101 protein-coding genes and 1 pseudogene are annotated in these 114,023 nt (G+C 73.1%); 63 read left to right on the top strand and 39 right to left on the bottom strand.

All coding sequences use genetic code 11. The features are described from left to right. Positions 1-38 precede the first annotated feature (38 nt). On the bottom strand, positions 39-668 hold the full coding sequence (locus ACLQ20_RS14800) for a GyrI-like domain-containing protein (RefSeq protein WP_327029075.1): 630 nt from the start codon (positions 666-668) through the stop codon (positions 39-41). Further along, positions 661-1,185 (bottom strand): PadR family transcriptional regulator, encoded by a 525-nt coding sequence (locus ACLQ20_RS14795; RefSeq protein ID WP_425856018.1) that lies wholly within the window; start codon positions 1,183-1,185, stop codon positions 661-663. Before ACLQ20_RS14795 ends, ACLQ20_RS14800 begins: the two co-directional genes overlap by 8 nt. 94 nt (positions 1,186-1,279) lie before the next feature. Here ACLQ20_RS14795 and coaE point away from each other — a divergent pair, with 94 nt between their 5' ends. Then, on the top strand, positions 1,280-2,461 hold the full coding sequence (coaE, locus tag ACLQ20_RS14790; protein WP_425856412.1) for a dephospho-CoA kinase: 1,182 nt from the start codon (positions 1,280-1,282) through the stop codon (positions 2,459-2,461). 4 nt (positions 2,462-2,465) lie between these two features. On the opposite strand, the gene ACLQ20_RS14785 is transcribed toward coaE, so the two are convergent. After that, positions 2,466-3,917 carry a hypothetical protein gene (locus ACLQ20_RS14785; protein ID WP_425856017.1) on the bottom strand — a complete coding sequence of 484 codons (1,452 nt, stop codon included), beginning with the start codon at positions 3,915-3,917 and terminating at the stop codon, positions 2,466-2,468. A 299-nt stretch (positions 3,918-4,216) separates the two neighbouring features. On the opposite strand from ACLQ20_RS14785, the gene uvrB reads away from it, so the two are divergent. Together uvrB and ACLQ20_RS14775 are read left to right on the top strand one after the other, a co-directional pair. Beyond that, positions 4,217-6,325, top strand: a complete 2,109-nt coding sequence (uvrB, locus tag ACLQ20_RS14780; RefSeq protein ID WP_425856015.1) for an excinuclease ABC subunit UvrB — start codon at positions 4,217-4,219, stop codon at positions 6,323-6,325. A gap of 136 nt (positions 6,326-6,461) precedes the next feature. Then, positions 6,462-7,322, top strand: coding sequence for a helix-turn-helix domain-containing protein (locus ACLQ20_RS14775; RefSeq protein ID WP_151457368.1), 861 nt, complete (start codon positions 6,462-6,464; stop codon positions 7,320-7,322). Between the two features lie 7 nt (positions 7,323-7,329). Here ACLQ20_RS14775 and ACLQ20_RS14770 read toward each other — a convergent pair whose 3' ends face one another. After that, on the bottom strand, positions 7,330-8,088 hold the full coding sequence (locus ACLQ20_RS14770) for an SDR family oxidoreductase (RefSeq protein ID WP_327029071.1): 759 nt from the start codon (positions 8,086-8,088) through the stop codon (positions 7,330-7,332). A gap of 135 nt (positions 8,089-8,223) precedes the next feature. After that, on the bottom strand, positions 8,224-8,517 hold the full coding sequence (locus ACLQ20_RS14765) for an antibiotic biosynthesis monooxygenase family protein (protein WP_151457366.1): 294 nt from the start codon (positions 8,515-8,517) through the stop codon (positions 8,224-8,226). A 99-nt stretch (positions 8,518-8,616) separates the two neighbouring features. Between ACLQ20_RS14765 and pnuC the strand changes: the two genes are divergently transcribed. The 3 genes from pnuC to ACLQ20_RS14750 all read left to right on the top strand — a co-directional run bounded on the left by pnuC (position 8,617) and on the right by ACLQ20_RS14750 (position 11,736). Beyond that, entirely contained in the window at positions 8,617-9,270 is a 654-nt protein-coding gene (pnuC, locus tag ACLQ20_RS14760) for a nicotinamide riboside transporter PnuC (RefSeq protein WP_327029070.1), read from the top strand. Then, positions 9,267-10,391 carry an AAA family ATPase gene (locus ACLQ20_RS14755; protein WP_425856013.1) on the top strand — a complete coding sequence of 375 codons (1,125 nt, stop codon included), beginning with the start codon at positions 9,267-9,269 and terminating at the stop codon, positions 10,389-10,391. The genes pnuC and ACLQ20_RS14755 overlap by 4 nt, the downstream gene beginning before the upstream one ends. 343 nt (positions 10,392-10,734) lie before the next feature. Next, entirely contained in the window at positions 10,735-11,736 is a 1,002-nt protein-coding gene (locus ACLQ20_RS14750; protein ID WP_151455646.1) for a TerC family protein, read from the top strand. 62 nt (positions 11,737-11,798) lie between these two features. Here the strand turns inward: ACLQ20_RS14750 and ACLQ20_RS14745 are convergent, their stop codons facing one another. Together ACLQ20_RS14745 and ACLQ20_RS14740 are read right to left on the bottom strand one after the other, a co-directional pair. After that, positions 11,799-12,716: an NlpC/P60 family protein gene (locus tag ACLQ20_RS14745; protein WP_151455647.1), complete on the bottom strand. Its 918-nt coding sequence runs from the start codon at positions 12,714-12,716 to the stop codon at positions 11,799-11,801. Positions 12,717-12,774: 58 nt separating this feature from the next. Further along, positions 12,775-13,872 carry a mandelate racemase/muconate lactonizing enzyme family protein gene (locus ACLQ20_RS14740; protein WP_425856010.1) on the bottom strand — a complete coding sequence of 366 codons (1,098 nt, stop codon included), beginning with the start codon at positions 13,870-13,872 and terminating at the stop codon, positions 12,775-12,777. Between the two features lie 125 nt (positions 13,873-13,997). Between ACLQ20_RS14740 and ACLQ20_RS14735 the strand changes: the two genes are divergently transcribed. Continuing rightward, on the top strand, positions 13,998-14,795 hold the full coding sequence (locus tag ACLQ20_RS14735; RefSeq protein ID WP_425856009.1) for a tyrosine-protein phosphatase: 798 nt from the start codon (positions 13,998-14,000) through the stop codon (positions 14,793-14,795). Positions 14,796-14,799: 4 nt separating this feature from the next. On the opposite strand, the gene ACLQ20_RS14730 is transcribed toward ACLQ20_RS14735, so the two are convergent. Beyond that, positions 14,800-15,660 carry a serine hydrolase gene (locus ACLQ20_RS14730; protein WP_425856007.1) on the bottom strand — a complete coding sequence of 287 codons (861 nt, stop codon included), beginning with the start codon at positions 15,658-15,660 and terminating at the stop codon, positions 14,800-14,802. Positions 15,661-15,725: 65 nt separating this feature from the next. Between ACLQ20_RS14730 and ACLQ20_RS14725 the strand changes: the two genes are divergently transcribed. Then, positions 15,726-16,391, top strand: coding sequence for a class I SAM-dependent methyltransferase (locus tag ACLQ20_RS14725; protein WP_425856005.1), 666 nt, complete (start codon positions 15,726-15,728; stop codon positions 16,389-16,391). Positions 16,392-16,637: 246 nt separating this feature from the next. Here the strand turns inward: ACLQ20_RS14725 and typA are convergent, their stop codons facing one another. Continuing rightward, positions 16,638-18,506: a translational GTPase TypA gene (gene typA, locus ACLQ20_RS14720; RefSeq protein ID WP_151455652.1), complete on the bottom strand. Its 1,869-nt coding sequence runs from the start codon at positions 18,504-18,506 to the stop codon at positions 16,638-16,640. Between the two features lie 137 nt (positions 18,507-18,643). Here typA and ACLQ20_RS14715 point away from each other — a divergent pair, with 137 nt between their 5' ends. Next, positions 18,644-20,041 (top strand): DedA family protein, encoded by a 1,398-nt coding sequence (locus ACLQ20_RS14715; protein WP_151455653.1) that lies wholly within the window; start codon positions 18,644-18,646, stop codon positions 20,039-20,041. 128 nt (positions 20,042-20,169) lie between these two features. Here ACLQ20_RS14715 and ACLQ20_RS14710 read toward each other — a convergent pair whose 3' ends face one another. Next, positions 20,170-22,305 carry an MMPL family transporter gene (locus tag ACLQ20_RS14710; RefSeq protein WP_151455654.1) on the bottom strand — a complete coding sequence of 712 codons (2,136 nt, stop codon included), beginning with the start codon at positions 22,303-22,305 and terminating at the stop codon, positions 20,170-20,172. A 170-nt stretch (positions 22,306-22,475) separates the two neighbouring features. On the opposite strand from ACLQ20_RS14710, the gene ACLQ20_RS14705 reads away from it, so the two are divergent. The 5 genes from ACLQ20_RS14705 (at position 22,476) to ACLQ20_RS14685 (ending at position 27,826) form a co-directional block, all read left to right on the top strand. Next, positions 22,476-22,991, top strand: a complete 516-nt coding sequence (locus ACLQ20_RS14705; RefSeq protein WP_151455655.1) for a MarR family winged helix-turn-helix transcriptional regulator — start codon at positions 22,476-22,478, stop codon at positions 22,989-22,991. Positions 22,992-22,995: 4 nt separating this feature from the next. Continuing rightward, on the top strand, positions 22,996-24,678 hold the full coding sequence (locus ACLQ20_RS14700) for a CocE/NonD family hydrolase (protein ID WP_425856001.1): 1,683 nt from the start codon (positions 22,996-22,998) through the stop codon (positions 24,676-24,678). Between the two features lie 148 nt (positions 24,679-24,826). Then, positions 24,827-25,735, top strand: a complete 909-nt coding sequence (locus tag ACLQ20_RS14695) for a hypothetical protein (protein WP_358122409.1) — start codon at positions 24,827-24,829, stop codon at positions 25,733-25,735. A 145-nt stretch (positions 25,736-25,880) separates the two neighbouring features. Continuing rightward, complete coding sequence (locus tag ACLQ20_RS14690; protein ID WP_151455658.1) at positions 25,881-26,453, top strand: ArsR/SmtB family transcription factor; 573 nt, start codon at positions 25,881-25,883, stop codon at positions 26,451-26,453. Beyond that, positions 26,450-27,826 (top strand): MFS transporter, encoded by a 1,377-nt coding sequence (locus ACLQ20_RS14685; RefSeq protein ID WP_425855998.1) that lies wholly within the window; start codon positions 26,450-26,452, stop codon positions 27,824-27,826. The genes ACLQ20_RS14690 and ACLQ20_RS14685 overlap by 4 nt, the downstream gene beginning before the upstream one ends. Positions 27,827-27,877: 51 nt before the next feature. On the opposite strand, the gene ACLQ20_RS14680 is transcribed toward ACLQ20_RS14685, so the two are convergent. Beyond that, positions 27,878-28,081, bottom strand: a complete 204-nt coding sequence (locus tag ACLQ20_RS14680) for a cold-shock protein (protein ID WP_088961229.1) — start codon at positions 28,079-28,081, stop codon at positions 27,878-27,880. A 163-nt stretch (positions 28,082-28,244) separates the two neighbouring features. Here ACLQ20_RS14680 and ACLQ20_RS14675 point away from each other — a divergent pair, with 163 nt between their 5' ends. Together ACLQ20_RS14675 and ACLQ20_RS14670 are read left to right on the top strand one after the other, a co-directional pair. Beyond that, positions 28,245-28,928: a class I SAM-dependent methyltransferase gene (locus ACLQ20_RS14675; protein WP_370519022.1), complete on the top strand. Its 684-nt coding sequence runs from the start codon at positions 28,245-28,247 to the stop codon at positions 28,926-28,928. Between the two features lie 97 nt (positions 28,929-29,025). Beyond that, a complete protein-coding gene (locus tag ACLQ20_RS14670; RefSeq protein ID WP_151457700.1) occupies positions 29,026-29,637 on the top strand; it encodes a DedA family protein in 612 nt (203 codons plus the stop codon). A 128-nt stretch (positions 29,638-29,765) separates the two neighbouring features. Here the strand turns inward: ACLQ20_RS14670 and ACLQ20_RS14665 are convergent, their stop codons facing one another. Together ACLQ20_RS14665 and ACLQ20_RS14660 are read right to left on the bottom strand one after the other, a co-directional pair. After that, positions 29,766-30,419 carry an MBL fold metallo-hydrolase gene (locus ACLQ20_RS14665; RefSeq protein WP_327029063.1) on the bottom strand — a complete coding sequence of 218 codons (654 nt, stop codon included), beginning with the start codon at positions 30,417-30,419 and terminating at the stop codon, positions 29,766-29,768. An 8-nt stretch (positions 30,420-30,427) separates the two neighbouring features. Then, a complete protein-coding gene (locus tag ACLQ20_RS14660; RefSeq protein WP_151456974.1) occupies positions 30,428-31,144 on the bottom strand; it encodes a maleylpyruvate isomerase family mycothiol-dependent enzyme in 717 nt (238 codons plus the stop codon). 169 nt (positions 31,145-31,313) lie between these two features. On the opposite strand from ACLQ20_RS14660, the gene rsgA reads away from it, so the two are divergent. The 3 genes from rsgA to ACLQ20_RS14645 all read left to right on the top strand — a co-directional run bounded on the left by rsgA (position 31,314) and on the right by ACLQ20_RS14645 (position 36,396). Then, positions 31,314-32,366 carry a ribosome small subunit-dependent GTPase A gene (gene rsgA, locus ACLQ20_RS14655; protein ID WP_151456975.1) on the top strand — a complete coding sequence of 351 codons (1,053 nt, stop codon included), beginning with the start codon at positions 31,314-31,316 and terminating at the stop codon, positions 32,364-32,366. Between the two features lie 334 nt (positions 32,367-32,700). Continuing rightward, positions 32,701-35,643, top strand: a complete 2,943-nt coding sequence (gene uvrA / locus ACLQ20_RS14650; protein ID WP_425855995.1) for an excinuclease ABC subunit UvrA — start codon at positions 32,701-32,703, stop codon at positions 35,641-35,643. Positions 35,644-35,913: 270 nt separating this feature from the next. Next, positions 35,914-36,396: a Rieske (2Fe-2S) protein gene (locus ACLQ20_RS14645; RefSeq protein ID WP_327029059.1), complete on the top strand. Its 483-nt coding sequence runs from the start codon at positions 35,914-35,916 to the stop codon at positions 36,394-36,396. 45 nt (positions 36,397-36,441) lie between these two features. On the opposite strand, the gene ACLQ20_RS14640 is transcribed toward ACLQ20_RS14645, so the two are convergent. Beyond that, positions 36,442-37,794, bottom strand: coding sequence for an MFS transporter (locus ACLQ20_RS14640; RefSeq protein ID WP_425855993.1), 1,353 nt, complete (start codon positions 37,792-37,794; stop codon positions 36,442-36,444). Between the two features lie 207 nt (positions 37,795-38,001). Here ACLQ20_RS14640 and uvrC point away from each other — a divergent pair, with 207 nt between their 5' ends. Next, a complete protein-coding gene (gene uvrC / locus ACLQ20_RS14635) occupies positions 38,002-40,035 on the top strand; it encodes an excinuclease ABC subunit UvrC (protein WP_425855991.1) in 2,034 nt (677 codons plus the stop codon). A 39-nt stretch (positions 40,036-40,074) separates the two neighbouring features. On the opposite strand, the gene recQ is transcribed toward uvrC, so the two are convergent. Beyond that, positions 40,075-41,913: a DNA helicase RecQ gene (gene recQ, locus ACLQ20_RS14630; RefSeq protein WP_425855989.1), complete on the bottom strand. Its 1,839-nt coding sequence runs from the start codon at positions 41,911-41,913 to the stop codon at positions 40,075-40,077. 111 nt (positions 41,914-42,024) lie between these two features. After that, a complete protein-coding gene (locus ACLQ20_RS14625; RefSeq protein WP_151453341.1) occupies positions 42,025-42,369 on the bottom strand; it encodes a hypothetical protein in 345 nt (114 codons plus the stop codon). A 292-nt stretch (positions 42,370-42,661) separates the two neighbouring features. Between ACLQ20_RS14625 and rapZ the strand changes: the two genes are divergently transcribed. The 8 genes from rapZ (at position 42,662) to ACLQ20_RS14585 (ending at position 49,814) form a co-directional block, all read left to right on the top strand. Beyond that, entirely contained in the window at positions 42,662-43,549 is an 888-nt protein-coding gene (rapZ, locus tag ACLQ20_RS14620; RefSeq protein ID WP_151453375.1) for an RNase adapter RapZ, read from the top strand. Next, complete coding sequence (locus ACLQ20_RS14615; RefSeq protein ID WP_425855987.1) at positions 43,546-44,655, top strand: gluconeogenesis factor YvcK family protein; 1,110 nt, start codon at positions 43,546-43,548, stop codon at positions 44,653-44,655. Before rapZ ends, ACLQ20_RS14615 begins: the two co-directional genes overlap by 4 nt. Positions 44,656-44,709: 54 nt before the next feature. Continuing rightward, the gene (gene whiA / locus ACLQ20_RS14610) at positions 44,710-45,690 is read left to right on the top strand and encodes a DNA-binding protein WhiA (RefSeq protein WP_088999356.1); all 981 of its coding nucleotides are present in this window, start codon (positions 44,710-44,712) and stop codon (positions 45,688-45,690) included. 264 nt (positions 45,691-45,954) lie between these two features. Then, the gene (gap, locus tag ACLQ20_RS14605) at positions 45,955-46,959 is read left to right on the top strand and encodes a type I glyceraldehyde-3-phosphate dehydrogenase (protein ID WP_151453343.1); all 1,005 of its coding nucleotides are present in this window, start codon (positions 45,955-45,957) and stop codon (positions 46,957-46,959) included. A 35-nt stretch (positions 46,960-46,994) separates the two neighbouring features. Then, positions 46,995-48,194 carry a phosphoglycerate kinase gene (locus tag ACLQ20_RS14600; protein ID WP_425855985.1) on the top strand — a complete coding sequence of 400 codons (1,200 nt, stop codon included), beginning with the start codon at positions 46,995-46,997 and terminating at the stop codon, positions 48,192-48,194. Further along, entirely contained in the window at positions 48,194-48,985 is a 792-nt protein-coding gene (tpiA, locus tag ACLQ20_RS14595) for a triose-phosphate isomerase (RefSeq protein WP_151453345.1), read from the top strand. Before ACLQ20_RS14600 ends, tpiA begins: the two co-directional genes overlap by 1 nt. A 95-nt stretch (positions 48,986-49,080) precedes the next feature. Continuing rightward, the gene (gene secG, locus ACLQ20_RS14590) at positions 49,081-49,344 is read left to right on the top strand and encodes a preprotein translocase subunit SecG (protein ID WP_088999360.1); all 264 of its coding nucleotides are present in this window, start codon (positions 49,081-49,083) and stop codon (positions 49,342-49,344) included. A 131-nt stretch (positions 49,345-49,475) separates the two neighbouring features. Continuing rightward, complete coding sequence (locus ACLQ20_RS14585; protein ID WP_151453346.1) at positions 49,476-49,814, top strand: RNA polymerase-binding protein RbpA; 339 nt, start codon at positions 49,476-49,478, stop codon at positions 49,812-49,814. A 75-nt stretch (positions 49,815-49,889) separates the two neighbouring features. Here the strand turns inward: ACLQ20_RS14585 and pgl are convergent, their stop codons facing one another. The 6 genes from pgl to tkt form a co-directional block, all read right to left on the bottom strand. After that, positions 49,890-50,660, bottom strand: a complete 771-nt coding sequence (pgl, locus tag ACLQ20_RS14580) for a 6-phosphogluconolactonase (protein ID WP_425855982.1) — start codon at positions 50,658-50,660, stop codon at positions 49,890-49,892. A 67-nt stretch (positions 50,661-50,727) separates the two neighbouring features. After that, positions 50,728-51,744, bottom strand: a complete 1,017-nt coding sequence (locus ACLQ20_RS14575) for a glucose-6-phosphate dehydrogenase assembly protein OpcA (protein WP_151453348.1) — start codon at positions 51,742-51,744, stop codon at positions 50,728-50,730. Positions 51,745-51,835: 91 nt separating this feature from the next. Beyond that, a complete protein-coding gene (gene zwf / locus ACLQ20_RS14570) occupies positions 51,836-53,386 on the bottom strand; it encodes a glucose-6-phosphate dehydrogenase (RefSeq protein WP_151453349.1) in 1,551 nt (516 codons plus the stop codon). A 2-nt stretch (positions 53,387-53,388) separates the two neighbouring features. Next, positions 53,389-55,038 carry a glucose-6-phosphate isomerase gene (locus ACLQ20_RS14565; RefSeq protein WP_425855979.1) on the bottom strand — a complete coding sequence of 550 codons (1,650 nt, stop codon included), beginning with the start codon at positions 55,036-55,038 and terminating at the stop codon, positions 53,389-53,391. Between the two features lie 76 nt (positions 55,039-55,114). After that, a complete protein-coding gene (gene tal, locus ACLQ20_RS14560) occupies positions 55,115-56,293 on the bottom strand; it encodes a transaldolase (RefSeq protein ID WP_425855978.1) in 1,179 nt (392 codons plus the stop codon). Between the two features lie 16 nt (positions 56,294-56,309). Beyond that, positions 56,310-58,448: a transketolase gene (gene tkt / locus ACLQ20_RS14555; RefSeq protein WP_425855976.1), complete on the bottom strand. Its 2,139-nt coding sequence runs from the start codon at positions 58,446-58,448 to the stop codon at positions 56,310-56,312. A 265-nt stretch (positions 58,449-58,713) separates the two neighbouring features. On the opposite strand from tkt, the gene ACLQ20_RS14550 reads away from it, so the two are divergent. The 3 genes from ACLQ20_RS14550 to ACLQ20_RS14540 all read left to right on the top strand — a co-directional run bounded on the left by ACLQ20_RS14550 (position 58,714) and on the right by ACLQ20_RS14540 (position 61,304). Then, entirely contained in the window at positions 58,714-59,673 is a 960-nt protein-coding gene (locus ACLQ20_RS14550; RefSeq protein WP_151453353.1) for a heme o synthase, read from the top strand. A 364-nt stretch (positions 59,674-60,037) separates the two neighbouring features. Then, entirely contained in the window at positions 60,038-60,370 is a 333-nt protein-coding gene (locus ACLQ20_RS14545) for a hypothetical protein (RefSeq protein WP_132240329.1), read from the top strand. A gap of 10 nt (positions 60,371-60,380) precedes the next feature. Then, positions 60,381-61,304 (top strand): ATP-grasp domain-containing protein, encoded by a 924-nt coding sequence (locus tag ACLQ20_RS14540; RefSeq protein WP_425855973.1) that lies wholly within the window; start codon positions 60,381-60,383, stop codon positions 61,302-61,304. Positions 61,305-61,359: 55 nt separating this feature from the next. Here the strand turns inward: ACLQ20_RS14540 and ACLQ20_RS14535 are convergent, their stop codons facing one another. After that, the gene (locus tag ACLQ20_RS14535) at positions 61,360-62,322 is read right to left on the bottom strand and encodes a COX15/CtaA family protein (RefSeq protein WP_192581298.1); all 963 of its coding nucleotides are present in this window, start codon (positions 62,320-62,322) and stop codon (positions 61,360-61,362) included. Positions 62,323-62,420: 98 nt separating this feature from the next. Between ACLQ20_RS14535 and ACLQ20_RS14530 the strand changes: the two genes are divergently transcribed. The 8 genes from ACLQ20_RS14530 (at position 62,421) to ACLQ20_RS14495 (ending at position 69,288) form a co-directional block, all read left to right on the top strand. Next, positions 62,421-63,179 (top strand): helix-turn-helix transcriptional regulator, encoded by a 759-nt coding sequence (locus tag ACLQ20_RS14530; RefSeq protein ID WP_151453356.1) that lies wholly within the window; start codon positions 62,421-62,423, stop codon positions 63,177-63,179. Beyond that, positions 63,176-64,606, top strand: coding sequence for a Fe-S cluster assembly protein SufB (sufB, locus tag ACLQ20_RS14525; RefSeq protein ID WP_151453357.1), 1,431 nt, complete (start codon positions 63,176-63,178; stop codon positions 64,604-64,606). The genes ACLQ20_RS14530 and sufB overlap by 4 nt, the downstream gene beginning before the upstream one ends. A gap of 141 nt (positions 64,607-64,747) precedes the next feature. Continuing rightward, positions 64,748-65,890, top strand: a complete 1,143-nt coding sequence (sufD, locus tag ACLQ20_RS14520; RefSeq protein ID WP_151453358.1) for a Fe-S cluster assembly protein SufD — start codon at positions 64,748-64,750, stop codon at positions 65,888-65,890. Beyond that, positions 65,890-66,216 carry a non-heme iron oxygenase ferredoxin subunit gene (locus tag ACLQ20_RS14515; protein WP_151453359.1) on the top strand — a complete coding sequence of 109 codons (327 nt, stop codon included), beginning with the start codon at positions 65,890-65,892 and terminating at the stop codon, positions 66,214-66,216. Before sufD ends, ACLQ20_RS14515 begins: the two co-directional genes overlap by 1 nt. Then, positions 66,216-66,989 (top strand): Fe-S cluster assembly ATPase SufC, encoded by a 774-nt coding sequence (sufC, locus tag ACLQ20_RS14510; protein WP_151453360.1) that lies wholly within the window; start codon positions 66,216-66,218, stop codon positions 66,987-66,989. The genes ACLQ20_RS14515 and sufC overlap by 1 nt, the downstream gene beginning before the upstream one ends. 32 nt (positions 66,990-67,021) lie before the next feature. Continuing rightward, positions 67,022-68,326, top strand: coding sequence for a cysteine desulfurase (locus ACLQ20_RS14505; protein WP_425855969.1), 1,305 nt, complete (start codon positions 67,022-67,024; stop codon positions 68,324-68,326). Positions 68,327-68,368: 42 nt separating this feature from the next. Continuing rightward, on the top strand, positions 68,369-68,845 hold the full coding sequence (gene sufU, locus ACLQ20_RS14500) for a Fe-S cluster assembly sulfur transfer protein SufU (RefSeq protein ID WP_151453362.1): 477 nt from the start codon (positions 68,369-68,371) through the stop codon (positions 68,843-68,845). Continuing rightward, entirely contained in the window at positions 68,842-69,288 is a 447-nt protein-coding gene (locus ACLQ20_RS14495) for a metal-sulfur cluster assembly factor (protein WP_425855967.1), read from the top strand. Before sufU ends, ACLQ20_RS14495 begins: the two co-directional genes overlap by 4 nt. Before the next feature lie 169 nt (positions 69,289-69,457). Here the strand turns inward: ACLQ20_RS14495 and ACLQ20_RS14490 are convergent, their stop codons facing one another. The 3 genes from ACLQ20_RS14490 to ACLQ20_RS14480 form a co-directional block, all read right to left on the bottom strand. After that, complete coding sequence (locus ACLQ20_RS14490) at positions 69,458-71,551, bottom strand: sulfatase-like hydrolase/transferase (RefSeq protein ID WP_425856410.1); 2,094 nt, start codon at positions 71,549-71,551, stop codon at positions 69,458-69,460. A 248-nt stretch (positions 71,552-71,799) separates the two neighbouring features. Beyond that, entirely contained in the window at positions 71,800-72,822 is a 1,023-nt protein-coding gene (locus ACLQ20_RS14485; protein WP_151453365.1) for a formylglycine-generating enzyme family protein, read from the bottom strand. Beyond that, a complete protein-coding gene (locus tag ACLQ20_RS14480; protein ID WP_425855965.1) occupies positions 72,819-74,540 on the bottom strand; it encodes a sulfatase in 1,722 nt (573 codons plus the stop codon). The genes ACLQ20_RS14485 and ACLQ20_RS14480 overlap by 4 nt, the downstream gene beginning before the upstream one ends. A gap of 461 nt (positions 74,541-75,001) precedes the next feature. On the opposite strand from ACLQ20_RS14480, the gene ACLQ20_RS14475 reads away from it, so the two are divergent. Next, entirely contained in the window at positions 75,002-75,565 is a 564-nt protein-coding gene (locus ACLQ20_RS14475) for a hypothetical protein (RefSeq protein WP_425855963.1), read from the top strand. A gap of 155 nt (positions 75,566-75,720) precedes the next feature. On the opposite strand, the gene ACLQ20_RS14470 is transcribed toward ACLQ20_RS14475, so the two are convergent. Together ACLQ20_RS14470 and ACLQ20_RS14465 are read right to left on the bottom strand one after the other, a co-directional pair. Further along, on the bottom strand, positions 75,721-76,686 hold the full coding sequence (locus tag ACLQ20_RS14470; RefSeq protein WP_425855961.1) for a CU044_5270 family protein: 966 nt from the start codon (positions 76,684-76,686) through the stop codon (positions 75,721-75,723). An 18-nt stretch (positions 76,687-76,704) separates the two neighbouring features. Further along, positions 76,705-77,274 (bottom strand): RNA polymerase sigma factor, encoded by a 570-nt coding sequence (locus ACLQ20_RS14465; RefSeq protein WP_358121953.1) that lies wholly within the window; start codon positions 77,272-77,274, stop codon positions 76,705-76,707. 369 nt (positions 77,275-77,643) lie between these two features. Here ACLQ20_RS14465 and ACLQ20_RS14460 point away from each other — a divergent pair. Continuing rightward, a pseudogene (locus ACLQ20_RS14460) lies at positions 77,644-78,376 on the top strand (tyrosine-type recombinase/integrase). Positions 78,377-78,448: 72 nt separating this feature from the next. On the opposite strand, the gene ACLQ20_RS14455 reads toward ACLQ20_RS14460, so the two are convergent. After that, positions 78,449-79,003, bottom strand: coding sequence for a nucleotidyltransferase family protein (locus ACLQ20_RS14455; protein WP_425855960.1), 555 nt, complete (start codon positions 79,001-79,003; stop codon positions 78,449-78,451). Between the two features lie 187 nt (positions 79,004-79,190). On the opposite strand from ACLQ20_RS14455, the gene ACLQ20_RS14450 reads away from it, so the two are divergent. The 5 genes from ACLQ20_RS14450 (at position 79,191) to ACLQ20_RS14430 (ending at position 83,143) form a co-directional block, all read left to right on the top strand. Continuing rightward, a complete protein-coding gene (locus ACLQ20_RS14450) occupies positions 79,191-79,562 on the top strand; it encodes a VOC family protein (RefSeq protein ID WP_358121947.1) in 372 nt (123 codons plus the stop codon). Between the two features lie 538 nt (positions 79,563-80,100). Then, positions 80,101-80,433 carry a PadR family transcriptional regulator gene (locus tag ACLQ20_RS14445; RefSeq protein ID WP_358121945.1) on the top strand — a complete coding sequence of 111 codons (333 nt, stop codon included), beginning with the start codon at positions 80,101-80,103 and terminating at the stop codon, positions 80,431-80,433. Then, positions 80,430-81,488 (top strand): hypothetical protein, encoded by a 1,059-nt coding sequence (locus ACLQ20_RS14440; RefSeq protein WP_151453371.1) that lies wholly within the window; start codon positions 80,430-80,432, stop codon positions 81,486-81,488. The genes ACLQ20_RS14445 and ACLQ20_RS14440 overlap by 4 nt, the downstream gene beginning before the upstream one ends. A 243-nt stretch (positions 81,489-81,731) precedes the next feature. Further along, the gene (locus ACLQ20_RS14435; protein ID WP_358121942.1) at positions 81,732-82,358 is read left to right on the top strand and encodes a LysE family transporter; all 627 of its coding nucleotides are present in this window, start codon (positions 81,732-81,734) and stop codon (positions 82,356-82,358) included. A gap of 131 nt (positions 82,359-82,489) precedes the next feature. Continuing rightward, on the top strand, positions 82,490-83,143 hold the full coding sequence (locus ACLQ20_RS14430) for an acVLRF1 family peptidyl-tRNA hydrolase (protein ID WP_327029041.1): 654 nt from the start codon (positions 82,490-82,492) through the stop codon (positions 83,141-83,143). Positions 83,144-83,300: 157 nt separating this feature from the next. Here ACLQ20_RS14430 and ypfJ read toward each other — a convergent pair whose 3' ends face one another. Continuing rightward, the gene (gene ypfJ / locus ACLQ20_RS14425; protein ID WP_151453376.1) at positions 83,301-84,218 is read right to left on the bottom strand and encodes a KPN_02809 family neutral zinc metallopeptidase; all 918 of its coding nucleotides are present in this window, start codon (positions 84,216-84,218) and stop codon (positions 83,301-83,303) included. A gap of 245 nt (positions 84,219-84,463) precedes the next feature. Between ypfJ and ACLQ20_RS14420 the strand changes: the two genes are divergently transcribed. Further along, complete coding sequence (locus ACLQ20_RS14420) at positions 84,464-86,068, top strand: ABC-F family ATP-binding cassette domain-containing protein (RefSeq protein ID WP_425855956.1); 1,605 nt, start codon at positions 84,464-84,466, stop codon at positions 86,066-86,068. 270 nt (positions 86,069-86,338) lie between these two features. On the opposite strand, the gene ACLQ20_RS14415 is transcribed toward ACLQ20_RS14420, so the two are convergent. After that, entirely contained in the window at positions 86,339-86,938 is a 600-nt protein-coding gene (locus tag ACLQ20_RS14415; protein WP_358121940.1) for a cadmium resistance transporter, read from the bottom strand. 210 nt (positions 86,939-87,148) lie between these two features. Between ACLQ20_RS14415 and ACLQ20_RS14410 the strand changes: the two genes are divergently transcribed. From ACLQ20_RS14410 to ACLQ20_RS14400, 3 genes are all read left to right on the top strand, one after another. Continuing rightward, positions 87,149-87,376, top strand: coding sequence for a helix-turn-helix domain-containing protein (locus ACLQ20_RS14410; RefSeq protein WP_007462679.1), 228 nt, complete (start codon positions 87,149-87,151; stop codon positions 87,374-87,376). Positions 87,377-87,422: 46 nt separating this feature from the next. Continuing rightward, on the top strand, positions 87,423-88,190 hold the full coding sequence (locus ACLQ20_RS14405) for an enoyl-CoA hydratase/isomerase family protein (protein ID WP_425855954.1): 768 nt from the start codon (positions 87,423-87,425) through the stop codon (positions 88,188-88,190). A 116-nt stretch (positions 88,191-88,306) separates the two neighbouring features. Then, on the top strand, positions 88,307-90,286 hold the full coding sequence (locus tag ACLQ20_RS14400; RefSeq protein ID WP_425856407.1) for an ABC transporter ATP-binding protein: 1,980 nt from the start codon (positions 88,307-88,309) through the stop codon (positions 90,284-90,286). Between the two features lie 73 nt (positions 90,287-90,359). Here ACLQ20_RS14400 and mug read toward each other — a convergent pair whose 3' ends face one another. The 6 genes from mug to ACLQ20_RS14370 all read right to left on the bottom strand — a co-directional run bounded on the left by mug (position 90,360) and on the right by ACLQ20_RS14370 (position 94,765). After that, positions 90,360-91,040, bottom strand: coding sequence for a G/U mismatch-specific DNA glycosylase (gene mug, locus ACLQ20_RS14395; RefSeq protein WP_425855952.1), 681 nt, complete (start codon positions 91,038-91,040; stop codon positions 90,360-90,362). Continuing rightward, positions 91,040-91,807, bottom strand: a complete 768-nt coding sequence (locus tag ACLQ20_RS14390) for an SDR family oxidoreductase (RefSeq protein WP_425855951.1) — start codon at positions 91,805-91,807, stop codon at positions 91,040-91,042. The genes mug and ACLQ20_RS14390 overlap by 1 nt, the downstream gene beginning before the upstream one ends. A gap of 97 nt (positions 91,808-91,904) precedes the next feature. Further along, on the bottom strand, positions 91,905-92,351 hold the full coding sequence (locus ACLQ20_RS14385) for a hypothetical protein (RefSeq protein WP_151457342.1): 447 nt from the start codon (positions 92,349-92,351) through the stop codon (positions 91,905-91,907). Then, a complete protein-coding gene (locus ACLQ20_RS14380; RefSeq protein WP_151457343.1) occupies positions 92,348-93,166 on the bottom strand; it encodes a DUF692 domain-containing protein in 819 nt (272 codons plus the stop codon). Before ACLQ20_RS14380 ends, ACLQ20_RS14385 begins: the two co-directional genes overlap by 4 nt. Beyond that, on the bottom strand, positions 93,163-94,074 hold the full coding sequence (locus ACLQ20_RS14375; protein WP_425855949.1) for a TIGR04222 domain-containing membrane protein: 912 nt from the start codon (positions 94,072-94,074) through the stop codon (positions 93,163-93,165). The genes ACLQ20_RS14380 and ACLQ20_RS14375 overlap by 4 nt, the downstream gene beginning before the upstream one ends. Before the next feature lie 118 nt (positions 94,075-94,192). Continuing rightward, positions 94,193-94,765, bottom strand: coding sequence for a TetR/AcrR family transcriptional regulator (locus ACLQ20_RS14370; RefSeq protein ID WP_151457345.1), 573 nt, complete (start codon positions 94,763-94,765; stop codon positions 94,193-94,195). 109 nt (positions 94,766-94,874) lie between these two features. Between ACLQ20_RS14370 and ACLQ20_RS14365 the strand changes: the two genes are divergently transcribed. The 3 genes from ACLQ20_RS14365 (at position 94,875) to ACLQ20_RS14355 (ending at position 97,632) form a co-directional block, all read left to right on the top strand. Then, positions 94,875-95,741, top strand: a complete 867-nt coding sequence (locus ACLQ20_RS14365; protein WP_425856404.1) for a carbon-nitrogen hydrolase family protein — start codon at positions 94,875-94,877, stop codon at positions 95,739-95,741. 59 nt (positions 95,742-95,800) lie between these two features. Beyond that, positions 95,801-96,445, top strand: coding sequence for an HAD family hydrolase (locus tag ACLQ20_RS14360; RefSeq protein ID WP_425855947.1), 645 nt, complete (start codon positions 95,801-95,803; stop codon positions 96,443-96,445). A gap of 251 nt (positions 96,446-96,696) precedes the next feature. Continuing rightward, a complete protein-coding gene (locus tag ACLQ20_RS14355; protein WP_327029037.1) occupies positions 96,697-97,632 on the top strand; it encodes an RIO1 family regulatory kinase/ATPase in 936 nt (311 codons plus the stop codon). Positions 97,633-97,677: 45 nt separating this feature from the next. Here ACLQ20_RS14355 and ACLQ20_RS14350 read toward each other — a convergent pair whose 3' ends face one another. Next, positions 97,678-97,926, bottom strand: a complete 249-nt coding sequence (locus tag ACLQ20_RS14350; RefSeq protein ID WP_132240301.1) for a DUF2630 family protein — start codon at positions 97,924-97,926, stop codon at positions 97,678-97,680. A gap of 82 nt (positions 97,927-98,008) precedes the next feature. On the opposite strand from ACLQ20_RS14350, the gene ACLQ20_RS14345 reads away from it, so the two are divergent. The 9 genes from ACLQ20_RS14345 to ACLQ20_RS14305 all read left to right on the top strand — a co-directional run bounded on the left by ACLQ20_RS14345 (position 98,009) and on the right by ACLQ20_RS14305 (position 110,031). Next, complete coding sequence (locus tag ACLQ20_RS14345) at positions 98,009-98,923, top strand: GNAT family N-acetyltransferase (RefSeq protein WP_425855945.1); 915 nt, start codon at positions 98,009-98,011, stop codon at positions 98,921-98,923. Between the two features lie 243 nt (positions 98,924-99,166). After that, positions 99,167-100,492 (top strand): cytochrome P450, encoded by a 1,326-nt coding sequence (locus ACLQ20_RS14340; RefSeq protein WP_151457156.1) that lies wholly within the window; start codon positions 99,167-99,169, stop codon positions 100,490-100,492. Positions 100,493-100,545: 53 nt separating this feature from the next. Next, the gene (locus tag ACLQ20_RS14335; protein ID WP_425856402.1) at positions 100,546-101,421 is read left to right on the top strand and encodes a terpene synthase family protein; all 876 of its coding nucleotides are present in this window, start codon (positions 100,546-100,548) and stop codon (positions 101,419-101,421) included. Further along, the gene (locus ACLQ20_RS14330) at positions 101,418-102,992 is read left to right on the top strand and encodes a prenyltransferase (RefSeq protein ID WP_425855943.1); all 1,575 of its coding nucleotides are present in this window, start codon (positions 101,418-101,420) and stop codon (positions 102,990-102,992) included. The genes ACLQ20_RS14335 and ACLQ20_RS14330 overlap by 4 nt, the downstream gene beginning before the upstream one ends. A 154-nt stretch (positions 102,993-103,146) precedes the next feature. Beyond that, entirely contained in the window at positions 103,147-105,738 is a 2,592-nt protein-coding gene (locus ACLQ20_RS14325; protein ID WP_425855941.1) for a sensor histidine kinase, read from the top strand. 91 nt (positions 105,739-105,829) lie between these two features. Then, positions 105,830-106,252: a roadblock/LC7 domain-containing protein gene (locus tag ACLQ20_RS14320; protein ID WP_091629996.1), complete on the top strand. Its 423-nt coding sequence runs from the start codon at positions 105,830-105,832 to the stop codon at positions 106,250-106,252. 5 nt (positions 106,253-106,257) lie between these two features. Continuing rightward, positions 106,258-106,644, top strand: coding sequence for a DUF742 domain-containing protein (locus tag ACLQ20_RS14315; RefSeq protein ID WP_358121927.1), 387 nt, complete (start codon positions 106,258-106,260; stop codon positions 106,642-106,644). Beyond that, positions 106,625-107,236, top strand: a complete 612-nt coding sequence (locus ACLQ20_RS14310; protein ID WP_132240296.1) for a GTP-binding protein — start codon at positions 106,625-106,627, stop codon at positions 107,234-107,236. Before ACLQ20_RS14315 ends, ACLQ20_RS14310 begins: the two co-directional genes overlap by 20 nt. Positions 107,237-107,943: 707 nt before the next feature. Then, positions 107,944-110,031 (top strand): pectate lyase family protein, encoded by a 2,088-nt coding sequence (locus ACLQ20_RS14305; protein WP_425855939.1) that lies wholly within the window; start codon positions 107,944-107,946, stop codon positions 110,029-110,031. 55 nt (positions 110,032-110,086) lie between these two features. Here ACLQ20_RS14305 and ACLQ20_RS14300 read toward each other — a convergent pair whose 3' ends face one another. Beyond that, entirely contained in the window at positions 110,087-112,942 is a 2,856-nt protein-coding gene (locus ACLQ20_RS14300) for an aconitate hydratase (RefSeq protein ID WP_358121923.1), read from the bottom strand. A gap of 159 nt (positions 112,943-113,101) precedes the next feature. On the opposite strand from ACLQ20_RS14300, the gene ACLQ20_RS14295 reads away from it, so the two are divergent. Next, positions 113,102-113,458 carry a VOC family protein gene (locus ACLQ20_RS14295; protein WP_393168227.1) on the top strand — a complete coding sequence of 119 codons (357 nt, stop codon included), beginning with the start codon at positions 113,102-113,104 and terminating at the stop codon, positions 113,456-113,458. The last annotated feature ends 565 nt before the right edge of the window (positions 113,459-114,023 follow it).

Raw genomic sequence — 114,023 nt, 5'->3', positions numbered from 1 at the left:
CGCTCGCCGTCGCCCGCCACCGCCGCGCCCTCGCCGCCCTACGCACCCGATGCGGCGGCGACCGGTTGCCTCAGGATGGTGCGTTGCCGCTCGGGCGCGACCCGGCGGAAGTCGCTGAGGTAGATCTCGTGGTGTCTGCCCACCATCCGCAGCCCGTTGCCCGGGACGAACTCACCGTGCAGCCGCGCCAGCACCTCGGCCTCGTCGTCGAAGGAACCGACGTGCAGCGTCTGCACGCACCGCCCCTCGGACAGCGTCGCCAGGCGGACGTCGTCGAGACGTGACGGGCGGTTCCTGGCCCCGGCCTGCTCGACGGCGGCGGTGAACAGGTCCTGGCCGATCCAGTCCGGCACCATGATCATCAGCGTCCAGTCCCACCGTGCCTTGTCGCGCCGGGCGGTGAACGAGTCCATGTCCTCGGCCCACCACAGGCCCTCCAGGGGCGGGACGACGTAGTCCCGGCCGAGGTCTCGCCTGCTGGCGAACTTCAGCTTGTAGGCCACCGGGTAGAGGGCCTCGATGGCACCGGTGAACGCCGGTGCGCCGTTCGGGTCGCCGTGGCCGTCGACCATGAGGTACCGCGTGTCGGGCACGTCCACGATTCGGAACTGGCCGCGCCCGGCCTGATAGGCGTCGAGCGTCTTCTTGAAGTCGGTCTTGTCAGTCATCAGGCACCTGGGCTCGGGCGGCGAGCCACTGCCTTTCCGCCTCCAGGAGGCTCAGCGAGTACGAGAAGACCTCCCGCGCCGGGTGCGGGAGGGGGGCCTGCGCCTGCTGCGCCGACCGGAGCGACTCGATGCGGGCCTCGACCCCCGCCAGCCGGGTGCACAGCGCCTGCGCGTACTCCCGGTCGGAGAGCAGGGGCAGGTTGGCGATGCCGACGAGAAGCGGGTGCCGGACCGGCTGCGGTTGCTCGATGAGCGCCAGCGCGGTGCGCGCCGCGGCCGCCCGGCCCTCGGCGGTGGCGTGGAACACGTGGCGGGACTTCGGGGCGGCGGGAGCCTCGGGAACGTGGACCAGGCCGCGCTTGTCCAGCTTGGCGAGCAGGTAGTAGATCGAGGAGAACCCGACGTCGGACCACTGACGGATGCCGCGTCGCGCGATCACCTGCTCCAGGTCGTAGCCGTGCCGGGGTCGTTCGATGAGCAGGCCTAGCACGGTCAGCTCGGCGGTGGTCAACTCCACGCGCCTATCCTAGTACTAGGATACGGCTCCAGAGGGACCGGTCCGGGGTGCCCCCGGTGCCGGCAGCGCGGTGGTGATCCGGTTGACTGACGTCGTGCTGAAGGTGGGACTGACCGGAGGAATCGGGTCCGGCAAGAGCGCCGTGGCGAGGCGACTGACCGAGTGCGGCGCGGTGCTGATCGACTCCGACCGGGTGGCCCGGGAGGTGGTCGCGCCGGGCACGGAAGGGCTGGCCGAGATCGTCGCGGCCTTCTCCGAGCGGATCCTCGACGCCGAGGGCGCCCTCGACCGGGCGGCGCTGGGCGCGCTGGTGTTCGCCGACGAGACGGCGCGCCGCCGGCTGGAGGCGATCACCCATCCCCGCGTACGGGCCCGGGCCGCCGAACTGGCCGCCGCGGCGGCACCCGACGCGATCGTGATCAACGACGTGCCGCTGCTGGTGGAGGTGGGGCTCGCGCCCACGTACCACCTGGTGGTCGTGGTGCAGACGGAGGTGGCCACCCGGTTGGCGCGCCTGGCCCGCGACCGGGGGATGGACCGGGCGGAGGCCGAGCGGCGGATCGCCGCGCAGGCCGACGACGCCCGGCGGCGGGGCGCGGCGGACGTGCTGCTGACCAACGACGGCAGCCTCGACGACCTGCACGCGGCCGTCGACGCGCTGTGGCGCGAGCGGCTGCGGCCCTACGAGGCGAACCTGCGCGAGCGGCGGGCGGCCCCCTCGGAGCACGTCGTCCTGACGGAGGCCGACCCGACCTGGCCGCAGCAGTACGCGCGGCTGGCCGCCCGGATCCGGCACGCGCTCGCCCCCGCCGACCTGCGTATCGACCACATCGGCTCGACCGCGGTCCCGGGGCTCGCCGCCAGGGACGTGATCGACATCCAGCTCACCGTCCCGACCCTCGCCGACGCGGACGGACCGCTGGCCGAACGGCTCGCGGAGGCGGGCTTCCCGCGCCTGCCCGGCGAGTGGTGGGACGACCCCCGCCCGCCCGGCAGCGGCCGGTGGGAGAAGCGGCTGCACGGCAGCGCCGACCCGGGCCGCCCCGTGCACCTGCACGTCCGCCCGGCCAACGCGCCCGGCTGGCGGTACGCGCTGCTGATGCGCGACCACCTGCGTGCCGACCCGGACCAGCGGTCGGCCTATCTGGCGCTGAAGCGGGAGCTGGCGGCCTCCGCCCCGGACAGCGCCGCCTGGACCACCGCGAAGGACCCGTGGTTCGACGAGGAGCACCTGCGCGCCGAGCAGTGGGCGGCGCAGACCGGCTGGCGTCCCTGACCGGTCAGCGGCCCCCGGCCGGGGGCCGGGGCGGTGGGACGAGCCGGGGCACCGTGGTGGGGGTCAGGTCGAGCTGGGCCCAGGCGCCGGTGCGGGTGCGCAGCTCCAGGCGGCGCAGCGCGCCGGACCGGTCGATCCAGTAGCGCAGCAGCCCTCGGGACGTGCGCAGCTCGACCACGTCGACGGTCTTCCCGGCGACGGTGTCGCCGCGCACCCGCAGGGCGGCGCCCCGCCCGCCGGGCGACCGGGCGGCCCGCAGCGCGGCGTCGAGCAGTAGGCCCAGGTCGCCCGCGCGCCGCGGGTCGGCCCCCCAGCCCCGGGCGGGCGGCGGCAGCGGCGGTCGGCCGGGCGATTCCATGGTGCCCGGGACCGTCGCGGCCGGCACCTCCGCCCGGCGCACGCCGGCGCCGTCGACGCGCAGCAGCGTCCGGCGCTCCGGCACGCCGAGGTCGGCGACGGTGAGGTACGCAACCCGCCCGCTCCAGCTCACCCAGCCGGCTCCGCGCAGGTTCGTGGCGGCGGCGACGGGCGCGGTCAGGGTCACGGCGGCGCCGCCACGGGCGCGCAGCCGGGCGGGCAACCGGTCCAGCCGGCCCCGCTCGACGGCGGTGAGGGCGCGGGGCTGCCCGGGACGGCCGCCGAGGGCGTCGACCGGCCGCAGCGTGGGCCGGTCGGTCCGGTTCAGCTGCACGGTCACCGGGCCGACGCCGGCCAGTCCGGTCTCCAGCCGGTGCAGCCGCGCGTCGTGGTCGAGCCAGTAGCGGGGGAGCCCGTCCGGGGGCGGGACGCCGGGGCCGGGCGGCGGTGCCTGGAGGATGTCGACCGGGGTGGCCCCGACCGTGGCCCCACCGATCCGGCGCGTGGCGTCGGCCGGCGGCTCCGGGCGGTCGGAGGCGAGGCGGAAGAGCAGGTCGAGCACGGCGGCCAGCCCCTGCCCGGCGGGCGGGTCGTGCAGCCGCCAGCGGTCCGCCGGCGGCACCAGCGGGGGCGGCGCGGGGGTCGGCACCGCCGTCGGGTCGGGGCGCAGCAGGACCACCGTCGGGGTGGCCTGGAGCAGCCCGCGCTCGGCGCCCGCGCCGGGCCCGCCGACGTCGAGGTAGACCAGCGGCCGGGACCAGTCGACCCAGCCGACCAGTTCGGTACGCGCCGCGCCGGTGCCCGCGGTCACGCGTACCCCGGCCCGCAGGTCCCGGTAGTTGGTGACCCGCATCGCGGCCAGTCGCTCGCGCTCGTCGCCCGTCAGCGCCCTCGGCTGCTCCGGCTCCTCTGGCGCCCAGCTCGCCAGCCCCACGACCAGCGCGGCGGCGGAGAGCACGGCCACGGCCGCGAGCACCAGCAGGACGGTGCGCCGGCGGCCGGTCACCACCCGTGGGATGCCGCCGGTGTGCGCGTCGTCGTGCGTCGGCGGGCCCTGCGGCGGGTCAGGCGGGCCGGAACGGGCGGCGGAGGTCTCCACGGGAGGTTGAACGGGATTCACCCCCGTGGGGTGACGAGCAGGGGCGCTCGCGGCGGCCGGTCAGCGCCTCACGCGCGACCACGTCGGGTGCGCACGCCGGGAGTGCCGGGTGCTGCGACCCCTGTGCCGGGGGCGGGCCGGCCGTGACGGCCTGGCCACCTGCCCGGACGGCCGCCGCGAGCGGCCTACGTGGAGAGCGTAGTCCGGTGAGATGCGCCACACAATGCGAATATCGAAGCCGATCACGGACCGGGCGTAGTCGCGCCGCGGTGTCGGACCCCCGGCGTACCGTTGGGGTCATGGCGCTCGACATTCCCCGGCTCGACGGCCGCTTCCAGGTCATCAGCGAGTTCCAGCCGGCCGGCGACCAGCCGGCGGCCATCGACGACCTGGAGCGTCGGGTCCGACGCGGCGACCGCAACACCGTGCTGCTCGGCGCGACCGGCACCGGCAAGAGCGCCACCACCGCGTGGCTGATCGAGCGGGTGCAGCGGCCCACGCTGGTGCTGGCGCCCAACAAGACGCTCTGCGCGCAGCTGGCCAAGGAGTTCAGCGAGCTGCTGCCGCACAACGCGGTCGAATACTTCGTCTCCTACTACGACTACTACCAGCCCGAGGCCTACATCCCGCAGACCGACACCTACATCGAGAAGGACTCCTCGATCAACGAGGAGGTCGAGCGGCTGCGGCACTCGGCGACCATGTCGCTGCTCACCCGCCGCGACGTGATCGTGGTGGCCACCGTCTCGGCGATCTACGGGCTGGGCACCCCGGAGGAATACCTCGACCGCGCGGTGCGGGTCGCGGTCGGGCAGGAGCTGGACCGTGACCAGTTGCTGCGCCGGCTGGTCGACATCCAGTACACGCGCAACGACATGGCCTTCAACCGGGGCACCTTCCGGGTCCGCGGCGACACGCTGGAGATCATCCCGGCCTACGAGGAGCTGGCCGTGCGGATCGAGCTCTTCGGCGACGAGGTGGAGAAGCTCTACTACCTCAACCCGCTCACCGGCGACGTGGTCAAGGAGGTCGACGGGCTGGTGATCTTCCCGGCCACCCACTACGCGGCCGGGCCGGAGCGGATGGAGCGGGCGATCCGCGACATCGAGGCCGAGCTGGCCGATCGGCTGGCCGAGCTGGAGCGGCAGGGCAAGCTGCTGGAGGCGCAGCGGCTGCGGATGCGCACCACCTACGACATCGAGATGATGCGCCAGGTCGGGTTCTGCTCCGGCATCGAGAACTACTCGATGCACATGGACGGCCGGCTGCCGGGCAGTCCGCCGCACTGCCTGCTCGACTACTTCCCCGACGACTTCCTGACGGTCGTCGACGAGTCGCACGTGACCATCCCGCAGATCGGCGGCATGTACGAGGGCGACGCGTCCCGCAAGCGGATGCTGATCGACCACGGCTTCCGGCTGCCCAGCGCCGCCGACAACCGGCCGCTGCGCTTCGACGAGTTCCTGGAGCGGGTGGGCCAGATGGTCTTCCTCTCGGCGACGCCGGGCCCGTGGGAGCTGGAGCAGGCGCAGGGCGAGTTCGTCGAGCAGGTGATCCGGCCCACCGGTCTGATCGACCCGGAGGTAGCGGTCAAGCCCACCAAGGGCCAGATCGACGACCTCATGCACGAGATCAAGCTGCGCACCGAGCGCGACGAGCGGGTGCTGGTCACCACGCTGACCAAGAAGATGGCCGAGGACCTGTCCGACTACCTCCTGGAGAACGGCATCCGGGTGCGCTACCTGCACTCCGAGGTCGACACGCTGCGCCGCGTGGAGCTGCTGCGGGAGCTGCGCAAGGGCGACTACGACGTGCTGGTCGGCATCAACCTGCTCCGGGAGGGTCTCGACCTGCCGGAGGTGTCGCTGGTCGCCATCCTCGACGCCGACAAGGAGGGCTTCCTGCGCAGCGGCCGGTCGTTGATCCAGACCATCGGCCGGGCGGCGCGCAACGTCTCCGGTCAGGTGCACATGTACGCCGACAAGATCACTCCGTCGATGGCCGAGGCGATCGGGGAGACCAACCGGCGGCGGGACAAGCAGATCGCGCACAACGAGGCGCACGGCATCAGTCCCGAGCCGCTGCGCAAGAAGATCCACGACATTCTCGACGACATCTACCGCGAGGCGGAGGACACCGAGAACAGCCGCGTCGGCGGAGCCGTACGGCAGCTCTCCCGGGGCAAGGCGCCGGTCAAGGAGACCCGCAGCCGCGCCCGTACCGGCGGCGCCGGGCCCGCGCGGGAGGGGATGGCCCGGGCCGAGCTGGCCCAGCTCATCCAGGAGCTCAACGACCAGATGCTGGCCGCGGCCCGGGAGCTCCAGTTCGAGCTGGCCGCCCGGATCCGCGACGAGGTCGCCGACCTCAAGAAGGAGCTGCGCGGCATGGACGCCGCCGGGGTGAAGTGAGCGGCCCGGGCCCCGCCTGACCCGGACGGCGGGGCGGGCCGACCCACGACGACCTGGCCTCTGATTGCGGTACGCGAGCAAGCTATTGCGCTGAGTGATCGTCCTGCCCTACTCTCCCTCGGTGGGGAGGCTGGGGATGCCGTTGCCAACGAGTCCGGTCATTCGTCGCGCCCGGCTGGGCGCCGAGTTGCGTCAGCTGCGCCGGCGGGAGGCGCTGACCCTGGAACAGGTCTGCGACCGGCTGGGTTGGGCCTCCACCTCGAAGCTGTCCCGCATCGAGCTGGGGCAGAGCCGGCCGGACCTGGCCGACGTGCTCGACCTGCTCGACGTCTACGAGGTGCCGCCGCCGCAGCGCGACGCGCTCATCGTCATCGCCCGCGACGCCGCGACCAGCCGGGGCTGGTGGAAGGCGCTGGGGGAGATGGGCGAGCGGCAGCGCACCTACGCCGAACTGGAGGCGGGCGCGGCGAGCATCGTGGACTGGCAGCCCGCCGTCGTGCCGGGGCTGCTCCAGACCCCGGCGTACGCCCGGCTGCGGATCGCCGCCGGCCGGCTGCTCGACCCGGCCCTCGACGTGGAGGCCGACGTGCGCGCCCGGGGGCTGCGCCACGAGGTGCTGCGGCGGACGGACCCGCCCCGTTACACGGCGCTGCTCGCCGAGGCGGCCTGCGACGCCGGCGACACCCCGCCACAGGTGTGGCGGGAGCAGGTGGGGCACCTGGTCGAGCTGGCCACCCTGCCGCACGTGACGATCCGGCTGCTGCCCCGGGGCGTCGCCGCGCGGGGCGGGGCGCAGCCGCTCACGCCGTACTCCTGCTACTCGTTCCCCGACCCGGCCGACCCGCGCACCGTGATGCTGGAGGCGCTGACCACCGACGTGCGGCTGGTGACGGCCGCCGACGTGGACCGCTACGAGCAGCTCACCGGCTGGCTGCTGGACGCGGCCCTCGGCCCGGAGGAGACGCTCGTGGCGCTGGACCGGCTCGCCGCCGGCTGAGCCAGGCTCACAGGTGGCGGCGGAAGCCGCCCTCCGAGTCGATCACCTGGCCGGTGATCCAGTCGGCGTCGGACGAGCAGAGGAACCGCACCAGCCGGGCGGCGTCCTGCGGCGTGCCCCAGCGTCCGCTCGGAAAGAGCTTGGCGACCTCGGCGTGCGCCTCCGGCGAGGCGTATCCGGTGTCGGTCGGGCCCGGGTGGACGCAGTTGACGGTGATGCCCCGTGGCATCAGCAGCGGCGAGAGCTGGAAGGTCGCGTTCTCCACCGCCGCCTTGCTGACCGCGTAGGCGAGGGTCTGCGGCATCGGGCCGAGGCGTTGGCCGGTGGAGAAGAGCACCAGCCGGCCACCCGATCCGGCGGTGAACGCCCCGGCGAACGCTTCGGCGAGCAGCAGCGTGGCCCGCACGTTGACCAGCAGGTGCCGGTCGATCTCGGCCGGATCCAGTGCGCCGAACGGCGTGTCGGTGCAGTAGGCGTGGACGGCGACCACCGCGTCGAGCCGGCCGTACCGGCGTAGCGCCTCGGCGACCAGGCCGGCGGGCGCGGCCGGGTCGAGCAGGTCGGCTCGGACGTGCCCGGCGTCGCCCAGCTCGCCCAGCAGGGCCGGCACGCCCTCGGGATCGCCGCCGTAGGGCTGGGCGTCGTCGAACTCCGGCAGGCCGGTGAGCAGCAGCCGCCAGCCGTCCGCGGCGAGTGTGCGGGCGACCGCCGCGCCGATGCCGATCCGACGACTCACGCCCGTCACGAGGGCCACCCGTTGCGTCATGGTGGGCAGTCAACCGGCATCGGCGACCGGGCGCCAGCGATATCTCCGCGCGGCAACCGGGCCCGGCGCCCCCGAGCCCGTCGGGACCGGCGGCCGACGCGTGCACGGCGCACCCTAGGGCAGGGGTACGACAGCTCAGGCCGGCACGTCCACGAAGTGCTCGACCAGCGGCGGGTTGGCGAAGTACGGGCCGATGAGCGCCCGCCACTGCGCGAAGCGCTCGGTGGCGCGGAAGTTGTCGTTGTGCGCCTCGACGGAGTCCCACTCGACCAGCAGCACGAACCGGCTCGGGGACTCGACGCCCCGGGTCATCCGCACCGACCGGCAGCCGGGCGCGCCGGCGAGCACCGGATGCCCCTTGGCGTACGCGGCGGCGAACTCGTCCTCGTGTCCCGGCAGTACGTCGATGAGCGCGACCTCAAGCACCATGCCCGGAGCCTTTCACGCCGCCGTGCGGGCCGGACGCCGCGGGGGCCTGTTCCCGCTGGCCGGGCGGATCTAGGGTGGGCGCGCGGAAAGGGGAGGCGAATGATCGACTGGCTGACCGGTACGGCGTTCACCGTGGCCGGCACCGGCACCACCTGGGCGGAGCTGCTGGGCTTCGCCACCGGGGTGCTCAACGTCTGGCTGGTGGCCCGGCAGCGGATCGCCAACTGGCCGGTCGGCATCGCCAACGTGCTGCTGCTGATGCTGCTGTTCTGGACGGCGGGCCTCTACGCCGACGCCGGCCTCCAGGTCGTCTACGTCGGCCTGGGCCTGTACGGCTGGTGGGCGTGGCTGTACGGCGGCGAACGGCGCACCCGGCTGACGGTCGGCCGGACGGGCCGCCGGGAGTGGTGGGCGCTGGCGGCGGCGGGCGTGGTGCTGACCGGCGGGCTGTGGGCGCTGCTGGACCGGGCCACCGACTCCACCGTGCCGCTGCCGGACGCGCTGACCACCGCGCTGTCGCTGCTGGCGACGTACGGGCAGACCCGCAAGCGGGTGGAGAGCTGGTGGCTGTGGATCGCCGCCGACCTGATCTACATCCCGCTCTACGCCTACAAGGGCCTGTACCTCACCGCGGCCCTCTACGTGATCTTCCTCGGGCTCTGCGTGCTCGGGCTGCGCGAGTGGCGGGCGGACCTGCGGCGCGGCGCCGCCCCGACCCCGGTGCCCCCGGGCCCGGCCCCGGCGACGGCGTGAGCGGGATAGGCCCCGCAGACGGCGCGACGGGGGCGGGCGCCGGGCCGGCGGCGCCGGAGTTCCGGCACGCGATGGTGGTGGGCAAGTTCTATCCACCGCACGCGGGCCACCACGCGCTGATCGAGGCCGCCGCCGCCCGCTGCGCGGCCGTCACCGTGGTGGTGGCACCGTCCCGCCGGGAGTCGATCCCGCTCGCGCTGCGGCTGGACTGGCTGCGCGAGGTGCACGCGGCCACCCCGTGGGTCCGCTTCGTGGGCCGGTACGACGACCATCCGGTGGACTACGCCGACCCGGCGGTCTGGGACCTGCACTGCGCGGTGTTCCGCGAGGCGCTGGGCGGGGCGCCGGTGGACGCCGTCTTCTCCTCCGAGGCGTACGGCGAGGAACTGGCCCGGCGGTTCGACGCGGTGTCGGTCTGCGTGGATCCGAGGCGGCGCGGCGTGCCCGTGTCGGGGACGGCGGTGCGCGCGGACCCGGCGGGCCACTGGGACCGGCTCAGCGCGCCGGTGCGGGCGTGGTTCGTCCGGCGGGTGGTGGTCGTCGGCGCGGAGTCGACCGGCACCACCACGATGGCCGCCGCCCTCGCCGCGCACTACGGCACCCGCTGGGTCCCGGAGTACGGCCGGGAGCTGACCGCGCGGAAGCTGGCCCGGCTGCGCGGGCGGGATCCGGCGGCCACGGTCTTCGACGTGGCCTGGGACCGCGACGACTTCGCCGAGGTGGTCCGGGAGCAGCAGGCGGCGGAGGACGCCGCGGCGCGCTCGTGCGGCCCGCTGCTGTTCTGCGACACGGACGCGCGGGCCACCGCCGTCTGGGAGGAGCGGTACCTGGGGTCGACGTCGGCGCGGGTACGCGCGGCGGCCCGGCGTCCCGCGCTGTACCTGCTGACCGACCACGTCGGGGTGCCCTTCGACGACGACGGGCTGCGCGACGGCGAGCACCTGCGGACGTGGATGACGGGGCGGTTCCGGGCGGAACTGGCCGGCTGCGGGGTGCCGGTGGTCGAGCTGTCCGGCCCGCACCGGCGGCGACTGGCCCGGGCGGTGGCCGCCTGCGACGCGGTGCTGGCGGAGGGCTGGTCGCTCGCCGATCCGCTGGTCGCGCCCAATCCGGAGCACTAGCCTCCTAGGACGCTCTACGGGTGGTGCGGCCGGCCTCGATGCCCGCCGCCCACCGGCATCGATGCGCCGGGGTGGGAAAGGACACTCACGACCCGGGATGCGGCCACTGGCGGCGGTGGGCCAGAATGGCGGGCGAGGAGGGGAGTATTCCCCCGCGACGGAGTCGTCAGCACGGTCGAGCGCCGATCCCTGGACGCACGACCCGGCCCGTCGGTCGCCGCCCCCTCGGGGACGGCGACGGAAGAGACCTCCGACAGTCACCAGAGTCAGCGTCGCCGGCACACCGCGTCCACGAAGGGCGTACGGTGTGCCCGTCGTTGCGTGTCTGCCGGAGGAATGAACCTTGGACGTGTCCGGACTGGTCTGGGCGGGGACGCTCGTCGCCCTGACCGGGATCCTGCTCGTGGATCTGCTGATCGTCGGTCGGCGGCCGCACGAGCCCAGCGTGCGTGAGTCGAGCCTCTGGGTCGGCTTCTACGTCGCCCTGGCACTGATCTTCGGCGGTGGCGTCTGGCTGGCCTCCGGGGCCAGCGCGGCCGGGCAGTTCTACACCGGCTGGCTGACCGAGTACAGCCTCTCGGTCGACAACCTGTTCGTCTTCGTGATCATCATGGCGCGGTTCGGGGTGCCCCGGCAGTACCAGCAGAAGGTGCTGCTCATCGGCATCGTGCTGGCGCTGGTCATGCGGGGCGGCTTCATCGCGGCCGGCGCGGCGCTGATCTCCCAGTTCTCCTTCGTGTTCTACATCTTCGGCGCGTTCCTGATCTACACCGCGATCAACCTCGCCCGGCAGGGCGAGCCAGACGAGGACGAGTTCTCCGAGAACCTGCTGATCCGGTGGAGCCGCAAGGCGTTGCCGATCTCCCGGGACTACGACGGCGCCAAATTGACCACCCACACGGCGAAGGGCAAGCGGATCTTCACCCCGATGCTGATCGTCATGATCGCCATCGGCACCACCGACCTGATCTTCGCGCTCGACTCGATTCCGGCGATCTTCGGCATCACCCAGGAGCCGTATCTGGTCTTCACCGCCAACGTCTTCGCGCTGATGGGCCTGCGGCAGCTCTACTTCCTGCTCGGTGGCCTGCTCAGCCGCCTGATCTACCTCAGCTACGGCCTGGCCGTGGTGCTCGGCTTCATCGGCGTCAAGCTGGTGCTGGAGGCCCTCGCGGACAACAAGCTGCCGTTCATCAACGGCGGCGAGCACGTCTCCTGGGCCCCGCACATCCCGATCTGGCTCTCACTGACGATCATCCTCGGCACCCTCGCGGTGGCCACCGTGGCCAGCCTGGTCAAGTCCTCCCGCGACCGGCGGCGGGTGCTGACCGACGCCCGCCACTGAGGCGTACGCGACGCGACGAGAGGGGCGCCCCGGTGGGGCGCCCCTCTCGTGTCGTACGCGGGTCAGACGCGGTGCACGCCGACCAGGGTGGCGGTGCGCTCGTCGGGCAGCCGCTCCTCCAGCACCCGGCGTTGCAGGTAGCAGGCGTGCAGCATCCGCCGGTCGTCGCCGGGACGCGGGTCGGCGGTGACGATCCCGATGTGGTGGATCCGCCGCCCGGGGCGGGCGAAGAAGTAGAGGTCGCCGGGGCGTTCCGCGCCCAGCGGCACCGGCGTGGTCACCGTCGCCTGGTCGCTGGCGTCGCGCGGCAGCAGCACGCCGAGCCGCCGCCAGGCCAGGTGGACCAGGCCGGAGCAGTCGATGCCGTACGCCGACACCCCGCCCCAGATGTAGACGACGTCGACCAGGCGCTGCGCGACGGCCAGCACCTCCTCGGCCGACGGGGGCGTGGTGGGCACCGGCACCGCGTCGCCGGCGGGCAGCCAGAGCGGCGCGGAGTGGCCCGGCGCGTGCACCGGCTGCCAGCCGTCGACCGCCGGCCCGGCCGGGATCAGCCGGGTGCCCAGGATCACCCCGGAGAGCAACTCGGCGCCCCCCGGCGCGTCACGCAGCGCGGTGACGGTGGCGTCGACCACGAGCGGGTCCGCCTCGGGGTCGCCGGCCACGGGGGCGAGCTGCTCGGTGGGCAGCCAGCCGGGGTAGCCGCGCGGGTGCAGCCGGGGGGCCGGCTGCTCGACCGCCACCACGTGGGCCCAGCCGTCCGGGCGCAGTTCGGTGACCAGCACCCGCTCGCCGAGCAGCAGTTGGCTCAGTACGCAGTCGCCGACCTGCTGGTCGGTGTCCATGCCGGAGATCCAGGCGGCGATGTCCGTACGCGCGGCCAGGGCGGGGCCGTCGACGGGGCGTACCGCCTCGGGGCAGCTCCAGAGGGTCGCGACCGCGACCCGGACCACGGCCTCCCGGCCCGGTTGCAGCTCCACGTCCACCCCCAGCTCGCGCCCAATGTCCCCGCGACCATATGAAAGTTTTCGACGAGCATCAACCAGCAGTCTGCATCTTTACTTCAGTCACGGAGCTGATGCCCAGCCCCGGCGCGTCCGGCAGCACGACGGACGCGCCGTCGTACCGCAGGCCGCCGCGCACCGGCGACCAGGCCAGCCACCAGGCGGCGTCCAGGTCGGCCACCGCGGTGGTGCCGTAGGCGCCCACCAGGCTCGCAGCGGCGCCGATGCCCACCTGGCTCTCCATCATCGAACCGACGACGGTGCCGAGGCCGTGCGCGGCGGCGAGGTCGAGCAGGGTCCGGGCCGGATGCAGGCCACCGCACTTGGCGAGCTTGACGTTGACCATGTCGGCGGCCCGGCGGCGGATCACCTCGACCAGGTCGCGGACGCCGAAGACCGACTCGTCGGCGAGGATCGGCACGTCCACCCGGTCGCTGACCCAGGCCAGCCCGTCCAGGTCCCAGCGGGCGACCGGCTGCTCGACCAGTTCCACGTCCAGCCCGGCTTCCTCGACGCCCCGGATCACCCGGACCGCCTCGCGCGGGGTCCAGCCCTGGTTGGCGTCCAGCCGGATGCGGACCCCGTCGCCGACGGCGGCACGCACCGCGCGGACCCGCTCCAGGTCGCCGGCCGCGTCGGTGCCCACCTTCAGCTTCAGCACGCCGAAGCCCTCCGCCCGCCGCTGCCGGGCCGCCGCCGCCAGGTCCACCGCGTCGCCCGCGGCGAGCGTGACGTCCGTGGGCACCCGCAGGGCGGTGCCCCCGAGCAGCCGCACCAGCGGTACGCCGAGCCGCCGCGCGGCCAGGTCGTGCAGCGCGACGTCGACGGCCGCCTTGGCCGCCTCGTTGCCGACGACCGCCCGTTGCACCTCGGTGCAGCGGGCCACCAGGTCGTCGGCGTCGCGGCCGGTGAGCGCCGGGCCGAGCAGCTCGCGGACGCACGCCTCGGAACCGGCGACCGACGCCCCGGTGACCTGCCACACCTGCGGCGCCTCGCCGAAGCCGGACCGGCCGTCGGCATCGACCACCTCCACCACCAGGGTCTCCACGGTGGTGGTGCGGCGCAGCGCGGTCACGAACGGCGTGTGCAGGGGCGCAGAGAGCCGGTGGGTGCGTACCGCGGCGATCGTCATGTGCGGCACCCTATACGGGCACGGGCAGGCGAAGGGGAGGCCGGCATGAGCGAGCGGAGTGAGCGGATCAACGGGCGCGGGGCGGTGGCGCCTCGTGGCGGCACGCGGCGCGGCGGAGCGCCGGCATGAGCGGGCGGGAATGGGAACTGGTGGGCGCGCCGAACGCGCGGGACCTCGGCGGCCTGGTCGGCGCCGACGGCCGGAGGGTGCGCCCGGGGGCGCTGATCCGGACGCCGGCGCTGGGTCGGCTGACCGATGAGGACCTGCCGGTGCTGGCCAAGCTCGGCCCGGCCTGTGTGGTCGACCTGCGGGACCACTCGGAGACGGCGGTCGCCCCGCCGGACCGGCTGACCGGCCAGCCGCGGGTGGTGCACCTGCCGGTGCACGACGCCGAGCACCCCGTCTTCACGTACGTCTCGGCGGTGCTGCTCGGGCACGACCTGGGCGCGTACACGGGCCTGGCAGAGCAGGGCACGCCGGCGGCGATGGCGGCGATCTACCGCTGGTTCGTCAGCGGGGAGTCGGCACGGGCGAACTTCGGCACGGCGGTGCGGCTGGCCGCCCAGGCGGAGAACCTGCCGCTGGTCTACCACTGCTCGGCGGGCAAGGACCGCACCGGCTGGTTGACGGTGCTGCTGCTCAGCGCGCTCGGCGTGGACGAGGCGGCGATCCGGGCGGACTACCTGGCGAACAACCGGCTGACCGAGAGCCTGCGGGAGGTCCTGCTGGAGGCGATGCGGCGGCGGATGCCGGAACTGGACGTCGAGGCGGTGCGCCCGGTGCTGGAGGTGCGCGAGGAGTACCTGGACGCCGCGTACGCGGAGGTGCGCCGGGTGCACGGGTCGTTCGGGGCGTACCTGCGCGACGGCCTCGGCGTGACCGACGACGTGGTGACGGCGCTGCGGGCACACCTGCTGGAGTGAGGCCTCAGGTCAGGTCGCGCCGGGCGGCCCAGGCGGCGGCGGACACCCGCGCGATCAGCCGGCAGGCGTCGTCGTCCTCCTCGCCGCTGGGGCCGCCGTCGGCGAGGTCGGTGGTGGTGCAGACGACGACGGCGTACGGCGGCGCGTCGTCGGGGAAGACCACCCCGGCGCCGTGCCGCACGCCGCGCACCCAGCCGTTCTTGTGCGCGATGCGGGTGCCCTCGGGCAGCCCGGCGGCCAGGTCCTCGCGGTGCTCCTGAGCGAACAGCACGTCCAGCATGGCGGCGCAGCCGGCCGGCGAGGCCAGCGGACCCGGGGTGTCCGCGCCGGCCGCCAGCGCACCGAGCAACGCGGCGAGGTCGGCGGCGGTGACGAGGTTGGTGACGCCCGCCTCGCGGGCCGCGAAGTCCTCGATGCCCCGGCCGGTGACGCTGTGCCGGGCCCCGGCGAGATCCCACACCCGTGCCACCGCCGGCAGTCCGACGTGGCCGATGACCAGGTTGGTGGCGAGGTTGCTGGAGCGGACGATCATGCGGTGGGCGAGCCAGCGCAGTGTCGCCTCGGCGCCGACGCGCTCCCAGACCGCCTCGTCGTTGTCGTAGTGCCGGGCGCAGGAGAACCGGGGCGCGCCGGGCAGCGCCGAGTCGAACTCGTTGCGCACCGGCACCGGGGCGTCCAGGCCGAGGGCGCCGGCCTCGGCGGCGCGGTGCAGCGCGACGAGCACCGCCGCCTTCATGGTGCTGGCCGCGTAGTGGGTCGCGTCGGCGTGCCGGGTCCAGGTGGGGGCCGCGCCGACCCGCCCCACGTACGCCGACACCGTGCCGGGCACCCTGTCCAGATGGGCGTCGAGCTCGTCCCAGGTCATGCGGCTGACCGTAACGGATCGCCGACGGGGCAGCGGGTCGGGGCGTTCGGTCGTACGGTGCGGGGATGACGGTTGCCGCCTACGACGCGCACGCCGACTGGTACGAGGCGTTCGCCACCGACACGTCCAGCGACTACATGACCCGGGTTCGCGGCCAGCTTCGCGACCTGCTCGGCGCTGGCCCCGGCCGCTGCCTCGACCTGTGCTGCGGCACGGGGCTGCAGGCGGCGGAGCTGCGCCGGCTGGGCTGGCAGCCGTTCGGGGTCGACCTGTCCGGCGGGCAGCTGCGGCACGCCCGACCGCGCCTGCCGGTGGCCCGCGCCGACGCGGCGGCGCTGCCGGTGGCCGACGCCTCGGTGCCGGCGGTGGCGTGCGTGCTGGCGCACACCGACGTGCCCGACTACGCGGCGGTGATCGCCGAGGCGGCGCGGGTGCTCGCGCCCGGCGGGCGGTTCGTGCACGTGGGGGTGCACCCGTGTTTCGTCGGGGCGTTCGCCGACCGCTCCGATCCGGCGCGGATCGTGATCGACGGCGGTTACGCCGACCGGGAGCGCAGCTTCCGGGCCTGGTCGCCGCACGGGGTGCGGGTGCGCGTCGGCGCCTGGCACGTCCCGATGGCCGGCCTGCTCAACGCGGTCACCGACGCCGGCCTGACGCTGGTGCGCACCACCGAGGCCGGGTCCGGCCGGGTGCCCGACCTGTTCGCCTTCCTCGCCACCCGCCCGGCCTGACGGCCCGCGCCGCCTGCCCCGCTGACGGCCCGCGCCGCCTGCCAGGCCTGACGTCCGCGCCGCCCCGCCTGACGTGGTCCGGGGCGGCGAGGTGACGGCGCGGCACCCACGCCGCGCGTGCGGAGACCCCTGGGAGGACGTCGACGCGCAGGGCCGGCCGCCACCGGACGGCGTGGCGGGGCCGTGACGGGCGGAGCCCGGACCGCGTGGCGCGGTCCGGGCTCCGGGGGAGACTGCCGTCGTACGTCAGCCGGCGTGCTTGCGGCGGGCGGCGGCCCGACCGCGGAGCTGCTGGTCGAGCACCACCTTGCGGATGCGGACCGCGGCCGGGGTCACCTCGACGCACTCGTCCTCGCGGCAGAACTCGAGGGCCTGCTCCAGCGACAGCTTGCGCGGCGGGATCAGCTTCTCGGTCTCGTCGGAGGTCGACGCGCGCATGTTGGTGAGCTTCTTCTCCTTGGTGATGTTGACGTCCATGTCGTCGGAGCGGGAGTTCTCCCCGACGATCATGCCCTCGTACACCTCGGTGGTCGGCTCGACGAAGAGCTGGCCGCGCTCCTGGAGGTTGATCATGGCGAACGACGTGACGGCGCCGGACCGGTCGGCGACCAGCGAGCCGTTGTTGCGGGTGCGCAGCTCGCCGAACCACGGCTCGTACGACTCGAAGACGTGGTGCAGGATGCCGGTGCCCCGGGTGTCGGTGAGGAACTCGGTGCGGAAGCCGATCAAACCCCGGGCCGGGACCAGCCACTCCATCCGGATCCAGCCCGTGCCGTGGTTGACCAGCTGCTCCATCCGGCCCTTGCGGGTCGCCAGCAGCTGGGTGATCGCGCCGAGGTACTCCTCCGGGGCGTCGATGGTGAGCCGCTCGACCGGCTCGCAGACCTTGCCGTCGATCTCCCGGGTGACGACCTGAGGCTTGCCGACGGTCAGCTCGAACGACTCGCGGCGCATCTGCTCGACCAGGATGGCCAGCGCCAGCTCGCCGCGGCCCTGCACCTCCCACGCGTCGGGGCGCTCGGTGGGCAGCACCCGCAGCGACACGTTGCCGACCAGCTCCTTGTCGAGCCGGTCCTTGACCATCCGGGCGGTGACCTTGGCACCCTTGACCCGGCCGACCAGCGGCGAGGTGTTGGTGCCGATGGTCATCGAGATGGCCGGCTCGTCGACGGTGATCAGCGGCAGCGGGCGCGGGTCCTCCGCGTCGGCCAGGGTCTCACCGATCATGATCTCGGGGATGCCGGCGACGGCGATGATGTCGCCGGGGCCCGCCGAGTCGGCCGGCTTGCGCTCCAGGCCCTCGGTCATCAGCAGCTCGGAGATGCGGACCCGCTGGGTGCTGCCGTCGGTGCGGCACCAGGCGACCGTCTGGCCCTTGCTGATGGTGCCCTGCCGCACCCGGCACAGCGCCAGCCGGCCGAGGAACGGGGAGGCGTCGAGGTTGGTGACGTGCGCCTGGAGCGGCGCCTCCTCCTCGTACGAGGGCGGCGGGATGGTGTCCAGCAGGGTGCGGAACAGGGGCTCCAGGCTGGTGCTGTCGTCGGGGACCGCGCCGTCGGCGGGCTGGGTCAGCGAGGCGATGCCGTCGCGGGCGCAGGCGTAGACGATCGGGAAGTCGATCTGCTCCTCGTCGGCGTCCAGGTCGAGGAAGAGTTCGTAGGTGTCGTCCACGACCTCCTTGATCCGGGCGTCGGGGCGGTCCACCTTGTTGATCACCAGGATGATCGGCATGCGCGCCTTGAGCGCCTTGCGGAGCACGAACCGGGTCTGCGGCAGGGGGCCCTCACTGGCGTCCACCAGCAGCACCACGCCGTCGACCATGGTCAGGCCGCGTTCGACCTCGCCGCCGAAGTCGGCGTGGCCGGGGGTGTCGATGATGTTGATGGTCACCGGGTCGGAGCCGTCGGCCGGCATGTACCGCACGCCGGTGTTCTTGGCCAGGATGGTGATGCCCTTTTCCCGTTCGAGGTCCATCGAGTCCATGACCCGTTCGGTTACCTCGCCGCGGGCGCCGTAGGCGCCGGCCTGCCGCAACATGGCGTCGACCAGGGTCGTCTTGCCGTGGTCGACGTGGGCGATGATGGCGACGTTGCGGAGGTCGGTGCGAAGCTGCATACCCTCCATACTCCTGTCTGCGGTTGCCGGGCACGCGTCGGGGGGTGTTACCCCCGGATGACCCGGATCTCTGCCGAAACTGATGTTCCGACCGTTTCAGCGCCTGGCATGCTGACCCCCGTGGGAATGGGGGCCCGATGCACGACCTGCTGACCTCGCTGCAGGGCCTGCCGCCCCTGCTGATCTATGTGATCGCCGCGATTGTCGTCGCGGGGGAGACCGCCGTGATCTTCGGTCTGCTGGTGCCGGGCGAGGCGACCCTGTTGCTGGTCGGCTTCCTAGCGTACGCGGGGACGCTGAGGCTCGTACCGGCGCTGTTGGTGATGATCCTTGCAGCAGTGATCGGCGACACACTGGCGTACCGGGCGGGCCGGCGGCACGGGCCCCGGCTGCGCGCCGGGCGGCTGGGCGCGCGGGTGGGTCACGAGCGGTGGAGCCGGGCGGACGCGATGCTCGGCCGGCTGGGCGGGCGCGGGGTGCTCACCGCCCGCTGGGTGGCCTTCGCCCGCACCCTGGTGCCCCGGCTGGCCGGGGCGGCCGGGATGCCGTACCGGCGGTTCGCGCCGTGGAACCTGGCCGGGGTGGTGACCTGGGTGGGCGGCTCGGTGCTCGTCGGCAACCTGGCCGGCGAGTCGTACGAGACGGTCTCCCGGCTGCTCGGGCGGGCCACCGGCGCGGTGCTGGTGCTGGTGGCCGCGCTGGTCGCGGTGGTGCTGGCGGGGCGGTGGCTGGGCCGCAACCCGGATCCGGCCCGGGCGCTGGCGTCCCGGGCGGCGGGGCTGCGGCCGGTGCGCTGGCTCAGCGGCCGGTACGGGGTGCTGTTCTTCCTGCTCGCCATGCACGTCGGGCCGGCCTGGACGCTGCTGATCAACCTGGTCGTGGGCCTGCTGCTGCTCTTCCTGGCCGGGCTCGCCATCGCCTGGGTGCTCGGGGCGGTGGTCCGGCACAGCGGCCTCGCGGTGCTCGACAGCGCGATCGCCGACTGGTTCGCCGACCGGCGTACGCCCGGGGCGGTCGACGTCACGCTCGCGGTGGTCTCGGCGCTGCGCGGATCGTCGCTGATCGTGCTGGTGGCCGTCGTCGCGGCGGTGCTGGCCTGGCGGCACCGGCCCTGGCGGGCGGACCTGCTCAGCGTGGTCGGCACGGTCGGGGCGTTCGTGCCGCTGGTGGTGCTGGCCGTGGTGGTCGACCTGGCCGGGCCGACGGCGGGCGGGCCGGACGGCCGGGACGCCGCCCTGTTCCCGACGCAGAACGCCGTGGTGGCGGCCAGCCTCTGCACCCTGGCCTGGCTGCTGTCCCGGGGGGCGCGCTGGCCGGTGGCGGTGGCCGCCTGGACGGCCGCGGCGGCCGGCGTGGTCGGCATCGTCGGCGCCCGCCTCTACCTGGGGCTGAGCACCGCCAGCGGCAGCGCCACGGCGGTGCTGCTCGGGGTGGCCTGGACGGCGTTGTTCGTGGTCGCCTGGGCCACCCGCGACAGGGCGGCGGGCGGCGACGTGGCCGAGCCCGAACCGGTGGCGGCCCGCGCCGACGCGTGAGCCGCCTCCGCCATCGCCGAGCCGCGCACGAGGCCGCCTCCACCAGCCTTCACAGCGCAGCGGACGGCGTGCCCGGGGCGCGCGAAGGGGCCGTGGCGGCATCGCCACGGCCCCTTCGCGCGGGCCGGTCAGTCCCGGGTGGTCACCTGCTCGCGTCCCGTCGGCGCGTCGTCGCCGTCCCCGGCGGGCTTGCGCGCGACCCGTCCCGGCCACCAGAAGCGGTCGCCGAGCGTGAACGCCAGCGCCGGCACCAGGACCGTCCGCACGAGCAGGGTGTCCAGCAGGACGCCGATGCAGACGATGATCCCGATCTGGGTCAGCAGGATCAGCGGCAGGACGCCGAGGACCGCGAAGACCGCGGCGAGCAGGACACCGGCGCTGGTGATGACGCCGCCGGTGACCCGCAGGGCCGAGAGCATCCCGGCGCGGGTGCCGCTGCGCCGGGCGTCCTCGCGGGCCCGGGTGACGAGGAAGATGTTGTAGTCCACGCCGAGCGCCACGAGGAACACGAAGGCCAGCAGCAGGACGCCGCTGTCGAGCGCCGGCATGTCGAGCACGTGGTCGAAGAGCAGCCACGACGCGCCGATGCTGGCGAAGAACGACGCGATCACGGTGAGCACCAGCAGCAGCGGGGCGACCAGGCCGCGCAGGAGCAGCACCAGCACCGCGCCGACGAGCAGCAGGATGATCGGCAGGATCAGCCGCAGGTCCTTGCCGTTGGCCTCGTTCTCGTCGTAGGTGGCCGCGACGTTGCCGCCGACCACCGCGCCGTCGAACGCGGGCGCGCCCTCGACCGGGGGCGGGGCGGAGCCGGGAACCGCCGCGACCGCGTCCCGCAGGGCCTCGACGGCCCGGCTCGCCGCCGCGGTGCCGGGCTCGGCCTCGAGCACGACGTCGACCTGGGCGACCTGGGCGCCGGCCTCACCGGGACGCGCGGAGGCGACGCCGGGGACCCCGGCGGCGGTGTCCGTGACGGCCCGCACCGCCGAAGGGGTGGTGAGCACGGCGACCGGCTGGGTCGTGCCGGCGGGGAAGGACCGCGCGAGGGTCTCCGCGCCGGCGACCGCCTCCGGCTTGACCCGGAACTGCTCGGTCTCCGACAGGCCGGTGCGGATGCCCAGCCCGCCGAGGGCGAGCCCGGCGAGCAGCAGCGTCGCGAGCAGCGCGACCGGCACGGGACGACGCTCGACGGCGGCGCCGAGCCGGCCCCACAGCCGGCCCTCGCGGATCTCCCCGCCGACCCGGGGCACGAACGGCCAGAACAGGCCGCGCCCGAAGATCACCAGGACCGCCGGGAGGACGAACAGCGCCGAGAGCATGGCGAGGACGACGCCCGTCGCGCAGGCCACGGCGAGGGCGCGGTTGAGCTCCTGCTCCGACAGCAGCAGGGTGAGCACGCCGAGGACGACGGTGGAGCCGCTGGCGAGGATGGGCTCGGCGACCCGCCGCTGCGCGGCGCGCATCGCCACGAAGCGGTCCTCCTCGCGGCGTAGCTCCTCGCGGTAGCGGGCGATGAGCAGCAGCGCGTAGTTGGTGGCGGCGCCGAAGACGAGGACGCTGGCGATGCCGGTGACGGCGCCGCCGGGCAGGTTGATGCCGACGGCCGGGACGACCGTGTCGAGGGCACGCAGCGTGAGCTGTTCCGTCGCCGCGACGACGACGAGCGGCACGATCCACAGGAACGGGCTGCGGTAGGTGATGAGCAGCAGCAGCGCCACGACGCCGGCGGTGACGGCCAGCAGCGTGGTGTCGGCGCCGGCGAAGACCTTCGTCAGGTCGGTGGCGAACGCGGGTCCGCCGGTGACCTCCACGGTCAACCCCGCCGGCGCGTCGTCCAGGGACGCGCGGAGTTGGTCGATCCGCTCCGCGACCGCCTCCTGCCCGCCGGCGGTGGACAGCGGCACGGCGACGAGCGCGACGGTGCCGTCGGGGGAGACCTGCGGCGGGCTGACGCGACCGCCGACGGCGAACTGGTTGAGGTCACCCGACTGGCCCGTCAGGGCCGCGCGGTCGGCCTCGGTGAGGGCGGCCCGGTCGGCGCGGCTGACCACGACGATCGCCGGCTGGACGTCGCGGGAGGGCAGTTGGTCCTGGAGGCGCTCCACCTGGGTCGACTGCCACTCCACCGACAGGCCGGTGGCGGAGACGGCCGCCGGGTTGTCGGGCTTGGGCAGCACGAAGACGGCCGCCCCGAACACGATCGCGGCGGCCACGGTGAGCCACGCGGCGAGCCGCCCGCGCGCCACGCGGGTGAACACTGACATTCGGATGCCCTCACGGTCTCTCGACGGATTTCCTTCGACGGTCAAGACCTCGCGAACGACGCAAAGGGTCGGGCGTCGAGTATCTTGATAAACGAGATTATCGACTGCTGAGTTATGCTGCAACCGGAACGGATGGGCGGGAGGCGGCGACCGACGTGGCAGGTCACGGCATGTACCGGCGGCGCGACTCGCGCCGCGAGCGACTGGTCGCCGAGATCTCGGCCGAACTACGGCGCTACTCGGTCGACGCGCAACACATCGGGCACGCCTTCGCCGGCCTGCACGGGCTCAACGCCACGGACCTCCAGGCGCTGATCGCGGTGATGGACGCCGAGCTGGTCGGCCGGCCGATCACCCCCGGCCGCCTGGGCGAGGCGCTCAACCTGTCGTCCGGCTCGGTCACCGCCCTGATCGACCGGCTGGAACGCGCCGGGCACATCCGCCGCGACCGCGACACCACCGACCGGCGCAAGGTCTTCCTGCACTACGCCGAGCGGGGCGCCGCGCTGGCCATGGAGTTCTTCCGGCCCCTGGGCCGGCGCACCGACGACGTGATGGCCGGCTTCAGCGACGACGAGCTGGACGTGGTGCACCGGTTCATGACCGCGATGACCGCCTCGATGGGGGAGCACCGGGACGCGGTGCGCGCCGCCCGCGACGAGCCGGCCCGGCGCGCGAACGGCTGACGTCGTGCTCGACCGGCTGGCAGCCCGCCTCGCCACCGCCGCGCTGCGGTTGCCGCCCGCGCGCACCCGTCGGGTCACCCTCACCCGGGGCATCGCGGTGCGGGTACGCGACGGCGTGCCGCTGCGCACCGACCACTACGCCCCGGCCCTGCCCGGCGCGCCGACCGTGCTGATCCGCACCCCGTACGGTCGGGGCGGACCCATGCGGCTGCTCGGCCGGCTCGCCGCCGAACGCGGCTTCCACGTGGTGATCCAGTCCTGCCGCGGCACGTTCGGCTCCGGCGGCACCTTCGCCCCGCTGGTGCACGAGCGCGAGGACGGCCTCGACACCCTCGACTGGCTGCGCCGCCAGCCCTGGTGGACCGGCGCGTTCGGCATGTTCGGCGCCAGCTACCAGGGCTTCGTGCAGTGGGCCCTGGCCGCTGACGCCGGGGAGGAGCTGCGCGCGATGGTCGCGGTGGTGACCGCCTCCGGCACCCGCGACTCGACGTACGCCGGGGAGTCCTTCGCCCTCGACACCGTGCTCACCTGGGCCGAGCTGCTCCAGGCGCAGACCGTGCCGTGGCTGGCCCGGCAGTGGGAACTCAAGCGGGGCCAGCCCCGGCTGGTCGCGGCGCTGGCCCACCTGCCGCTGGCCGAGGCGGACCGGGTGGCCACCGGCGTCACCGTGCCGTTCTTCCAGGAGTGGCTGCGCCACCACACCCCGGACGCCGGCTACTGGCGTACGCGCGTCTTCGGCGACCGGATCGCCGAGGTCCACGCGCCGGTGGCGATGGTGAGCGGCTGGCACGACATCTTCCTGCCGGCCCAGCTGCGCGACTTCGCGGCGCTGCGCGCGGCCGGCGCCCGGCCCCGGCTGACCGTCGGACCGTGGACCCACGGCAGCCCCGGGCTCTTCCTCGCCGCGCTGCGCGACGGGCTGGACCACCTCGACGCCCACCTCGCCGGGCGGCCGACCGGCGCCGGCGCGGCGGCCCCCGTGCGGGTGCACGTCGGCGGTGCCGGTGGCGGCTGGCGGGACCTGCCCGACTGGCCGCCGCCGGCGGTGCCGACCCCGTGGCACCTGCACCCGGATGGCGGGCTGAGCACGGCCGCGCCGGTCCCGTCGGCGCCGGACGGCTTCCACTACGACCCGGCCGACGCGACGCCCTCGCTCGGCGGGCCGCTGCTGGTCGCCCAGCGGGCCGGGCCGGTGGACAACCGCCCGGTCGAGGCCCGGCCCGACGTGCTCACCTTCACCAGCGCCCCGCTCGACGCGCCCGTCGAGGTGATCGGTCCGGTACGCGCCGAGATCCACCTGCGCAGCGAGCTGTCCCACCTGGACGTCTTCGTGCGGTTGTGCGACGTGGACCGGCGCGGCCGGTCCTGGAACGTCTGCGACGGCCTGGTCCGGGTCGCGCCCGGTCGGTTCCCCGCCGACGGGGCCGGCGTGGTGCGGGTGCCGGTGGAGCTCTGGCCCACGGCGCACCGGTTCGCGCCGGGACACCGGCTGCGGGTGCAGGTCTCCGGCGGCGCCCATCCCCGCTACGCGCGCAACCCCGGCACCGGCGAGCCCCTCGGCACGGCAGTCACCCTGCGTGCCGGATGGCGGGAGATCCTGCATGATCCACAGTGTCCGTCCGCTGTGGTCCTACCGATCATGCCGTCGAGGTCGCAGGTTTCCGCCGGCGGAAAGAACCTGCCCTGAGCTGGGCATTCGTCAATCGACAGGGCTATGGTTGGGCCACTGCCCGACGCCGTGCACCAGCCGGTCGGGCCCGCGCGTGAGGCTTCCGCGCCGCCTACGCGGTGTCACTGTCGTGCCCGACCCCGAACCCGTCCCCGAGGGGGAACCCATGACGCGGGCACCGCAAAACCTGTTGGCCGTCCGCCGCCTGCTGCTCGACCACCTCAACGTCGACCCCGACACCGTCCGCGAACAGGACCTCGAACCCGCCGAGGTCGGCATCGTCGGCGACCCCGCCCACCGGGGCGGCTACCACTGCGGCTCCGACCGGGTGGTGCCCAGGGACTACTCCGTCGTCGAATCGCCCCGGGACTCCTCCGGCCTGACCCTCGACGCGGCGGCGCTCGACGTCGGTCTCTTCCGGGTCGTCGTCGCAGGACGGGCGCACGACCTCCGCAGCTTCTCCACCTGGTGCGTCGCGCAGTGCACCGCGGGCACCCCGGACAGCCGGGACCTCCGCGAGATCATCTACTCCCCGGACGGCAAGGTCGTCCGGCGGTGGGACCGCCTGCGCAAGCGGACGAGCGGGGACAGCTCCCACCTGTGGCACACCCACTTCAGCTTCTTCCGCGACTCGATCAAGGCGAACCGGGACCAGACCCCGCTGTTCCGCCGCTACCTGACGACCATCGGATTGATCGCACCGCCAGCAGAGGAGTCCGACATGGAACAGACCGACAAGCTCGTCTACAACACGGGGTCGCCCACCCGTACGGTCGGCCAGGTCCTCGCCGACCTGGAGAACCTGCGCAACTGGCTGATCTCGCCCGTCGGGACGCCGGGTCTGCTGACGCCGCCGCTGGCGGAGTCGCCGTTGATGCTCCTGCTCGCGATGGCGCAGGCGTACCCGGCCCTGGTCGCCCAGGTCAAGGCTCTGTCCGAGAGCGACTTCAGCGACGAGCAGGCGATCATCGCCGGTGTGCTCGCCGGCCTCTCGCCGGAGCAGATCGCGGAGGCAATCCCGCCCACCATCGCCCAGCAGGTCACCGACGAACTGGCCCGCCGCCTGGCGGCCTGACCACGCCGCGTCCGGCGGGCGCGTTCAGGCCCGGCGGGCCGACGGACGCGCGACGCCGGGGCGACCGGGCGTGACGAGGGAATCGGCAACGGCAGTTGCGCAATAGGTGTTGCGCAACTGTCGTTGCCGATGTCAGGCTGGCGGCATGACGAACCCCGACGTACGCCACGTGACCGACTCGCGGGTGCTCGCCGCGCTGTCCCATCCGCTGCGCCGCCGGCTGATGGACGTGCTCAAGGTGCACGGCCCGTCCACCGTCGGCCTGCTCGCCGAGCGGACCGCGCAGGCGCCGGCGAACGTCAGCCACCACCTCAAGGTGCTGGCCGGCGCCGAACTGGTCGAGGAGGCGCCCGAGCTGGCCCGCGACCGGCGCGAACGCTGGTGGCGCCTGGTCACCCGGGGTGTCCGCTGGTCCCAGTCGGACTTCGACGACCCCGCCGCCCGGGCCGTCGCCGACGCCGCCACCTCGCTCAACCTGGACCGGCACGTCGCCCTCGCCCGCGCCTGGCACGCCACCGACGAGGACAGCCGGGCCGCCTGGTCGCAGGGACCGTTCTCCACGGACCGCTGGCTGCACCTGACCGATGCCGAACTCGCCCAGCTGGCCGGCGAGCTGAACGAGGTGCTCGCCCGGTGGGGCGACCGGGACGTGCCCGACGACGGGCGGAAACGCGAGCCGGTCTTCCTGTTCGCCTACGGGATCCCGGCCACGCCGTGACGCCGCCCGCCGGCACCACCCCGCCGACCCGTACCGCCGCCGCCCCGCCGGCAGACGCGCCCCGCCCGGGCGCCGACCCCGCGACCGGGCCGGCGGTACGGCCCGCCGGTCGGCCGGCGGCAGCGGCGGCGCCCCGGGGAGGGCTGCTGCGGCACCGGGACTTCCGGCTGCTCTGGGCCGCGCAGACGGCCAGCGCCGTCGGCAGCAACGTCACCGCCGTGGCGCTGCCCCTGGTCGCGGTGACCGTACTCGACGCCAGCACCTTCGGCGTCGCGGTGCTCACCGCCGCCGCCTGGCTGCCGTGGCTGCTCGTCGGCCTGCCGGCCGGGGCCTGGGTGGACCGGTTGCCGCGCCGGCCGGTGATGATCGTCTGCGACCTGGTCTCCGCACTGCTGTTCCTCAGCGTCCCCGCCGCCGCCGTGCTCGGCGTGCTGACCGTGACGCAGTTGCTGGTGGTGGCGCTGGGCGCCGGCCTGGCCCGGGTCTTCTTCGAGACAGCCGACCAGGTCTACCTGCCCGTGCTGCTGCGCCCCGAGCAGGTGCCGGAGGGCAACGCCAAGCTCCAGGCCACCCAGACCGCGAGCTACGTGCTCGGCCCCGGTCTCGCCGGCGTGGTCGCACAGGTCGCCGGCGCCGTCACCGCGCTGCTGCTCGACGCGCTGAGCTTCCTGTTCTCCGCTGCCTGCCTGCTGCGCATCCGCACCGTCGAGCGGCGTCCCGAGCGCGTCGGGCCCGCGCGGTCGCTGCGGCGGGAGATCGGCGAGGGGATCCGGTTCGTCGCCCGGGACCCGTACCTGCGGGTGCTCACCGCCTTCGGGGCCGCCAGCAACGTCGGCCTGGTCGGCTACCAGGCGGTCCTGGTGGTCTTCCTGGTCCGGGAGGCGCGACTCGCGCCGGCCCCGGTGGGCGCGCTGGTCGCGGCGATGAGTCTCGGCGGCATCGTCGGCGCGCTGTCGGCCACCCTGCTCGGCCGTCGGCTCGGCACCGCCCGGGCCATGCTCCTGGCGGCGGTGTTCACCGGGCCGCCGGCGTTGCTGATCCCGCTCGCCGGACCCGGCGGCCGACTCGCCCTGCCGGCGATCGGCGGGATGCTGGTCAGCCTCGGGGTGGCGGTGGGCAACGTGCTCAAGGGCAGCTTCCGCCAGACCTACACGCCACACCAACTGCTGGGCCGCGTCACGGTGAGCATGCAGATGCTCAACTACGGCATGATCCCGCTGGCCGCCGTGCTGGCCGGTACGATCGGCGCGGCCTACGGGGCCGGCACCGCGATCGCGGTGATGACGGTCTGGCTCGCACTCACGCCGGCGATCCTGCTGATCGGGCCGCTACGGCGGCGACGGGACCTGCCCGTCGCGCCGAAGCGGCCCTGAATACGCGCTGCGGCGGCGGCCGTCAGTCGGCCGCCGCCACCGGCACGGGATCTACAGCGGACGGACGTTGTCCGCCTGCGGACCCTTCTGACCCTGGGTCACCTCGAACTCGACCTTCTGGCCCTCGTTCAGCTCCCGGTAACCGCTCGACGCGATGGCCGAGTAGTGGACGAACACGTCCGGCCCTCCGCCATCCTGCTCGATGAAGCCGAAGCCCTTTTCCGAGTTGAACCACTTAACCGTGCCGGTTGCCATGCATCTCTCCCTGTTCCAAAGCGGGTGAACCTCGGTCGTCGACCGATGATCGCCCGGTGCCACCCCGAGAGTAACCGGCCGAACCCCGATTCGCTGGCCGAACTCTCGGCGCGGCGACGCGAAAGCCGGGCGGAGCGAGGTCGGCTGGGGCATGCTTGCCCCGATGAAGGGTGCCACAGCCGACGCGCTGACCGAGATCGAGCGGGAGATCGACGCTCCCGGGGGCGGGCTGGACCGGCTCCGGCTGGTGCGGATCCCGTTCGTCCCCGAGGTCCGGCTGCACCTGGCCGAGGACGCCATCGTCTGGTGGGCCCGGATGGAGGCGCAGGCCGGGCACGCCCTGCCCGCGCCGTACTGGGCCTCGGTCTGGGCCGGTGGCCAGGCCCTCGCGCGCCACCTGCTCGACCACCCCGACCTCGCGGCCGGCCGCCGGGTGCTCGACCTCGCCGCCGGGTCCGGCCTGGTGGCGATCGCGGCCGCGCTGGCCGGCGCCGAGCGGGTGGTCGCCAACGACATCGACCCGTACGCGGTCGCGGCGGTCACCGTCAACGCCCGGGCCAACGACGTGACGGTCGCGACCACCGGCGGCGACCTGCTCGACAGCGATCTCGACGGGGTGGACCTGCTGCTGGCCGGGGACGTGCTCTACGACGCGACGATGGCGGCGCGGGTGCTGCCCTTCCTGCGACGGGCGGCCGCGGGCGGCGCCGAGGTGCTGGTGGGCGATCCCGGGCGGGGCCACCTGCCGCCGGGCGTGCTGGCTACGGTGGCGAGCTACCCCGTGCCGACCACCGAGCCCTCCGTGGACTCGACCGTGCGCCGGGTGCAGGTGCTGCGCCCCCGGTGACCCCGGGCTCTCAGGGTCGACCCCGAGCCCGATACCAGGGGGCGGTGGGGGACCGGACCCGATGCCCCGGGTGGCCGGGCGGCCATAGCGTACGGGCATGGCGGATTGGCTGACCCAGATCGGAGAGCTCCCCACCACCCTGCTCATGGGGGTGCTCGGGGTGGTGATGCTCTTCGACGCCGTACCGCTGCTCGGGGTGCTGGTCCCCGGCGACGTGGCGATCCTGGCCGCGATGGGCGTCGGCGGCCCGACCACCGGGGCCGCCACCTTCGCCGTGGTGGTGGCCGGCTGCCTCGCCGGCTGGTCGCTGAGCTTCCTCGCCGGCCGCCGGTACGGCGATCGCCTGCGGCACAGCCGCCTCGGCGACTGGATCGGCGAGGCACGCTGGGCGGCGGCGGAGGGGATGCTCCAGCGCGGGGGCGGCCGGATGGTGCTGGTCGCGCCCTTCCTGCCGGTGTTCAACGCGCTGCTGCCGCTGGCGGCGGGCGGGCTGCGGATGTCGTACCCGCGCTTTCTCGGCTGCGCGACGCTCGGCGCGGCGGCCTGGGCCGGGCTCTACCTGGTGCTGGGCACCGCCTCGCGGTCGCTCGCCGGGCTGCTGCCGGGCGAGTCCAGCCCGATGCTGGTCACCATGGCGGTCGGCCTGCTGCTGGCGGGCGTGGTGCTGATGGGCACGCGGCGTCGAGTGCGCGCGGTCACCGGGGCCTGACCGGCGCCCGACGGGGCTGCGGAAAGCCGAGGAACCCGACGGGGGGAGCGGGGGGACCGACGGGGGGAGCGGGGGGACCGACGGGGGGAGCGGGGCCGGGCGCGGATCGCGCCCGGCCCCGCTGAGGTTCACCAGCCCCGGGCGCGCCACTGGGGCAGCGCGGGGCGTTCCGCGCCGAGCGTGCTGTCCTTGCCGTGGCCCGGGTAGAACCAGGTCTCGTCGGGCAGCCGGTCGAAGAGCTTGTGCTCGACGTCGTCGATGAGCGCGGAGAACCGCTCCGGATCCTTGTCGGTGTTGCCGACCCCGCCCGGGAAGAGGCTGTCGCCGGTGAACAGGTGCGGCGACCCCGCCGGGTCGCGGTAGAGCAGCGCGATCGAGCCGGGGGTGTGCCCCTTGACGTGGATGACCTCCAGCGCACACTCGCCCACGGGCACGCTGTCGCCGTCGGCGAGCGTCCCGGCCTCGATCGGCAGCCCGGCGGCGTCGTCGGCGTGCACCAGGGGGCGGGCGCCGGTCTTGGCGACCACCTCCTCCAGCGCCACCCAGTGGTCCATGTGCTGGTGGGTGGTGACCACCGTGGCCAGCCCCGCGTCGCCGACCAGTTCGAGCAGCCGGGGCGCCTCGTTGGCGGCGTCGATCAGCACCTGCTCGCCGGTGGCCCGGCAGCGCAGCAGGTAGGCGTTGTTGTCCATCGGGCCCACCGACACCTTCGTGATGGTGAGCCGGTCGAGCTCGCGTACGGCCGGCGCGCCGCCGGGCGTGACGTCTCCGCTGTAGGTCATGAGGTCGTCTATATCCATTCCGGTGGTTGCGGCAGGGGGCCGTCGGGGGTGACGGTCAGCACGGTGCCCGGGCTGCGGCCGATCAGCCAGGCGGCGAGTTCGGGGGCGGCACCGGTGACCGTGGGCGCGGCGGCCCGGTCGCCGACGACCAGTTCGTGCCGGCTGCCGTCGAAGCGCAGCACCATCGGCGGCACGTCGGCGCGGCCGGCGAGGTCGGCGACCACCTCGTGCAGCAGCCGGTGGCCGAACGCCTCGGGCCAGTCGGCCGGCCGGTAGCCGGTGTCGAGGTCCACGTGGTGCACCTCGATCTCGCGCAGCCGGCCCCAGACCAGCATGGCCGCCGGCCAGGGGCCGCGCCGCGTCTGGACGGTGGCCGCCCACGCCTCGACCGGCATCGCGGCGACCGCCTCGGCGAACCGGACGGCCGATCGGCGCAGGTCGTCCAGGTGGGCGGCGGGCGGGCGGGCCGCCCCGGCCTCGATGTCGGCGTCCCGGGCCGCCGCGGAGGCGTACATCGGGATCGGCTCGCCGGTGCGGGCCGCGACGAGCAGGTTGACGAAGCCGTCGGCGTTGCGGGCCAGGTGGGCCAGGACGTGCCCCCGGCTCCACGCCGGCAGCAGCGAGGCGGCGGCGAGGCCGGTGTCGTCGAGGGCGGCCGCGGTCCGCAGCAGACGGTCCGTGGCCGCGTCCACCTCGCCCGTCAGCAGAAGCGGATCCGTGGTCACCCACCGACCCTATCCGCCGGGGGACTTCGCGTCGCCGGGGAAATCGCTTTCGGCGCGTCGCGGCGCGTCCTACCGTCGGCGTGGAACGCGGCACCGGACGGCGGGGAGGTGATGACCATGCCGGCAGCAGCACGCGTGCGTCAACCGCTCCGACACCGATGAGGATGCCATGACCATCGACCTGACCGCCCTCGGCTGGGATGCCGAGCGGGCGGCACACGTACCGCGACGCGGCGGGCACCGACCGGGCCGGGTGGCCCGGGTGGACCGCGGCGTCTGCACCGTGCTCTGCGCGGACGGCCCGGTCCGCGCCACCCTGGGCGGGGCGGTCCTGGCCGCCGCCGCCCGCGACCTGACCCGCCTGCCCTGCGCGGGGGACTGGGTGCTGCTGGGCACCTGGCCCGACCGCAACGTCACCGTGGAGGCGGTGCTGCCGAGGCGCACCGCCCTCGTCCGACGGACCGCCGGCAAGGACGCCAGCGGCCAGGTGCTGGCCGCCAACCTCGACGCCGCCGCCGTGGTGGAGCCCGTGCACCCCGAGCCGGACGTCGGCCGGATCGAACGGCTGCTCTCCCTGGCGCACGAGTCCGGCGCCCGGCCGCTGGTCGTGCTCACCAAGGCCGACCTGGCGGCCGACCCGGAGGCCGTCGCGCGCCAGCTCACCGGGATCGCCCCCGGGGTGCCGGTGCTGGCCGTCAGCGCCGAGCACGGCACCGGGCTCGACCCGCTGCGCGCCGAGGTGGCGCCCGGCCGCACGCTCGGCCTGCTCGGCCCGTCCGGCGCGGGCAAGTCGAGCCTGGTCAACGCGCTGGCCGGGGCGGCGCTGATGCCGACGCAGGCGATCCGGCGCGTCGACGGCAAGGGCCGGCACACCACCACCTGGCGGGCGCTGCTCCCGGTGCCCGGCGGTGGCGCCGTGCTGGACACCCCGGGGGTACGGGCGGTCGGCCTGCTCGACGGCTCGGCGGGGCTGGACCGGGCGTTCGCGGACATCGCAGAGCTGGCCACCGGCTGCCGGTACGCCGACTGCGGGCACGACGGGGAGCCCGCCTGCGCGGTGCGCGAGGCGCTGGAGACCGGCGAGCTGCCGGCGCGGCGCTGGGAGAGCTGGCGCAAGCTCCAGCGGGAGCTGGCCTTCGAGAGCCGGCGGCGGGAGGTCCGGCTGGCCGCGCAGCGGCGCGGCGGCTGGCGCGCGGGCCGGCGGCGGGCGGCCCGCCCCTGACGCAGGTACGCACGGGCGGGACCGGTCGACGACCGGTCCCGCCCGTTTCTTCAGGGCCGGCTTCTCCGCCCGCTGCGGATCGGCTTCTCGGGCGCGGCGACCCGCTTCCTCGGGCGCGGCGGACCGGCTTCATCGGGCGCGGCGGACCGGCTTCCTCGGGCGCGGCGGACCGGGCTGAGCTGGGGGAATGTGCCGACGAGGGAAGTTGTCGTACCTCGGGGCTAGAGTTGCCGAGGCGCCTTTCTGCGCGCCCACAACCACTCAGACAACCGCTCAGACCAGCCTTGGAGCGGACAATTTCTCCTCATCTTCTTCACCCGGGAGTACACGGACAGTGGCCGACCGACTGATCATCCGTGGCGCGCGCGAGCACAACCTGCGTGACGTCAGTCTCGACCTGCCCCGGGACGCCCTGATCGTGTTCACGGGGCTCTCCGGGTCGGGCAAGTCGAGCCTGGCCTTCGACACGATCTTCGCCGAGGGGCAGCGCCGCTACGTCGAGTCGCTGTCGTCGTACGCGCGGCAGTTCCTCGGCCAGATGGACAAGCCGGACGTCGACTTCATCGAGGGCCTGAGCCCGGCGGTCTCCATCGACCAGAAGTCCACCTCGCGCAACCCGCGCTCGACGGTGGGCACCATCACCGAGGTCTACGACTACCTCCGGCTGCTGTTCGCCCGCATCGGCGAGCCGCACTGCCCGGTCTGCGGCGAGCGGATCTCCCGGCAGACGCCGCAGCAGATCGTCGACCGGGTCCTCGCGATGACCGAGGGCACCAAGTTCATGGTGCTCTCGCCCGTGGTGCGCGGCCGCAAGGGCGAGTACGTCGACCTCTTCGCCGAGCTCCAGGCCAAGGGCTACGCGCGGGCCCGCGTCGACGGCGTGGTGCACCCGCTGACCGAGCCGCCGAAGCTGAAGAAGCAGGAGAAGCACACCATCGAGGTGGTGATCGACCGCCTCACCGTCAAGCCGAGCGCCAAGCAGCGGCTGACCGACTCGGTCGAGGCCGCCCTGGGCCTGTCCAACGGCCTCGTCCTGCTCGACTTCGTCGACCTGCCCGAGGACGATCCGGACCGCGAGCGGCGCTACTCCGAGCACCTGGCCTGCCCCAACGACCACCCGCTCGCGATCGAGGACCTGGAGCCCCGGGTCTTCTCCTTCAACGCGCCCTACGGCGCGTGCCCCGAGTGCACCGGCCTCGGCACCAAGAAGGAGGTCGACCCCGAGCTGCTCGTCCCCGACCCGGAGCGCACCCTGCGCGAGGGCGCGATCCAGCCCTGGTCGACCGGGCACAACCTGGAATACTTCCTGCGCCTGCTGGAGGCCCTCGGCGCGGCCGAGCACTTCGACGTCGACACGCCCTGGCGGGCCCTGCCGTCGCGGGCGCAGAAGACGATCCTGCACGGCTCCGACGACCAGGTGCACGTGCGCTACCGCAACAAGTTCGGCCGCGAGCGCTCCTACTACACCGGCTTCGAGGGCGTGGTGCAGTGGATCGAGCGCCGGCACACCGACACCGAGTCGGAGTGGTCGCGGGAGAAGTACGAGGGCTACATGCGCGACGTGCCCTGCGCGGCCTGCGGGGGCGCCCGGCTCAAGCCCGAGGTGCTCGCGGTCACCCTGGCCGGCAGGAGCATCGCCGAGGTCTGCAACCTCTCCGTCGGCGAGGCCGCCGACCTGCTCGCCGGCATCGAGCTGACCGACCGGCAGAAGATGATCGCCGAGCGGGTGCTCAAGGAGATCAACGCCCGGCTGAAGTTCCTGCTCGACGTCGGCCTCGACTACCTCTCCCTGGACCGCCCGGCCGGCACCCTCTCCGGCGGCGAGGCGCAGCGCATCCGGCTGGCCACCCAGATCGGCTCCGGCCTGGTCGGGGTGCTCTACGTCCTCGACGAGCCGTCGATCGGGCTGCACCAGCGCGACAACCACCGGCTGATCGAGACCCTGGTCCGGCTGCGCGGTCTGGGCAACACGCTGATCGTCGTCGAGCACGACGAGGACACGATCCGCACCGCCGACTGGATCGTCGACATCGGCCCGGGCGCGGGCGAGCACGGCGGCAAGATCGTGCACAGCGGCTCCGTGCCGGCGCTGCTGGAGAACCCGGAGTCGGTGACCGGGGCCTACCTGTCGGGCCGCCGCTCGATCCCGACGCCGCAGGGGCGCCGCGCGCAGACCCCGGACCGGGAGCTGGTGGTGCACGGCGCGCGCGAGCACAACCTGCGCAACCTGACCGTGTCGTTCCCGCTGGGCCAGCTCATCGCCGTCACCGGGGTCAGCGGCTCCGGCAAGTCGACGCTGGTCAACGACATCCTCTACGCGGTGCTGGCCAACCAGATCAACGGGGCCCGACTGGTGCCCGGCCGGCACACCCGGGTCTCGGGGCTGGAGCACGTCGACAAGGTGGTCGGCGTCGACCAGTCGCCGATCGGCCGCACCCCGCGCTCCAACCCGGCCACCTACACCGGGGTCTGGGACCACGTCCGCAAGCTCTTCGCCGAGACCACCGAGGCCAAGGTCCGGGGCTACGGCCCCGGCCGGTTCTCGTTCAACGTCAAGGGCGGCCGCTGCGAGGCGTGCTCCGGCGACGGCACGATCAAGATCGAGATGAACTTCCTGCCCGACGTGTACGTCCCGTGCGAGGTCTGCAAGGGCGCCCGCTACAACCGGGAGACCCTGGAGGTGCACTACAAGGGCAAGACCGTCTCCGACGTGCTGGAGATGCCGATCGAGGAGGCGGCCGATTTCTTCTCCGCCATCCCGGCCATCCACCGGCACCTCAAGACGCTTGTCGACGTCGGCCTCGGCTACGTCCGGCTCGGCCAGCCCGCGCCCACGCTCTCCGGCGGCGAGGCGCAGCGGGTCAAGCTCGCCTCCGAGTTGCAGAAGCGCTCGACCGGGCGGACGGTCTACGTCCTCGACGAGCCGACCACCGGCCTGCACTTCGAGGACATCCGCAAGCTGCTGATGGTGCTCGAAGGGCTGGTCGACAAGGGCAACACGGTGATCACCATCGAGCACAACCTCGACGTGATCAAGACGGCCGACTGGCTGATCGACATGGGCCCCGAGGGCGGTCACCGGGGCGGCACGGTGCTCGCCACCGGCACCCCCGAGGAGGTCGCCGAGGTGCCGGGCAGCCACACCGGCCACTTCCTGCGCCAGGTGCTCAAGCTCGACGGCGACGCGAAGGGCGCGGCGGCGGCCACCTCCCGGGCGGCCAAGGCCAACGGCACCAAGGCCACCCGCCCCCGCAAGGCGCGGGCCGAGGCGCGCTGACGGCACGCTCCCCGGGTCGTGTGGGTGCGGGTCGACCAGGGCGACGACCAGGGACGGCGCGATCGACACCAGCCGGGCAGTCGCCCGGTCACGCCGTCCGGCCGCCGGCAGGGGGCGGATCGCCGACGGGGCCATCCGGGGCGGGCCCACGGCCCACCCCGGGTGGCCCCTCGGTCGCCGATCAGGTGAACCGTCGGGCAGAGTGATCCGTGTACCCGAGTGTGGCCGCGGATCATGACCAGGCGGCGGCAGCCGAGAGAAGGGCGAGGCATGAGTGACGATCAGGGGCTGACCGGGCCGGCGACGCGGACGCGACGCGCCCTCCTCACGGGCGCCGGCGCGGTCGGCGCGGCGGTGGTCCTGGCCGCCTGCGGCAGCGACGACTCCGGCGACGGGGCGGCCCCGACCAGCGGCGGCCCGCCGGTGCCCAGCACCGGTGACGCCGGCGGCGGCGACCGCCAGGGCGCGCAGTCGCTGGCCCGTACGGCCGACATCCCGGTCGGCGGCGGCACGGTCTATCCCGCCCAGGGCGTGGTGATCACCCAGCCGCGCGAGGGCGAGTTCAAGGGGTTCGACTCGATCTGCACCCACCAGGGCTGCCCGGTGACGAACGTCGACGGCGGCACCATCAACTGCACCTGCCACTTCAGCAAGTTCTCGATCGAGGACGGCTCGGTGAAGGGCGGCCCGGCCACCAAGCCGCTGCCGCCGAAGAACGTCAAGGTCACCGGCGACCAGATCTCGCTGGCCTGAGCCGTCGGGTGCGGCCGGCGACCCGAACCGGGCCGCCGGCCCCGCTCAGTCCGCGGCGGCGCTCGCGTCGACCACCGACGGCCGCTCGCCCGCTGCCGGCCGCTCGCCCGCTGCCGGCCGCTCGCCCGCTGTCGGCCGCTCGCCCGCTGCCGGCCGCTCGCCCGTCGGCGGCGGCTCGCGCAGGGCGGCCGGCGGCAGGCTCCGCTCCAGCAGCAGGATGCCGGCGACGCCGACGGCGTTGAGCAGCGCCAGCACCAGCCAGGGCGCGGCGGTGTCGACCTCGTACAGGGTGCCGAAGAGGGCCGGCGCGACCATCGAGGCGAGGGCGAAGGAATACTGGAAGGCCGCCAGGTAGCGGCCCCGGGCGGCGATCGGGGCGGCGGCCGCGGCCAGCGCGGCGGACGCCGGCGCGTGCACCAGTTCCGCGACGGTGAACAGCAGCGTCGCCGCGACCAGCAGCGCGGCCACCACGCCGAGGCGCCCCGGGCCGAGGGTCGCCATGGCGAGGCCCCAGAGCGTCCAGAGGGCGGCGGCCAGCGCGACCGCACGGGTGCGGCGGTGCTGCGGCAGGCGGGCGCCGACGGGCGCCGACAGCACGGCGACGAGGAACGCGTTGCCGGCCAGGACGGCGGAGGTCAGCCACGCGGGGCCCCGCAGGTCCGTGAGCATCATCGTGGGCAGGGCCAGGCCGAGCATCATGGTGCTCAGCGCGAAGACGGTGTTCAGGCCGATGAGGGCGAGGAACGGGCGGTCCCGCAGCAGCGTGGCGTACCCGCCCCGCCCGGATCCCGCCGGGCGGTCGGTGGCCGGCGGGATCCGCACCCGGGCGGCGATGAGCACCGCGGCGAGGGCGAAGCAGGCCGCCGCCGCGTAGGCCACCGCGCGGTAGGTGCCGGCCCGCCCGTCGGCCACCACCACGCCCGTGGTCAGGCCCCCCACCGCCAGGCCGGCGGTACGGGCGCCGTTGCTGATCGCGTACCAGGTGTCGCGGGCCCAGCCGCCCGGGCTGCCGTCGGCGTAGTCGGCGACCGCCGTGAAGACGGCGGACCAGAAGAACCGCACACCGACGGCGACCAGCGCCGCCGCCACGAAGACGCCGACCGGCCCCCGCACCCAGGCGTACGCCAGGTAGCCGGCGGCCTGGAGCAGTTGGGAGGCGACGACCACCGGCAGCGCCCCGATCCGGTCCGCCAGCGATCCCGCCCACAGCGGCACCGGCAGGGTGAGCACGGTCGCCGCGCTGAGCAGCACCCCGAGCAGCGCCAGGGGCACGTCGGTGAGCCGCAGGAAGTACACCAGCGACAGGGGCAGGAAGAGCCCGTTGCCGACCGAGTCGACGGTGAGCGCCGCCACGAGGACGGCACCCCCTCGGCTGCGTCCCGCGGGGTTCGCGCCCATGTCCCCGTGCTCCCCTCGCGTCGCCTCCGCCAGGGGCGGATGTTAGCGGGGAGCGTTTCCGGCGGCACCGCAGTTTCACCACCGTCGGGGGCTCGCCCCCGGCCTGGGACGGCCGGCACGACCGGGGCGTGGCACGGCCGGCGGGCGGGGCGGGGCGGGGACGCGGCGTCCGGGGAGCTGTCGGGGGCGCGGACTAGGCTTGCTGCCGTGGCTGACCCCTCGACCTACCGTCCCGCGCCCGGCACCATCCCGGAGTCACCGGGGGTCTACCGGTTCCGCGACGGCACCGGCCGGGTGATCTACGTCGGCAAGGCGAAGAACCTGCGCAGCCGGCTCAACTCCTACTTCGCCGACCTGTGGGGCCTGCACCAGCGCACCCAGCAGATGGTCACCACCGCGGAGTCGGTGGACTGGGTCACCGTCGGCACCGAGGTCGAGGCGCTCCAGCTCGAATACACCTGGATCAAGCAGTACGACCCGCGTTTCAACGTCCGCTACCGCGACGACAAGTCCTACCCCTACCTCGCGGTCACCCTCGACGAGGAGTTCCCCCGGTTGCAGGTGATGCGGGGCGCCAAGCGCAAGGGGGTGCGCTACTTCGGGCCCTACTCGCACGCCTGGGCGATCCGCGAGACGCTCGACCTGCTGCTGCGGGTCTTCCCGGCGCGCACCTGCTCGGCGGGGGTGTTCAAGCGCGCCAGCCAGGTGGGCCGCCCCTGCCTGCTGGGTTACATCGGCAAGTGCTCGGCCCCCTGCGTCGGCAGCGTCACCCCCGAGCGGCACCGGGAGATCGTCGACGGTTTCTGCGACTTCATGGGCGGCCGCACCGACACGATGGTGCGCCGGCTCGAACGGGAGATGACCGAGGCCAGCGAGCAGTTGGAGTTCGAGCGGGCGGCCCGGTTGCGCGACGACGTGGCCGCGCTGCGCCGGGCGATGGAGAAGCAGACCGTCGTGCTCGGCGACGGCACCGACGCCGACGTGGTCGCGTTCGCCGACGACCCCCTCGAAGCGGCCGTCCAGGTCTTCCACGTGCGCGACGGCCGGGTCCGTGGCCAGCGCGGCTGGGTGGTGGAGAAGACCGAGGAGCTCAGCACGGGCGACCTGGTGCACCACTTCTGCACCCAGGTCTACGGCGGAGAGCAGGGCGAGGCCGACGTGCCGCGCGAGCTGCTCGTGCCGGCGCTGCCCGCCGACGCCGACGCGCTGGCCGACTGGCTCTCCGGTCACCGGGGCAGCCGGGTGAGCCTGCGGGTGCCGCAGCGCGGCGACAAGCGGTCGCTGCTGGAGACGGTCGAGCGCAACGCCAAGGACGCCCTGGCCCGGCACAAGCTGCGTCGGGCCGGCGACCTGACCACCCGCAGCAAGGCGCTCGACGAGATCACCGAGGCGCTCGACATGCGCACCTCGCCGTTGCGCATCGAGTGTTTCGACATCTCCCAGATGCAGGGCACCGACGTGGTGGCGAGCATGGTCGTCTTCGAGGACGGGCTGCCCCGCAAGAGCGAATACCGGCGCTTTATCATCCGGGGCGCCACCGACGACCTCTCCGCCATGTCCGAGGTGCTGCGCCGTCGCTTCGCGCGCTACCTCGACGCCCGCGCCGAGACCGGCGAGGCGGGCGTCGAGCCGGCCGACGACCCCGTCGCCCCGGCCGGGCAGCCCGCGCCCGGCGATCCCCACGAACCCGGCGGGTCCGGCGGGTCCGACGAGTCCGGCGGGTCCGACGAGCGCGCCGTCGGCGTCCTGATCGACCCGACCACCGGACGCCCCCGCCGGTTCGCGTACCCGCCGCAGCTGGTGGTGGTCGACGGCGGCGCGCCGCAGGTCGCGGCGGCGGCCCAGGCGCTCGCGGAGCTGGGCGTCGACGACGTGGCGCTGTGCGGCCTGGCCAAGCGGCTGGAGGAGGTCTGGCTGCCCGACGACGAGTTCCCGGTGATCCTGCCGCGCACCTCCGAGGGGCTCTACCTGCTGCAACGGGTGCGCGACGAGGCGCACCGCTTCGCCATCACCTTCCACCGCCAGCGGCGCTCCAAGCGGATGACCGAGTCGGCGCTCGACAGGGTGCCCGGCCTGGGGGAGGTGCGGCGCAAGGCGCTGCTGCGGCACTTCGGCTCGCTCAAGCGGCTCTCCGCCGCCACCGTGGAGGAGATCACCGAGGTGCCCGGCGTGGGCCGGCGCACCGCCGAGGCGATCCTCGCCGCGCTGGGCGGCGAGGCGAAGGCCCCGGCGGCGGACTGACCGCGTCGGCCGGGCGGTGCGCGTCCGGCAGGCCGACGGCTACTCGGCCAGGACGGCCAGGATCTGCTCGCCGTACTTCGCGAGCTTGTTCTCGCCGACGCCGCTGACCGCGGACAGCTCGGCCAGCGACGTGGGCGCGTCGGTGGCGATCTGCCGCAGCGTGGCGTCGTGGAAGATCACGTACGCCGGGACGCCCTGCTCCTTGGCGGTGGCCCCCCGCCAGGCGCGCAGCCGCTCGAAGACCCCGGCGGCGGTCGGGGACAACTCGGCGACGACGGTGGCCGCCCCACGTGGCTTCGCCGACCGGGACGAGGTGACCTTCTCCGGCTCGCGGCGCATCATCACCGTGCGGCGGCGGCCCAGCACCTCCGCGCTGGCCTCCGTGAGGGCCAGCGTGCCGTAGTCACCCTCGACGGCCAGCAGCCCCTCGGCCAGCAGCTGCCGCACCACGCCGCGCCACTCGGCCTCGCGCAGCTCGCCGCCGATGCCGAAGACGGTCAGGGAGTCGTGGCCGTACTGGGTGACCTTGTCGGTCGTGCGGCCGAGCAGGATGTCGACGCAGTGCCCCGCACCGAAGCGCTGGTTGCGTTCCCGGTCGAGCCGGAAGATGGTGGAGAGCAGCTTCTGGGCCGCGACGGTGCCGTCCCAGGACTCCGGCGGGCTGAGGCAGGTGTCGCAGTTGCCGCAGGCGGCGGTCGCCTTCTCGCCGAAGTAGTCGAGCAGTTGGCCGCGCCGGCAGCGGACCGTCTCGCAGAGGGCGAGCATCGCGTCGAGGTGGGCGGCGAGGTTGCGCCGGTGGGCGAGGTCGCCGTCGGAGGTCTCGATCATCTTGCGCTGCTGCACCACGTCCTGGAGCCCGTACGCCAGCCAGGCGGTCGACGGCAGCCCGTCGCGCCCGGCGCGACCGGTCTCCTGGTAGTAGCCCTCGACCGACTTGGGCAGGTCCAGGTGGGCGACGAACCGGACGTCGGGCTTGTCGATGCCCATGCCGAACGCGATGGTCGCCACCATCACCAGGCCGTCCTCGCGCAGGAAGCGCTGCTGGTTGCGCGCGCGGGTCGCCGCGTCCAGGCCGGCGTGGTAGGGCAGCGCGGCGACGCCGTTGGCGGTGAGGAACTCCGCCGTCTTGTCCACGGAGGCGCGCGACAGGCAGTAGACGATGCCCGCTTCGCCGGGGTGCTCGTCGCGCAGCAGGCTCAGCAACTGCTTGCGCGGCTCGCGCTTGGGCACGATCCGGTACTGGATGTTGGGCCGGTCGAAGCTCGCCACGAAGTGCCGGGCGTCGGTGAGCTTGAGCCGGGTCGCGATCTCGTCGCGGGTCGCGCTGGTGGCGGTGGCGGTGAGCGCGATGCGGGGCACGTCGGGCCAGCGCTCGTGCAGCATCGACAGGGCGAGGTAGTCGGGGCGGAAGTCGTGCCCCCACTGCGACACGCAGTGCGCCTCGTCGATGGCGAACAGGGCGATCCTGCCCCGGTCGAGCAGCTGCTGCACCCCGCGGGTGCCCAACGCCTCCGGGGCGAGGTAGAGCAGGTCCAGCTCGCCGCCGACGAACGCCCGCTCCACCACGCGGCGGGCGTCGAGATCCTGGGTCGAGTTGAGGAAGCCGGCCCGCACACCGACCGCCGTCAGCGCGTCGACCTGGTCCTGCATGAGCGCGATCAGCGGGGAGACCACCACCGCCACGCCGTCGCGGACCAGCGCGGGGATCTGGTAGCACAGCGACTTGCCGCCGCCGGTGGGCATCAGCACCAGCGCGTCGCCGCCGGCCACCACGTGGTCGATCACCTCCTGCTGGAAGCCGCGGAAGGCGTCGTAGCCGAAGACCCGGCGCAACACCTCCAGGGCGTCGGCGGAGCGCAGGTCGGTGGGGGAAGCCATCCGGGGATTCTACGAACCTCCCCCGACAGCCGGCGGACCCGAGCGGGCGGGTCGCGGATCAGGGCGGACCGCCGGACCGGAGCGTCGCGGTCCGGCGGTCCTCCGGGTCGCTCAGTCGGGCTGGGCGGAACGCTTGGCCAGCCCGCGCGGCGGGGCCTTCATCCCGACCACGATGTCGACGATCTCGATGTAGCGGGCCTTGTTGCCCATCCGGAACGCCGTGGCCGCCGCGTTGATCTCCTCCAGGGTGTCCGCCTCGACCATGGTCACCTGGTCGTAGCGACCGTTGACCCCGGTGCAGACCACGTGGGTGAGCTGCTTGGCGAAGCGGCCCAGGTCGCGGGCGTGCTCGGCGGAGACCTCGTGGATGCCCTCCCGGCCCAGGGCGAAGTACTCCGGGTTGATCCTCATGAACAGGAAGCCGACGTATTTGTTCTTCTCCGCCAGATCGTGCATCCCGCCTCCCAGAAACCAGTCGCCACCTGCGGCGATCACGTGCAGCGTATGGACGTTGACTGATCGTCATCAAGGGGTCCGCCTGTCGGGAGCACGACCCTCGCGCCCGGGTCCGACCCTCCGCCGGGGCGGACGCCACCACGGCGGCGGCCAGGGACGTGCCGGCAACGCGCGAGTGGTGCGGGATAGAGTCGCTGATTGACCACGCGCGGCCGGGGGTGCCGGCCGCGGCGCCACGGCTTGGGGGTAGTGGGTGAGCGAGGCGCGTACGGCCGAGGAACGGGGCGAGACGGTGACCGGGCAGCAGACACCGGCGGAGTCGGACACCACCCTGGTGGTGGTCACCGGGCTCTCCGGCGGCGGCCGCAGCACGGTGGCGAGGGCGTTGGAGAACGTCGGGTTCTACGTGGTGGACAACCTGCCGCAGGCACTCATGCTCGACATGGCCGAGCTGGCGTTCAAGGCGGGCGGGGCGGCCCGGCGTACGGCGATGGTGCTGGACGTGCGCTCGCGCGCCTTCTCCACCGACCTGGCGGGGGCGATCCGGGAGCTGAAGGAGCGCGGCTTCTCGCCCCGGGTGGTCTTCGTCGACGCCGACGACGAGGTGCTGATCCGGCGGTTCGAGAGCGTCCGGCGTTCGCACCCCTTGCAGGGCGACGGGCGGCTCGCCGACGGCATCGCGGTCGAGCGCGGCCTGCTGGAGGAGGCCCGCGACCAGGCCGACGTGATCATCGACACCAGCCACCTGAACGTCAACCAGCTGCGTCGCCGCGTCGAGGAGCTCTTCGGCGGCGAGGACGCCCGCCGGCTGCGGGTCACCGTGCTCTCCTTCGGCTTCAAGTACGGCCTGCCGCCGGACGCCGATTTCGTGCTCGACGCCCGCTTCCTGCCGAACCCGTACTGGGTGCCGGAACTGCGCGAGCACACCGGCCGGGAGGAGGCGGTCAGCTCGTACGTGCTGGGGCAGGAGGGCGCGGACGCCTTCGTCGGGTCGTACGCCGACCTGGTCAACGCGACCACCGTCGGCTTCGAGCGGGAGGGCAAGCGCTACCTGACGGTGGCGGTCGGCTGCACCGGCGGCAAGCACCGCAGCGTGGCCATCGCCGAGGAGTTGGCCGCCCGGCTGCGCCACTCCGGTCTGGCCGCGAACGCGCAGCACCGCGACCTGGGGCGCGAGTGACGGCGACGCGTGTGGTCGCCTTCGGCGGCGGGCACGGCCTGTCCGCCTCGCTACGCGCCCTGCGCCGCTGCGCCCCCGAGCTGGACCTCGACATCACGGCGGTGGTCACCGTCGGCGACGACGGTGGCTCGAGCGGCCGGCTGCGGGCCGAGCGGGGCGGCCTGCCCCCGGGCGACCTGCGGCAGGCGCTGGTCGCGTTGGCCGGCGACCATCCGGCCACCCGGCGCAGCGCCAAGCTCTTCCAACACCGCTACGCCGAGGTGCCGCCCCCCGGCGGCCCGGCTCCCGCCGGGGGCGGACCGGCGGGGCGCCCCCGGGTCTCCGGTACCGGGCGGGCCCCTTCCGGCCCGGAGCCGGCCGGGGTCGCCGGAGGACGCGCGGGTGCCGGTGCGGCCGGGCGGGCGGGCCCCGAGGCCGGCGGGCTGGCCGGGCACGCGGTGGGCAACCTGGTGCTCTGCGGGCTGATGGAGCTGCTCGGCGACCCGGTGGCCGCCCTGGAGCACGCCGGCGCGATGCTCGGCGCGGTCGGCCGGGTGCTGCCGATGTCGTGCGAGCCGGTGGGGATCGAGGCGCGGGTACGCGGCGCCGACCCGAGCCGGCCGGACGAGGTGCGCACGATCACGGGCCAGCACCAGGTCGCGGTGACCACCGGCCGGGTGGAGTCGTTGCGGCTCACCCCGGCCGCGCCGGAGGCCTGCCCGCAGGCGGTCGCCGCGATCGGCGCGGCCGACTGGCTGATCTTCGGGCCGGGCAGCTGGTACACGAGCGTGCTGCCGCACCTGCTGGTGCCGCAGCTCGCCGCCGCGATCGTCGCCAGCCCGGCGCGGCGGCTCGTCACGCTGAACCTCGCCGCCGAGAAGGAGACCTCCGGGCTCTCCCAGGCTGACCATCTGGCCGCGCTGCGCTCGTACCTGCCGGAGCTGAGGGTCGACCGTGTGGTCGCCGATTCCAAGGCGGCGGGTGACCCCGAACCGGTCGAACGTGCGGCAGAATCGCTGGGTGCCCGCCTGGTCCTCGCTCCCGTCGCGGTCACCGACGGCACTCCCCGTCATGATCCGGCCGCCCTGGGCGCCGCACTGGTGCCTGTCCTGGGCGCCGATCGTTAGACACGTACGTAATCTCCGGCGACACGCCGGAACAGGTCCGTGAGGGGACGCACAATGGCGATGACGGCTGCGGTCAAGGACGAGCTGAGTCGGGTCGACGTGCCCAAGCCCTGCTGCCGGCGGGCGGAGATGGCGGCGCTGCTGCGCTTCGCCGGCGGGCTGCACATCGTCTCCGGTCGGGTCGTGGTGGAGGCCGAACTCGACACGGGGGCGGTGGCCCGGCGGCTGCGACGGGAGATCGCGGAGGTCTACGGCTATCCGAGTGAGATCCACGTGCTCGCGTCCGGTGGCCTGCGCAAGGGCAGCCACTTCATCGTGCGGGTGGTCAAGGACGGTGAGGCCCTCGCGCGGCAGACCGGGCTGCTCGACGTGCGGGGGCGTCCCGTGCGGGGGCTGCCGCCGCACGTCGTCGCCGCGAACGTCTGCTGCGCGGTGTCGGCCTGGCGCGGCGCGTTCATGGCGCACGGCTCGCTGACCGAGCCGGGCCGCTCCAGCGCGCTGGAGATCACCTGCCCGGGCCCGGAGTCCGCGCTGGCCCTGGTGGGCGCGGCCCGGCGGATCGGCATCACCGCCAAGAACCGCGAGGTGCGCGGCGTGGACCGGGTGGTGGTCAAGGACGGTGACGCGATCGCCGCGCTGCTCACCCGCATCGGTGCCCACTCCAGCGTGCTGGCCTGGGAGGAGCGCCGGGTGCGCCGCGAGGTGCGGGCCACCGCCAACCGGCTGGCCAACTTCGACGACGCCAACCTGCGCCGCTCGGCGCGGGCCGCGGTCGCCGCCGCCGCCCGGGTGACCCGGGCGCTGGAGATCCTCGCGGAGGACGCGCCCAACCACCTCACCTCCGCCGGCCGGCTGCGCCTGGAGCACCGGCAGGCCTCGTTGGAGGAGCTGGGCGCGCTGGCCGATCCGCCGCTGACCAAGGACGCGATCGCCGGCCGGATCCGCCGGCTGTTGGCGCTGGCCGACAAGCGGGCCCGGGACCTGGGCATTCCGGATACGGAAGCGGCAGTCACACCCGACATGCTCGTGGTCTGATAGGACAGTGCGGGTCGGCGGCGCCGGTGGGGTCACCACCCGGCGCTGCACTGCGCCGCACGCTCGGATAAGGTCGCTGCGTACGGCAAGGGGGCCGGCACAGGCACTCCTCGCCGTGCACACCGCCTCCGGCGGTCAGGTCCTTCGAGACCGCGGCGGGGCGGCCGAGATGAACCGTCAACGGCCGGCTCGAACGGTCGGCGCACACACCTCCGCCGGCCCGGGTCTTACGCCGGCGGACCAGAACGCAAGGAGATGGGACCTGTGACCATCCGGGTTGGCATCAACGGCTTCGGCCGGATCGGCCGCAACTTCTTCCGGGCAGTGCTGGCGTCCGGCGCTGACATCGAGGTCGTGGCGGTCAACGACCTGACCGACAACGCGACGCTCGCCCACCTGCTCAAGTACGACAGCATCCTGGGTCGCCTGCCGCACGAGGTGAAGGCCACCGCCGACGAGATCACCGTGGGCGGCAAGACCATCAAGGCGTACGCCGAGAAGGACCCGTCGAAGCTGCCGTGGGGCGACGCCGGCGTGGACGTGGTCATCGAGTCCACCGGCTTCTTCACCGACGCCACCAAGGCGAAGGCGCACGTCGACGGCGGGGCCAAGAAGGTCATCATCTCCGCCCCGGCGAAGAACGAGGACGTCACGGTCGTCATGGGCGTCAACCACGACCAGTACGACCCGGCCAAGCACACCATCATCTCGAACGCCTCCTGCACCACCAACTGCCTGGCGCCGATGGCGAAGGTCCTGCACGACACGTTCGGCATCCAGCACGGCCTGATGACGACGATCCACGCATACACCCAGGACCAGAACCTCCAGGACGCGCCGCACTCCGACCTGCGTCGGGCCCGCGCCGCCGCCCTGAACATCGTGCCGACCTCGACCGGCGCGGCGAAGGCGATCGGCCTGGTGCTGCCGGAGCTGAAGGGCAAGCTGGACGGCTACGCGCTGCGCGTGCCGATCCCGACCGGCTCGGCCACCGACCTCACCGTCGACGTCGCCCGGGAGACCACGGTGGACGAGGTCAACGCCGCGCTGAAGGCCGCCGCCGAGGGCCCGCTCAAGGGCATCCTGGTCTACAACGAGGACCCGATCGTCTCCTCGGACATCGTCACCGACCCGGCGTCGTGCATCTTCGACGCGCCGCTGACCAAGGTCGTCGGCAACCAGGTCAAGGTCGTCGGCTGGTACGACAACGAGTGGGGCTACTCGAACCGCCTGGTCGACCTGGTCAAGCTGGTCGGCCAGTCCCTGTGACGAAGCCGACGGTCACGAACGGAGGCCTGGCCTAAGTGAGCATCCGTACCCTCGACGACCTGCTCGCCGAGGGGGTGTCGGGTCGGCGCGTGCTGGTGCGCGCCGACCTGAACGTCCCGCTCGACAAGCAGACCGGTGACATCACCGACGACGGCCGGATCCGCGCCGTGCTGCCGACGCTGAGCGCCCTCACCGGCGCCGGCGCCAAGGTGGTCGTCTGCTCGCACCTGGGCCGCCCGAAGGGCGCGCCGGACCCGCAGTTCAGCCTGCGCCCCGTCGCCGGGCGGCTCGGGGAGCTGCTCGGCGCGCGGGTGCACTTCGCCACCGACACCGTCGGCGAGTCCGCCCGCTCCACCGTGGACGCGCTCGCCGACGGCGAGGTCGCGCTGCTGGAGAACCTGCGTTTCAACAAGGGTGAGACCAGCAAGGACGACACCGAGCGGGGCGCCTTCGCCGACGAGCTCGCCGCCTTCGGCGACGCGTACGTCGACGACGCGTTCGGCGCGGTGCACCGCAAGCACGCCAGCGTCCACGACGTGCCGGCCCGGCTGCCGCACGTCGCGGGCCGGCTGGTGCTGCGCGAGGTGGAGGTCCTGTCCCGGCTGACCGGTGAGCCGGAGCGCCCGTACGTCGTGGTGCTCGGCGGTTCGAAGGTCTCCGACAAGCTGGCGGTGATCGAGGCGCTGCTGCCGTCGGTCGACCGGCTGCTCATCGGCGGCGGGATGTGCTTCACCTTCCTCAAGGCGCAGGGTCACGAGGTGGGCTCCTCGCTGCTGGAGGAGGAGATGGTCGAGACCTGCCGCAGCCTGCTGGAGCGCTCCGAGGGCAAGATCATGCTCCCGGTCGACGTGGTGGCCGCGGACGCGTTCGCCCCGGACGCCGCGCACGACACCGTGCCGGCCGACGGCATCCCCAGCAAGCGGGTCGGGCTCGACATCGGGCCGGAGACGGTCGCCGGCTTCGCCGCCGCCCTCAAGGGCGCGCGGACGATCTTCTGGAACGGCCCCATGGGCGTGTTCGAGATGCCGGCGTTCGCCGACGGCACCCGCGGGATCGCCGAGACCATCGCCAAGAGCGAGGCGTTCACCGTCGTCGGTGGCGGTGACTCCGCCGCCGCGGTGCGGGCGCTCGGGCTGGACGAGTCGTCCTTCGGGCACATCTCCACCGGCGGTGGCGCCTCCCTGGAATACCTGGAGGGCAAGACCCTCCCCGGCATCGCGGCCCTGGAGAACTGATGGCGAGCGTCACCCGCCGGCCCCTGATGGCCGGCAACTGGAAGATGAACTGCAACCACCTCGAGGCCAACCTGCTGGTGCAGAAGCTGGCGGCCAGCCTCACCGAGAAGCAGCTCACCGACGTCGAGACGGTGGTCCTGCCGCCGTTCACCGACCTGCGTACGGTGCAGACCGCCGTCGACGGCGACAAGCTGCTCATCGGCTACGGCGCGCAGGACCTCTCGCCGTACGCGTCGGGGGCCTACACCGGGGAGATCTCCGGCCCGATGCTGGCGAAGCTGGGCTGCACCTACGTGGCGATCGGGCACTCGGAGCGGCGGGCCTACCACCACGAGGACGACGCGCTCGTCAACGCCAAGGTGCAGGCGGCGCTGACCCACGGGCTCACCCCGATCCTCTGCGTGGGGGAGGGGCTGGACGTCCGCGAGCAGGGCACCCACGTGGCGCACTGCAGCGAGCAGCTCGACGGCGCCCTGAAGGGGCTCACCGCCGAGCAGGTGGAGAAGGTCGTGGTGGCGTACGAGCCGGTCTGGGCGATCGGCACGGGCAAGACGGCCACCCCGGAGGACGCCCAGGAGGTGTGCGGCGCGGTCCGTCAGCGCCTGGCGGAGTCCTTCGGCCAGGACACCGCCGACAAGGTCCGGGTCCTCTACGGCGGGTCGGTCAAGTCGTCGAACGTCGCGGCGATCATGGCTCAGCCGGACGTCGACGGGGCGCTCGTGGGCGGCGCGAGCCTGGACGCCGAGGAGTTCGCGAAGATCTGCCGGTTCCCGGAGCACATCTCCCGCTGATCGCTCGCTATCCTTGACTCCGCCCGTCCGTCGGTCGGTGCCACCGTGCCCGATCTGCCCGGGCGAGGATCGTAACGAGAGGACTGACCCCAGCCATGCCGATCTGGTTCGCATACACGTTGATCGTGTTGCTGGTCATCACGAGCGTTCTGTTGACCATGCTGATCCTGCTGCACCGCGGTAAGGGCGGCGGGTTGTCGAGCATGTTCGGCGGTGGCGTCAGCTCCAGCCTCGCCGGTTCCTCGGTGGCGGAGAAGAACCTCGACCGCTACACCGTCCTGGTGGGCATCGTCTGGTTCGCCTGCATCGTCGGGCTGGGGCTCTGGCTCCGCCTCCAGATGGCCAGCGGCACGGTCTGAGCCCGCCAAGTCGTACAATCTGCGCGCGGTCCGTCGACGACGGGCCGCGCGCAGTCCGTTCCACCCGCTGCACCGCGTCGCCCGCCGCCCTCTCCGCGGCGGTTCCCCTCCGACGACAGGAGCGAGCAGCCGTGCCCATCGGCAACGTCATCCCGGGCACCCGGGTCGGATCCGCGCCCGAACGCCACCAGCCGGCCCCGTGCCGGACGGTGACCTACTGGTGCCGCAACGACCACCACACCGCGATCCGGCTCGCCGCCGAGGTCGAGGTGCCGGAGGTGTGGGACTGCCCGCGTTGCGGCCTCCCCGCCGGCCAGGACGCGCAGAACCCGCCGGGCCGCGTCCGGCCCGAGCCCTACAAGACCCACCTGGCGTACGTGAAGGAGCGGCGCACCGCCGAGGAGGGCGAGGCCATCCTGGCCGAGGCCCTCGCCGCCCTGCGCCGCCGGCGGGGCCGTCCCGCCGGCTAGGCGGCGACCCCACTCCGGTGTGAGGAAGGGCCCCCTGCTGACGCTGTGCGTCAACAGGGGGCCCTTCCTCACACCTCAGCGCAAGCTGCGGAAGCGGGCCGGGACGTCGGCCGCCGCCGCCCGGTCCAGCAGCCAGAGGGTCCGGCCCGTGCCCTGCACGCCGGCCGCCGGCAGTTGCACCGGCCCCGCCCCGGCCAGTGCCATGCCGACCGCCCGTGCCTTGTCGGCCCCGCTGGCCACCAGCCAGACCTCCTCGGCCGTTTTGATCGCCGGAAGGGTCAGCGTGGTCCGCACCGGCGGGGGCTTCGGGCTGCCCCGTACCGCGCTGACCGGCCGGCTGTCGTGGTGCACCGGATGCTCGGGGAAGACCGAGGCGACGTGCCCGTCCTCACCGACGCCCAGCATCAGCACGTCGAAGTGGGGGAGCGCGGCGTGTCCCGGCCGCGCCGCGCGGGCCAGTTCCTCGGCGTAGCGGGCCGCCGCCTCCTCCGGGTCGGGCCCGGCCGGACCGTCGGAGGCCGGCATCGCGTGGACCCGGGCCGGGTCCAGCGGCACCGCGTCCAGCAGCGTGGCGCGGGCCTGGGTCTCGTTGCGCTCGGGGTCGCCGGCGGGCAGGAACCGCTCGTCGCCCCACCAGACGTCCACCCGGGACCAGTCCACGGCGTCGCGGGCCGGCAGCGCCGCCACCGCCCGGTGCACCGCCGCGGCTATCCGCCCGCCGGTCAGCACCACCGACGCCTGGCCCCGCTCGGCCTGCGCGTCGAGCAGCTTGACCACCAACCGGGCGGCCACCGCCTGGGCCAGCAGGTCTGCGTCGGCGTGGACGGCGACACTCGCCTCACTCATCTGTGTGCCTTCGTTTCTCCGGCCGCCGCGCGGCCGGTCATTCGTGGTGCCCCGAGCAGTCGGGCGCTCAGTGCTCGGCGCTCGTTCCCACGTGCGCGGTGACCCCCGCCTCGGCCCGCTGGGCCGTGGCCGGGTCCTTCCAGACGTGCACCCGCTGCGGCGGGCGCTGGTCGAGGTCGGCCAGCCCGGCCGCCGTGCCCAGCGCCTCCGCGTACACCTGGTCGGCGTCGAGCCGGCGCAGTTCCTCGGCCAGCTCGTCGCCGAGGGGTCGGCGGACGAGCGGCAGCTGCCGGTCCTCCTGGCCGGTACGCCGGAACGTCGCCACGCTGTCGTCGCGGCTCAGCGTCAGCGTGTCGCCGTTGGCGCAGCGCAGCTGCACCTCCCGCATCCGCGGCGACGCGTCGGTGTGCTCCCACACCGGCTCGATGCCGAGCCGCGCGGCCAGCCAGCCCTGCATCAGCGCGGCGGTCGGGTCGGTGGGCGGGGCCACCACGGTCGCCTCGGTCACCCTGGCCTGGGTGGTGTCGAACGCGCCCGCCACGAGCGTGCGCCACGGGGTGATCCGGGTCCACGCCAGGTCGGTGTCGCCGGGCGCGTAGTCCCGGGCCCGCTGGCGCATCGCCTCGATCGGGTCGGCGGCCTGCGCGCAGTCGGTGATCCGCCGGTCGGCCACCACGCCGAGGAAGTCCGTGGCGATCTCGGCCGGCGGCTCGCCGTGCCACCACGTCACCACCGGCACGTCCGGCACCAGCAGCGGCATCACCACCGACTCCGCGTGCAGGGCGAGCCGCCCGTACATTCGGGTGACCACCGCCTCGCACGGACCGAGCCGGCCGCCGACGACGATCTCCGCGTCCAGCCGGTTGCGCTCGCGCTCCACGTCGGTGCGGACCACCACCAGCAGCCGGCAGGGGTGGGCGGCGGCCGCTATCGTCGCCGCCGCCTCCGCCTCGCGGACCCGCTTCTCGTCCACCACCACGATCAGGGTGAGCGCCATGCCGCTGGCCACCCCGCCCGCGCTGCGCCGCTCGGCGGCCAGCGCCTTGACCACCTCGTTCCCGGTGGTGTCCCACAGGCCGATCAATGGAGCCTCCTGGTCTGCTCGCTGCGGCTGCTCACGGCACGTGCCTTCGTTCGCGACTGCGGGGCTCGCAGAACCGGCTCACTCCTCGCGCTCACGCCCGCCGCCACGCCCGGCCCTCGCGGGCCAGCATCTCGTCGGCGGCCCGGGGACCCCACTCGCCGGCCCGGTACGGCTCCGGCTTCGTGCCCGCCCACGCGTGCTCCAGCGGGTCCACCACCTGCCAGCTCTGCTCGACCTCGGCGGCGTCCGGGAAGAGGGTACGGTCGCCGATCAGCACGTCCAGCACGAGCCGCTCGTACGCCTCGGGGCTGGCCTCGGTGAACGCCTCGCCGTACTGGAAGTCCATCGCGATGTCGCGGACCTCCATCGTCGTGCCGGGCACCTTGGAACCGAACTTGAGCACGACGCCCTCGTCCGGCTGCACCCGGATCACGAGCTGGTTGTTGCCGAGCGACTCCATGTCGGCTTCGTTGAACGGCAGGTGCGGCGCCCTCTTGAACATGATGGCGACCTCGGTGACGCGGCGCGGCAGCCGCTTGCCGGCCCGGATGTAGAAGGGCACCTCCGCCCAGCGGCGGTTCTGGATGCCGAGCCGGACGGCCACGTAGGTCTCCGTGGTCGAGTCCTCCGGGACGCCCTCCTCCTCCAGGTACCCGACGGCACGCTCGCCCCCCACCCAGCCGGGCAGGTACTGGCCGCGCACGGTGCCCTCGGCGACGTCCTTCGGCAGGGTGATCGCCCGGAGCACCTTGAGCTTCTCCGTGCGGATCTCGTCGGCGTCGAAGCTCGTCGGCTCCTCCATCGCCACCAGCGCCAGCAGTTGGAGCAGGTGGTTCTGGAACACGTCGCGGGCCGCGCCGGCCGAGTCGTAGAAGCCGGCGCGGGTGCCGATGCCGACGTCCTCGGCCATGGTGATCTGCACGGAGTCGACGTACTTGGAGTTCCACAGCGGCTCGAACAGGTTGTTGGCGAACCGCAGGGCGAGGATGTTCTGGACGGTCTCCTTGCCCAGGTAGTGGTCGATGCGGAAGACGTCCTCGCGGGTGAAGACGTCGTCGACCAGGTCGTTGAGCGCCTTCGCCGAGGGCAGGTCGTGCCCGAACGGCTTCTCCACCACCACCCGGCGCCAGCCGCCGGACTTGGCGTTGTCAGCCATCCCGGTGCGGGCCAGCTGCTTGAGGACCACGGGGAACGCCGCCGGGGGGATGGAGAAGTAGAAGGCGGCGTTGCCCGGGATCCCGTGCGTCTGGCGCAGCTCGTCCAGCATCTCGGAGAGGTGGTCGAACGCGGCGTCGTCGTCGAACGAGCCGCCGACGAACTTGATGTTGCCCACCAGCCGCGCCCACACCTCCTCCCGCCAGGGGGTGCGGGCGTGCTTCTTGGCGGCCTCGTGGGCGAGCGACTCGAAGTCCCCGTCGCCCCAGTCCCGGCGGGCGAAGCCGAGCACGGCGAAGCCCGGGGGCAGCAGCCCTCGGTTCGCCAGGTCGTACACGGCCGGCAGGAGCTTCTTGCGGGCCAGGTCACCGGTGACGCCGAAGATCACCAGAGCGCACGGCTCCGGGATCCTCGGCAGCCGGCGGTCCTGCGGGTCGCGCAGCGGGTTCACGCCGCCTCCTCGCTCCGCGTCATCCACGGTCCTCATCGTCACGCCCGCAACGCCCCGACGGCATCGAGCAGCTGGGCCACGCCCGCCGACCGGTCGGTCAGGTGCAGCCGGACCACCGGGCGCTTCCGCTCGGCCAGGGCCTGCCGGTCGCCGGTGGCCTGCGCCGCCTGCAACTGCCCGAAGGTGTAGGGCCTGCCCGGCACCGGCAGGTCGTCGACGACCGCGCCGGTGAGCTGGAGGTAGCTGCCGACCTGCGGACCGCCCTTGTGGTACTGGCCGGTGGAGTGCAGGAAGCGCGGGCCCCACCCGAAGGTGACCGGCCGGCCGGCGGCACCGGCCAGCAGCGGCCGCAGCCGGGCCGCGTCGGCGTCGGCGAACCGGTCGAGGTACGCCATCACCGCGAGGTAGCCGTCGTCGCCCGTCGCGTCGACGAGCTGGCGGAGCACGCCGGCCAGGTCGCCGGGGGCGCCCTGCGGCGCGTACACCTCGATCGCGCCCTCGGTGAACGACGGCGTCTCCGCCGGCGGACCGGAGTCGAGGATCCGGTTCGTGTTCTCCTTGGACTCGGTGACGTTGGGCTGGTTGAACGGGTCGATGCCGAGCACCACGCCGGCGATCGCGGTGGCGTACTCCCAGGCGAGGAAGTGCGCGCCGAGCGGGCCGTTGACGGCCACGTCGGCGTCGGCGCCCCCGCCGGGGACGGCGCCGGCGGGCAGCGCGCCGCCGTAGGTCACGGTGAGCACGTCGTCGCCGGCGGCGCCGGGACTCTGCGGCGACTCCACGACGACCGGCAGGATGCCGACCCCGGCCTTGCCGGTGGACTCGGCGATCAGCTGCTCGGCCCAGTCGCCGAGGCCCTCGATGCCGGTGCCGTCGGAGATCAGGGCGACCTTGTCCCGGCCCATGGTGGCCGCCGCCCCGAGGGCCGCGCCGAGCGCCAGGGCCGGGTTGTCGCGGTCCCCGCCCAGCGACCGCGCCAGCGCGTCGGCCTCGTCGAGCAGCTCGGCCACCTCGACGCCGGCCAGCGCCGACGGGACCAGCCCGAACGCGGTCAGCGCCGCATACCGGCCGCCCACGTTCGGGTCGGCGAGTACGGTGAAGGCACCCATCTCGGCGGCGGTGGCCTCCAGCGGCGAGCCGGGGTCGGTGACGACGACGAAGTGCCGGCCGGCCTCCGCCTCGGTCATCCCCGCGTTGAGGAACGCCTGCCAGTACGCCCGGCGGTGGCTGTCGGTCTCGACCGTCGAACCGGACTTGCTGGCCACCACGACCACGGTGCGCTCCAGCCGATCGGCCAGCGCCGCCCGGATCTGCCCCGGGTCGGTGGTGTCGAGCACCGTCAGCTGCTTGCCCAGGGTGCGGGCGATGACCTCGGGGGCCAGCGACGAGCCGCCCATCCCGGCGAGCACCACGTGGTCCAGGTCGGCCAGCTCCGCCTTCAGCTCGGCGAGCTGGGGCAGCAGTTCCCGGCTGCGCAGGTGGGTGTCCACCCAGCCGAGGCGGATCTTCGCCTCCGCCTCGGCGTCCGGACCCCACAGGGTCGCGTCCTTCGCGGCCAGCTTGCCCGGCGTGCCGGCGTTCACCAGCGCGTCCCGGGTGGAGGCGGGGGCCGACTTGTCGACGGCGTCGGCCCCGTGCACGGAGAGCCCGGCGGCGGCCTCGACCGCGCCGTTGAGCAGATCACTCACGCCGCCACCTCGCTCCGCTCGGCGGCGGCGCGAGGCGCCGCACTGCTGAGCCTGATGGTTCGCTCGCTACGCTCGCTCACGCGTTTCCTCCCGACTGCTGCGCGGCCTGCGCGTTGTCCTTCGCGGCGTCGCTCGGGTTGCCGGCGCCGCGGCCCGCGGCCGCCAGCGACTTGCGGACGCCGTCGAGCAGTTCCTGCCAGCTCGCCTCGAACTTCTCCACGCCCTCGCGCTCCAGGGTCTCGATGACGTCGGCCATGTCGATCCCGACCGACTCCAGGTCCGCGAAGGCCGTGCGGGCCTCGTCGTAGGAACCGGTGATGGTGTCGCCGCGGGTCTCGCCGTGGTCGGCGTACGCGTGCACGACCGGCTCCGGCATGGTGTTGACCGTGCCGGGGGCGATCAGCTCCTCGACGTAGATGACGTCCCGGTAGTCCGGGTTCTTGGTCGAGGTGGAGGCCCACAGCGGCCGCTGCGGGTGGGCGCCGGCGTCGGCGAGCGCCTGCCACCGGTCGGAGGAGAACACCTCGCCGTAGCGCTCGTACGCGAGCTTGGCGTTGGCGACGGCGGCCTTGCCGCGCAGCGCCTTGGCCTCGTCGGAGCCGAGCTTCTCCAGCCGCTTGTCGACCTCGCTGTCGACGCGGGAGACGAAGAACGACGCGACCGACCCGATCTTCGACAGGTCGTGCCCGTTCGCCTTCGCCTGCTCCAGGCCGGCCAGGAAGGCCTCCATCACCTGCGAGTAGCGGTCCAGCCCGAAGATCAGCGTGACGTTGACGCTGATCCCCTCCGCCAGGGTGGCGGTGATCGCCGGCAGGCCGGCCTCGGTGGCCGGGATCTTGATGAAGAGGTTCGGCCGGTCGACCAGCCACCACAGCGCCTTGGCCTCGGCGACGGTCCTGTCGGTCTCGTGGGCCAGCCGCGGGTCCACCTCGATGGAGACCCGGCCGTCGACCCCGCCGCTGCCCTCGTACGACGGGCGCATCACGTCGCACGCCCACCGCACGTCGTACGTGGTGAGCATGCGTACGGCCTCCTCGACCTCCACCCCACGGGAGGCGAGGTCGCGCAGCTGCCAGTCGTACTCGTCGGCGTCGCTCAGCGCCTTGGCGAAGATCGTCGGGTTGGTGGTCACCCCGGCCACGTGCTTCTCCCGGCGGAGCTGGTCCAGCCCGCCGGAGGACAGCCGTACCCGGGAAAGGTCGTCGAGCCAGACCGCCACGCCTGCGGCGGTGAGTTCACTCAGCCTGTCCGTCATGCCGTCCACGCTCCCCTCAGTTGCCGGTGGTGAAACCGGTGATGTCGCCCATCCGGGTCAGTGCCGCGTGCGCGGCGGCAACGATCCGGTCGGGGGTGAATCCGAACTGCTCGAAGAGCACGGAGTGCGGGGCACTCGCGCCGTAGTGCTCCAGGCTCACGCTCTCGCCGCAGTCACCCACGATGCCGCGCCACGACATGCCGATGCCCGCCTCCACGCTCACCCGTGCCTTTACCCCGCGCGGCAGCACCGACTCCCGGTAGGCCTCGTCCTGCTCGAAGAACCACTCCTGGCAGGGCATGGAGACGACCCGGGTCGGGGTGCCGTCGGCCTCCAACCGCTCGCGGGCGGTCAGGCAGAGCTGCACCTCGGAGCCGGTGCCGACGAGGATGACCTGCGGCTTGCCGTTGGACGCCTCGGCCAGCACGTAACCGCCCCTGGCCACGCCCTCGGCGCCGGCCAGGGTCGACCGGTCCAGCGTCGGCAGCGGCTGCCGGCTCAGCGCCAGCGCGGTCGGCCGGTCGGTGTGCTCCAGGGCCTGCCGCCAGGCCCACACGGTCTCGTTGGCGTCGGCCGGCCGGACCACGTCCAGGCCGGGGATGGCGCGCAGCGCGGTCAGGTGCTCCACCGGCTGGTGCGTCGGGCCGTCCTCGCCGAGGCCGATCGAGTCGTGCGTCCAGACGTAGACCACCGGCAGCTTCATCAGCGCGGCGAGCCGTACCGCCGGGCGCATGTAGTCGCTGAAGACCAGGAAGGTGCCGCCGTACGGGCGGGTGCCGCCGTGCAGGGCGATGCCGTTGAGGATGGCGCCCATGGCGTGTTCGCGGATGCCGAAGTGCAGCGTGCGGCCGTACTCGTGGCCGGGGAAGTCCTTGGTGGCGTGGACGGCGGGGACGAAGGACGGTTCGCCCTTCATGGTGGTGTTGTTGCTCTCCGCCAGGTCGGCCGAGCCGCCCCACAGCTCCGGCAGCACTCCGGCGAGCGCCTCCAGGACCTTGCCGGAGGCGGCCCGGGTGGCGACGCCCTTGGCGTCGGCCGGGAACTCCGGCAGCGACTCGGTCCAGCCGGTCGGCAGGACCCGCCCGGCCATCCGGTCGTAGAGTGCGCGGCGCTCCGCGTTGGCCTTGGCCCAGCCGTCGAACGCCGTGGTCCACTCCTGCTGGGCCCGGGCGCCGCGCTCCATCACCGTGCGGGCGTGCCCGAGCACCTCCTCGTCGACCTCGAAGGTGCGGGCCGGGTCGAAGCCGAGCAGCTGCTTGGTGGCCGCCACCTCGTCGGCGCCGAGCGCCGAACCGTGGATCTTACCGGTGTTCTTCTTGTTGGGCGCGGGCCAGCCGATGATGGTGCGCAGCGCGATGAACGAGGGGCGGGCGGTCTCGGCCTTCGCCGCCAGCAGCGCCCGGTGCAGGGCCTCCACGTCCTCGTGGTAGTCGCCCTGGTCGGCGTCGCCGGCACGCCAGTCGACGGTCTGCACGTGCCAGCCGTACGCCTCGTAGCGGGCCGCGACGTCCTCGCTCTTGGCGATGCGGGTGTCGTCCTCGATCGAGATCTCGTTGTCGTCGTAGATCACCGTGAGGTTGCCGAGCTGCTGATGCCCGGCGAGCGCGCTGGCCTCGTGGCTGATGCCCTCCTCGATGTCACCGTCCGAAACGATGCACCAGATGTCGTGGTCGAAGACCGACCGGCCCGGCTCCGCCTCCGGGTCGAACAGGCCGCGCTCACGGCGGGCCGCCATCGCCATGCCGACCGCGTTGCCGAGGCCCTGCCCGAGCGGCCCGGTGGTGGTTTCCACGCCGGGGGTGTGCCCGTGCTCCGGGTGGCCCGGGGTCAGCGAGCCCCACTGCCGCAGCGACTTGAGGTCCTCCAGGGCCAGCGGGTAGCCGGAGAGGAAGAGCTGGATGTAGAGGGTGAGGCTGGAGTGACCCGCGGAGAGCACGAAGCGGTCCCGGCCGGGCCAGTTCGGGTCGGCCGGGTTGTGCCGCATGACCCGGTTGAAGAGCAGGTACGCCGCGGGCGCGAGGCTCATCGCGGTGCCCGGGTGGCCGTTGCCGGATTTCTCCACGGCGTCCATGGCCAGCACGCGGACGGTGTCGACGGCCCGGCGGTCGAGGTCGGACCAGTTGAGTGCGGGGTGCTCGGGTCGGTTGGCAGCCACGATGGTTGTGCTCCTCGGCAGATGGGCGGAACCCTCAGTGATGACCCTATCGAGCGGTCCTAAACGTCCGCCCAGGGATCTCTGCATGCCGGTCTGTACTGGTCCGCGCCGGTGCGCGGTGGTGCCCCGACGGTGTGACGGCCCGCACCGTTGTCGGGTCGCCCGGGCAGCCAAAACGACGACGCGTAGTCTGTGGTCCGGCGTGTGGCCCCAGTCGGGTCCGGCCGATCCGACCTCCCCTGCCGACGCCGGAAGGTGGCAATCCGTGAGCATGATCACCGAGCGCCCCGTCAGCAACTCTGCCGGGCAGCCGCCGGTGCGGACTGCGGCGGAGGCGTCGGCGGTGGCCCGCCGGGACGTCCGCGCGGTGGTCGCGGCCTACGTGACGCTGACCAAGCCGCGGATCGTCGAGCTGCTCCTCGTCACCACGGTGCCGGCGATGATGCTCGCGGACGGCGGGATGCCGTCGCTCTGGCTGGTGGCCGTGGTGCTGGTCGGCGGCTCGCTCGCCGCGGGCGCGGCCAGCGTCATCAACTGCTACATCGACCGGGACATCGACCAGTTGATGCGGCGCACCAAGCGCCGCCCGCTGCCGACGCACACCGTGACACCGCGCAACGCGTTGATCTTCGGGCTGGTGCTGGCGGCGGTGTCGGTCGCGATGATGGCGGCGTTCACCAACCTGCTGGCCGCCGGGCTCACGCTCGCCGCGATCGTCTACTACGACGTCGTCTACACCCTCTGGCTCAAGCGCACCACGACGGCGAACACGTTCTGGGGCGGGGCCTGCGGGGCGGCGCCGGTGCTGATCGGCTGGGCGGCGGTCACCGGGACGCTCTCCCCGGCCGCGTGGGCGCTCTTCGCGGTGGTCTTCTTCTGGCAGATGCCGCACTTCTACCCGCTGGCGATGAAGTACAAGGACGACTACGCCCGGGCCGGCATCCCGATGCTGCCGGTGGTGGCCTCCACGCGGCGGGTCAACGCCGAGATCATCGGCTTCGCCTGGCTGACCGTGGCGTCCTCGCTGGCCGTGTGGCCGCTGGGGATGAGCCTCATCTACGGCGTGCCCGCCGTGGTGGTCGGCGCCATCTTCGTGGTGGAGGCGCACAAGCTCGCCCGCCGGGTGGCGCGGGGGCAGGCCGTCAAGCCGATGCGGCTGTTCCACTGGTCGACGACATACCTGACCATCCTCTTCGCCGCCGTCGCGCTCGACGCGCTGATCTGACCCGGCTGCGCCCGCCGCTCCGGCGGGCCGCCGCGTCGAGCCGGATCCCGGCCTGATTCGTCCCGCCCCGGTTCCGGCCGGGGGCCGTGCCGCCCGGTCCCCGGCGGCCGGAGGCCGTACCGGCAAATCATCATCGTGCATGGCTTGTCCGGGTTTCTTGTCACATCGGTGACGCCGTCGGTATGGTTCCAGAACCGCTCGGATGCCCTGGGCCGGCCCGGTTCGGGCCGCCCTTTTGGCGGGATAAGTCCGGACAAGACCGGGCATTCCGCCTGTGGTTCTCCTTAAACCTGCGGGTAATTGGCATCACAAAAGGTTCATGGTTCTCGCCCGCCCGGGTGCAAGTCTGCTTACGCTTCCCGACATGGCAGATGGTTCCGATACGACGCTGACGGCCGAGCAGACCCCCGGGCAGGCCCCGCAGGGCCTGGTCGCGGGCATCAAGTCGTTCGCCGCCGGTCACGGCGGGGCGAAGGCGGTCATCGAGTACGTCGGCAAGCGTGGCGCGCGCATCGTCCTCGTGGGCGAGGACGGGGTGTGGGGCGACCAGTTCGCCGACGACACCGTCGTGGCGCGGCAGGCCTGCGCGAAGGCGGGAGTCACCGTCGAGAACGCCTGGGAGCGTGAACTGATGGACCAGATGCGTCCGAGCAACGACCTCTGGCGGTCGATGGCCCGGCGCACGATGGCCCGTTGACATAAACAACTTGACCGATCAACACCAGCCGACCCGGGGGAAACCCCGGGTCGCTCTCGTCACCTGTGCCGACCTGCCCGACCTCGACCCCGACGACCGGCTGCTGCTAGACCCGCTGGCGCGCCGCGGCGTGACCGCCGAGGCGGTGGACTGGGCCGAACCGGCCGCCGACTGGACCGCGTACGACCTGGCGGTGCTCCGGTCGCCGTGGGACTACGCGCTGCGCCGCGACGAGTTCGTCGCCTGGGCGTCGCGGGTGCCCGCCCTGGCCAACCCGGCCGACGTGGTGCGATGGAACACCGACAAGCGGTACCTGGCCGAGCTGTCGGCGGCCGGGGTGCGCACTGTGCCGACGTCCTGGGTCGCGCCGGGGGAGGACTGGCGACCACCCGCCGCCCACGGCGAGTACGTCGTCAAGCCGGCCGTCAGCGCGGGCAGCCAGGACACCGGCCGCTACGACCTGGCCGATCCGCACCACCGGGAACTGGCCGTGGCGCACGTGCGGCGGCTGTCGGACGCCGGGCGGCTGACCATGGTGCAGCCGTACCTCGACGCGGTCGACACGGCCGGCGAGACGGCGCTGCTCTTCCTGGCCGGGCCGGACGGCCCGACGTTCAGCCACGCCATCCGCAAGGGCCCGATGCTGACCGGCCCGGACCTCGGCGCCGACGCGCTGTACCGGCCCGAGGAGATCACCGCCCGCACCGCCACCCCGGAGCAGTTGGCGGTGGCGGAGCGGGCCCTCGCGGCGGTGCCCGGCGGGCCGGGACGGCTGCTCTACGCCCGGGTGGACCTCATCCCGGGCCCGGACGGCGTGCCGGTCCTGGTGGAGCTGGAACTCACCGAGCCGTCGCTGTTCCTCGGCCACGCCGACGGCGCCGCCGACCGCCTGGCCGACGCGATCCTCACCCACCTGGGCCGCGCCGCCGGCTGACCGTCGGGGCGGGTGGGGGAGCGCTCAGGTGCACAGCCGGCTGGGCCGGGCGCGGTCAGGCGGCGACGGGGACGGCCCAGTCGGCGTCGTCCGGGGCCGGGGCCGGCCCGACCGGGCGGCGCTCGCGGGTGGACCACTGCACCGAGAGGGTGGCCAGCAGCACCAGGCAGGAACCCAGCATGTGCGCGCCCACCAGCAGCGCCGGCAGGTTGGTGAAGTACTGCACGAACCCGATGAGGCCCTGGCCCAGCTCGACTGCGACGAGCACCAGCGCGGCCCGCGCGGCCCGCTGCGCGCCGACCGCGCGGAAGGCGAAGACCAGCGCCACGGACAGGCCGATCAGCAGGAAGACGCTGTCGGCGTGCACCTGGGAGATCGTCTCCGGGTCGAGCCCGTTGCGGGCGGCGCCGTGGTCGCCCGCGTGCGGGCCGCTGCCGGTCACCCAGGTGCCGATCACCAGCACCGCCGCGCTGACCACGGTGGTGATCGCGGTGAGGGTCCGCAGCGGGGCGGGCACGACGGCCTCCGCCGGGCCCACCGGGTCCTTGATCCGCCGCCACAGCGCGTACGCGGCCGCGATCACCAGCATCGAGGCGAGGAAGTGCAGGCCGACCACCCACGGGTTGAGGTCGGTGAGCACGGTGATCCCGCCGATGACCGCCTGTGCGGGGATGCCGAGGAGCACGGCGACCGCGAGCGGGACCAGGTCCCGGCGCCGGGGGAGGTGCAGCAGCACGGCCAGCAGGACCGCCAGCGCGATGAAGCCGACGGCGAAGGTGAGCAGGCGGTTGCCGAACTCGATCACTCCGTAGATGCCCATCTCCGGTGTCGTCACGTACGACTCCTCGGTGCACCGGGGCCAGGTGGGGCAGCCGAGGCCGGACCCGGTGAGCCGGACGGCCCCGCCGGTGACGACGATGCCCACGTTCGCGATGATCGAGGCGAGCGCGAGACGGCGCAGCAGGGCGGTGGAGACCGGGAACCGGACGGATTGCTTCACGGCGCAAATCCTACGCACCGTAGTGGAGCCCGATCGGGTGACTCCGTCCGTGCGGTGGTTCGGATCACCGCGACCCGGGTTTGCGGGCCCCGGACGAATTACGTAACGTTGGCGTTGTGAAAAACGCGGCGGCGCTCTCCGGGCACCAGCCGGCGGTCGTCCCGGCCGCCGGTCAGTCCGCGTCCGTCGCGGATCTCTCCACCCGTGACCGGGTCACCCAGCTGCTGCTGGAGCGGGGCGCGACCACCGCCGCGCAGCTCGGCTCGGCGCTCGGGCTCAGCCCGGCCGCGATCCGCCGGCACCTCGACGCGATGCTCGCCGACGGCGACGTGCTCGCCCGCGAGCAGACCGTCCGGGGCCACCGCGGCCGGGGCCGGCCGGCGAAGGTGTTCGTGCTGACCGACGCGGCCCGGGTCCGCTGCGGCACCCACCACTACGACAACATGGCCACCGCCGCGCTGCGCTGGATCGCCCGCAACGGCGGCGCCGCGGCGGTCGAGGCGTTCGCCACCGACCAGGTCGCCGCGCTGGAGACCCGCTGCCGGGCCGCCATGGAGGACGCCGGCGACGACCCGCTCGCGCGGGCCGAGGCACTCGCCGGAGCGTTGACCGCCGAGGGTTACGCTGCGAACGCGTCCACGATCGCCACCGGCGGCCAGCTCTGTCAGCACCACTGCCCGGTGGCGCACGTGGCCGCCGAGTTTCCCCAGCTGTGCGAGGCCGAGACCGCGGTGATCTCCCGCCTGGTCGGCACCCACGTGCAGCGCCTGGCCACCATCGCGCACGGCGACGGAGTGTGCACCACGCACATTCCCGCCCAGCCGGGGCGTGCCCGTTCCGGTAAGACCGTCACCACTGTGAGGACAGATAGATGACCGAGCAGATCGTCCAGCCCCTGACGCAGGAAGAGCAGCTCGCCGCCCTGGGGCGCTACGAGTACGGCTGGGCCGACCCCGACGTCGCCGGGGCGGTCGCCCAGCGCGGCCTCAACGAGGCGGTGGTGCGGGACATCTCGGCCAAGAAGAACGAGCCGGCCTGGATGCTCGACCTGCGGCTCAAGGGCCTGCGGCTGTTCGGCCGCAAGCCGATGCCGGCCTGGGGCGCCGACCTCACCGGGATCGACTTCGACAACATCAAGTACTTCGTGCGGTCCACGGAGAAGCAGGCCACCAGCTGGGAGGACCTGCCCGAGGACATCAAGAACACCTACGACCGGCTGGGCATCCCCGAGGCGGAGAAGCAGCGGCTGGTCGCCGGCGTCGCGGCGCAGTACGAGTCCGAGGTCGTCTACCACAAGATCCGCGAGGACCTCGAGGAGCAGGGTGTCGTCTTCCTGGACACCGACACCGCCCTGCGCGAGCACGAGGACGTCTTCAAGGAGTACTTCGGCACGGTGATCCCGGTCGGCGACAACAAGTTCGCCGCGCTGAACACCTCCGTGTGGTCCGGCGGCTCGTTCATCTACGTGCCGAAGGGCGTGCACGTGGAGATCCCGCTGCAGGCCTACTTCCGGATCAACACGGAGAACATGGGCCAGTTCGAGCGGACGCTGATCATCGTCGACGAGGGCGCGTACGTGCACTACGTCGAGGGCTGCACCGCGCCGCTCTACTCCTCCGACTCGCTGCACAGCGCGGTCGTGGAGATCATCGTCAAGAAGAACGCCCGGTGCCGCTACACGACCATCCAGAACTGGTCGAACAACGTCTACAACCTGGTCACCAAGCGTGCCGTGTGCCACGAGGGCGCGACCATGGAGTGGGTCGACGGCAACATCGGCTCCAAGGTCACCATGAAGTACCCGGCGGTCTACATGACCGGCGAGCACGCCAAGGGCGAGGTGCTCTCGGTGGCGATGGCCGGCGAGGGGCAGCACCAGGACGCGGGCGCCAAGATGGTGCACGCCGCGCCGCACACCTCCTCCACGATCGTCTCCAAGTCGATCGCCCGGGGCGGCGGCCGGACGTCCTACCGGGGCCTGGTCCAGGTGCTGGAGGGCTCGCACAGCAGCCGGAGCACGGTCAAGTGCGACGCGCTGCTGGTCGACACCATCTCCCGCTCGGACACCTACCCGTACGTCGACATCCGCGAGGACGACGTGTCGATGGGGCACGAGGCGACCGTCTCCAAGATCAGCGACGACCAGCTCTTCTACCTGATGAGCCGGGGCCTGAGCGAGGACGAGGCGATGGCGATGATCGTTCGTGGGTTCATCGAGCCGATCGCCAAGGAGCTCCCGATGGAGTACGCCCTGGAACTCAACCGCCTGATCGAGCTCCAGATGGAGGGCGCGGTCGGCTGACGCGCCCCGACCCGCTGCGGGCCGCGCGAACGCCAGCCCGCTGCGGGGGCCGGTGGACGCCGACCCGTCCGACCGGGCCGCGCGAACACCGACCGACCTCCGACCAATGACACCGTCGTCGTAGAACAGACCAAGGAAGAGATGACTACCCAGGCTTCCGCGCCGCCCAGCACCAAGTCGCAGGCGCTCCGCTCGTACGACGTCGCCGACTTCCCGGCCCTGACCGGCCTGGAGGAGGAGTGGCGCTTCACCCCGCTCAAGCGGCTGCGCGGGCTGGTCGGCGCGTCGCCGGCCGCCACCGGCGCGGTCCGCCACGAGCACGGCGACCTGCCCGAGGGTGTCACCGTCGGGCGGATCGGCTCCGACGACCCGCGGGTGGGCAGCGTGCTCACCCCGGTCGACCGGGTCAGCGCGCTGGCCTACGGCGGGGCCGACCAGGCGCTGCTGGTCCAGGTCGCCCGCGACGCCGTGGTGGCCGAGCCGGTGAGCCTGCGGGTGGTCGGCGAGGGCGTCGAGGGCCTGGCCTTCGGGCACACCTTCGTCGAGGTGGGCCGGTTCGCCGAGGTGACCCTGGTGGTGGAGCACGTCGGCTCGGCCACGCTGGCCGACAACGTCGAGGTGTCCGTGGCCGACGGGGCGAAGCTGACCCTGGTCACCGTCGCGGACTGGGCCGACGACGCCGTCCAGGCCCAGCACCTGAAGGTCCGGCTGGGCCGCGACGCGAAGGTGGTGCACGTCCAGGTCTCCCTCGGCGGCGACCTGGTCCGGCAGTACACCTCGGTGGAATACACCGACCGGGGCGGCGAGGCCGAGCTGTACGGCCTCTACTTCGCCGACTCGGGGCAGCACCTGGAGCACCGCCAGCTGGTCGACCACACCGTGCCCGACTGCCGCAGCTACGTCGGCTACCGGGGCGCCCTGCAGGGCGAGAGCGCGCGCACCGTCTGGGTGGGCGACGTGCTGATCGGTGCCGAGGCGACCGGCACCGACACGTACGAGATCAACCGGAACCTGCTGCTGACCGACGGCGCGCGGGCGGACTCCGTACCCAATCTGGAGATCGAGACCGGCGAGATCGCCGGCGCCGGGCACGCGAGCGCGACCGGCCGCTTCGACGACGAGCAGCTGTTCTACCTGATGGCCCGGGGCATCCCGGAAGCCGAGGCGCGGCGCCTGGTGGTCCGCGGCTTCTTCGCCGAGCTGATCAACAAGATCCCGGTCGAGTCGCTGCGGGAGCGCCTGGGCGACGCCATCGAGGCCCGGCTCACCAAGGCCGGCGCCTGATGATCCGCCTCTGCGCCACCGAGGACGTGCCGAAGGGCACCGTGGTCAGCGCGGACGTCGACGGCACCCCGATCGCGCTGGTGCACGGCGAGGACGGCGTCTTCTACGCCGCCTACGACGAGTGCTCGCACGCCGCGGTCGCCCTCTCCGAGGGGGAGGTCGAGGGATGCACGCTGGAATGCTGGCTGCACGGATCCCGTTTCGACCTGAGGACCGGCGAGCCGACCGGGCTGCCCGCCACCGAACCCGTTCCCGTCTATCCCGTCGAAGTCCGAGACGGCGACATCTACGTCAGTCTCACGCCGAGCAATGGAGTGACCCGATAATGAGCACCCTGGAGATCCGCGACCTGAAGGTGTCGGTCAAGCTGCCCGAGGGTGAGCTCAAGCCGATCCTGGCCGGTGTCGACCTGACCGTCCGCTCGGGTGAGACCCACGCGATCATGGGCCCGAACGGCTCCGGCAAGTCCACCCTGGCCTACTCGATCGCCGGCCACCCCAAGTACGAGATCACCGGCGGCTCGGTGACCCTCGACGGCGAGGACGTGCTGGCCCTGTCCGTGGACGAGCGCGCCCGCGCCGGCCTCTTCCTGGCCATGCAGTACCCGGTCGAGGTCCCCGGCGTCTCGGTGGCGAACTTCCTGCGTACCGCCAAGACCGCCATCGACGGCCAGGCGCCCAAGCTGCGCACCTGGGGTGGCGAGCTGCGCGGGGCCATGGAGCGCCTCCAGATGGACCCGGCCTTCGCCCAGCGCAACGTCAACGAGGGCTTCTCCGGCGGCGAGAAGAAGCGGCACGAGATCGTGCAGCTGGAGCTGCTCAAGCCGAAGATCGCGATCCTCGACGAGACCGACTCCGGCCTCGACGTGGACGCGCTGCGCGTGGTCAGCGAGGGCGTCAACCGGGTCCGCGACAACGGCGACACCGGGATGCTGCTGATCACCCACTACACCCGGATCCTGCGCTACATCAAGCCGGACTTCGTGCACGTCTTCGTCGCCGGCCGGATCGTCGAGCAGGGTGGCCCGGAGCTGGCCGACAAGCTCGAGGAAGAGGGCTACGAGCGCTACGTCGCCGGGGCCGGCGCGGCGCGGGCCTGAGTCCTCTCGGAAGAATGGGTGGGCCGGTCGACATGACTTCCATCGCGATCCCGTCGGGGATGCCGCAGTACGACGACGTGCCGCGTTACGACGTGGCGAAGGTGCGCGCCGACTTCCCGATCCTCGACCGGGAGGTCAACGGGCACCGGCTGGTCTACCTCGACAGCGCCAACACCTCGCACAAGCCGCGGCAGGTGCTCGACGTGCTCGGCGAGCACTACGCGATGCACAACGCCAACGTGTCCCGCTCGGTGCACACCCTGGGCACCGAGGCCACCGAGGCGTACGAGGGCGCGCGGGCGAAGATCGCCGCGTTCATCAACGCGCCGAGCGTGGACGAGGTGGTGTTCACCAAGAACTCCACCGAGGCGATCAACATCGTGGCGTACGCGTTCTCCAACGCGTCGCTGCGGCCCGACGCCGACCCCCGCTTCCGGCTCGGCCCCGGCGACGAGGTGGTGATCTCCGAGATGGAGCACCACTCGAACATCGTGCCGTGGCAGCTGCTCTGCGAGCGCACCGGCGCGACCCTGCGCTGGTTCCCGGTCACCGACCAGGGGCGGCTGGACGAGGCGGGGCTGGAGGACCTGGTCACCGAGCGGACGAAGATCGTCTCACTGGTGCACACGTCCAACATCCTCGGCACGGTCAACGCCACCTCGCGGATCACCGCGCGGGTCCGCGAGGTGGGCGCGCTGCTGCTGCTCGACTGCTCCCAGTCGGTGCCGCACATGCCGATGGACGTGGTCGACTACGACGCGGACTTCATCGTCTTCACCGGGCACAAGATGTGCGGCCCGACCGGCATCGGCGTGCTCTGGGGCCGGACCGAGCTGCTGGCGGCGATGCCGCCGGTGCTGGGCGGCGGGTCGATGATCGAGACGGTCACCATGGCCCGGTCGACGTTCGCCGCGCCGCCGGCCCGGTTCGAGGCGGGCACCCCGCCGATCGCCGAGGCGGTCGCGCTCGGCGCGGCCGTCGACTACCTCGCCGGCATCGGGATGCGGGCCATCCAGTGGCACGAGAAGGAGCTGACGGCGTACGCGCTGGACGCCCTCGCCACGGTGCCCGGCCTGCGGATCTTCGGGCCGGCCGTGCCGGTGGGCCGGGGCGGCACCATCTCGTTCGCCCTCGGCGACATCCACCCGCACGACGTCGGGCAGGTGCTCGACTCCCTCGGCGTGCAGGTGCGCGTCGGCCACCACTGCGCCAAGCCGGTGTGCAGCCGGTTCGGCGTGCCGGCCATGACGCGGGCCTCGTTCTACCTCTACACCACCACCGGGGAGATCGACGCCCTGGTGGCGGGCCTGGAGAAGGTGCGGAAGGTGTTCGAGTGAGCGGCGACGCGGGAGCCCGCGGATCGACGGGAGTTCACCCTGATGCAGCTTGAATCTCTTTACCAGGAGATCATCCTGGACCACTACAAGCACCCGCACGGTCGCGGCCTGCGCGACCCGGACGCCACGGGCGCCCGGGTCGCCGAGGCGCACCACGTCAACCCGACCTGCGGTGACGAGGTCACCGTGCGGGTGGCGACCGACGGCGACGTGCTGCACGACGTCTCGTACGACGGCATGGGCTGTTCCATCAGCCAGGCGTCGGCGAGCGTGCTGCACGAGCTGCTGGTCGGCCGGGACGCGGGCGACGCGTTCCGGGTGCACGAGGCGTTCGTCGAGTTGATGTCCGGCCGTGGCCAGGTCACGCCGGACGAGGACGTGCTCGGTGACGGGGTCGCGTTCGCGGGCGTCGCCCGCTACCCCGCCCGGGTCAAGTGCGCGCTGTTGCCGTGGATGGCGTTCAAGGACGCCGCGGCACGCGCCGGTGTGGGCGTGAGCCCGACGGAGGTTGAGGCATGAGCAGCGAGGACACCGCCACCGCGGCGACCCCGGCGACCGAGGGCGCGGCCGTGCCGGCCACGGACGCCGCCGCACCGGCCACGGACGGGGCGCCGGCCGCCGCGTCGGCGGCCAAGGGCAAGGCCGCCGTCGCCGACGTCGAGGAGGCGATGAAGGACGTCGTCGACCCCGAGCTGGGCATCAACGTGGTCGACCTCGGCCTGGTGTACGGCGTGCACGTCGGCGACGACAACGTCGCCACCCTGGACATGACGCTGACCTCGGCGGCGTGCCCGCTGACCGACGTGATCGAGGACCAGGCCCGGCAGGCGCTGACCACGGGACCGGGCGGCGGCCTGGTCGACGACATCCGGATCAACTGGGTGTGGCTCCCGCCGTGGGGGCCGGACAAGATCACCGACGAGGGGCGCGACCAGCTCCGCTCCCTCGGCTTCAACGTCTGACACGTTTCTCGTCGAGCGCGTCGCCCCTCCGGGGGCGGCGCGCTCGCCGTTGTCTCGGCAGCGATCACCCTGAATCGCCCTGGTCTCGTGACGTGGCTCCGGCTGGGCTTCCTGGCGCATCTCACGTTCCAAGACGCGCCTGGACTCCACATTTCGCGAAGGTGGCTCGTCAGCCCAGCCGGACGAAGGCGTCTGCCCAGGACGTGTGGTTGAAGCCGTTTCCGGAGTCAGCGGCACGCACGACCAGCCGTAGCAGCCGGGCCTCCCGAACGTCGACGTCCACCGGTTCGGGTCCGGTGGACGCCCGCAGCACGCCGCTGGTGTGGACGAGCCGGTCGTCGGCCCATACCTCGGCGATCGTGTTGCCCCGCGAGCTCTGCCGGGCGCTGAAGTCGTCGATCCCCACCACCGAGGTGAACCGGGCCACCCGGCCTCCGAGGTGGTAGGTGACTTCGGAGTGGGAGTGGACACCGAGGCCCTTGGCGTAGGCGGTGCCACCGAGGGAGATCGGTGGGCCGTCCCCGGCGGCCTGCCTGCCGTTACTGGTGTCCAGTTCCACCGGGCCCCAGCCGTTGACCGCGGTGAGCCAGGGCAGATCGCTCAGGTACGAGTCGGTGGCCGGCGGAGGCGGCGGCGGGGTGAAGCGGCGCTCGGCGCGGAAGGTGAGGGGCGCGTCGCGGGCGACGGCGTAACCCGACACGGTCAGCGGCCACTCCTTCGCCGTGGTCTCCCCGGGCACCCGGACCCGCCAGGTGGTGCTCACCCGGGCGCCGGGGGAGAGGCGTCCGAGCCCCCGGCTGGTCGCCGGCTCGACGGTCCACCCCCGAGGGGCGGAGAGCACCAGCCGAGCGCCGGTCCAGGCCACCGCCGAGCCGTTCGCGAGGGTGGCGGTGAGCTCGTAGGTGACGCCGGGAAGCAGCAGGTCCGGGGTGTCGAGTTCGACGCCATAGCCTTCGCGCGTGACCTCGTCGATCCAGGACTGCCGCAGGAGGCCCACCAGTCGGTTCGCGACCTCGGGGTGGGTGGCTGCCAGGTCGGTCGTCTCACCGAGGTCGCGGGCAAGGTCGTAGAGTTCGACCTGCCACTGCTCGTCCGGGACGGTCCGATCCTTGCCCGGCGCCCAACGGATCGCCTTCCAGTTGCCTTCGCGTACCGCCTCCGCTGCCCGCTGCAGGCGGCCGGCATCGACTTCGCGGGCCCGCCTGGTGTTGCCGTTGTCGAGCCGCCAGAAGTAGAGGTACGGCTGCGCGGGGGCCGCAGTCGGACGCGGCTCGAGCAGAGAGCTGAACGACCAGCCGTCGATGTCGCGCGGTCCGGGGACGCCGGCCAGGTCGGCCAGCGTGGGGAGCAGGTCGGTCTGCTGGGTGAGCCGGTCGGTCACGCCGGGCCGGATCCGGCCCGGGGCCCAGGCTATCAGCGGGATCCGGACACCGCCCTCGTACAGGTTGCGCTTGTAACCGGTGAGGGGGCCGTTCGCGTCGAACCGGTCCGGGTCGAAGCCACCCTCCTCGTGCGGACCGTTGTCGCTGGTCACCAGGACCACCGTGGACCCGAGCAGTCCCTGCGCGGCGAGCTCGTCGACCAGTTCACCGACGTACGTGTCGATCCGGGTGACCTGGGCCGCGTGGCCCCGGTCCGCCGAGGGCCAGTCCTCGTCGGCGTACGGCTCCTGGCTGGGGACGTCGCTCGGGGCGTGGGGAAGGTTCGGGGTGACCACGAGCAGGAACGGCTCGGAGCGGTGGGTCCGGATGAAGTCGAGAGCCCGGTCGTGGAAGAGGTCGGGGGCGAAGGTGGTCTTGTCGGACCCGGCGTTCTCGGGCAGTTCGAACCGCTCTCCGTTCCGCCACAGGTACGACGGGTAGTAGTCGTGGGCGTGGCCGTGCGTGAGGTAGCCCAGGAACTCGTCGAACCCGCGGGCATTGGGGTGGCTTGGCTGGTCGCCGCGCTCGGGACCGAAGCCCCACTTGCCGAACAGTCCCGTGTGGTAACCCCGGGCGCGCAGCACCTCGGCGAACGTGGTGTCGCCGTCGGAGAAGGCGATTGAGTCGGGGTCGCCCCCAGGGTTGTTGCGCACCGCCCCGTGGCCCGCGTGCAGGCCGGTGAGCAGTGCCGAGCGTGAGGGCGCGCAGACGGCCGCGGCGGAATACGCGTCGGTGAAGCGCAGCCCTTCGGCGGCGAGCCGGTCCAGGCGCGGCGTCGCGATGGTGCGCTGCCCGTACGCGCCGAGCTCGCCGTATCCGAGGTCGTCGGCGAGCACGAGCACGATGTTCGGCCGGGGCCGCCCTGTGGTCTTCGGCTCGGCTGTTGCGGTGGACGGGAGCGCTGCGACTCCGAGACCGGCGGCGGTGCCGGCGAGGAGCTGACGACGAGTGATCAAGGAATGGCCTCCGATGCAGAGGAAGCGGCAGGAAGAGACAGCGCTCGCCGTGAGAGCGAGCGTGGACGTGGTGTTGAATGCCGGCGGGATGACGCGAGGGCGCCTCCGAGCAGGTGGGTCGCCCGGATGGACGTTCAGGCGCAGCGGAAGCCGATGTTGGAGGCTGCGGAGTCAGGGGTGTTCCCGGAGCGGGCCGCGACCCGGTAGCGGTAGCAGTAGGAGTCGTGGCACAGGAACGATCCGCCGCGCATCACGCGCCGGCCTGAGACGTCCGGGTTCGCTGGCCCGCGAGGGTCGACGACACCGGTGCCGGCGCGCCGTGCGTAGGTGTCGGTGGCGAACCAGTCCTCGCACCACTCCCACACGTTCCCGACCATGTTGAACAGGCCATGGCCGTTCGGGGCGTACTGCTTGACAGGTGCGGTGCCGATGAAGCCGTCGTCGGTGGTGTTGAGGCGGGGGAACTCGCCCTGCCAGATGTTGCAGTTCCACCGGCCGCGCGGGAGCAGATCGTTGCCCCAGGGGAACCGTGCCCGGTCGAGGCCGCCACGGGCGGCGTACTCCCACTCGGCCTCGGTGGGCAGGCGCTTGCCCGCCCACGCGGCGTACGCGCGGGCATCGTTCCAGGTCACCTGGACCACAGGGTGGTTCTGGAGGTCCGCGATCGAGGAGGCCGGCCCGTAGGGGCGACGCCAGTCGGCGCCGCGGACCACGAGCCACCAGGGGGTACCGGTGGCGGCCCCGACGACGTCGCTACGTTCAGCCTTCACCTGGAGATGGAAGACGGCGGAGACGCCGAGCACCTCGGCCTCGGTGACATAGCCGGTGGCCTTGACGAAGGTCGCGAAGGCTGCGTTGGTGACCGTCGTGGCATCGATGGTGAAGGCTCCGACGGTGACCTCGTGCACCGGACCTTCCCCGTCGCCCGGGTAGCCCTCACCGAATGCGTCGCCCATGGCGAAGCTTCCGCCGGGCAGGCTGACCTGGCCGCGCGTGGAGCGCGACCGGCCAGCCTCCCAGTCGACGGGGTCGGGCTGCCGCGGCCGGCGGCCGACCTGCAGCAGCCCGCCGGTCGCCGCGGTCTGCTGCGGGCCGCCGGGTGCACAACAGCTCGGCGTGGTGGACCCGGCGGTACGGTGGTGATGGTCGGAGGTCATCGGTCGGTGACCGCCGTGGGCAGCAACGCCGGCACCTCGTCTCCCGGCTGGAACGTCAGCCGCGTCGGCTCGTCGTAGTGGGTGATCTTCCCGTTGGAGTACGCCGTGCCCCGGAAGGTGACGGTGATCGGGGCCTTGCCCTCGCGCAGCGTGGCCAGCGGCGCGTCGACGTCGTCGAGCCAGCGGATCAGCCGGCTGCCGAGCCGCTTGGTGACATCGGGGTACGCTGCGGCCAGGTTGGTGGTCTCACCGATGTCGCTGTCCAGGTTGTAGAGCTCCCAGTCCTGGGTCTCGTAGCGGTAGCTGAGCTTCCACGGCCCCGACCGGATCGCCGTCTCGGGGCGCTGGTCCCGCGCGCCCGCGATCAGGTACCCAGGCAGGTGCCAGAAGAGGTGGCGCGTGCCGAGCTCGGCGCTTTCGTTGCGCCAGATTCCGCTCAGGTCCACACCGTCGGGGCGCAGGCCCTTGGGCAGCTTCGCACCGGCCAGCGATGCGAACGTCGGCAGGTAGTCGACCGCGTGGATCGGTGTCGAGTCGACCACGCCACCGTCGACCAGGCGCTCGTTCCCGCTCCACACGATGGCCGGAACCCGCAACCCTCCCTCCCGCAGTTCGCCCTTGTAGCCGCTGAGCCAGCCGTTGTCGGCGTCCGCGGTCCCACCGTTGTCGGAGGTGAAGACCACGATGGTGTTGTCCGCCAACGGGTGCCCGGGGTTGCGGGGATCCGGGGTGGTCTCGAGGTGGTGCACGATGCGGGCCAGCCCCTGGTCGAGGCCTTCCAGCAGCGCCGAGTACGACGCATTAGCCGGGTGACCGGGAACAGCCGGCTTGGCCTGGTACTTCGCAAGCAGGTCGGCGCGTGGCTGCTTGACGCCGATCGGGGTGTGCACCGCGTAGTTGCTGATCCAGGTGAAGAACGGCTCGTCCGCGTGGCGGTCGATGAAGTCGACGGTCGCGTCCGCCACCGCGTCGGTCACGTGCTTGTCGGTGCCGACGAGGGCGTCCAGGGCCGTGTCGTCCGCGCCGTGGGAGTAGGGCTTGATGTTCTCGTCGACGTACTTCTGGGTGTAGTCGGCCGCGAACCTGTCCAACGCCGGGCCGATGCTGTTGTTGAACGTCCCGTCGATGGCGTGGTACTGGCTGGCGTGTCCCGAGTTCGAGCCGCCCAGGTTCTCCTCGAACCCGAAGTCGGCCGTGATCTGGTCGGCGCTCCTGGTCACGTGGAACTTGCCGACGTATCCGGTCGCGTAGCCGGCGTCACGCAGCGCCTCGCCGACGGTGTAGGCCTCACGCGGCAGCGCGTCGTCGCCGTCTGGGAGCCCCTGCGGTGCCCCGTCCAGTAGCGTGCCGTCCCCGCCGCGGTCCAGGTCGCCGACCAGGTAGAGATTGTTCGTCGGCCGGGGCGCGTAGAGCCCGGTGAGGAGAGCGGCTCGGGTCGGCACGCAGTTGGGACCGCCGTAGGCGTTGTCGAAGGCGACGCCCTCCGCGGCGAGGCGGTCGACCGTGGGGGTTTCGTTGTAGGTGTTGCCCGACCCCTTGTTCGTGAGGCCGGTGCTGAGATCGGCCCACCCCAGGTCGTCGGCCAGTACGAACACGATGTTCGGCTGCCCGGGGCCGGCATGAGTGGCTGCGGCGCCGAGCGGAGCAGCGGCGGTGCCGGTGGCAGCGAATGCAGTGCAGCCCAGGGCGGCGGTGGCGGCAACTGCGCCCAGTCTCATTGTCAACGGTGACATCAGGGGACGTCCTCTCAGTAGTTGGGTATGGGCTCGGATCTGACGAGTAACCGCACTTTCACGACCGCCGCGCAGAGCGGGACGCGCAGTCTCCGGCCATGCGTCGGCGCGGCGAGCGGCTGTTGGTCGGGCTTGCGGAAAACGCTGCCGTGTCGTCTTGAGTCGGCGACGCGGCGGTAGGCGAGAAGTCAGGGGACGCAGGCTCAGCGGCAGCAGCCGCAGGCGGCGGTCCAGCCACGGCAACATCCCCGCGACACTGCGACTGCGGTGCCGTCAAGCAGGGCTTCCCGACCAGTCATGGCGGTGACGCTAACCTACTTTGCCTACCTGACAAATAGGGATTCTACCTTCTGGGACGGAAGCGTGGGCAGAAGGCGATCACCGCAGTACGCGAGAGCTGGTCGACGCCGAGCTGACGGCCCGCGCCGCCCGGCTCGTCGGCCCGGATGCTGCTGCCGATGGTCGTGGATGTGCACGCCCGGTGCCTGCTGGACGACCTGACACTGGCCGGGCGCGGCTACGGCCACAGCGTCGGCCGGCACGGCGACCAACTCGCCCGAGCTGCCGCCGACCAGTGGGAGCTCCGCATCCCCCGTACTGCGTTCGACGCCTTCGTCGCCGAGGCAAAGTTCACGGCGGCTCCCGCACCGGGAGTTCGGGCAGTCGACACGAAACACAACGTCGGCGGCGGCAACCTGTGGGACCCCGAAACCGCCAAGACCGTCTCCGGAATCGTCGAGGAACAACCCATCGCCGACGGCACGCGCCGATCGGTCCTGCTCAACCTTCGACGCACCCGACGTGGTCACCGTGTACCTGTACGCCAGCCGCGGCTGAATCTCGCGGACGTCCTCTTCTGCCGCGAAGCACCCGTCACGCAGGGTAACCAGGTCGCGGGGGCATGCATCCGGACGTGCCGATGTGCGGATGCCGACAGCTTGGGGACGAAGGGACGCGCTGAGGGGATCGGCAGCAGATTTCCCCTAGCCAATCTGCTGCCGATCCCTTGACCGATCCGGTCAGCGGCCCGACTGGGTAACCCGTCCTCGCCGGGTCCCGCGCCGGAGGCAGGCCGCCGTCATCTGCTCGCCCACACAGAGCGACCCAGCCGTAAGCCGTAGCGGCATAGCGCGGGATCCGATCCGGCTGGGGCGAGCCCATCTGGTCAGGGCAGCTGGCCCGGCCGGTCGACGATTGCGACCCGGAGCAGCGCGGCAGCCGATTGCAGCGACTCCTTGCCGTTCCGCACCACCGACCCACGGATGCCAAGGTAGACGTGGGTGTCTCGGTCGAAGATGAAGTCTTCGTTACCACCGATCACACCGGGCATCCGAATCGCCACCCCATGCCGGCCTGCGGCGTCCACCACGTCGCCCGATATGACGACCGCTCCGGGCTCCCGTGCCAGCAGTTCGAACAGCGCCGCCAGCGCTCGGGGCGGCACGTAGCCGTCGAGCATCGACCGCGCGGTGGTGTACGGCATGCTCTCGCCCCCGTACACGGCCTGCTCATCGGCTGCCTCGGGGAGATGCAGGTCAACCGGGTGTTCCCGAAGGTATTGAAGCAGCTCGTCCGGATCGGTGGGCAAGTCGCCGTGGTACGCGGGCGACGGGAATACATCGAGCTCCTTGTCGGGATCGGCGGGATCGTTCGGGCGGAGCACCTTCAGTTCGCTCCACCCGTTCGGATCGGTCTCCGGTCGGTAACGTGCCTGCGTGTGCGCAACTCCCCCGGCCGACTGCCAAATCTGCGTCCGTACGGTGGTGTACGGGCCGCTGTCCGGCTTCTCCCGCGTCGTCGCCAGGACTTCCGTGAAGACGTACTGATCGGGTCGGGCGGTGAGCTCGGGCTGTTGCCGGGCGGCATCGGCCGCCATACGGAGGATCTCCGACGCGCTGGCCGTGGGCGGCGGCTGGTTGCCCACCCTCATCGTCTGGACCGCCAGGCCACCGACGGTCAGTGCGACTGCCAGCCCGAATGCTCCGGCGAGGCGCCAACCGCGCAGGAACCGGGTACGGCGTCCGACCGGACGGGCTGCCGAAACCATCTCGGCCCGCCGGACGACGTGTGCCGTCAGATCCGTGAGGAGCTGCTCCTCGAAACCGTGCGGCGACTGTTCGATCTTGTTCATAGCGTCATCTCCGTCTCATCAGACGAGGGTGTTGGCCGGGTGGGCGAGCCCGGCGCGGACGACGCGACGGGCACGATGCAGGCGGACCCGAGCGGCGACCGGGGACATCCCGAGCGCGGTCGCCGCCTCCGCGACGGTGAGGCCGTCCACGGCGACGAGTTCGACCAGCGTCCGGGTGCCCTCGGGTAGCTCGCTCAGCGCTCGATGGGTACGGCGGGCCGCCGACTCGGCGTCGATCCGCTCCTCGATGCGGGCGATGTCGTCGGCGCCCAGGTCCCGTCGTCCGGCCAGTCGGCCGGTCACCCGCAGCCGTTGGGCCGCCCGACGCCGCTCGTCGCCGATGACGTTGCGGGCCACCCCGAACAGCCAGCCGATCTGGCTACCCCGGTCTGGCCGGTAGCCGGCCGCCGATTCGATCACCGCCAGGAACACGTCGGCGGTCAAATCGGCGGCGAGGTGTGGGTCGTCGACCCGCCGCGCCACGAACCGGCCCACCGCCTCCAGGTGCCGCCGGTAGAAGACCTCGAAGGCCACCGGATCGACTCCGATGCCGGAGATGTCACCCTCCGCTTGGCTAGGGTCATTCACAGGCCGTCCTCTCTCGTATCCGCTACACCCCTTCTTCGTAAGGCGGAGCGCGGGTGTTACCGAACCATCCGGCACGACAAACAGGTGGATGGCGGGTAGGGAGGACGACGGAACAGCAAGATCGGGCGCACTGATCTGCCGCTCAGGGCGGACTGGCGTTCATCGCTGCTGGTGACGCACGGTGATGTATGACTACCTCTCCTGCTCCCGCTTCCAGCGTCGCACCGACCGATCAGCTCGTTCTACGTGCCGCGGTGTCCGCCTTTCTGGGCCGCTACCGTGGGCAAACTCGCGTCCATACTGAGTCCAACCTGCGAGTCTTCCTCCGCTGGTGCACCGACCAGGCCCTTGATCCGCTCGCCATGGCGGATGGACGTCGAGCGGTACGTGCGCTGGCTGCAGGACGTACGCCGCTACCAGCCCTCGACGGTCTCGCGGCGCCTGTCGGTCGTGGTCGGGTTCTATCGGGTCTGCGTCATCGACGCCATCCTGGAGCATTCGCCGGCCGACTACGTCCGCCGGCCCACGGTGCCGTCCGAGTCGCCGACCCTTGGGCTGGGGCACCTACAGTTCGAGGCTCTAATCACTACCGCCCGGCTGTCGGCCAACCCGAACGACTTCGCCCTGGTCGCGCTCCTGGGTCTGCTCGGGCTGCGGATCTTCGAAGCTTGCGGGTCGAACATCGCCGACCTGGATGAGGAGCACGGGCACCGGGTCCTACGCGTGCGCGGCAAGGGAGGCAAGGTCGTCCTCGTCCCGCTGCCACCCGCGGTGGCCCGAGCCATCGACCGGGCCGTCGACGAGCGCACCAGCGGGCCGATCCTGCGCAATACCCTCGGTGTTCGGATGGACCGGCATGCCGCCACCCGCCGGCTCAAGCACCTGGCCCACACGGCGGGTCCGGATGCCGAGGATGCACCCACATATGCTGCGGCACACGTTCGTGACCACCATGCTCGACGCCGGCGTCAGCCTGCGTGACGTGCAGATCGCCGCCCGCCATGCCGACCCGCGAACCACCATGCGCTACGACCGCGCCCGTAAGAACCTCGACCGGCACCCCAACTACATCCTCGCCGCGTACATGGCCTCTGGAACATGATCAGCCGCTCACGGCTCTGCCGAGAGGAGGACGTCCTGTCGGGGCTGCCCTTCCCTTCGCCCGGCGTGAGCGCTAGATCTCCAGCCGCAGTCCGGCCCATCGGTCGAGCCATCCCTTGACCTGCACGCGGCGCTGTACCTTCGCGCGGCCCGCCGCATTGTTGAAGGCTGGAGAGGGGCGGACAACCATTCCTACAAGGTCGGCCAACCCGTGGCAGGACACCAGGCGAACAGAGCCACCCCGCAGGGTAACCGCGACGCACGTTGCCGTTTCGGGCCAGCGCGATATCGCGTCCATGGCGGACGTGTAGGGCTCATCGCCATTGCGCAGATGCATCCGTGCTTGATTACGAATTTCCCACGGCACCCCAGGCAGGGCCACCATGGCCTGGGCTTCGGCACGTGCGTCCTCGCGTGGGTCCAGCTTTTCCGGGTCGAAGTAGGCGACATCCACGTCGCGCTCCGGCGAGGCCGAGATGTTGCTGATCGCGTCCCAGACGCGGTTGCGTACGAAGCCGGCACCGATCCACCAGTCCGACAATCCAAGGTCGGCCGTAACTCGAAGGACTTTCATTGCTCCCGGGTCTGACTCGATTACGCCCACAACGTCCTGCGCGCTCCTGACCACCCCAGGGACCCTAGGCCAGCGGACGTACGCGGAATGCCTTCCACGCCGCCTCGACGTTGTCCACCCGGTCCGGAGCCAGGCCCCGTCGGCGTGGCAGTCCGGCCAGTTCTTCCGGCGAGTCACGCCACGCGATACCCACGCTTCAACCGCCCCGCTCGGAACCGCAACCATGTCCTACGGTGGGTCCATGGACTGGAAGATCGAACTCATCCCCGTTCCGGTGACCGATGTCGACCGGGCCAAGGCGTTCTACCAGAAGGTGGGCTTCAACGCCGACCACGATCACAGGGTGCACGAGGGCCTGCGGTTCGTCCAGCTCACACCACCCGGCTCGGCCTGCTCCATCGTGATCGGCGAGGGCATCACCGACAAGACTCCCGGCACCCAGGAAATCCAGGTTGTGGTCGCCGACGCCGAGGCGGCGCGCCGGCAACTGCTCGACGCTGGCGTCGATGCCAGCGAGATCGAGGTGCAGCCATGGGGCAGCTTCGTCTACTTCGGCGATCCTGACGGCAACAGGTGGTCGCTGCAGGCGATCGAATCACGCCCCAACGGCTGATCGATGGCCCACGACAGCCCTGGCAATGCCTTGACGTACTGCTGACTGTGCGCCGATCTGCCAAGATCAGCGCACGTTCGTCCGCCCATCGCTCGTCATGCAAGGCGACGCGCGGTCTTGCCGACGTGCGGGCGTTTGCCAGCTTCCAACCCCGTTACGGATGATCGTCGGCCGCTGCCCGTGAATCCTCTCCAGCGCCGCCGCCAAGGTCACCGCTCGTAACTGGGGGTAGTGGCCGAACCCGTTGCGGAGCCCGGGGCAGCAGGACCTGACCGCTGTATCCGGGGCCCAGGACGATGGCCGCCCCGTTGGGGGGCGGGGCGCCGACGACGCTGCTCTCCGCCGCCGGTATCGCCGGAGCGAAGTCCGGCCCGCCCAGGTCGCCGGCGTCCGCCGCGTCACCGTCGCCCATGATCACTCCTTCTTGGCGTGGGCTCCGCGCATGCCGGGGCCCGGTGAAACCCGCTGGCGCCAGCCTGGCTCCTGACGGGAAGGATATCTTGTCTTCCACTATATTAGGCCGATGAGTTCTCGGGCCATGACAGAGCCAGCCTTCTTCATCCTCACCGCGCTGCTCGACGCTCCGCGGCACGGCTACGGGATCGTCGCGGACGTGGCGGAACTGTCGCGGGGCCGCGTGCAGCTGAAGATCGGCTCCTTGTACGGGGTCCTGGACCGACTCGTCGGTGACGGCCTGGTCGAACTGGACCGCGAGGAGGCATGGCAAGGACGGTTACGCCGGTACTACCGGGTGACCGAGCGGGGCCGCCAGGCCCTCGAAGCGGAGGCGCAACGGCTGGCCGCCAACGCGCGCCTCGCCTCCACCCGGTTGCGCGAGCGGCGGAACCCGATCACGGGAACGCCGTCGTGAACCGGCTGGAAGAGCGCTACCGGTTCGTCCTCCGGCTGCTGCCCGCCGCCTACCGGCAGGAATGGGAAGACGACATGGTCGCCGCCTTTCTGGACAGCATGGACACCGGCGACTCCGAGACCACCGCGTATGTCACGGACTACGGCCGGCCGAGCCTGTCCGAGGTCGCCAGCATCGTCTCCCTCGCCGTTCGGTTGCGTCTCGGCGGGGCTGACGCGCCACCCCGCTCGTTCGCCTGGGGACAAGCCGTACGCCTGGCGGCCCTGATGGCGATGCTGGCCAACGCCGTCATGGTCACCGCCAGCATCGCCGTCACGCTGTGGCTCTCCCGGAAGATCGCCTGGTTGCCGGCTCCTGAACTGGAATGGCCACTCAGCCCGTCGTCGAACATCTGGCACACCGCGTGGAATCTCGCCGACTACGCGTGGTTGCCGGCCTACGTCGCGCTCGTCCTCGGACACCGGCGGGTGGCCCAAGCGGTCGCCCTGCTCGCCATCGTGCCTCCGGCCATCACCACCGCCTTCGAACAAGGCGTCGGTGACGTACCGCTGTCCGTGACGCCCTGGGCGATGCGATTCGTCGACGTGCTCCTGCTACTCGCGATGGCGGCTTTTCACCGAGGCGCCCCACCGGTGCCGCGCCGCCCCTGGCTCCTCGCGCTGCCGATCGGCATCTTCCTCGTCCCCGTGCCGCTGTTCACCATCCAGGCGGCGAGACCGGCGCTGAGGCTGCTGGACTGGCCGGGCCTGTCCTGCGCGGTGGTCACTGTCGCCATGGTGGTCCACCTGGCCGGTCGAGTGTCCAGCCGCCAATCTCGGAGGCTGCCATGGTCACTGGCGCTCACCCTGCTCGCCGTGACCGCGCTCGCCCTGCGAACCGCAACCCTGCCCGACTACAGCAACCAGGCACAGCGGACGACACTCGCCACGATCGCCTCCGTAGAGGTTGTCGCCGTGCTGGCGGTAGGCGTACCGCTCGCCGTACTGGCCATCCGAGCACTGCGCCGACTTCCACCGATCCCCACCGTCGCCCCAAGACCCACCACACCGACGTAGGAACTCGTCCGGCGGGGCGACTGTGACCCTCGGGTAACGCCACCCCAGCCGAGCCCTGCGGTCGCGTCCACCTGCGGATGAACGGCGTCGGTGGGGAATTCGGTGGCAGGGCCGCGGTGGCGGGGCCGAGGATGAGCGGGTGATCGAGACGTACCCGACGAAGACCGTCCCCGTCGCCGCGGCCGCCGCCGCACGGCGACAGCGGACCGCGTCCGGTCGCGTCCCGACCCGCCGCCGACCGTCGTGACCGGCGCGTTCCTGGCCGGTCTGCTCGCCGGCTACGGCGTCGCCATCCCGGTCGGTGCGATCGCGGTCCTCATCCTCGGGCTCAGCGCCCGCACGTCGTTCCGGGTCGGCGCCTCCGCCGCGTTCGGGGTGGCCACCGCCGACGGGCTCTACGCCGCCGTGGCGGCCCTCGGCGGGGCCGCCGTCGCCGGGCTGATCGCCCCGGTCGCCGGGCCGCTGCGGCTGGCCGCCGCACTGGTGCTGCTCGTCCTCGCCGGCCACGGCGCCTGGCGCGCGCTGCGCCCCCGCGCCGCGACCGGTGCCGCCGGCGTCCGCCGGGGCCTGGACACCCCGGTCCGCGCCTTCACCGGCGTGCTCGCGCTGACCCTGCTGAACCCCGCGACCGTTGTCTACTTCGCCGCGCTCGTGCTGGGCCGTACGGACCATGCCGAGCCGGATCCGCTCGCCGCCGGCCTCTTCGTGCTCGGCGCGTTCGTCGCCTCGGCGAGCTGGCAGCTGTTGATCGCCGGCGGAGGCACCCTGGTCGGCCGGGTGCTGACCGGACCGCGCGGTCGGCTCGTGACCGCGCTGCTCTCCAGCGCCATCATCGCCGCCCTGGCCGTGGCGATGCTGCTGCCCGGCTAGCCGAGCCGGTCGTCCGCTGCCCGGCTGGGTCCGGGTCGGTGGCCTGCCGCCCGGCGGGGGCGGCGGCCCGCCGCGGGCGTCCACCCACCCACGGCGGTCAGTTGGCGTCGCCGTGCCGTAGGTTCGGGCGTATGAGCAGCCGACCGGCCGCCGGAGGCGGCCGCTGGGTCGAGGTGGACCCCGCCCGGGCCGCCCGGTGGGTCGAGGGCTTCGCCGACCGGCACGGCCCGCCCACCACCACCGTCGAGGCGTACGGGCTGCTGCTCGCCGCCCCGGACGGCGCGACCGCCGAGCTGCACACCCCGCCCGGCGCGCCGGCCACCCCGGATGTGCCCGGCTTCGTGGCCGCCGCGACCGCGCCGCGCCGGATCGGGCTGCTGCTCGCCCGCAAGGGCGCGGTGGCGGTCGGCGTCGCGGCGGGGGAGGAGCTGGTGGTCTCCAAGGTGGACACCCGCTACGTGCAGGGGCGCACCGCCGCCGGGGGCTGGTCGCAGCAGCGCTTCGCCCGGCGGCGCGACAACCAGGCGAAGGCGGCGCTGGGCGACGCGGCCGACCTGGCCGTACGGCTGCTGCTGCCGGAGGCGTCGTCGTTGGGCGCGCTGGTCTGCGGCGGCGACCGGCGGGCGGTGGACACCGTGCTCGCCGACCGGCGGCTCGCCCCGCTGGCGGCGCTGCGTGCCGACCGTCTGCTGGACGTGCCCGAGCCCCGGCACGCCGTGCTGGTCGGCGCGATCGCGGCGGCCCGGGCGGTCCGGATCCTGGTGCGCGATCCCGCCCCGTCCTGAGCGGCGACCGCGTCGGGAGCGACGCTGGCTGCACTGCGGACACCCGCCCCTTCCCACGCTGGGACGGACCGCCAACGACCGGCCGGTCGACCCCACGCACGACGGCGGCCGGCGGGCGAGGCCCGCCGGCCGCCGAGGGCGGTCTCCGGTCCGGTGCTCAGAGGCTGCCGCGGAAGGTGTCGCAGGACTTCGGGTCGCCGGTGTCGTAGCCCCGGGTGAACCACTCCTTGCGCTGGGCGGAGGAACCGTGGGTGAACTCGTCCGGGTTCACCGGCCGGTTGGCCCGCTTGGAGATGGCGTCGTCGCCGATCTTCTCGGCGGCGTCGACGGCCTGCTGAATGTCCTGCTCGCTGATGCTGGTGAAGATCTTCTGGCCGCTCGCGTCGGCGGTGCCGGTGGCGTTCTTCGCCCACGCGCCGGCGTAGCAGTCGGCCTGCAACTCCAGCTTCACCGAGAGCGCGTTCGCGCTGTCCGGGTCGCGCTGCTGCTGGCGGCGCATCTGCGCCTCGGTGCCGAGCAGGTCCTGCACGTGGTGGCCGTACTCGTGGGCGAGCACGTACGGCTGGGCGAACTCGCCGGAGGCGCCGAGCTGCTGGGCGAGCACCTGGTAGAAGGTGAGGTCGATGTAGACCTGGTCGTCGGCGGGGCAGTAGAACGGGCCGACGCCGGAGTCGGCCTGCCCACAGGCGGTGTTGACGCCCTGGCTGAAGAACACCGTCTTCGACGGGCGGTACTGCTCGCCGAACGCCTCGGGCAGGGCCTTCTGCCAGTACGCCTGGATGGAGTTGACGTAGAGCGCGTTGCGGCAGTCGAGCTGCTGGAGCGCGTCCTCGGCCGAGCACTTCTGCTCCAGTGACGAGTTGTCGCCCTGCGGCTCGTCGCCGCCGTTGGTGGCCGCGTTCAGGCCGAAGCCGCCGCCGACGAGCGCGACGAGCACGGCGATGACGATGCCGACGATGCCGCCCCGACCGCCGCCGATCGGGATGGGTATGCCGCCCAGCCCGCCGCCCCCGCCGGATCCTCGCCGATCGTCCACCTGGCTGGTGTCGACCCGCGCGTTCTCGTTCAGCTCCATGTCTACCCCGATCACCGATTTGATCCGTTTTGGTGGTTGCGGTACCGGACCGGGTCCGGACGGCGATTCGGTACCCGATGATCTTGATCGGTAATCCGGCGGGGCGATCCGGCGGGGCCCGGTACACTTGGGCCCGTGCTGCTCTGCGAAGGCTGAACCGCCCCGCGCCGACGGGCCTCGTGCTCGCCGGCGCTTTCGCGTGCCCTGAGTCAGCCCTTCCAGACCCCGAGAGCGAGTCCTCCGACATGATCACTGCCACCGGCCTGGAGTTGCGCGCCGGCGCCCGGATCCTGCTGTCCGACACCACGCTGCGGGTGCAGCCGGGTGACCGGATCGGCCTGGTCGGCCGCAACGGCGCCGGCAAGACCACCACGCTGAAGGTGCTCGCCGGCGAGGGCCAGCCGTACGCCGGGCAGCTCGATCGCCGCAGCGCCATCGGCTACCTCCCGCAGGACCCCCGCACCGGCGACCTGGAGGTCACCGGCCGCGACCGGGTGCTCTCCGCCCGGGGCCTGGACGTGCTGATGGCCCAGATGAAGGAGATCGAGGCCAAGCTCGCCGACGACGCCGCCGACAAGCTGGTCCGTCGCTACGGCGCGCTGGAGGACCAGTTCGCCTCCCTCGGCGGGTACGCGGCCGAGGCCGAGGCCGCCCGGATCTGCGCCAACCTCGGCCTGCCGGACCGGGCGCTCGCCCAGACCATCGGCACGCTCTCCGGCGGTCAGCGCCGCCGCATCGAGCTGGCCCGGATCCTGTTCCGCGACGCGGGTGAGAACGGCGGCGGCATCCTGCTGCTCGACGAACCGACCAACCACCTCGACGCCGACTCGATCACCTGGCTGCGCAGCTTCCTCGCCAACCACAAGGGCGGCCTGATCGTGATCTCCCACGACGGCTCGCTGCTGGAGTCGGTGGTCAACAAGGTGTGGTTCCTCGACGCCACCCGCTCCGTGGTCGACGTCTACAACCTGGGCTGGAAGGCGTACCTGGAGGCCCGCGAGACCGACGAGCGGCGCCGCCGCCGGGAGCGGGCCAACGCCGAGAAGAAGGCCGGCGCGCTGATGGCGCAGGCCGACAAGATGCGGGCCAAGGCCACCAAGACCGTCGCCGCGCAGAACATGGCCCGCCGGGCCGAGAAGCTCATCTCAGGCCTGGAGGAGGTACGCGTCTCCGACCGGGTGGCGAAGGTGCGCTTCCCGAACCCGGCCCCCTGCGGCAAGACCCCGCTCACCGCGACGGGCCTGTCCAAGTCGTACGGCTCGCTGGAGATCTTCACCGACGTGAACGTGGCGGTCGACCGGGGCTCCCGGGTGGCCATCCTGGGGCTCAACGGCGCCGGCAAGACCACCCTGCTGCGGATGCTCGGCGGCCTGCTGGAGCCGGACACCGGCGAGGTGCACGCCGGTCACGGCCTGCGGCTCGGCTACTACGCGCAGGAGCACGAGACGCTCGACGTGGACCGTACGGTGCTGGAGCACATGCGCAGCGCCGCCATCGAGCAGACCGACACCGACCTGCGCAAGATCCTCGGGGCGTTCCTGTTCTCCGGCGACGACGTGGACAAGCCGGCCGGGGTGCTCTCCGGCGGCGAGAAGACCCGGCTCGCGCTGGCCACCCTGGTCTGCTCCGGGGCGAACGTGCTGCTGCTCGACGAGCCGACGAACAACCTCGACCCGGTCAGCCGGGAGCAGGTGCTCGACGCCATCGCCCGCTACCCGGGGGCGATCGTGCTGGTCACCCACGACCCCGGCGCGGTCATGGCGCTGAAGCCCGACCGCGCCATCCTGCTCCCCGACGGCGACGAGGACGCCTGGAGCGACGACCTCCTCGAACTGGTCGAACTGGCCTGACCGCCCTGCCCTGCCCTGCCCTGCCCTGCCCTGCCCCGGTCCCGTCCCGCCCCCGGTCCGCTCCGCTCCCGTCCCGCCCCAGTCCGTTGATCATGAGGTTGTTGCCCTCCGCCCCGGCGTGTCGTGACAACAACTTCATGATCGACCAAGCGGGGCGGCCAGGCGGACGACCAGGTGGGGCGGCCAGGCGGGTGGCCAGGCGGGGCGACCTGCGTGGGTGGCACGGTGGGGTGGGTGCGCGGGTTGCGGTGGGGCGGGTGGGGCGTGCGGTCAGCGCAGGAGGTCAAGGAGGCGGGGCAGGACGCCCGAGGTGGCCAGGATGACCACGCCGATGGCGATGAAGACCGCCGGGACGAGCCAGTGGCCGACGCGTCCGACGAGCCGTGTCACCCGGGGGTGCCCGCCCAGCCACGCCCCGGCGGCGCACCACAGCGCGATGAGTACCACGAAGACCAGCAGGAAGACCGCGCCGTCGGCCGGGCCGAGCGCCCGGAACACCGGCACGTAGACGGCGATGTTGTCGGCGCCGTTGGCGATCGTCACCCCGGCCACGCCGAGCGTCGAGCCGACCACCGCCGGGGCGTCGTCGGCGTCGTCACGCAGCAGCGCGCGGACGCCGAGGGCGACCGGCAGCAGGCCGAGCAGCCCGGTCCACGGCTCGGGCACCACCAGCAGCCCGGCCGCGACCACCGTGCTGGCCAGCGCGAGCGCGCCGATGCCCAGGTACTGCCCGGCGACGATCTGCCAGGTGCGGGGCCGGCCTGTGGTGCGGGCGGCGACGAAGAACAGGGTCAGGACGACGATGTCATCGATGTTGGTGGCGGCGAACACCACGGCGGCGCCGGCCGCGGCGCCCAACAGGTCGATCACGCCAGCAGGGTACGGCTCGGTCACCCGTCACGCCCGGCGCCGGGGGCGGGCGGGGCCCCGGGCCGCGTCGGGAGCATCACGCTATCGGGAAGCTGACATTGCATAGCGTGTCGGTTGGCGAAGAGTTGATATCTGGCGCATGATCGTTCGAGGCGGTCTAATAGGTGGGACCGTATCCGAACCGCACAGTCTGGGACGTGAGGACACAGCATGGCAGCCACTGGCACAGCCACCAGCACTGAGAAGGGTCGCCGGATCGTCGGAGCCGAGCGTCAGACGCTCGCCAAGGACCTGGTAAAGCGGTACACCTCGGGTGAGAGCATCCGCGCGCTCGCGGCCTCGACCGGCCGTTCCTACGGGTTCATCCACCGGGTGCTCACCGAGTCCGGGGTCCAGCTGCGGCAGCGTGGCGGCGCCCGACGCCGCAAGAAGGCGTGACCCGCCCACCAGCGTCGTCCATCAGCGCCGCTCCCCGGATCGCTCGGTGACCGCCGAGACGACCGGGGTCCGGCTGGAATGCGACGGGCCGGTCGCGACGGTCACGTTGTGCCGGCCCGACGTGCTCAACGCGCAGACCCCGGCGATGTGGCGCGCGATGAGCGACTTCTCGCGGGACCTCCCCGGCGACGTCCGTGTCGTGGTCGTATGCGGCGAGGGGCGGGCATTCTCCGCCGGCCTCGACCTGTCGGTGGCCGGTGCCTCCGGTCCCGGGTCGTTCGCCGAACTGGCCACCCTGCCCGAGCAGGAGTGCGCCGACCGGATCGCGGAATACCAGGGCGGCTTCACCTGGCTGCACCGTCCCGACGTCGTCTCCGTCGCCGCCGTGCAGGGGCACGCGATCGGCGCCGGCTTCCAGCTGGCGCTCGCCTGCGACCTGCGCGTGCTCGCCGAGGACGCGAAGCTCTCCATGGCCGAGGTGACGCTCGGCCTGGTCCCGGATCTCGCCGGCACCGGCCGCCTGGTCGACCTGGTCGGCTACAGCCGTGCCCTGGAGATCTGCGCGACCGGCCGGCGGATGGACGCCGCCGAGGCGGACCGGATCGGCCTGGCCACCCTGGTGGTGCCGAACGCCGAGCTGGACGCCGCGGTGCGTGACCTGACCGCCGGGCTGCTGGCCAACGACCGCAACGCGGTGGTGGAGATCAAGGCTCTGCTGGCCGGCGCGACTGGTCGGTCCGCCGCCGACCAGCAGCGGGCCGAGCGGGAGGCGCAGACCCGCCGGCTGCGTGATCTCGCCGGGCGCGGAGAGTAAGTCGTAAGGACCGTTCGGGAAGATCAGGGTTACGGCCGAGGTTGTCAGAGTCGTCGGGAGAATTGACCTGACGGTGCGGTCAGCCCGACGACCCGGAGGTGAACGTGTCCCACTCGATGTCGGGCGGCGGCATGACCGGTTGGAGCATGCTCCGGTCAATGCGCAACCGCGACGAGATCTCCACCCACCGACTCAAGCGCGGGGTGGCCCGCAGGATCGTGGCCTTCGCCGGGCCCTACCGCCGTGACATTGTCGTCTTCCTGGTCACGGTGGTGCTGGCCGCCGTCATCGGTGTCGCCACCCCGGTGCTCGCCGGCGACGTCATCGACACGATCACCCGGGGCGGCGCCGACGCCGGCAACGCGGTGGTCCGGCTGGCCCTCGTCATCGCCGGGCTCGCGGTGTTCGACGCGCTGCTCTCCCTCGCCCAGCGGTGGTACTCGGCCCGCATCGGCGAGGGCATCATCCTCGACCTGCGCACCCGGGTCTACGACCACGTCCAGCGGATGCCGCTGCAGTTCTTCACCCGCACCCAGACCGGTGCGCTGGTCAGCCGGCTCAACAACGACGTGCTCGGCGCGCAGCGGGCGTTCACTTCGACGCTTTCCGGGGTGGTCAGCAACGTCATCCAGCTCGTGCTCACCGCCGCGGTGATGTTCACCCTCTCCTGGCAGATCACCGCGCTCTCCCTGGTGCTGCTGCCGGTCTTCATCATCCCGGCCCGCCGGGTCGGCAAGCGGCTCGCCGAGATCACCCGCGAGTCCTACAACCTCGACGCGAAGATGAACGCGACGATGACCGAGCGGTTCGGCGTCTCGGGCGCGTTGCTCGTCAAGCTCTTCGGCCAGCCCGAGGAGGAGGCGCGCCGGTTCGCCGGGCGGGCCGAGCGGGTCCGCGACATCGGCATCCAGTCCGCGATGTACTCGCGGACCTTCTTCGTGGCGATGCTGCTGGTCGCCTCGCTGGCCCAGGCGCTCACCTACGGGCTCGGCGGCTGGCTGGCGGTCACCGGCAACGTCAGCGCCGGCACCGTGGTGACCCTCGCCCTGCTGCTCACCCGCCTCTACGGCCCGCTGACCGCGCTGTCCAACGTCCGGGTCGACGTGATGAGCGCGCTGGTCTCCTTCGACCGGGTCTTCGAGGTGCTCGACCTGAAGCCGACGATCGAGGAGCGGCCCGACGCGGTGGCGGTGCCCCGGGCCAGCGGCCGGGTCGAGTTCCGCGACGTCCGGTTCCGCTATCCCAGCGCCGCCGAGATCTCGCTCGCCAGCCTGGAGGAGGTCGCCGCCCTCGACCGTACGATCAACGAGCCCGTGCTCAAGGGCGTCTCGTTCGCGGTCGAGCCGGGGCAGATGGTGGCGCTGGTCGGCCCCTCCGGCGCCGGCAAGTCGACGCTGTCCATGCTGATCTCCCGCATCTACGACGTCACCGACGGGCAGGTGCTGGTCGGCGGGGTCGACGTCCGCGACGCCACCCTCGCCTCGCTGCGCGACGAGATCGGCGTGGTCACCCAGGATTCGCACCTGTTCCACGAGACCATCGCCGAGAACCTGCGCTACGCCAAGCCGGACGCCACCGACGACGAGATCTGGGCGGCCCTGGCCGGGGCGCAGGTCGCCGACCTGGTCCGGTCGCTGCCGGAAGGGCTGGAGACCCTCGTCGGCGAGCGCGGCTACCGCTTCTCCGGCGGCGAGAAGCAGCGCATCGCCATCGCCCGGCTGCTGCTCAAGGCCCCGTCGATCGTGATCCTCGACGAGGCCACGGCGCACCTCGACTCGGAGAGCGAGGCCGCCGTGCAGCGGGCGCTGTCGGTGGCGCTGACCGGGCGTACCGCGCTGGTGATCGCGCACCGGCTCTCGACCGTCCGCGACGCCGACCAGATCCTGGTGCTGGACGACGGGCGGATCGTCGAGCGGGGGCGGCACGAGGAACTGGTGGCCGTGGGCGGGCTCTACGCCGAGCTCTACCGCACCCAGTTCGCGGTCGCCGACTCGCCCACCCCGTACGTCGACGCGACCGGGCCCGAGCCGGTGGCCGTGCCGCCGCTGCGGCCCTACCTCGCCGACGAGGCGCTGCCGCCGGCGGCGGCCAACTGACGCTGCCGCCGGCCGCAGCCAACTGACGCGGCCGCCGGCTGCGCCAACTTGCCGGCTGCGGCCAACCGACGTCTCAGCCGGTCGCGACTGCCGCCCGCAACTCCCCGAACGCGGCGCCGAGCGTTTCGGGGGTGAAGTGCGCGTTCAGGCCGCTGGGGTTGGGCAGCACCCAGAGGCGGGCGCCGGCCAGCCGCTGCGGCTGCGGCCCGAAGGCGGCCTTCGGCCGGGCGAATCCGATCCGGTACGCGGTCACCCCGACCACGGCCACCCACCGGGGGCGGTGCCGCTCGACCTTGCCGGTGAGGATCTCCGCGCCCTCGACCAGCTCGGCCGGGGTCAGCTCGTCGGCCCGGGCGCTGGCCCGGGCGACCATGTTGCTGATGCCCAGCCCGTACCCCGGCAGCTCGTCCTGCTCGCTGGGATGCAGCAGCCGGGGCGTGAACCCGCCCCGGTGCAGCGCGGGCCAGAACCGGTTGCCCGGCCGGGCGAAGTGCCACCCGGTCGCGGCCGACCACAGGCCCGGATTGATGCCCACGAAGAGCACGTCCAAGCCGGGGGCGATGACATCGGGGATGGTGCGCTCCGCCGCCGCGGCGAGTTCCTCCCGCGTCGGCCGCGGATACCGCCCGGCCTCCCGCGCCACCCGCGTCCGTCGCCGGAGCGGCGATCCGGCGGGCGATCCGTCGGCGGGGGGACCGGCGGGCGATCCGTCGGCGGGCGGACCGGCGGACGATCCGTCGGCGGGCGCGGCCATCACAGGCTCCGCAGCACGCCGCCGTCGACCGGCACGGTGACCCCGGTCAGGTAGCTCGCGGCGGGGGAGAGCACGAACGCGGCCACCCGGCCGAACTCGTCCGGCGCGCCGATGCGGCGCAGCGGAATGGCGGCCTCGGCCTCCGCGCGGGCCCGGTCGGGGTCGCCGGTGGCGGCGAAGAGTTCCACGTTGCGGTCGGTCATGATCCGCCCGGGCAGCAGGCCGACCACCCGCACGCCCCGGGGCCCGTACTCGTCGGCGACGTCCTTGGCCATGCCCACCAGGCCGGGCCGCAGGCCGTTGGAGATGCCCAGGCCGGGCACCGGCCCGCGCGCCGAGGTCGACAGGACCAGCCCGACCGCCCCGCCCCCGCCCCTGGCCAGGTGCTCGGCGACGGTGCGAACCATCCGGACGGTGCCGAGGAAGACCGTCTCGAAGGAGCGGCGCCACTGCTCGTCGGTGACCGAGGCGGCGCTGCCCGGCGGCGGCCCGCCGACCGAGACCAGTGCCCCGTCGAGCCGTCCGAAGTGCTCCCGGGCCGCCGCCACGAGGCGCTCCGGCGTCTGCGCGTCGGCCAGGTCGGCGGTCAGCCCGACCGCCCGCTCCGGCCCGCCGAGGCGGTGCGCGGCGGCGGCCACCGCGTCGGCGTCGCGGGCGGAGAGCACCACCCGGGCGCCGTCGGCGACGAGACACTGCGCGGTGGCGAAGCCCAGCCCTCGGGAGGCGCCGGTGAGTACGTACACCCGATCGGTCAGTCCGAGATCCATGCCGTCGATCCTGCCGCACCCGGCCGGATCCGCCAGCGGGGCCCTCGGGCCGGTGCGCGGTGGGCGCTCAGCGGCGGGCGGTCCGGTGGCGGGCGGTTCAGCTGCGGGCGGGACGCAGCAGGCGTACCCGACCGGCGAGCTGGACCGCGACGGCCCCGCCGGCGCGCCCCCACGCCGGCAGCCGACGCGGGCGCGGCGGGGTGTGCCCGTCGTAGCGGTGGGCGGCCTCGCGCGCGGCCAACTCCTCCGCGCCGAGCGGCGGCAGCGCGCCCCGGTCGCGCAGGTCGCGGGCCAGGTCCCAGCCGTCGCGCAGCGAGCCCCCGGTCGGCCGCCCGGCCGCCCAGCGGGCGAAGGTCTCCGGCCACCGGGGACCGAGACCGGCGGCGAGCAGCGGCCAGTGCCGGGCCACCTCCCCGGCGCGCTTGCGCAGCAGCGCGGTCCCGGCGGCGGCGAGCGCCGCCGGGTCGAAGCCCGCCGGCACCGGGCCGCCGGCGACCAGCGCCGCCACCAGCGCCGCCTGCCGCTCGGCCAGGTCGCCGCTCACGTCACCACCGGGAAGCCGGACACGGCGGCGAGGGCGTCCAACTCGGCGCGGAGCACCGGGGCGGGCGGGTAGTGCCCGTCGCGTTCCAGCAGGAACGCCGGCGGCCGGCGGCGGGCGCACAGCTCGCGGATCAGGTCGAGCACCGCCGGGGGCACCGGATCGGTGTGCGTGTCGTGGTAGTAGCCGCCGTGCTCGGCGCCGCCCGCCACGTGCACGTAGGAGACCCGCTCCAGCGGCAGCCGGTCGAGCAGCGCCAGCGGGTCGGTGCCCCGGTTGCGGGCGTTGGCGTACACGTTGGCGACGTCCAGCAGCAGGAACGCGCCGGTGCGGTCCAGGATCTCGGTGAGGAAGTCGGCCTCGTCCAGCTCGTCGTCGGGCCAGTCGAACAGGGCCGCGATCGGTTCCAGCGCGAGCGGCACCGGCAGCGCGGCCTGCGCGCGGGCGACGTTGGCGCAGACCGCGTCGACCGCCTCCCGGCTGCGGGGCAGCGGCAGCAGGTGACCGGCCTCGACGCCGCCGGCCCGGACGAAGGCGATGTGCTCGCTGACCAGCGGCGCCCCGACCAGCTCCGCCACCGCGCCCAGGTGGGCGACGCGCGCCGGGTCGACCGGTTCCGCGCCGCCGAGGGAGAGGCGCACGCCGTGCGGTACGACCGTCACGCCGCGCTCGCGCAGCGCGGCCAGCCCGGCGGGCGGTGGCCCGGTCGCGGCGACGCTCTCCGCGACCACCTCCACGAAGCGCAGCCCGGGCAGGTCGGCGACGAACCCGGCGATCTCCGGCCGCCAGCCGATGCCGACGCCGGCGGGGCCGGTCATCCGCCGCACCCGCCTCCGCCGCAACCCCCGCCGCCGCCGCACGAGCTGCCCCCGCTGCACGAGCTGCCGCCGCCGCATCCGCCGCCGGTCGAGGAGGCGCCGGAGCCGCTGATCGCCTGGCGCTGGATCTCGGCCTGGCTGGCGAAGCCGGGGTCCATGGCGTAGAGCGACGCGGTGCCGAACAGCGCGACCCCCATCGCGGCGCCCGCCGCGCCGTAGGTGGCGTAGGCGGGGGCCGAGGCGGGCGCGAGGTAGGTGTGCTGACGCCGCAGGCCGCGCAGGGCCTGGGTGGCGGCGCGGGTGCGCCACGGCACCCGGTACAGGAGGACGGCCACGACGATCAGCGGGAGCTGGCTCAGCACGAGCCAGCCCACGGGACGGTCGTTGCCCAGGCCGGCGAAGATGCGCAACACGCCGACCAGCAGCAGGGCGGTGAGCAGGAACGCGCCCCGGCGCAGCGCGGCCCGGCGGGCCGGCGGGAGCGCGAGTCCGCGCTGCTCCAGACTCGTCCGGAGCTGGTCGAGCGCCCGGACCGCCCACTCGTCGCGGGCCAGTTCCCGGGTGGTGGCGTTCCGGCCGGCCGCGAAGTGGATGGCCTGGTCCAGTGGCGTGATCCCGGCCGGCAGCGCACCGCCGGTGGTGAGCCGCCGGTCCGGGCGTACGCCGATGGCCCCGCTGCTGCGCAGCCCGCCGAGCGAGGCCCAGATCGCCAGTTGCTGCCCGCCGTTGAGGTAGGCGACCTGCTGCGGGCCGAGCTGACCCACGTCGCCCACCTGCGGCCCGGCGAGGACCGAGAGCCGGTGGACGACCGTGCCGACGATGATCACGACGGCTGCGAGGAGATAGACCCCGAGGAAGGCGGGACCGGAGATGCCCCAGGTGTCACCAGGTGCGGCGAGGACGGTCATGTGCTGCTCCTGTCGGGCGAGGGGGATCGCGACCCAATTGTGGAGCAGGCCCGCCAGGGTGGACCCACCGCGTGGACCGAGTTACCGGACCGATACGCAGTGGCGCGAGGGCGGCCGGTCAGCGGCGGCGGACGGCCTCCTCGACCAGGTCGAGCACCGGGCCGAGGTCGCCGGCGGGACGGCCCATCGCCAGGTGCAGCACCAGGCCGTCGTAGGCGAGTTCGAGGAACTGGGCCAGCACGTCGATCGGCATGTCCTCGCGGAGCACGCCCGCCTCCCGCTGCCGGGCGAGCCGGTCGCGGGTCGCCTCGGCGATCGCCGCCGACCGTTCCGCCCACCGCCTGGCGAACGCCGGGTCGGTCCGGAGCCGCCGGGACACCTCCAGTTGGCTGCCCAGCCAGCCGGTGGTGTCGGGGGAGACCGCGCCGGCCAGGAGGTCCCGCATGACCTGGACCAGGCCGTTGCGGGCCACCGTCTCCACCATGGCCGCGGCGTCGTCCTCGGCCACCGCCAGGAAGAGCGAGTCCTTGTCGCGGAAGTGGTGGAAGATCGCGCCCCGGGACAGCCGGGTGGCCTCCTCGAGCCGGCGGACGGTGGCGCCCTCGTAGCCGTGCCGGGCGAAACAGGCCCGCGCGGCGGCGAGAATCTCCTGCCGGCGCGCGTCGAGCTGGTCCTGACTTACTCTGGGCACGGGTCGATCGTGACAGCTCGCCCCCCGCCATGCAAACCGTACGTACGGCTTGGTTTGGCCGCGCGCATGATCATCCAAGGTCGGCGCGTCGGATTAGGATCGGCCCGTGATGCCACTTCCCACCGCCGTCGCGGTCCCCGCCGCACCGCTGATCGTCGCGGCCGTGCAGGCCGAGCCCGTCCCCGGCGACGTGGCCGGCAACGCGGCGAGCGCCGCCCGGCTGGTCCGCCAGGCCACGGAGCGGGGCGCCCGGGTGACCGTGCTGCCCGAGCTCTTCCTGCCCGCGTACCACCTGCCGACGCTCGCGGCCGATCCGGCCGGCACCGACGTCGCGGCCGACCCGGCGGCCCGGGTGGACGACCCGCGGCTGGACCCGCTGCGCGAGGCGGCCCGCGACGGCGGCGCCGCCGTGGTGGTCGGCGCCGCCGTCCGGCACCCGGACGGCCGGCGGACGATCTCCGCCCTGCTGATCGACCGCTCCGGCGAGGTCCGCGTCGGCTACGACAAGCAGCAGCTGTGGAGCGGCGAGCGGGAGCTGTTCGTCGCCGGTGACCGGGGTACCACCCTGCTCGTCGACGACTGGCGGCTCGGGCTCGGCATCTGCTACGACGGCTGCTTCCCCGAGCACGGCCGGGCAGCGGCGGCCGACGGGGCGCACGGCTACCTCTGCCCGAGCGGCTACCTGGCCGGCTCCGAGCACCGCCGCGACCTCTACTACGCCGCCCGTGCGCTGGACAACACGATGTACGTGGTGTTCGCCAACCTCGTCGGCGGCGCCGACCCGTGGCGGTTCAACGGCGGCGCGGCGGTCTACGACCCGGAGGGCCGGCCGCTGGCCCGGGGCGCGGACACCGGCGAGGCCGTACTGGTCGTCGCGCTCGCCCCGGAGGCCCTCGCGGCGACCCGGGCGGCCCACTGCATGCTGCTCGACCGTCTGCCCCACCAGGGCGGCGCCCGCTCCGCGCTGCCGGCCTGACGGGCGCGGGGCGGAGTCGGCACTGTCGCCGGGCGGTCGCGCTCCCGTAAGGTGCCCGAGTGCCGCTGCTCCTGCTGGACCTGGACAACACGCTGCTCGACCGGGCCGGTCCGTTCCGCGCCTGGGGGGAGCGTTTCCTGGCCGGTGTCGGCGCGCCGCCGGCCGACATCGACTGGCTGCTGTCCATCGACGCCGACGGGCTGACCGACCGGTGGGACGTGGCCGACGCCGTGCGTGACCGGTACGGGCTGCGGATCCCGTCCATCGACCTGGTCGAGGAGCTGCACGACGGCGTGGTGGCCAACATCCGGCTCGACCCGCTGGTCGCCTGCGCGCTGCGGATCGCCGACGGGGCCGGCTGGACGCCCGTGGTGGTCAGCAACGGCGGGGTACGCCAGCAGGAGGCCATGATCCGGCGTACCGGGCTGGACCGCTTCGTCGCCGACTGGGTCATCTCCGAGGAGGTCGGCGTCAGCAAGCCCAACCCGAGGATCTTCGCGCTGGCCGCCCGGCGGGTACAGCTGCCCCTGCGCGGCGCCTGGGTGGTCGGCGACGGCCCGGAGGCGGACATCGGGGGCGCCGCCGCCGTGGGCCTGCCCAGCGTCTGGCTGCACCGGGGGCGGAGCTGGGTCGACGACCGGTTCGCCCCCACCCGCACGGCGGACGGCGTGATCGCCGCCGTCGCGACGGTGCTCGCCGCCTGACGGGGGAGCGCCACCAGCCGCCCGGTGAGCCGGCGCGGCGGCTGGCCAAGGGGTTTCCGCCCAGCCCCGGCGGGGCGCCGGACCTGGGCTGGCGTAATTCGGTTGACCGGGGCGGCGTCGGACCGCGAGCATGGTCGGCGCATCGTGCAACCGGGTCCGCGCCCGGTCGAGGAGAGGGGGTCGGTCATGGCCGTCTTCGCAGGTCACTACCACCTGCCCCCATCAGCCTCGAGCAAGGGATCACCACCGCAGTGCGCGATCACGACCTTCCGGCGCGCGAGCGCCGTACCCGCGGCAAGCGCCGCTTCGACGACGACGAACAGCTCTTCCTGAAGCGTGGCCGGGCCGCCGAGCCCGCCCTCGCCGACCCCGACGCCGAGCCCGACCCCGACACGGGGGAGCGCTGGTCGTCCTGGGACGACGCCGTGCACGGCCCGCAGCCTCACCCCGAGTGGCTGGTCACCGAACTGGCCGCCAAGGACACCGAACTCGGGATGCTCAAGACCGGCAAGGAGGCGGACGTCCACCTCGTCCGCCGGGCGGTGCCCGGCACCGACCGGTCCTGCCTGCTGGCGGCCAAGCGGTACCGGGACCCCCAGCACCGCCTCTTCCACCGCGACGCCGGTTACCTGGAGGGCCGCCGGGTCCGCCGGTCCAGGGAGAACCGGGCGATGGCCGGTCGCACCGCCTTCGGCCGGCAGATGATCGCCGGGCAGTGGGCGGCGGCCGAGTTCGCCGCGCTGGCCCGGCTCTGGGAGGTCGGCGCCCGCCACGGCACGATCACCGTCCCCTACCCGGTGCAGCTGCGCGGCACGGAGCTGATGCTGGAGTTCCTCGGCGACCAGGAGGAGGGGCTGGCCGCGCCCCGGCTGGCCCAACTACGGCCGGAGGCGGGGGAGCTGCGCGAGCTGTGGGGGCAGCTCGTCGACGCCCTCGTGGTGCTCGCCCGCGCCGGCCTCGCACACGGCGACCTGTCGCCGTACAACCTGCTGGTGCACGCGGGGCGGCTGGTGCTCATCGACCTGCCGCAGGTGGTCGACGTGGTGGCCAACCCGCAGGGGCCGGAGTTCCTGGCCCGCGACGTGCGGGTGGTCGCCACCTGGTTCGCGGCCCGGGGCCTGCCCGCGGCGGACGCCGACCCGGCCGCGCTGAGCGCGCTGCTGCTGCGGGAGGCGGGGATCCGCTGACCGCGACGTCCCGGGTGGCCAGGCACCGGCCACCCGGGACCCGGGTCACTGGAGGTAGCGCTCGACCGCCGGCTTGGGGCGCGTCCCCTGGGCGTCCGGGTCGCCGTGGGTCTCCCGGGCGGCGCGTCGCCGACGCAGCAGGTCCCAGCACTGGTCGAGGGACTCCTCCAGCTCGCGCAGCCGGGTGCGGGCGTCGTCGTCCGTGCCCGACTCGCCGGCCTGCGCGTCGGCGCGCAACCGGTGCTCCTCGTCGACCAGTTCCGAGATCCGGTTGAGGATCGTCTTGTCGTCCATGCCCTGAGCCTGGCACAGGCCGCGCGGGCGCGCCCGGGTTCCACCGCCGCCCGCCCCCGCCGCTGCGGTAGGTTGCCCAGCCATGGTTCCCACCGTCCGGGCCGCCGGCCCCGCCGACCTGGCGCCGGTCGCCGACCTGCTCCGCGCCGCCCGGCCCCACCTGGTGGTCACGCCGGAGCTGCTCGCCTGGCAGGCGACCGGCAAGCCGGCCGAGCGCTTCGGGATGCTCGTCGCCGAGGCGGGCGACGGGATCGCCGGCGTCGCCCGGACGGGGCTGCTGTACGAGAGCGCCGAGCCGGGGCTCGGCTTCGTCAACCTGGTCGTGCGCCCCGAGGGGCGGGGGCGGGGCGTCGGGTCGGCGCTGCTCGCCGCCGCCGAGGAGCGGCTCGCCGGGCTGGGGGTGCGCCGGGCGTACGCGCGGGTCGTCGACGAGCCGGCACCGCTCGCCTTCGCCGAGCGGCGCGGCTACCGGCCCGGCCGGCGCAGCGTGATCCTGGGCCTGGACCTGGCGGCGGCGCTGCCGGCCGCGCCCGATCCGCCGGCCGGGGTGCGGCTGGGTACGGCCGCGGACCTGGTCGACCCGCGCCCGTTGTACGAGGCGGACCTGGCCGCCGCCGCGGACGAGCCGGGCGACGTCGGGATGGACGAGATCGGCTTCTCCGACTGGCGGGCCGCGTACTGGGACCGGCCGGACCTGGACCGGGCGCTGAGCACGGTGGCGACGGCCGACGGCGTGGTGGTGGCGTTCAGCCTCGCGCTGACCGACGGCCGGGACCGCTACCTGTCGGGAATGACGGGCACCCGCAGCGGGTGGCGGGGCCGGGGTCTCGCCCGGTCGGTCAAGCACGCGTCGCTGCGGGCGGCCCGGTCGGCGGGCTTCCAGTGGGCGTCCACGATCAACGACGCCGGCAACGACGCGATGCGGGCGGTCAACGCGTGGTTCGGGTACCGGCCGGTGGCCGCCGAGTGGCGCCACCTGCGCACCCTTCCGAAGTGACGCCCGACACGAAATCCTTCATGGACGAGCATTCCCATGAGCAAAATTCTCATTCGACGGCTAGCGGAGTCTCGACGGGTGATGGCATGCTTCCCGAATCGTGACGCAAGGCAGCCGTTCGCATGACGGTCCGTCACAACGGAGCGTGACCGACGGGAGGAGCCACGGGTGCGGGATGCCATTGCTGAACGGGGTGCCGACGACTCACGAAGTCGTCCGGCGCGGTCCGCGCCACTGTGGAGGATGCTGCCGGGCCTGCTGCGTGACCCGCTGGGCCAGCTCGTCGCGATGGCGGACGCCGCCCCGGGCGAGGTCCTGCGGCTCAACCTCGGGACGATCCGCCCCTACCTGGTCACCGAACCCGCCCACGTGCAGTACGTGCTGCGGGACAACGCGGCCAACTACACCCGCGGCGGCCAGAGCATGCTGTGGCGGCCGGTACGACGGCTCACCGGCGACGGCATCATGTCCGACGGACCGGAGTGGCAGGCCAGCCGCGGGCGGATGCAGCCGCACTTCACCGCCAAGCGCATCGACTCCCTGGTGGACTCCATGAGCCAGGCCGTCAGCGAGGCCGTCGACGAGTTCGACGAGCCGGCCCGCACCGGCCGGTGGCTGGACGCCGGCGCCGAGCTGGGCCGGGTCATCTGCCGGGCGATCAGCAGCGTCTTCTTCGCCGACCGGGTGAGCCTCGCCGACCAGCTGCGGATCGTGGCCGCCCAGGACACCATCGTGACGGCGCTGCGGGCCCGCCTGCTCCTGCCCTTCGTGCCCGACGCCGTACCGGTGCCGGGCGACCGCGCCCTGCGCCGCGCCATCGGCGTCGTCGACGACATCATGCTGCCCCTGGTGCGGGCCGAGCGGGCCCACCCGCGCGACGGCGACGACCTGCTCGCCGCCCTGGCGAACGCCCGCGACGACGACGGCCGCCCGCTCGGGGAGCGACGGGTCCGCGACGACGTGGTGTCCATGTTCGCCACCGCGACGGAGACGACGTACGCCGTACTGACCTGGCTGTGGCCGATCCTGGACGCCAACCCGGAGGTGGCCGGCCGGCTCTACGCCGAGCTGGACGAGGTGGTGGGCGCGGACCGGGTGATCAGCCGGGAGCAGTTGCTCGCCCTCACCTACACCCGGTCGGTGGTCGACGAGCTGCTGCGCATGTACCCCGCCGGGTGGCTGGTGCCCCGCACGGCGGTGGCGGACGACGTCATCGGCGGCGCCAGGATCAGAGCCGGCAGCATCGTCGCCGTCAGCTCCTACGTCACCCAACGGCTGGCCCGGTACTGGGACCGCCCGGACACCTTCGATCCCGACCGGTTCCGTGGCGACCAGCCGCGGCGGGAGCACCGGTACGCGTACTTCCCGTTCGGCGGCGGCCCGCACCAGTGCCTCGGCATGTACCTGTTCAACCTGGAGGCTCCGCTGGTGGTCGCGACGATCCTCAGCCGGTACCGCTTCCGGCTGCGCGACGCCGGGATGCCGCCCAAGCAGCTGGCGGCGACCCTGCGTCCGGGTCGGCCGGTGGTCATGGCGCTGACCCCGGTCCACGAGCGGAGGCCGGCGTGACCGCGGTGACGCCCGACCGGTCGCGCGACGCGACGCCGGGCGGGCGCGACGAGATGCGGGACGCGCAGGAACAGGGCCGGATCTGCGGCCTGGCGGTACGCGGCCAACGCGACCTCCAGGCGTCGGCCGCGGCGCACCCCGAACTGTTTCCCGCCGACCCGTTCGACACCATGTTGTTCGCCAACATCTCGCTGGCCATCGCCTTCGGCGCCCCGTGGTGCACCGCCGGGCAACTGCGCGCCGCGAACCGGACCGTGCTGTGGGGCTTCGCCCTCGACTGGCTGATCGACCACCGGGCGCGCTCCCGCGACGAGGTCGACGGCCTCGTCGCGCGCTGCCTCGCGGTGGCCGCCGGCGAGCCGCCCGCCGCCGACGACCACCTCGGCGACTACCTGGCCGCGCTCCAGGGTGAGCTGGCGACGTCCGACGCCTTCGCGGCGCACCGTCCGCTGTGGCGGAACCGGGTGGACGCGACGGTGCGGGCGATGGCCCGCGAGTGGGAGTGGAAGGCGGCCTGGCGGCCCGGGGACCGGTCGTCCCTGCCGAGTCTCGACGCGTACCTGGACAACGCCGACAACCACGCCTGCACGATCGTCAACGTCGCGCACTGGCTCTACACCGGCGACGAGGCCACCCTCGCCCGGCTGGACGAGCTGGTCGCGGTCAGCGACCAGGTGCAGCGCGCCCTGCGCCTCGTCAACGACCTCGGCACCTACGAGCGGGACGTGCGCTGGGGCGACCTGAACGCGTTGCTGCTGGTCGAGGACCGCGCCGAGGTGGAGCAGCGGCTCGCCGAGCTGGTGGACACCTGCCACCGGATGCTGGACCCGCTCCGGGAGACCTGCCCGCGCGAGGCGGACTACCTGGCCCGGCAGGTCGGCTTCAGCAGCGGCTTCTACCAGCTGGCCGACTTCTGGGGCATGTCGTGACGGCGGCCCCGGTCGCCGTCCGGGACTCGGGGGGCGCCGCGCTCGCCGTCGCCGGCCGTGAACTGGTGGCGGCGATGCTGGCCGCCCCCGACGGCACGGTCTCGCCCTCGGTCTACGAGACCGGTCGGCTGGTCAGCGACGCCCCCTGGCTGCCGGGGCACGCCGAGCGGCTGCGTCACCTGCTGGCCGCCCAGCGCGCCGACGGCGGGTGGGGGGCGCCGGGCGCGTACGGCCTGGTGCCGACCCTGAGCGCGGTGGAGGCGCTGCTGAGCGCCCTGCGCACGCCGGGGCGCGCCCGCCCACGGGAGGCGCACCGGCTCTCGACGGCCGTGGACCGGGGCGTCGCGGTGCTGCGGGACCGGCTGCTGGTCGCCGCCGAGCCCGTGCCGGACATGCCGGGCGTCGACCTGATCGTGCCCGCCCTGATCGACCGCGTCGACGCGCTCCTCGACGGCACGGCGGCACCCGGGCGGCCGGCGGCGCTGCCGATGCCGCACGGCATGACCCGGCACCGGGCCGAGGCGGTCGGGCGGCTCCTCGCCGCGGGCGGGCCCGTACCGGAGAAGCTGTGGCACGCCTTCGAGGTGCTCGACGAGCGGGCACGGGTGGGCCTGCCGGCCCGGCCCGTGTCCGGCGCCGTCGGGGCCTCGCCCGCAGCCACCGCGGCCTGGCTGGGCGATCCCGCCCGTCCCGGCGCGGACCGGAGCGCGCTGGAGTACCTGACCGGAGCCGTGGTGCGGGGCGGCGGGCCCGTGCCGTGCACGACACCCATCGCCGTGTTCGAGCGGGCCTGGGTGCTCAGCGGGCTGGCCCGGGTCGGCGCGGCGGCGGACGTCCCCGCCGAGCTGACCGGCAGCCTGGCCGCCGCGCTCGGACCGACGGGCGCGGCCACCTCGCCCGGCCTCCCGACGGACGCTGACACCACCGCCGTCACCCTCTTCGCGCTGGCCCGGCTCGGCCGCCCGATGGCGCCCGACAGCCTCCTGGCGTACGACACGGGCACGCACTTCTGCACCTGGCAGGGCGAGGACGGCTCGTCGGTCACCACGAACGCCCACGTCCTGGAGGCGCTCGGCTGGCATGCCCGGCACCGTCCGGGCCGCCCGTACGCCGACGTGGCGCGGCGGGTGGCCGGCTGGCTGGTGGACGGTCAGCTCGCCGACGGCAGCTGGACGGACCGCTGGCACGCCTCGCCCTACTACGCGACGGCCAGCGTCGCGGCGGGCCTCGCCGAGTACGCGCCCGACACCACCGGCGGCCGGCTCGACCGGGCGGCCGACTGGGTGCGCGACACCCAGCGCGACGACGGCTCGTGGGGGCTGTGGACGGGCACGCCGGAGGAGACCGCGTACGCCCTCCAGGTGCTGCTCGGCACGGGGCGACAGCCCCGGCCGGGCCTCGCCACCGCCGTGCGCCGCGCGCTCGCCTACCTCGACGAGCATCGCGACGAGGACGGCGACGGCGTTCCACTGTGGCATGACAAGGATCTCTACCACCCGGTGCTCATCGTGCGGGCCGCCGTGCTCGCGGCGCGGCACCTGGCGCGGCTGAGCGGCCACGCAGGACGGTGAGCCCCGCGACCCGGTGCCCCCGATGACGCACCGGTCATGATCAGCACTGCTTGAGTGATCGTCGGGACACTGCTACCGTGCGCCGGGTCGGTCGAAGCGCCATGCGGAAACCGCCGATCGGATGAATCAGACTCCCCGCCAGGGATGGTTTTAAATGGGTTCCCGCAGCTCCAATCTGCGCCGGAAAGTCGTGGCTCTGCTGGCCTCACTCGTTGCGCTGTGGGCGTTCGCCGCGTGGGTGACCCTCCGGGAGGGCGTCAGTCTCCTCTGGGTGCAGGTGCTCGACGCCCAGGTCGCCCAGCCGGGTGAGCCGCTGGTGCTCGAGTTGCAGGCGGAACGCCGGGCGTCCGCGGCGTACCTGGGCGGTTCGGGCGCGGCCGAGCGGGAGCAGCTCGACGCGCAGTGGCGGCGGACCGAGGGCGTCGCCGACGACTTCCGCAAGTCCGTCAGCAGCTGGCGGGTGGACCTGGCAGCCGACGAGAGCCAGCGGCAGATCGACACGGTCGTCAGCGGGCTGGACCGGCTCGCCGCCGTACGCGAGTCCATCCGCGACCGCCAGGTGGACCGCGCCGCCGCCACCCGGGAGTACACCGAACTCATCGACTCGGTGCTGCGGATGTACGGGTCGCTGGGCAACCTGGACGACGAACAGTTCACGCGGGAGACCGCGGCGCTGATCCAGCTCGTCCGGATCCGCGAACTCATGTCGCAGGAGGACGCCCTCGTCACCGGCGCCCTGGCCGCCGGCCGGATGACGCCCGAGGAGACCGCCGCCTTCGCCCGCGCCACCGGCGCCCAGCGCTACCTGGACAGCCAGGTCCGTACCGACCTGTCGAGCGGCGACCGGGCCCGTTACGAGGCACTCGTCGGCGGCGAGGCGTACACCGCGTTCCGGTCCCTGGAGGACCGCGTCGTGCAGGGACGGGCGGGCGGCGCGCCACCCGTGTCGGCGGCGGAGTGGCGCGCGGCGGCCGACGTGGTGGTCGGCGAGCAGCAGCGCTTCATCATCGAGGCCGGTGACGCGCTCGTCGAGCGGGCCGCGCCGATCGCCGTCGGCGTCGTCCTGCGGCTGGTGCTGGCCGCCGGTCTGGGCCTGCTCGCCGTCGTCGCCTCGATCGTCGTGTCGATCACCACCGCGCGGGCCCTGGTGCAGCAGTTGGAGCGGCTGCGCGAGGCCGCCATCCGGCTGGCCAACGAGCGGCTGCCCAGCGTCGTCGAGCGGCTCGGCCACGGCGAGGAGGTCGACATCGCCAAGGAGGCGCCTCCGCTCGAGTTCGGCGACGACGAGATCGGCCAGGTGGGCAAGGCGTTCAACGCCGTGCAGGAGACCGCCATCCGCACCGCCGTCGAGCAGGCCGACCTGCGCCGCAACGTACGCGAGGTCTTCCTCAGCCTGGCCCGGCGCACCCAGGCGCTGGTGCACCGCCAGCTCACCCTGCTCGACGCGATGGAGCGTCGCGAGCACGACGCCGAGGAACTGGAGGACCTGTTCCGGGTCGACCACCTCGCCACCCGGATGCGGCGCAACGCGGAGAACCTCATCGTGCTCTCCGGCTCCACCCCGGGCCGCGCCTGGCGGCGCAACGTGCCCATGGTCGACGTCGTCCGGGGCGCGGTCGCCGAGGTCGAGGACTACACCCGGGTCAACGTGCTGCCCCTCGGCGCGGTCTCGCTCACCGGCCGCGCGGTCGGCGACGTCATTCACCTGCTCGCCGAGCTGATCGAGAACGGGCTGTCGTTCTCCCCGCCGCACACCTCGGTCGAGGTGCGCGGGCAGCAGGTGGCCAACGGCTTCGCCATCGAGATCGAGGACCGTGGCCTGGGCATGAGCGAGGAGGACCTCGCCGCCGCGAACCACCGGATCGTCGACCAGTCCGAGCTGAACCTGGCCAACGCCTCCCGCCTCGGGCTCTACGTGGTCAGCCGGCTGACCGAGCGGCACGGCGTACGGGTGCAGCTCAAGGAGTCCGCGTACGGCGGCACCACCGCCGTCGTGCTGATCCCGGCCGAGCTGGTCACCGCCGCCGACGAGGACCCGAGCACCTCCGGCGGGTTCCCGGCCGGCCTGCCCGCCGGCGTCCCGGTGGCCGGCGCGTCCGGTCAGGCGCCGCCCGCCGCCGAGCCACCGCTCGCCACGGCGCCGGTGGCACTGGCCGAGCCGCTCGCGCCCCGCCCCCGCCCGGCGTCGGACGCCGACGCCCCCGCCACGGGGGACGCCGACGGTGGCGCCCTGCCGACCCGGTCGCGCGGCCGGAGCCTGCCGACGACGGGCCCGGCCCTCGACCCGCGGCTGCCCGTGCGCCCCCGTGGCGGCTCCGAGCAGTACGCCCTGGACGGCCCGACCTTCCCGACCGGCCTGCCCGTGGCCGCCCGGCCCGCGCCGGCGGAGGCGCCCGACACGACGGGGACCCCCGCACCGGAGGCGGCCACCGGCTCCACGACGACCGGCGGTCCGGCGCCGACGGCCCGCCAGGTGACGGCGCGTACCGACTCGGGCCTGCCGGTCCGGGTCCGGCAGGCCAGCATCGTGCCGGAGCTCCGCGACGATCCGGCCGCCGGCGGGGACGACGACGGGGACGACGACACGGCGCGCCCGCCGGAGCAGGTACGCCGGATGATGAGCTCCTACCAGACCGGCACCCGGCGGGGCCGTACCGACGCCGCCCGGCTGCTCGGTGGAGCGGGCGACAGCCGAACCGAGGCCGGCGAGGAACCCGACGCCGGCAACGACCTGCAAGCGACCTGACCGGTGCCGTCGCGGTGCGGGGGATCCCCGCACCGCAGCGGTCAGCCGAGACGAGCACGGCGACAACAGCCGGGGGAGAAGAGGACGACGAGTGGCGCAGAAGACGGCTTCGAGTGCCGACCTGACGTGGTTGCTGGATGATCTGGTCGGCCGGGTGAAGCAGGCCGACCACGCGGTCGCGCTCTCTACGGACGGCCTGTTGATGGCCGCCTCGCGAGGGCTGGGCCGGGACGACGCCGAGCACCTGGCGGCCATGGCGGCCGGCATCCAGAGCCTGGCCCGGGGCGCGGGCAAGCGCTTCGGCGGCGGGCAGGTGCAGCAGACCATCATCGAGATGCAGTCGTCGTTCCTGTTCGTCACGGCGGCCGGGCGCAACGCCTGCCTGGCCGTCCTCGCCAGCGAGGACGCCGACGTCGGCCTGATCGCCTACGAGATGGCGATGCTGGTCACCCGCGTCGGCAAGTACGTGGCGTCGCCTTCGCGGACCGGCGAGCAGCAGACCGGCGAGAAGTAGCCGCGATGACGGTGCAGGGGGAGTCCTCGGAGCACCAGTGGGTCGACGACCATGCCGGCCCGGTCGTGCGCCCGTACGCGATGACGCGCGGCCGGGCCCGGCCGGTCACCGGCACGTTCGACCTGATCTCCCTGGTGACGGCGACCCGTGCGGACGTGATCCCGGAGATCGGACTGGGCCCGGAGCACCTGGCGATAGTCGGGCTCTGCCAGCGGATCCAGTCCGTCGCCGAGATCGCCGCCCACCTGGACCTGCCGGTGGGCACCATCCGGGTCCTGCTCGGTGACCTGGCGGCCCGCAGCCTGGTGCAGGTACGTGAGCCGCACACCACAGCCGGCCTTCCCGACAACAGCGTTTTCGAGGCGGTAATCAATGGACTACGGGCACTCTGAGCGGCCGGCGGGAGCGACGCCACTGCCCACCGCGATCAAGATCCTCGTCGCGGGTGGCTTCGGCGTGGGCAAGACCACCATGGTCGGTGCGGTCAGCGAGACGCGTCCGCTGCGTACGGAGGAGGTGTTGACCGAGTCCGGCGTCGGCATCGACGACCTCTCCGGGGTGGAGAGCAAGACGACCACCACCGTGGCGATGGACTTCGGCCGCATCACCATCAGCGACGACCTGGTGCTCTACCTCTTCGGCACCCCTGGCCAGGACCGGTTCTGGTTCGTCTGGGACGAGCTGGCGCTCGGCGCGCTCGGCGCGGTGGTGCTGGCCGACACCCGGCGGCTGGCCGACTGCTTCCCCTCGATCGACTACTTCGAGGGCAGGGGCACGCCGTTCGTGGTGGCGGTCAACTGCTTCGAGGGAAGCCGGCAGTACCGGCTCGACGAGGTGCAGGCGGCGCTCAACCTCGACCCGGGCGTGCCGGTGCTGCTCTGCGACGCGCGGCAGCGGGAGTCCAGCAAGGAGGTGCTCATCACGCTGATGGAGCACGCCATGAAGACCCGCGAGGCCCGCCGCCGCGCCGCCGCCACCGACTGACCGGCCCACCGTCACCACCGTGTAGCAGCCGCTACGGTGCCGCAGCCGCCGTCGCGCGGGTAGCGGCCGTTGGGGCTGCCCCGCGTCGCTGCCTGCTGCTCGCGTCGTTGCGGCTGCTCCGTGTCTGCTGCGTCGCTGTCCGCTGCGTCGCGTCCCTCGACGCGCAGACCGGATCTTGGCGAGAAACGGCCCCTATGGGGGCACGTCCGTACCAAGATCTCCGGACCTGCACGGGTGCAGCGCACCCGTGGGTTGGCAGCTCGCTTCCTTAGGTGCCCGTGCGCGTGGTGGCGGATTGGTCGCGGGGCCAAAGTGTCGCTGGGCTGGTGCCTACTCGAGCACGGAGCGCACGCACAGAGCAGAGAGCGCACAGAGCGCAGAGCACCCGCACGGAGCACACGTACGGAGTGCGGACCGCCAGGATCGACGGCGCGAGGTGCGCGCGACGGGGGCAGGGCCGATCGATTGACTTCGATCAGATGGGCTGCCTAGCATGGTGCTCGGAAAGCGCTTTCCGCCGTCCATCACCTGGCTGATCGCCGGTGCCGGTCCGCAACCCCGACGCGAACCAGTCCCCACTCGCGTCTGGTCCCGCGCGACCGCGCCCAGGCACCCGAACCCGCGCGACCGTGCCCCAGCATCCGAACGGCACGCGGCCCGTCGTGCGCCGGCTCCGGCGATCCGCCGTACGAGAAAGGCGGAACCTCATGCTCACGACCCTCAACCCGGACGGGCCGCCACGGCCCGGGCGTCGCCGACGGCTGCTCGCCGCCGTCGGCCTCGCCGCCGCACTGGTGGCACCGGCGTCACCGGCCAACGCCGCGCTCCCGACCACCCCGCCGGCTCCACCCGCCCCGACGGCCGCATCCGGCAACGCTCCGGCCGCAGCGGCATCCGGGACCGCCCCGCAGGCAGCGGCCGGCACCGCCTCGCGGACGGCGCCCGGCCCTGCTCCGGCTGCGGCGGCGGACGGGTTCGCCAGCGTCCACGCCCTCGGCCAGAACGGGACCACCGGTGGCGCCGGCGGGCCGGTCGTCACGGTCACCACCACCGCGCAGTTCCTCGACCACATCGCCCGCCCGGGGCCGTACGTCGTCCAGGTCGCCGGCACCATCACGCTGCCCGCCGGCGGCAACGACGGGATGTGGAACGTCGCCTCCGACAAGACGATCGTCGGTCTCGGCGACGACGCGACGCTCGCCGGCGGAGGGCTCAACATCGGCGTGCCCGTCGACGACGACGTGACCTCGCCCCCGGCGAACGCGGTGCACAACATCATCATCCGGAACCTGCACCTCACCGGCGCGACCGACGACCTGATCAACGTCCAGATGTTCTCGCACCACATCTGGATCGACCACAACGAGTTCTCCGACGGCGACGACGGCGCGGTCGACATCAAGCGCGGCTCGGACTTCGTCACGGTCTCCTGGAACCACTTCCACGACCACGACAAGACGCTGCTGCTCGGCCACGACGAGGACGCCGGCCCGCAGGACATCGGCCGGCTGCGGGTCACGTACCACCACAACTTCTTCGACCGCTCCGACCAGCGCAATCCACGGGTGCGCTTCTCCGCGCTCGCACACGTCTACAACAACCACTACAACGACAACAGCTACGGGGTGGCCTCCACGTACGACGCCGCCGTGCTGATGGAGAACAACTACTTCTACAGCGTGAACAATCCGGGCCGGGTCGACTTCAGCGGCGACCTCGGGCGCATCGTCGAGCGGGGCAACATCCTGGTCGCCTGCAACCACGCGATCGAGACCCGGGGCACGGTGCCGGACCCGCGCGGGTACTACCCGTACACCCTCGACCCGGCCGCGAGCGTGCCGACCATCGTCCCGGCGGGTGCCGGGCCCGGCAGGACCACGGCCCTCGCCGCGCCGGCCTCCGTCGCGCCGGTGCCGGCCGTCGCGGGCCCGGACGGCTTCGCCGCCGTGGCGGCCCTCGGCCAGAACGGCACCACCGGCGGCGCCGGCGGGCCGACGGTGACCGCGACCAACGCCGCGGACTTCCTGGAACACATCGACACGGTGGGCCCGCTGGTCATCCAGGTGACCGGGCGGATCGCGATCACCAGCAAGCAGGGGGTACGCCCCCACAAGACCATCGTCGGGGTCGGCAACGCCGAGATCACCGGCGGCGGGCTGGACTTCTACCGGTCGTACAACGTGATCGTCCGCAACATCAACTTCACGAACGCGGAGGACGACGCGGTCAACGTCGGCCAGAACTCGCACCACATCTGGATCGACCACAACCGCTTCTCCGGCGCGGTGGACGGCTCGGTCGACATCGTCCGGGGCGCTGACTACGTGACGGTGTCGTGGAACCACTTCGACCACGCCGACAAGTCCATGCTGATCGGCCACTCCGACGGCTCAGCCTCCACCGACGTGGGCCGGCTGAAGGTCAGCATCCACCACAACTTCTTCGACAACAGCCGCCAGCGGCACCCCCGGGTCCGCTTCGGCGAGCCGGTGCACGTCTACAACAACTACTTCCTCGGCAACGCCCTCTACGGCGTGGCGTCGACGGAGAACGCCGGCGTGCTGGTGGAGGGGAACTACTTCCGCGACGTGCCGCACCCGCTGTGGTCGGCGAGCGGCTACGCCGACAGCGGACCCGGCCGGGCGGTGCAGCGCCACAACGTGTACGTCGGCTCGGGCGCGCCGGAGACGAACGGCACGGTGGTCGAGCCGCGCACGTACTACCCGTACAGCCTCGACCCGGCGGCGGACGTGCCCGCCCTGGTCCTCGCGGGCGCCGGCACCGGCCGCATCTGAGCGGACACGCGAGGGGCCCCCTGCCGTCGTGGCAGGGAGCCCCTCGTCCGTGTCGTCAGTTGGCGATCATGCGACGCAGCACGTACTGCAGGATGCCGCCGTGCCGGTAGTAGTCCGCCTCGCCCGGGGTGTCGATCCGGACCACCGCGTCGAACTCGACGCCGGTGTCGGTGCTGACCTTGACCGTACGCGGGGTCTGGCCGTCGTTCAGCGCGGTGACCCCGGCGATGGAGAACGTCTCCGTGCCGGTGAGGCCGAGCGACTCGGCGGTCTCGCCGGCCGGGAACTGCAGCGGCAGCACGCCCATGCCGATCAGGTTCGAGCGGTGGATCCGCTCGTACGACTCGGCGATGACCGCCCTGACGCCGAGCAGCATGGTGCCCTTGGCCGCCCAGTCGCGCGACGAGCCGGAACCGTACTCCTTGCCGGCCAGCACGACCAGCGGGATGCCCGCCTCCTGGTAGGCCACCGAGGCGTCGTAGATCGAGGTCTGCTCGCCGGTCAGGTGGTTGACCGTGAAGCCGCCCTCGACGCCGGGGACCAGCTGGTTGCGTAGCCGGATGTTGGCGAAGGTGCCCCGGATCATCACCTCGTGGTTGCCCCGGCGCGAGCCGTACGAGTTGAACTCGTGCCGCGGCACGCCGTGCTCGGCGAGGTACGTCCCGGCGGGCGAGTCGGCCTTGATGGAACCGGCCGGCGAGATGTGGTCGGTGGTCACCGAGTCGCCCAGCTTGGCCAGCACCCGCGCCGGACCGATGTCGACGACCGCCTTCGGCTCCCGCTCCATGCCCTCGAAGTACGGGGGCTTGCGGACGTAGGTGGACTCGTCCGCCCAGGCGAACGTGTCGCCGGTCGGGGTGGGCAGCGACTGCCAGCGCTCGTCACCGGCGAAGACGTCCTCGTACGCGGCGCTGAAGCCGGTGGCGCCGATCGCCGAGGCGATGACGTCCTGGATCTCGGCGCTGTTGGGCCAGATGTCCCGAAGGAACACCGGGTTGCCCTCGCCGTCCTCGCCGATCGGCTCGTTGGCCAGGTCGATGTCCATCGTGCCGGCCAGCGCGTACGCGACCACCAGCGGCGGGGACGCCAGGTAGTTCATCTTGACGTCCGGGTTGATCCGGCCCTCGAAGTTGCGGTTGCCGGAGAGCACGGAGACGACGGCCAGGTCGGCCTCATTGACCGCGGCCGAGACCTCCTCCGGCAGCGGGCCGGAGTTGCCGATGCAGGTGGTGCAGCCGTAGCCCACCAGGTGGAAGCCGAGCTTCTCCAGGTAGGGCGTGAGGCCGGCCCGCTCGTAGTAGTCCATGACGACCTTGGAACCCGGGGCCAGGGTGGTCTTCACCCACGGCTTGCGGGTCAGGCCCTTGTCGACCGCGTTGCGGGCCAGCAGGGCCGCGCCGATCATCACCTGCGGGTTGGAGGTGTTGGTGCAGGAGGTGATGGCCGCGATCACCACGGCGCCGTGGTCCAGCTCGTACTCGACGCCGTCGGCGCCGGTGACCCGGGTCGGGTTGCTGGCCCGCCCGCCGGAGCCGACCGCCGCCGTCTCCAGGTCGCGTGGCGCGTCGGCCGGGTCGCTGACCCCGTTGGCCGGGGAGTCGCTGGCCGGGAAGGACTCGGCGCTCGCCTCGTCGGCGTGGCCCTGCACGCCGAACGGCTTCTCCAGCTGCGGCACGCCCGACTTGCGGCCACGGTCGCCGCCGGTCTCGTCGGCGGCCACGTAGTCGGTCAGCGCCGAGCGGAACAGGGTCTTGGCGTTGCCCAGCGGGACCCGGTCCTGCGGGCGCTTCGGGCCGGCCAGGGACGGCTCGATCGTGCCGAGGTCCAGCTCCAGGCGCTCCGAGTACTCCGGCTCGGCGTCCGGGTCGTGCCAGAGGCCCTGCTCCTTGGCGTACGCCTCGACGAGCGCGACCTGCGCGGCGTCGCGGCCGGTCAGCTCCAGGTAGCGGACGGTCTCGGCGTCGATCGGGAAGATCGCGACGGTGGAGCCGTACTCCGGGGACATGTTGCCGATGGTGGCCCGGTTGGCCAGCGGCACGGCGCTCACGCCCGGCCCGTAGAACTCGACGAACTTGCCCACCACGCCGTGCTTGCGCAGCATCTCGGTGATGGTGAGCACCAGGTCGGTGGCGGTGGTGCCGGCCGGCATCTCGCCGGAGAGCTTGAAGCCCACCACGCGCGGGATCAGCATGCTGACGGGCTGACCGAGCATCGCGGCCTCGGCCTCGATGCCGCCGACGCCCCAGCCGAGCACGCCCAGGCCGTTGACCATCGTGGTGTGCGAGTCGGTGCCGACGACCGTGTCCGGGTACGCCTGGCCGTTGCGCTCCATGATCGTACGGGCCAGGTACTCGATGTTGACCTGGTGCACGATGCCCGTGCCCGGGGGGACGACCTTGAACTCGTTGAACGCGGTCTGGCCCCAGCGCAGGAACTGGTAACGCTCCTTGTTGCGCTCGTACTCCAGCTCGACGTTGCGCTCGAAGGCGTCCTCGCGACCGAACAGGTCGGCGATGACGGAGTGGTCGATGACCAGCTCGGCCGGGGCGAGCGGGTTCACCTTAGTGGCGTCGCCGCCCAGGTCCCGTACCGCCTCGCGCATGGTGGCCAGGTCGACCACGCAGGGCACGCCGGTGAAGTCCTGCATGAGCACCCGCGCCGGGGTGAACTGGATCTCGACGCTCGGGTCGGCGTCGGATTCCCAGGCGCCGAGCTGCCGGATGTGGTCGGCGGTGATGTTCGCGCCGTCCTCGGTCCGGAGCAGGTTCTCCAGGAGGATCTTCAGGCTGTAGGGCAGCCGTTCGTGGCCGTCCACCTTGCTGATCTTGAAAATCTCGTAGCTCGCGTCTCCGACGCGTAGCTGGGTCTTCGCACCGAAGGTGTCGAGGCTCGCCACGTCGTACTCCTTCACACCAGCGACCGTGAGTAGTCCTGAGCAGTCTGTCGCACCGGTCGGGGTGCCGCCGTGGTTAGGGGACACTTACCGCCGATCTCGTCGTCAACAAAACCGTACGTCCGTCTTGCTAACTTCGCAACCTCGTGCCATCGTTCGGGACGAGGAGGTGCCACCATGATCCATCACGTCCAGCTCGCCTGCCCACGCGGCTCCGAAGAGGCGTCGCGGGCCTTCTACGTCGGGGTGCTCGGGATGGCCGAGAAGCCCAAACCGCCCGCCCTCGCGGCCCGTGGCGGCTGCTGGTTCACCGGGCACGGCGCGGAGCTGCACCTGGGCGTGGAGGACGACTTCCGGCCCGCCCGCAAGGCCCACCCCGGCCTGCTGTGGCCGGACCTGGACGCGCTCGCCGCCCGGTTGGTCGCCGCCGGGTACCCGGTGAGCTGGGGCGACGACGAACTGCCCGGGCTGCGCCGCTTCCACTCCCAGGACGCGCACGGCAACCGGCTGGAGTTCCTCGCCCCGATCGACTGACCACCGGCGAGTTGCTCGCCTCGGTCGGCTGCCCTGCCGGCGGATGCTGGAGGTTGCTCGCGTTGGCCGGCCGTCCTGCCGGCGGACGCGGAAGCTTGCTCGCCTCGGTCCGCTGCCCTACGCCTACCACGACCCGATCGACACCCTGCTTGCCGGCGGGCGCTGGAGGTTGCTCGCGTTGGTCGGCTGACCTGTCGGCGGACGCTGGACTTTGCTCGCCTTCGGTCGGCTGACTGTCGGCGGATGCTGGAGTTTCTCGCCTCGGTCTGTGCCCGCCTGGGGTGGGCAACGCGGGCTGGCCACCGCGGGTGCCCCCGGGCTCTGGCTGCGGCTCGGCCCCGGCTGCCGCCCTGGGCCTCGGCTTCGGCTCGGCCCGGCCTACCCGGCTACAGACGTTGGGTGAAGGTGAAGACGACAAGGGCCGGCCCCTTGTGGGGGTCGGCCCTTGTCGTTGGGGTGTTGCTGGGCGGCGCGTGTCGTTGGTGTGTGTCAGGCGGTGTAGCCGCGGGTGGCGATCCAGTCGGCGAGGTTGTCGACGCTCATGCGGTAGGAGGCCTGGTCGGGG

Source organism: Micromonospora sp. DT46, from assembly GCF_049841735.1.
In the GTDB taxonomy this organism is placed as follows: domain Bacteria; phylum Actinomycetota; class Actinomycetes; order Mycobacteriales; family Micromonosporaceae; genus Micromonospora; species Micromonospora reichwaldensis.
This window is presented reverse-complemented; position numbering and strand designations above follow the sequence as displayed.

What these genes read in the sequence shown, in the direction of transcription:
- ACLQ20_RS14800 (WP_327029075.1), bottom strand. Translation starts at nt 668, where the DNA reads ATGACTGACAAGACCGACTTCAAGAAGACGCTCGACGCCTATCAGGCC.
- uvrB (WP_425856015.1), top strand. Translation starts at nt 4,217, where the DNA reads ATGGCGCTCGACATTCCCCGGCTCGACGGCCGCTTCCAGGTCATCAGC.
- ACLQ20_RS14775 (WP_151457368.1), top strand. Translation starts at nt 6,462, where the DNA reads ATGCCGTTGCCAACGAGTCCGGTCATTCGTCGCGCCCGGCTGGGCGCC.
- ACLQ20_RS14770 (WP_327029071.1), bottom strand. Translation starts at nt 8,088, where the DNA reads ATGACGCAACGGGTGGCCCTCGTGACGGGCGTGAGTCGTCGGATCGGC.
- ACLQ20_RS14765 (WP_151457366.1), bottom strand. Translation starts at nt 8,517, where the DNA reads ATGGTGCTTGAGGTCGCGCTCATCGACGTACTGCCGGGACACGAGGAC.
- pnuC (WP_327029070.1), top strand. Translation starts at nt 8,617, where the DNA reads ATGATCGACTGGCTGACCGGTACGGCGTTCACCGTGGCCGGCACCGGC.
- ACLQ20_RS14740 (WP_425856010.1), bottom strand. Translation starts at nt 13,872, where the DNA reads ATGACGATCGCCGCGGTACGCACCCACCGGCTCTCTGCGCCCCTGCAC.
- ACLQ20_RS14735 (WP_425856009.1), top strand. Translation starts at nt 13,998, where the DNA reads ATGAGCGGGCGGGAATGGGAACTGGTGGGCGCGCCGAACGCGCGGGAC.
- ACLQ20_RS14730 (WP_425856007.1), bottom strand. Translation starts at nt 15,660, where the DNA reads ATGACCTGGGACGAGCTCGACGCCCATCTGGACAGGGTGCCCGGCACG.
- ACLQ20_RS14725 (WP_425856005.1), top strand. Translation starts at nt 15,726, where the DNA reads ATGACGGTTGCCGCCTACGACGCGCACGCCGACTGGTACGAGGCGTTC.
- typA (WP_151455652.1), bottom strand. Translation starts at nt 18,506, where the DNA reads ATGCAGCTTCGCACCGACCTCCGCAACGTCGCCATCATCGCCCACGTC.
- ACLQ20_RS14715 (WP_151455653.1), top strand. Translation starts at nt 18,644, where the DNA reads ATGCACGACCTGCTGACCTCGCTGCAGGGCCTGCCGCCCCTGCTGATC.
- ACLQ20_RS14710 (WP_151455654.1), bottom strand. Translation starts at nt 22,305, where the DNA reads ATGTCAGTGTTCACCCGCGTGGCGCGCGGGCGGCTCGCCGCGTGGCTC.
- ACLQ20_RS14705 (WP_151455655.1), top strand. Translation starts at nt 22,476, where the DNA reads ATGTACCGGCGGCGCGACTCGCGCCGCGAGCGACTGGTCGCCGAGATC.
- ACLQ20_RS14695 (WP_358122409.1), top strand. Translation starts at nt 24,827, where the DNA reads ATGACGCGGGCACCGCAAAACCTGTTGGCCGTCCGCCGCCTGCTGCTC.
- ACLQ20_RS14690 (WP_151455658.1), top strand. Translation starts at nt 25,881, where the DNA reads ATGACGAACCCCGACGTACGCCACGTGACCGACTCGCGGGTGCTCGCC.
- ACLQ20_RS14680 (WP_088961229.1), bottom strand. Translation starts at nt 28,081, where the DNA reads ATGGCAACCGGCACGGTTAAGTGGTTCAACTCGGAAAAGGGCTTCGGC.
- ACLQ20_RS14675 (WP_370519022.1), top strand. Translation starts at nt 28,245, where the DNA reads ATGAAGGGTGCCACAGCCGACGCGCTGACCGAGATCGAGCGGGAGATC.
- ACLQ20_RS14670 (WP_151457700.1), top strand. Translation starts at nt 29,026, where the DNA reads ATGGCGGATTGGCTGACCCAGATCGGAGAGCTCCCCACCACCCTGCTC.
- ACLQ20_RS14665 (WP_327029063.1), bottom strand. Translation starts at nt 30,419, where the DNA reads ATGACCTACAGCGGAGACGTCACGCCCGGCGGCGCGCCGGCCGTACGC.
- rsgA (WP_151456975.1), top strand. Translation starts at nt 31,314, where the DNA reads ATGACCATCGACCTGACCGCCCTCGGCTGGGATGCCGAGCGGGCGGCA.
- ACLQ20_RS14645 (WP_327029059.1), top strand. Translation starts at nt 35,914, where the DNA reads ATGAGTGACGATCAGGGGCTGACCGGGCCGGCGACGCGGACGCGACGC.
- ACLQ20_RS14640 (WP_425855993.1), bottom strand. Translation starts at nt 37,794, where the DNA reads ATGGGCGCGAACCCCGCGGGACGCAGCCGAGGGGGTGCCGTCCTCGTG.
- recQ (WP_425855989.1), bottom strand. Translation starts at nt 41,913, where the DNA reads ATGGCTTCCCCCACCGACCTGCGCTCCGCCGACGCCCTGGAGGTGTTG.
- ACLQ20_RS14625 (WP_151453341.1), bottom strand. Translation starts at nt 42,369, where the DNA reads ATGCACGATCTGGCGGAGAAGAACAAATACGTCGGCTTCCTGTTCATG.
- whiA (WP_088999356.1), top strand. Translation starts at nt 44,710, where the DNA reads ATGGCGATGACGGCTGCGGTCAAGGACGAGCTGAGTCGGGTCGACGTG.
- tpiA (WP_151453345.1), top strand. Translation starts at nt 48,194, where the DNA reads ATGGCGAGCGTCACCCGCCGGCCCCTGATGGCCGGCAACTGGAAGATG.
- secG (WP_088999360.1), top strand. Translation starts at nt 49,081, where the DNA reads ATGCCGATCTGGTTCGCATACACGTTGATCGTGTTGCTGGTCATCACG.
- pgl (WP_425855982.1), bottom strand. Translation starts at nt 50,660, where the DNA reads ATGAGTGAGGCGAGTGTCGCCGTCCACGCCGACGCAGACCTGCTGGCC.
- zwf (WP_151453349.1), bottom strand. Translation starts at nt 53,386, where the DNA reads ATGAGGACCGTGGATGACGCGGAGCGAGGAGGCGGCGTGAACCCGCTG.
- tal (WP_425855978.1), bottom strand. Translation starts at nt 56,293, where the DNA reads ATGACGGACAGGCTGAGTGAACTCACCGCCGCAGGCGTGGCGGTCTGG.
- ACLQ20_RS14545 (WP_132240329.1), top strand. Translation starts at nt 60,038, where the DNA reads ATGGCAGATGGTTCCGATACGACGCTGACGGCCGAGCAGACCCCCGGG.
- sufB (WP_151453357.1), top strand. Translation starts at nt 63,176, where the DNA reads ATGACCGAGCAGATCGTCCAGCCCCTGACGCAGGAAGAGCAGCTCGCC.
- sufD (WP_151453358.1), top strand. Translation starts at nt 64,748, where the DNA reads ATGACTACCCAGGCTTCCGCGCCGCCCAGCACCAAGTCGCAGGCGCTC.
- ACLQ20_RS14515 (WP_151453359.1), top strand. Translation starts at nt 65,890, where the DNA reads ATGATCCGCCTCTGCGCCACCGAGGACGTGCCGAAGGGCACCGTGGTC.
- sufC (WP_151453360.1), top strand. Translation starts at nt 66,216, where the DNA reads ATGAGCACCCTGGAGATCCGCGACCTGAAGGTGTCGGTCAAGCTGCCC.
- ACLQ20_RS14505 (WP_425855969.1), top strand. Translation starts at nt 67,022, where the DNA reads ATGACTTCCATCGCGATCCCGTCGGGGATGCCGCAGTACGACGACGTG.
- sufU (WP_151453362.1), top strand. Translation starts at nt 68,369, where the DNA reads ATGCAGCTTGAATCTCTTTACCAGGAGATCATCCTGGACCACTACAAG.
- ACLQ20_RS14495 (WP_425855967.1), top strand. Translation starts at nt 68,842, where the DNA reads ATGAGCAGCGAGGACACCGCCACCGCGGCGACCCCGGCGACCGAGGGC.
- ACLQ20_RS14485 (WP_151453365.1), bottom strand. Translation starts at nt 72,822, where the DNA reads ATGACCTCCGACCATCACCACCGTACCGCCGGGTCCACCACGCCGAGC.
- ACLQ20_RS14480 (WP_425855965.1), bottom strand. Translation starts at nt 74,540, where the DNA reads ATGAGACTGGGCGCAGTTGCCGCCACCGCCGCCCTGGGCTGCACTGCA.
- ACLQ20_RS14475 (WP_425855963.1), top strand. Translation starts at nt 75,002, where the DNA reads ATGCTGCTGCCGATGGTCGTGGATGTGCACGCCCGGTGCCTGCTGGAC.
- ACLQ20_RS14470 (WP_425855961.1), bottom strand. Translation starts at nt 76,686, where the DNA reads ATGAACAAGATCGAACAGTCGCCGCACGGTTTCGAGGAGCAGCTCCTC.
- ACLQ20_RS14450 (WP_358121947.1), top strand. Translation starts at nt 79,191, where the DNA reads ATGGACTGGAAGATCGAACTCATCCCCGTTCCGGTGACCGATGTCGAC.
- ACLQ20_RS14445 (WP_358121945.1), top strand. Translation starts at nt 80,101, where the DNA reads ATGACAGAGCCAGCCTTCTTCATCCTCACCGCGCTGCTCGACGCTCCG.
- ACLQ20_RS14430 (WP_327029041.1), top strand. Translation starts at nt 82,490, where the DNA reads ATGAGCAGCCGACCGGCCGCCGGAGGCGGCCGCTGGGTCGAGGTGGAC.
- ypfJ (WP_151453376.1), bottom strand. Translation starts at nt 84,218, where the DNA reads ATGGAGCTGAACGAGAACGCGCGGGTCGACACCAGCCAGGTGGACGAT.
- ACLQ20_RS14420 (WP_425855956.1), top strand. Translation starts at nt 84,464, where the DNA reads ATGATCACTGCCACCGGCCTGGAGTTGCGCGCCGGCGCCCGGATCCTG.
- ACLQ20_RS14410 (WP_007462679.1), top strand. Translation starts at nt 87,149, where the DNA reads ATGGCAGCCACTGGCACAGCCACCAGCACTGAGAAGGGTCGCCGGATC.
- ACLQ20_RS14400 (WP_425856407.1), top strand. Translation starts at nt 88,307, where the DNA reads ATGTCGGGCGGCGGCATGACCGGTTGGAGCATGCTCCGGTCAATGCGC.
- mug (WP_425855952.1), bottom strand. Translation starts at nt 91,040, where the DNA reads ATGGCCGCGCCCGCCGACGGATCGTCCGCCGGTCCGCCCGCCGACGGA.
- ACLQ20_RS14390 (WP_425855951.1), bottom strand. Translation starts at nt 91,807, where the DNA reads ATGGATCTCGGACTGACCGATCGGGTGTACGTACTCACCGGCGCCTCC.
- ACLQ20_RS14380 (WP_151457343.1), bottom strand. Translation starts at nt 93,166, where the DNA reads ATGACCGGCCCCGCCGGCGTCGGCATCGGCTGGCGGCCGGAGATCGCC.
- ACLQ20_RS14375 (WP_425855949.1), bottom strand. Translation starts at nt 94,074, where the DNA reads ATGACCGTCCTCGCCGCACCTGGTGACACCTGGGGCATCTCCGGTCCC.
- ACLQ20_RS14365 (WP_425856404.1), top strand. Translation starts at nt 94,875, where the DNA reads ATGCCACTTCCCACCGCCGTCGCGGTCCCCGCCGCACCGCTGATCGTC.
- ACLQ20_RS14350 (WP_132240301.1), bottom strand. Translation starts at nt 97,926, where the DNA reads ATGGACGACAAGACGATCCTCAACCGGATCTCGGAACTGGTCGACGAG.
- ACLQ20_RS14345 (WP_425855945.1), top strand. Translation starts at nt 98,009, where the DNA reads ATGGTTCCCACCGTCCGGGCCGCCGGCCCCGCCGACCTGGCGCCGGTC.
- ACLQ20_RS14340 (WP_151457156.1), top strand. Translation starts at nt 99,167, where the DNA reads ATGCTGCCGGGCCTGCTGCGTGACCCGCTGGGCCAGCTCGTCGCGATG.
- ACLQ20_RS14335 (WP_425856402.1), top strand. Translation starts at nt 100,546, where the DNA reads ATGCGGGACGCGCAGGAACAGGGCCGGATCTGCGGCCTGGCGGTACGC.
- ACLQ20_RS14325 (WP_425855941.1), top strand. Translation starts at nt 103,147, where the DNA reads ATGGGTTCCCGCAGCTCCAATCTGCGCCGGAAAGTCGTGGCTCTGCTG.
- ACLQ20_RS14315 (WP_358121927.1), top strand. Translation starts at nt 106,258, where the DNA reads ATGACGGTGCAGGGGGAGTCCTCGGAGCACCAGTGGGTCGACGACCAT.
- ACLQ20_RS14310 (WP_132240296.1), top strand. Translation starts at nt 106,625, where the DNA reads ATGGACTACGGGCACTCTGAGCGGCCGGCGGGAGCGACGCCACTGCCC.
- ACLQ20_RS14305 (WP_425855939.1), top strand. Translation starts at nt 107,944, where the DNA reads ATGCTCACGACCCTCAACCCGGACGGGCCGCCACGGCCCGGGCGTCGC.
- ACLQ20_RS14295 (WP_393168227.1), top strand. Translation starts at nt 113,102, where the DNA reads ATGATCCATCACGTCCAGCTCGCCTGCCCACGCGGCTCCGAAGAGGCG.